The organism is Parabacteroides gordonii MS-1 = DSM 23371, from assembly GCF_000969825.1.
Classification (GTDB): domain Bacteria; phylum Bacteroidota; class Bacteroidia; order Bacteroidales; family Tannerellaceae; genus Parabacteroides; species Parabacteroides gordonii.
This window is the reverse complement of record NZ_KQ033919.1, coordinates 1,240,090-1,337,217: the sequence shown is the minus strand read 5'-3', so window position 1 is coordinate 1,337,217 and position 97,128 is coordinate 1,240,090. Positions and strand designations below refer to the sequence as shown.

90 protein-coding genes, 2 rRNA genes and 1 pseudogene (1 of these 93 only partly in view) are annotated in these 97,128 nt (G+C 43.8%); 70 read left to right on the top strand and 23 right to left on the bottom strand.

The annotated features are described in order from the left end of the window. The 8 genes from HMPREF1536_RS27010 to der all read left to right on the top strand — a co-directional run bounded on the left by HMPREF1536_RS27010 (position 1) and on the right by der (position 8,474). Positions 1 to 2,716 (top strand): 23S ribosomal RNA (locus HMPREF1536_RS27010). 108 nt (positions 2,717 to 2,824) lie between these two features. After that, positions 2,825 to 2,935 (top strand): 5S ribosomal RNA (gene rrf, locus HMPREF1536_RS05510). Positions 2,936 to 3,121: 186 nt separating this feature from the next. After that, entirely contained in the window at positions 3,122 to 4,279 is a 1,158-nt protein-coding gene (locus HMPREF1536_RS05505; protein WP_028730606.1) for a sensor histidine kinase, read from the top strand. 88 nt (positions 4,280 to 4,367) lie between these two features. Further along, positions 4,368 to 4,952, top strand: coding sequence for a YceD family protein (locus HMPREF1536_RS05500; RefSeq protein WP_028730605.1), 585 nt, complete (start codon positions 4,368 to 4,370; stop codon positions 4,950 to 4,952). Positions 4,953 to 4,964: 12 nt separating this feature from the next. Continuing rightward, positions 4,965 to 5,150: a 50S ribosomal protein L32 gene (rpmF, locus tag HMPREF1536_RS27005; protein ID WP_081693462.1), complete on the top strand. Its 186-nt coding sequence runs from the start codon at positions 4,965 to 4,967 to the stop codon at positions 5,148 to 5,150. Between the two features lie 107 nt (positions 5,151 to 5,257). After that, a complete protein-coding gene (locus HMPREF1536_RS05495; RefSeq protein WP_028730604.1) occupies positions 5,258 to 6,262 on the top strand; it encodes a beta-ketoacyl-ACP synthase III in 1,005 nt (334 codons plus the stop codon). Continuing rightward, positions 6,246 to 7,136 (top strand): GTPase Era, encoded by an 891-nt coding sequence (era, locus tag HMPREF1536_RS05490; protein ID WP_028730603.1) that lies wholly within the window; start codon positions 6,246 to 6,248, stop codon positions 7,134 to 7,136. Before HMPREF1536_RS05495 ends, era begins: the two co-directional genes overlap by 17 nt. A 24-nt stretch (positions 7,137 to 7,160) precedes the next feature. Then, positions 7,161 to 8,474: a ribosome biogenesis GTPase Der gene (der, locus tag HMPREF1536_RS05485; RefSeq protein ID WP_028730602.1), complete on the top strand. Its 1,314-nt coding sequence runs from the start codon at positions 7,161 to 7,163 to the stop codon at positions 8,472 to 8,474. Positions 8,475 to 8,816: 342 nt separating this feature from the next. Here der and HMPREF1536_RS05480 read toward each other — a convergent pair whose 3' ends face one another. Together HMPREF1536_RS05480 and HMPREF1536_RS05475 are read right to left on the bottom strand one after the other, a co-directional pair. Next, positions 8,817 to 9,401 (bottom strand): GNAT family N-acetyltransferase, encoded by a 585-nt coding sequence (locus HMPREF1536_RS05480; protein WP_028730601.1) that lies wholly within the window; start codon positions 9,399 to 9,401, stop codon positions 8,817 to 8,819. Further along, positions 9,370 to 9,567 (bottom strand): hypothetical protein, encoded by a 198-nt coding sequence (locus HMPREF1536_RS05475; RefSeq protein WP_028730600.1) that lies wholly within the window; start codon positions 9,565 to 9,567, stop codon positions 9,370 to 9,372. The genes HMPREF1536_RS05480 and HMPREF1536_RS05475 overlap by 32 nt, the downstream gene beginning before the upstream one ends. 146 nt (positions 9,568 to 9,713) lie before the next feature. Here HMPREF1536_RS05475 and HMPREF1536_RS27585 point away from each other — a divergent pair, with 146 nt between their 5' ends. Beyond that, positions 9,714 to 10,652, top strand: coding sequence for a hypothetical protein (locus HMPREF1536_RS27585; RefSeq protein WP_147337577.1), 939 nt, complete (start codon positions 9,714 to 9,716; stop codon positions 10,650 to 10,652). Positions 10,653 to 10,746: 94 nt separating this feature from the next. On the opposite strand, the gene HMPREF1536_RS05465 is transcribed toward HMPREF1536_RS27585, so the two are convergent. From HMPREF1536_RS05465 to HMPREF1536_RS05455, 3 genes and pseudogenes are all read right to left on the bottom strand, one after another. Next, a complete protein-coding gene (locus tag HMPREF1536_RS05465; protein ID WP_028730599.1) occupies positions 10,747 to 12,510 on the bottom strand; it encodes a DUF4091 domain-containing protein in 1,764 nt (587 codons plus the stop codon). A gap of 46 nt (positions 12,511 to 12,556) precedes the next feature. Next, positions 12,557 to 13,627 (bottom strand): annotated as a pseudogene (locus HMPREF1536_RS05460) (TIGR04133 family radical SAM/SPASM protein). Between the two features lie 98 nt (positions 13,628 to 13,725). After that, positions 13,726 to 14,217 (bottom strand): radical SAM-associated putative lipoprotein, encoded by a 492-nt coding sequence (locus HMPREF1536_RS05455; protein ID WP_028730598.1) that lies wholly within the window; start codon positions 14,215 to 14,217, stop codon positions 13,726 to 13,728. Between the two features lie 111 nt (positions 14,218 to 14,328). Here HMPREF1536_RS05455 and HMPREF1536_RS05450 point away from each other — a divergent pair, with 111 nt between their 5' ends. After that, positions 14,329 to 16,176: an ABC transporter ATP-binding protein gene (locus HMPREF1536_RS05450; protein WP_028730597.1), complete on the top strand. Its 1,848-nt coding sequence runs from the start codon at positions 14,329 to 14,331 to the stop codon at positions 16,174 to 16,176. Between the two features lie 32 nt (positions 16,177 to 16,208). Next, complete coding sequence (locus HMPREF1536_RS05445; protein WP_044193829.1) at positions 16,209 to 18,674, top strand: glycoside hydrolase family 95 protein; 2,466 nt, start codon at positions 16,209 to 16,211, stop codon at positions 18,672 to 18,674. On the opposite strand, the gene HMPREF1536_RS05440 is transcribed toward HMPREF1536_RS05445, so the two are convergent. The 5 genes from HMPREF1536_RS05440 to pstC form a co-directional block, all read right to left on the bottom strand. Continuing rightward, positions 18,671 to 19,768, bottom strand: a complete 1,098-nt coding sequence (locus HMPREF1536_RS05440) for a porin (protein WP_028730595.1) — start codon at positions 19,766 to 19,768, stop codon at positions 18,671 to 18,673. The two genes, HMPREF1536_RS05445 and HMPREF1536_RS05440, sit on opposite strands and share 4 nt — an antisense overlap. 209 nt (positions 19,769 to 19,977) lie before the next feature. Next, positions 19,978 to 20,652 carry a phosphate signaling complex protein PhoU gene (phoU, locus tag HMPREF1536_RS05435; RefSeq protein WP_028730594.1) on the bottom strand — a complete coding sequence of 225 codons (675 nt, stop codon included), beginning with the start codon at positions 20,650 to 20,652 and terminating at the stop codon, positions 19,978 to 19,980. Between the two features lie 28 nt (positions 20,653 to 20,680). After that, a complete protein-coding gene (pstB, locus tag HMPREF1536_RS05430; RefSeq protein WP_028730593.1) occupies positions 20,681 to 21,433 on the bottom strand; it encodes a phosphate ABC transporter ATP-binding protein PstB in 753 nt (250 codons plus the stop codon). A 43-nt stretch (positions 21,434 to 21,476) separates the two neighbouring features. Next, a complete protein-coding gene (gene pstA, locus HMPREF1536_RS05425) occupies positions 21,477 to 22,364 on the bottom strand; it encodes a phosphate ABC transporter permease PstA (RefSeq protein WP_044193827.1) in 888 nt (295 codons plus the stop codon). Positions 22,365 to 22,371: 7 nt separating this feature from the next. Next, complete coding sequence (gene pstC, locus HMPREF1536_RS05420) at positions 22,372 to 23,559, bottom strand: phosphate ABC transporter permease subunit PstC (protein ID WP_028730591.1); 1,188 nt, start codon at positions 23,557 to 23,559, stop codon at positions 22,372 to 22,374. Between the two features lie 326 nt (positions 23,560 to 23,885). Here pstC and HMPREF1536_RS05415 point away from each other — a divergent pair, with 326 nt between their 5' ends. Genes HMPREF1536_RS05415 through HMPREF1536_RS05400 form a run of 4 tightly spaced genes read left to right on the top strand, consistent with a single transcriptional unit; the run spans position 23,886 to position 27,988 of the window. Continuing rightward, on the top strand, positions 23,886 to 25,088 hold the full coding sequence (locus HMPREF1536_RS05415) for a glycoside hydrolase family 88 protein (protein ID WP_028730590.1): 1,203 nt from the start codon (positions 23,886 to 23,888) through the stop codon (positions 25,086 to 25,088). A gap of 6 nt (positions 25,089 to 25,094) precedes the next feature. Beyond that, positions 25,095 to 26,315, top strand: a complete 1,221-nt coding sequence (locus tag HMPREF1536_RS05410) for a DUF2264 domain-containing protein (protein WP_028730589.1) — start codon at positions 25,095 to 25,097, stop codon at positions 26,313 to 26,315. A gap of 26 nt (positions 26,316 to 26,341) precedes the next feature. Next, positions 26,342 to 27,184, top strand: coding sequence for a 5-dehydro-4-deoxy-D-glucuronate isomerase (kduI, locus tag HMPREF1536_RS05405; RefSeq protein WP_028730588.1), 843 nt, complete (start codon positions 26,342 to 26,344; stop codon positions 27,182 to 27,184). A gap of 12 nt (positions 27,185 to 27,196) precedes the next feature. Then, positions 27,197 to 27,988 carry a gluconate 5-dehydrogenase gene (locus HMPREF1536_RS05400; RefSeq protein ID WP_028730587.1) on the top strand — a complete coding sequence of 264 codons (792 nt, stop codon included), beginning with the start codon at positions 27,197 to 27,199 and terminating at the stop codon, positions 27,986 to 27,988. A gap of 243 nt (positions 27,989 to 28,231) precedes the next feature. Here HMPREF1536_RS05400 and HMPREF1536_RS05395 read toward each other — a convergent pair whose 3' ends face one another. The 4 genes from HMPREF1536_RS05395 to HMPREF1536_RS05380 all read right to left on the bottom strand — a co-directional run bounded on the left by HMPREF1536_RS05395 (position 28,232) and on the right by HMPREF1536_RS05380 (position 36,115). After that, a complete protein-coding gene (locus HMPREF1536_RS05395; protein ID WP_028730586.1) occupies positions 28,232 to 29,662 on the bottom strand; it encodes a RagB/SusD family nutrient uptake outer membrane protein in 1,431 nt (476 codons plus the stop codon). A gap of 13 nt (positions 29,663 to 29,675) precedes the next feature. Next, the gene (locus tag HMPREF1536_RS05390) at positions 29,676 to 32,843 is read right to left on the bottom strand and encodes a SusC/RagA family TonB-linked outer membrane protein (RefSeq protein ID WP_028730585.1); all 3,168 of its coding nucleotides are present in this window, start codon (positions 32,841 to 32,843) and stop codon (positions 29,676 to 29,678) included. A gap of 1,259 nt (positions 32,844 to 34,102) precedes the next feature. After that, positions 34,103 to 35,599 (bottom strand): butyryl-CoA:acetate CoA transferase, encoded by a 1,497-nt coding sequence (locus tag HMPREF1536_RS05385; protein WP_028730607.1) that lies wholly within the window; start codon positions 35,597 to 35,599, stop codon positions 34,103 to 34,105. A 78-nt stretch (positions 35,600 to 35,677) separates the two neighbouring features. Further along, positions 35,678 to 36,115 carry a hypothetical protein gene (locus tag HMPREF1536_RS05380; protein WP_028730608.1) on the bottom strand — a complete coding sequence of 146 codons (438 nt, stop codon included), beginning with the start codon at positions 36,113 to 36,115 and terminating at the stop codon, positions 35,678 to 35,680. A gap of 251 nt (positions 36,116 to 36,366) precedes the next feature. Here HMPREF1536_RS05380 and miaB point away from each other — a divergent pair, with 251 nt between their 5' ends. From miaB to HMPREF1536_RS05330, 10 genes are all read left to right on the top strand, one after another. Continuing rightward, positions 36,367 to 37,737, top strand: coding sequence for a tRNA (N6-isopentenyl adenosine(37)-C2)-methylthiotransferase MiaB (miaB, locus tag HMPREF1536_RS05375; protein WP_028730609.1), 1,371 nt, complete (start codon positions 36,367 to 36,369; stop codon positions 37,735 to 37,737). Between the two features lie 149 nt (positions 37,738 to 37,886). Then, positions 37,887 to 38,765, top strand: coding sequence for a cell division protein FtsX (locus HMPREF1536_RS05370; RefSeq protein WP_028730610.1), 879 nt, complete (start codon positions 37,887 to 37,889; stop codon positions 38,763 to 38,765). A gap of 15 nt (positions 38,766 to 38,780) precedes the next feature. Continuing rightward, positions 38,781 to 39,023, top strand: coding sequence for a DUF3098 domain-containing protein (locus HMPREF1536_RS05365; RefSeq protein ID WP_028730611.1), 243 nt, complete (start codon positions 38,781 to 38,783; stop codon positions 39,021 to 39,023). Next, on the top strand, positions 39,020 to 39,820 hold the full coding sequence (locus HMPREF1536_RS05360; RefSeq protein ID WP_028730612.1) for an undecaprenyl-diphosphate phosphatase: 801 nt from the start codon (positions 39,020 to 39,022) through the stop codon (positions 39,818 to 39,820). Before HMPREF1536_RS05365 ends, HMPREF1536_RS05360 begins: the two co-directional genes overlap by 4 nt. Positions 39,821 to 39,826: 6 nt before the next feature. Further along, on the top strand, positions 39,827 to 40,558 hold the full coding sequence (gene truB, locus HMPREF1536_RS05355) for a tRNA pseudouridine(55) synthase TruB (protein WP_028730613.1): 732 nt from the start codon (positions 39,827 to 39,829) through the stop codon (positions 40,556 to 40,558). A 32-nt stretch (positions 40,559 to 40,590) separates the two neighbouring features. Beyond that, positions 40,591 to 41,640: a tRNA preQ1(34) S-adenosylmethionine ribosyltransferase-isomerase QueA gene (gene queA / locus HMPREF1536_RS05350; protein WP_028730614.1), complete on the top strand. Its 1,050-nt coding sequence runs from the start codon at positions 40,591 to 40,593 to the stop codon at positions 41,638 to 41,640. Positions 41,641 to 41,651: 11 nt separating this feature from the next. Continuing rightward, complete coding sequence (gene folK / locus HMPREF1536_RS05345) at positions 41,652 to 42,101, top strand: 2-amino-4-hydroxy-6-hydroxymethyldihydropteridine diphosphokinase (RefSeq protein ID WP_028730615.1); 450 nt, start codon at positions 41,652 to 41,654, stop codon at positions 42,099 to 42,101. 55 nt (positions 42,102 to 42,156) lie between these two features. Next, the gene (locus tag HMPREF1536_RS05340; RefSeq protein ID WP_028730616.1) at positions 42,157 to 42,348 is read left to right on the top strand and encodes a hypothetical protein; all 192 of its coding nucleotides are present in this window, start codon (positions 42,157 to 42,159) and stop codon (positions 42,346 to 42,348) included. Positions 42,349 to 42,590: 242 nt separating this feature from the next. Next, a complete protein-coding gene (gene metK, locus HMPREF1536_RS05335) occupies positions 42,591 to 43,877 on the top strand; it encodes a methionine adenosyltransferase (RefSeq protein ID WP_028730617.1) in 1,287 nt (428 codons plus the stop codon). Positions 43,878 to 44,029: 152 nt separating this feature from the next. Next, on the top strand, positions 44,030 to 46,942 hold the full coding sequence (locus HMPREF1536_RS05330; protein WP_028730618.1) for a M16 family metallopeptidase: 2,913 nt from the start codon (positions 44,030 to 44,032) through the stop codon (positions 46,940 to 46,942). Between the two features lie 35 nt (positions 46,943 to 46,977). On the opposite strand, the gene HMPREF1536_RS05325 is transcribed toward HMPREF1536_RS05330, so the two are convergent. From HMPREF1536_RS05325 to HMPREF1536_RS05305, 5 genes are all read right to left on the bottom strand, one after another. Beyond that, entirely contained in the window at positions 46,978 to 47,748 is a 771-nt protein-coding gene (locus HMPREF1536_RS05325) for an ABC transporter ATP-binding protein (RefSeq protein ID WP_028730619.1), read from the bottom strand. Positions 47,749 to 47,751: 3 nt separating this feature from the next. After that, positions 47,752 to 48,498: an MlaE family ABC transporter permease gene (locus HMPREF1536_RS05320; RefSeq protein ID WP_028730620.1), complete on the bottom strand. Its 747-nt coding sequence runs from the start codon at positions 48,496 to 48,498 to the stop codon at positions 47,752 to 47,754. Positions 48,499 to 48,611: 113 nt separating this feature from the next. Beyond that, on the bottom strand, positions 48,612 to 50,684 hold the full coding sequence (locus HMPREF1536_RS05315) for a cation:proton antiporter (protein WP_028730621.1): 2,073 nt from the start codon (positions 50,682 to 50,684) through the stop codon (positions 48,612 to 48,614). Between the two features lie 42 nt (positions 50,685 to 50,726). Beyond that, complete coding sequence (locus HMPREF1536_RS05310) at positions 50,727 to 51,095, bottom strand: DUF234 domain-containing protein (RefSeq protein ID WP_028730622.1); 369 nt, start codon at positions 51,093 to 51,095, stop codon at positions 50,727 to 50,729. Between the two features lie 160 nt (positions 51,096 to 51,255). Continuing rightward, entirely contained in the window at positions 51,256 to 51,849 is a 594-nt protein-coding gene (locus tag HMPREF1536_RS05305) for an HU family DNA-binding protein (protein WP_028730623.1), read from the bottom strand. Positions 51,850 to 52,200: 351 nt separating this feature from the next. Between HMPREF1536_RS05305 and HMPREF1536_RS05300 the strand changes: the two genes are divergently transcribed. The 11 genes from HMPREF1536_RS05300 (at position 52,201) to lptB (ending at position 64,373) form a co-directional block, all read left to right on the top strand. Further along, a complete protein-coding gene (locus tag HMPREF1536_RS05300) occupies positions 52,201 to 53,379 on the top strand; it encodes a 6-bladed beta-propeller (protein WP_028730624.1) in 1,179 nt (392 codons plus the stop codon). Between the two features lie 32 nt (positions 53,380 to 53,411). Further along, the gene (locus HMPREF1536_RS27835; protein WP_157395746.1) at positions 53,412 to 53,558 is read left to right on the top strand and encodes a hypothetical protein; all 147 of its coding nucleotides are present in this window, start codon (positions 53,412 to 53,414) and stop codon (positions 53,556 to 53,558) included. Between the two features lie 100 nt (positions 53,559 to 53,658). Next, positions 53,659 to 53,877 (top strand): hypothetical protein, encoded by a 219-nt coding sequence (locus HMPREF1536_RS05295; protein ID WP_209435516.1) that lies wholly within the window; start codon positions 53,659 to 53,661, stop codon positions 53,875 to 53,877. Positions 53,878 to 54,786: 909 nt separating this feature from the next. Then, positions 54,787 to 59,721, top strand: coding sequence for a DUF6383 domain-containing protein (locus HMPREF1536_RS05290; RefSeq protein ID WP_028730626.1), 4,935 nt, complete (start codon positions 54,787 to 54,789; stop codon positions 59,719 to 59,721). A 275-nt stretch (positions 59,722 to 59,996) separates the two neighbouring features. Next, entirely contained in the window at positions 59,997 to 60,455 is a 459-nt protein-coding gene (locus HMPREF1536_RS05285) for a hypothetical protein (RefSeq protein ID WP_225607979.1), read from the top strand. Positions 60,456 to 60,628: 173 nt separating this feature from the next. Beyond that, the gene (locus tag HMPREF1536_RS05280; protein ID WP_028730628.1) at positions 60,629 to 61,081 is read left to right on the top strand and encodes an HU family DNA-binding protein; all 453 of its coding nucleotides are present in this window, start codon (positions 60,629 to 60,631) and stop codon (positions 61,079 to 61,081) included. An 11-nt stretch (positions 61,082 to 61,092) separates the two neighbouring features. After that, entirely contained in the window at positions 61,093 to 61,302 is a 210-nt protein-coding gene (locus HMPREF1536_RS05275) for a hypothetical protein (protein WP_028730629.1), read from the top strand. Further along, positions 61,283 to 61,771, top strand: a complete 489-nt coding sequence (locus HMPREF1536_RS05270; protein ID WP_081693463.1) for a D-Ala-D-Ala carboxypeptidase family metallohydrolase — start codon at positions 61,283 to 61,285, stop codon at positions 61,769 to 61,771. Before HMPREF1536_RS05275 ends, HMPREF1536_RS05270 begins: the two co-directional genes overlap by 20 nt. Continuing rightward, a complete protein-coding gene (locus HMPREF1536_RS05265; protein ID WP_028730631.1) occupies positions 61,768 to 62,211 on the top strand; it encodes a hypothetical protein in 444 nt (147 codons plus the stop codon). Before HMPREF1536_RS05270 ends, HMPREF1536_RS05265 begins: the two co-directional genes overlap by 4 nt. Positions 62,212 to 62,345: 134 nt before the next feature. Then, on the top strand, positions 62,346 to 63,515 hold the full coding sequence (locus HMPREF1536_RS05260) for an ATP-binding protein (RefSeq protein ID WP_028730632.1): 1,170 nt from the start codon (positions 62,346 to 62,348) through the stop codon (positions 63,513 to 63,515). A 105-nt stretch (positions 63,516 to 63,620) separates the two neighbouring features. Next, on the top strand, positions 63,621 to 64,373 hold the full coding sequence (gene lptB / locus HMPREF1536_RS05255; protein ID WP_028730633.1) for an LPS export ABC transporter ATP-binding protein: 753 nt from the start codon (positions 63,621 to 63,623) through the stop codon (positions 64,371 to 64,373). On the opposite strand, the gene HMPREF1536_RS05250 is transcribed toward lptB, so the two are convergent. Then, positions 64,370 to 65,260 (bottom strand): CPBP family intramembrane glutamic endopeptidase, encoded by an 891-nt coding sequence (locus tag HMPREF1536_RS05250; protein ID WP_028730634.1) that lies wholly within the window; start codon positions 65,258 to 65,260, stop codon positions 64,370 to 64,372. The two genes, lptB and HMPREF1536_RS05250, sit on opposite strands and share 4 nt — an antisense overlap. A gap of 68 nt (positions 65,261 to 65,328) precedes the next feature. Further along, positions 65,329 to 65,574 (bottom strand): RNA recognition motif domain-containing protein, encoded by a 246-nt coding sequence (locus HMPREF1536_RS05245; RefSeq protein WP_028730635.1) that lies wholly within the window; start codon positions 65,572 to 65,574, stop codon positions 65,329 to 65,331. Positions 65,575 to 65,823: 249 nt separating this feature from the next. Between HMPREF1536_RS05245 and tig the strand changes: the two genes are divergently transcribed. The 11 genes from tig (at position 65,824) to mutL (ending at position 80,942) form a co-directional block, all read left to right on the top strand. Continuing rightward, positions 65,824 to 67,176, top strand: coding sequence for a trigger factor (gene tig, locus HMPREF1536_RS05240; protein WP_028730636.1), 1,353 nt, complete (start codon positions 65,824 to 65,826; stop codon positions 67,174 to 67,176). A 189-nt stretch (positions 67,177 to 67,365) separates the two neighbouring features. Next, positions 67,366 to 68,037, top strand: a complete 672-nt coding sequence (clpP, locus tag HMPREF1536_RS05235; RefSeq protein WP_028730637.1) for an ATP-dependent Clp endopeptidase proteolytic subunit ClpP — start codon at positions 67,366 to 67,368, stop codon at positions 68,035 to 68,037. Between the two features lie 60 nt (positions 68,038 to 68,097). Then, complete coding sequence (gene clpX, locus HMPREF1536_RS05230; RefSeq protein ID WP_028730638.1) at positions 68,098 to 69,327, top strand: ATP-dependent Clp protease ATP-binding subunit ClpX; 1,230 nt, start codon at positions 68,098 to 68,100, stop codon at positions 69,325 to 69,327. A 30-nt stretch (positions 69,328 to 69,357) separates the two neighbouring features. Then, positions 69,358 to 71,538, top strand: a complete 2,181-nt coding sequence (recQ, locus tag HMPREF1536_RS05225) for a DNA helicase RecQ (protein ID WP_028730639.1) — start codon at positions 69,358 to 69,360, stop codon at positions 71,536 to 71,538. A gap of 141 nt (positions 71,539 to 71,679) precedes the next feature. Next, positions 71,680 to 73,155: an IMP dehydrogenase gene (gene guaB, locus HMPREF1536_RS05220; protein ID WP_028730640.1), complete on the top strand. Its 1,476-nt coding sequence runs from the start codon at positions 71,680 to 71,682 to the stop codon at positions 73,153 to 73,155. Positions 73,156 to 73,264: 109 nt separating this feature from the next. Next, positions 73,265 to 74,851: a peptidylprolyl isomerase gene (locus HMPREF1536_RS05215; protein WP_028730641.1), complete on the top strand. Its 1,587-nt coding sequence runs from the start codon at positions 73,265 to 73,267 to the stop codon at positions 74,849 to 74,851. 13 nt (positions 74,852 to 74,864) lie between these two features. Beyond that, positions 74,865 to 75,719, top strand: coding sequence for a hypothetical protein (locus HMPREF1536_RS05210; RefSeq protein ID WP_028730642.1), 855 nt, complete (start codon positions 74,865 to 74,867; stop codon positions 75,717 to 75,719). A 22-nt stretch (positions 75,720 to 75,741) separates the two neighbouring features. After that, entirely contained in the window at positions 75,742 to 77,106 is a 1,365-nt protein-coding gene (locus HMPREF1536_RS05205; protein ID WP_028730643.1) for a peptidylprolyl isomerase, read from the top strand. Then, positions 77,103 to 78,728, top strand: coding sequence for an OstA-like protein (locus tag HMPREF1536_RS05200; RefSeq protein ID WP_028730644.1), 1,626 nt, complete (start codon positions 77,103 to 77,105; stop codon positions 78,726 to 78,728). Before HMPREF1536_RS05205 ends, HMPREF1536_RS05200 begins: the two co-directional genes overlap by 4 nt. 25 nt (positions 78,729 to 78,753) lie before the next feature. After that, positions 78,754 to 79,059: a hypothetical protein gene (locus tag HMPREF1536_RS05195; RefSeq protein WP_028730645.1), complete on the top strand. Its 306-nt coding sequence runs from the start codon at positions 78,754 to 78,756 to the stop codon at positions 79,057 to 79,059. Then, positions 79,056 to 80,942, top strand: a complete 1,887-nt coding sequence (mutL, locus tag HMPREF1536_RS05190) for a DNA mismatch repair endonuclease MutL (RefSeq protein WP_028730646.1) — start codon at positions 79,056 to 79,058, stop codon at positions 80,940 to 80,942. Before HMPREF1536_RS05195 ends, mutL begins: the two co-directional genes overlap by 4 nt. 139 nt (positions 80,943 to 81,081) lie before the next feature. Here the strand turns inward: mutL and HMPREF1536_RS05185 are convergent, their stop codons facing one another. Together HMPREF1536_RS05185 and HMPREF1536_RS05180 are read right to left on the bottom strand one after the other, a co-directional pair. After that, the gene (locus HMPREF1536_RS05185) at positions 81,082 to 82,410 is read right to left on the bottom strand and encodes a M56 family metallopeptidase (RefSeq protein ID WP_028730647.1); all 1,329 of its coding nucleotides are present in this window, start codon (positions 82,408 to 82,410) and stop codon (positions 81,082 to 81,084) included. 16 nt (positions 82,411 to 82,426) lie between these two features. Continuing rightward, complete coding sequence (locus HMPREF1536_RS05180; RefSeq protein ID WP_028730648.1) at positions 82,427 to 82,786, bottom strand: BlaI/MecI/CopY family transcriptional regulator; 360 nt, start codon at positions 82,784 to 82,786, stop codon at positions 82,427 to 82,429. Between the two features lie 170 nt (positions 82,787 to 82,956). Between HMPREF1536_RS05180 and HMPREF1536_RS05175 the strand changes: the two genes are divergently transcribed. The 23 genes from HMPREF1536_RS05175 to rpsE form a co-directional block, all read left to right on the top strand. Next, entirely contained in the window at positions 82,957 to 85,062 is a 2,106-nt protein-coding gene (locus HMPREF1536_RS05175; RefSeq protein ID WP_028730649.1) for a hypothetical protein, read from the top strand. A gap of 495 nt (positions 85,063 to 85,557) precedes the next feature. Next, positions 85,558 to 85,968, top strand: coding sequence for a 30S ribosomal protein S12 (gene rpsL / locus HMPREF1536_RS05170; protein WP_028730650.1), 411 nt, complete (start codon positions 85,558 to 85,560; stop codon positions 85,966 to 85,968). 157 nt (positions 85,969 to 86,125) lie between these two features. Next, positions 86,126 to 86,602 (top strand): 30S ribosomal protein S7, encoded by a 477-nt coding sequence (rpsG, locus tag HMPREF1536_RS05165; protein WP_028730651.1) that lies wholly within the window; start codon positions 86,126 to 86,128, stop codon positions 86,600 to 86,602. A gap of 28 nt (positions 86,603 to 86,630) precedes the next feature. After that, positions 86,631 to 88,760 (top strand): elongation factor G, encoded by a 2,130-nt coding sequence (gene fusA, locus HMPREF1536_RS05160; protein ID WP_028730652.1) that lies wholly within the window; start codon positions 86,631 to 86,633, stop codon positions 88,758 to 88,760. A 21-nt stretch (positions 88,761 to 88,781) separates the two neighbouring features. After that, positions 88,782 to 89,087 (top strand): 30S ribosomal protein S10, encoded by a 306-nt coding sequence (gene rpsJ, locus HMPREF1536_RS05155; protein WP_005634728.1) that lies wholly within the window; start codon positions 88,782 to 88,784, stop codon positions 89,085 to 89,087. A 21-nt stretch (positions 89,088 to 89,108) separates the two neighbouring features. After that, positions 89,109 to 89,726 carry a 50S ribosomal protein L3 gene (rplC, locus tag HMPREF1536_RS05150; protein ID WP_028730653.1) on the top strand — a complete coding sequence of 206 codons (618 nt, stop codon included), beginning with the start codon at positions 89,109 to 89,111 and terminating at the stop codon, positions 89,724 to 89,726. Further along, positions 89,726 to 90,355, top strand: coding sequence for a 50S ribosomal protein L4 (gene rplD, locus HMPREF1536_RS05145; protein WP_028730654.1), 630 nt, complete (start codon positions 89,726 to 89,728; stop codon positions 90,353 to 90,355). Before rplC ends, rplD begins: the two co-directional genes overlap by 1 nt. Before the next feature lie 11 nt (positions 90,356 to 90,366). Next, positions 90,367 to 90,660 (top strand): 50S ribosomal protein L23, encoded by a 294-nt coding sequence (gene rplW / locus HMPREF1536_RS05140; RefSeq protein ID WP_009859544.1) that lies wholly within the window; start codon positions 90,367 to 90,369, stop codon positions 90,658 to 90,660. 8 nt (positions 90,661 to 90,668) lie between these two features. Beyond that, complete coding sequence (gene rplB / locus HMPREF1536_RS05135; RefSeq protein ID WP_009859543.1) at positions 90,669 to 91,493, top strand: 50S ribosomal protein L2; 825 nt, start codon at positions 90,669 to 90,671, stop codon at positions 91,491 to 91,493. 20 nt (positions 91,494 to 91,513) lie between these two features. After that, positions 91,514 to 91,783 (top strand): 30S ribosomal protein S19, encoded by a 270-nt coding sequence (gene rpsS, locus HMPREF1536_RS05130; protein WP_028730655.1) that lies wholly within the window; start codon positions 91,514 to 91,516, stop codon positions 91,781 to 91,783. Between the two features lie 53 nt (positions 91,784 to 91,836). Next, positions 91,837 to 92,247: a 50S ribosomal protein L22 gene (gene rplV / locus HMPREF1536_RS05125; RefSeq protein WP_009859542.1), complete on the top strand. Its 411-nt coding sequence runs from the start codon at positions 91,837 to 91,839 to the stop codon at positions 92,245 to 92,247. A gap of 6 nt (positions 92,248 to 92,253) precedes the next feature. Then, a complete protein-coding gene (gene rpsC, locus HMPREF1536_RS05120; RefSeq protein ID WP_028730656.1) occupies positions 92,254 to 92,994 on the top strand; it encodes a 30S ribosomal protein S3 in 741 nt (246 codons plus the stop codon). 19 nt (positions 92,995 to 93,013) lie between these two features. Further along, positions 93,014 to 93,448: a 50S ribosomal protein L16 gene (gene rplP / locus HMPREF1536_RS05115; RefSeq protein ID WP_028730657.1), complete on the top strand. Its 435-nt coding sequence runs from the start codon at positions 93,014 to 93,016 to the stop codon at positions 93,446 to 93,448. A gap of 5 nt (positions 93,449 to 93,453) precedes the next feature. After that, positions 93,454 to 93,651: a 50S ribosomal protein L29 gene (rpmC, locus tag HMPREF1536_RS05110; RefSeq protein WP_009859540.1), complete on the top strand. Its 198-nt coding sequence runs from the start codon at positions 93,454 to 93,456 to the stop codon at positions 93,649 to 93,651. Positions 93,652 to 93,660: 9 nt separating this feature from the next. Further along, positions 93,661 to 93,918 carry a 30S ribosomal protein S17 gene (rpsQ, locus tag HMPREF1536_RS05105; protein ID WP_028730658.1) on the top strand — a complete coding sequence of 86 codons (258 nt, stop codon included), beginning with the start codon at positions 93,661 to 93,663 and terminating at the stop codon, positions 93,916 to 93,918. Position 93,919: 1 nt separating this feature from the next. After that, positions 93,920 to 94,285: a 50S ribosomal protein L14 gene (rplN, locus tag HMPREF1536_RS05100; RefSeq protein ID WP_005634749.1), complete on the top strand. Its 366-nt coding sequence runs from the start codon at positions 93,920 to 93,922 to the stop codon at positions 94,283 to 94,285. Positions 94,286 to 94,303: 18 nt separating this feature from the next. Beyond that, positions 94,304 to 94,624, top strand: coding sequence for a 50S ribosomal protein L24 (gene rplX, locus HMPREF1536_RS05095; RefSeq protein ID WP_028730659.1), 321 nt, complete (start codon positions 94,304 to 94,306; stop codon positions 94,622 to 94,624). Next, positions 94,624 to 95,181, top strand: a complete 558-nt coding sequence (gene rplE, locus HMPREF1536_RS05090; protein WP_028730660.1) for a 50S ribosomal protein L5 — start codon at positions 94,624 to 94,626, stop codon at positions 95,179 to 95,181. Before rplX ends, rplE begins: the two co-directional genes overlap by 1 nt. A 6-nt stretch (positions 95,182 to 95,187) precedes the next feature. Further along, positions 95,188 to 95,457: a 30S ribosomal protein S14 gene (gene rpsN, locus HMPREF1536_RS05085; protein WP_028730661.1), complete on the top strand. Its 270-nt coding sequence runs from the start codon at positions 95,188 to 95,190 to the stop codon at positions 95,455 to 95,457. 54 nt (positions 95,458 to 95,511) lie between these two features. Beyond that, positions 95,512 to 95,907 carry a 30S ribosomal protein S8 gene (gene rpsH / locus HMPREF1536_RS05080; RefSeq protein ID WP_028730662.1) on the top strand — a complete coding sequence of 132 codons (396 nt, stop codon included), beginning with the start codon at positions 95,512 to 95,514 and terminating at the stop codon, positions 95,905 to 95,907. A 16-nt stretch (positions 95,908 to 95,923) separates the two neighbouring features. Next, complete coding sequence (gene rplF / locus HMPREF1536_RS05075; protein ID WP_028730663.1) at positions 95,924 to 96,475, top strand: 50S ribosomal protein L6; 552 nt, start codon at positions 95,924 to 95,926, stop codon at positions 96,473 to 96,475. Between the two features lie 21 nt (positions 96,476 to 96,496). Next, on the top strand, positions 96,497 to 96,841 hold the full coding sequence (rplR, locus tag HMPREF1536_RS05070) for a 50S ribosomal protein L18 (protein ID WP_028730664.1): 345 nt from the start codon (positions 96,497 to 96,499) through the stop codon (positions 96,839 to 96,841). Between the two features lie 5 nt (positions 96,842 to 96,846). Next, positions 96,847 to 97,128, top strand: the 5' portion of a protein-coding gene (gene rpsE, locus HMPREF1536_RS05065) for a 30S ribosomal protein S5 (RefSeq protein WP_028730665.1). Its footprint extends 237 nt past the window's final position; the window shows 282 of its 519 coding nt (coding positions 1-282); it begins with the start codon at positions 96,847 to 96,849; the stop codon falls past the right edge of the window.

Sequence of the window (97,128 nt, the reverse complement as noted above, 5' to 3'; positions counted from 1 at the left end):
GCGAACGTGGGGAACTGAAACATCTAAGTACCCATAGGAGAAGAAAATAAAAATGATTCCGCAAGTAGTGGCGAGCGAACGCGGAAGAGCCCAAACCAATACTGTTTAGGCAGTATTGGGGTTGTAGGACCACGCTGTGGCAAGAGATTAGTAAAGTAGAACACTTTGGAAAAAGTGATCATAGAGGGTGAAAATCCCGTATACGACTTACTAACGAAGCCTAGTGGTATCCTGAGTAGCGCGGGGCACGAGAAATCCTGTGTGAAACTGCGGGGCCCATCCCGTAAGGCTAAATACTCCCGAGAGACCGATAGCGAACCAGTACCGTGAGGGAAAGGTGAAAAGAACCTCGAACAGAGGAGTGAAATAGACCCTGAACCCGTCTGCCTACAAGCGGTCGGAGCATCTTCGGATGTGACGGCGTGCCTTTTGCATAATGAACCTACGAGTTACTTTCTCCGGCAAGGTTAAGTGGTTCAGCCACGGAGCCGAAGCGAAAGCGAGTCTGAATAGGGCGGTTTAGTCGGAGGGAGTAGACGCGAAACCAAGTGATCTACCCATGGTCAGGTTGAAGGTTAGGTAACACTAACTGGAGGACCGAACCGGTAAGCGTTGAAAAGCTTTCGGATGAACTGTGGGTAGGGGTGAAAGGCTAATCAAACTTGGAGATAGCTCGTACTCCCCGAAATGCATTTAGGTGCAGCCTAGGGTTAGTATAGTATGAGGTAGAGCGACTGATTGGATGCGAGGGCTTCACCGCCTATCAAGTCCAGATAAACTCCGAATGCGTACTATATATTGCCCTGGAGTGAGGGCGCGGGTGCTAAGGTCCGCGTCCGAGAGGAGAAGAATCCAGACCATCAGCTAAGGTCCCCAAATAACAGTTAAGTTGAACTAACGAAGTCAGACTGCAGAGACAGCTAGGATGTTGGCTTGGAAGCAGCCATTCATTTAAAGAGTGCGTAACAGCTCACTAGTCGAGGAGTTTGGCGTGGATAATACTCGGGCATAAACTGTTTACCGAAGCTATGGATCCAGTAATGGATGGTAGGGGAGCATTCCAGTGGCGTAGAAGGTGAGGGATAACCCTTGCTGGAGTAGCTGGAAAAGCAAATGTAGGTATAAGTAACGATAAAGGAAGTGAGAAACTTCCTCGCCGAAAGACTAAGGTTTCCTGATCAACGTTAATCGGATCAGGGTAAGTCGGGACCTAAGGATAAGCCGAACGGCGATTCCGATGGAAGAATGGTTTAATATTCCCATACTACTTTATGGAGCGATGTGGAGACGGAGAAGTGACAGTCCTGCCAACTGACGGAATAGTTGGTTAAAGGGTGTAGACGTAGATCTGAGTAGGCAAATCCGCTCGGAGAGTCGAACCTGACAGTATACCGCGTACTTGTACAAGGTAATATGGACGTAAGCAGGCTCCCTAGAAAATCCGCTAAGCATATTCATAGAGTACCCGTACCGTAAACGGACACACGTAGTTGGGTTGAGAATACTGAGGCGCTCGAGTGATTCACGGTTAAGGAACTAGGCAAATTGACCCTGTAACTTCGGGATAAAGGGTCCCACTGTAACAGGTGGGCGCAGAGAATAGGTCCAGGCAACTGTTTAACAAAAACACATGGCTGTGCAAAATAGAAATATGACGTATACAGCCTGACACCTGCCCGGTGCTGGAAGGTTAAGAGGAGATGTCATCGCAAGAGAAGCATTGAATTGAAGCCCCAGTAAACGGCGGCCGTAACTATAACGGTCCTAAGGTAGCGAAATTCCTTGTCGGGTAAGTTCCGACCTGCACGAATGGTGTAATGATCTGGACACTGTCTCAACCGTGAGCTCGGTGAAATTGTAGTATCGGTGAAGATGCCGATTACCCGCGATGGGACGAAAAGACCCCGTGAACCTTTACTATAGCTTTACATTGAATTTGGGCAACTAATGTGTAGGATAGGCCGGAGACTTTGAAGCAGGCACGCCAGTGTTTGTGGAGTCACCGTTGAAATACGGCCCTTTGGTTGTTTGAGTTCTAACTCGCTAAGCGAGGACACTGTATGGTGGGTAGTTTGACTGGGGTGGTCGCCTCCAAAAGAGTAACGGAGGCTTCTAAAGGTACCCTCAGACCGATTGGTAACCGGTCGTAGAGTGTAATGGCATAAGGGTGCTTGACTGGGAGAGAGACAACTCGATCAGGTAGGAAACTAGAGCATAGTGATCCGGTGGTTCCGCATGGAAGGGCCATCGCTCAAAGGATAAAAGGTACTCCGGGGATAACAGGCTGATCGCTCCCAAGAGCTCATATCGACGGAGCGGTTTGGCACCTCGATGTCGGCTCGTCACATCCTGGGGCTGGAGAAGGTCCCAAGGGTTGGGCTGTTCGCCCATTAAAGTGGCACGCGAGCTGGGTTCAGAACGTCGTGAGACAGTTCGGTCTCTATCTATCGTGGGCGTAGGATATTTGCGAGGCTCTGACACTAGTACGAGAGGACCGTGTTGGACAGACCACTGGTTTACCGGTTGTACCGCCAGGTGCACCGCCGGGTAGCTAAGTCTGGATTGGATAAGTGCTGAAAGCATCTAAGTACGAAGCCAGCCTCAAGATTAGATATCCCCATGAGGGTCGTCGTAGACTACGACGTTGATAGGCTACAGGTGTAAGGGCAGTAATGTCGAAGCCGAGTAGTACTAATAGCCCGAGACTTTCTATTTCCGGTAGGAAGGATTGATATATCAGCAGATGGCAAGTAGCAATACAGGCCATAAAGCGAAGGTTACTGTTAAAGTAGCGTTGTCCTAGGTCAAACATCTTAAAAGATATTAAGGTGGTTATAGCGTTGGGGATCCACCTCTTCCCATTCCGAACAGAGAAGTTAAGCCCAACCACGTCGATGGTACTGCGTAAAAGTGGGAGAGTAGATAGCCGCCGTTTTAGAGTCAAGAACTCAAAACAAGGAAAAGGGATCAATCGTAAGGTTGGTTCCTTTTTCTGTTTATACAGATTGGGTTGTCATCAGTATTTCTGTCCCTGAATCTTTATTCTTCTCCTTTAACACCTTCCTTATAATAATACATCATCTTTCCCGTTTTAATATACATTGAGAATGATTCTATAATTATGAGCAGTATATATGATTCCCGGCAACGGTTGAAATATCTTTTTATATTAATAGCCACATTGATTGCAATAGTTTCGGTGTTTGTTTCTGACCAGATCGTAAAAAGTCTTGCACAGGAAGAACGTCAGAAGGTTGAAATCTGGGCGGAAGCGCAGCGTATGATAGCCTCTGAAACGAATGGCTCCAATATGGCACTTATTCTGAAGATCATCCAAAGTAATACCACTATCCCTGTTTTATGGTGTAATGAAAAGGATAGTGTAATGGATCAGAAGAATATTGAACTGCCGGAAAAGGATATCGACCAGTTTCTGAAAGCAAAAGTCAGGGAATTGAAAAGTAAGAATCCGCCGATCCTGATCGATATGCAGGATGGAACTTTCCAGTATCTTTATTACGACGATTCAATCATATTGAAAAGGCTGCTTATTTATCCTTACGCACAGCTGGGAGTCGTGTTTATTTTTATCCTGATAGCCTTCCTGGCCTTGGCAAGCACGAAGAAAGCGGAGCAGAATAAAGTATGGGTTGGGTTGTCGAAGGAAACCGCCCATCAACTGGGTACCCCTATATCTTCTTTGATCGCTTGGGTGGAATATCTTCGCACCAAAGAAATCGATCCGTCCCTGTTGAGTGAGATGGAGAAAGACGTGAAGCGTTTAGAGATGATTGCAGAGCGTTTCTCTAAGATTGGATCAAATCCCGATCCGGTGCCGGTGAATATTAGCAATTCGATTCAAATGGCCTTAAATTATATGGAAACGCGTATATCATCCAAAGTGAAGATATATACCCATCTTCCGGAGAACCCGGTCTTAGTCTTGATGAACGATTCCCTGTTTGCCTGGGTCATTGAGAATCTGACCAAAAATGCAGTCGATGCAATGGAAGGACAGGGCGAGATCACTTTCCAGGTAGAAGAACGGGAAAAGACCGTGCGGATCGATATTACGGATTCCGGAAAAGGCATTCCCAAATCAAAATACAAAACAGTATTTAATCCGGGATATACAACCAAGAAACGCGGATGGGGACTGGGCTTGTCGCTGGTCAAGCGTATAATAGAGTCTTATCATGGCGGTAAGATATTCGTAAAGAGCTCTGAAGTCGGAAAAGGCACGACATTTCGCATAGAGCTTCGTAAATATAGAGGCTAAATAATTCAATAATAAAAAATAACTGTAAAGGTATTGCATTTGTGTTTAGTTTTTTCGTACCTTTGCAAGGTTTTTACACTAAAAGGCTTTGGGGAAATTTAAATTATATAACGTAGATTTGAAAAATCTCTCTCCGGGAGTACACGAATTCGAGTATTTACTGGAGAACAAGTTTTTTGTGGACATTGACGGAGACGAAGTCCAGAAGGGCAAAGTGAAGGTCCATTTAACCGTTAAACGGTCGTCAATGATGTTTGAAATGAACTTTCAGATTGAAGGTGTAGCAATCGTTCCGTGCGACAGGTGTCTGGACGATATGGAGATTCCGATTGATACCCATAATCGCTTGGTTGTGAAATTCGGTAAAGAATATGCCGAAGAAAGCGACGAGGTAGTAGTAATACCAGAGGAGGAAGGTGCTATTAATCTGGCATGGTTCCTTTATGAGTTTATTGCGTTGGCTGTTCCGATGAAGCATGTACATGCTCCGGGCAAATGTAATAAGGCTATGTCGTCGAAGCTGAAAAAGCACACATCCAGAAGTACAGATGATGGAGATGATGATTACGAAGAAGAGGAAGTGGATGACATATCCATGGATGATGACGTAAGCGGTAATTCTGATCCTCGCTGGGATGCCCTGAAAGGTTTAATAGAGAATGATAACAATTAAATAAATTAAAACATGGCACATCCTAAAAGAAGACAAGGTAAGACAAGAACAGCCAAGAGAAGAACTCATGACAAGGCTGTCACTCCAACAATGGCTATTTGCCCGAACTGCGGCGCATGGCATATTTATCACACTGTATGTGGCGAATGCGGTTACTACAGAGGTAAGTTAGCTATCGTAAAAGAAGCAGCTGTGTAAGTTTGTCACTAATCATATTGATTTTGATAAACGGAAGAAATAGCCCTAAAAGTTTTTTTAGGGCTAATTTTTTAATTGGGATATAGTCTCTATTATTTTTTTTAATTATGGATAAATTAAATGCGGTTATAACAGGTGTAGGTGGATACGTTCCCGAAGATGTGTTGACAAACGAGGACATTTCCAAATTGGTCGATACAACGGATGAATGGATCATGACACGTGTTGGCATCAAAGAACGCCGAATTTTGAAAGGTGAAGGGGTAGGTACCTCTTATATGGGTATACGTGCTGTGAAGCAGTTGCTCGAAAAAACACAGGTCAATCCCGAAGAGATCGAAGTGATCCTGTCGGCTACTACAACGGCAGACCATCACTTTCCAACGATGTCTTCAATCATCGCTTACCATACCGGCTGTAAGAATGCAATGACTTTCGATTTGCAGGGAGCTTGCGCCGGCTTTTTGTATGGACTGGAGACAGGGGCGAATTATATTCGTTCGGGACGTTACAAGAAAGTGATCGTTGTTGCAGGTGATAAGATGACCTCGATTACCGATTACCAGGATCGTTCGACCTGCCCTTTGTTTGGTGATGCCTGCGGTGCTGTTTTACTGGAACCGACAACGGAAGAAGTCGGCGTTATAGATACAATTCTGCGTACTGACGGCGTAGGCTATTCGCATCTGATCATGAAGTCGGGTGGTTCGGCTTATCCTTCAAGTCACGAGACCGTAGATAATCGTGAACATTTCGTTTTGCAGGATGGTAAATATGTATTCAAGTATGCCGTTTCGTATATGGCCGATGTGGCTGCCGAAATAGCCGAACGAAATAATCTGACCCACGACGATATTGCATGGATCGTACCTCACCAGGCCAATCTGCGTATCATCGATGCAACAGCCAAGCGTCTGGGGGTGGATATGAACAAAGTAATGATCAATATCCAGAAATATGGTAACACAAGTGCCGGAACAATTCCTATCTGCCTCTGGGAGTGGGAAGACAAGCTGAAGAAAGGGGATAACCTGATCCTGGCTGCATTCGGTGCAGGCTTTACCTGGGGTGCAATTTATCTTAAATGGGGTTATGATGGAAAACAAGCATAAGTCCGGCTTTGTTAATATTGTCGGTAATCCTAATGTAGGGAAGTCTACGCTGATGAACCGTCTGGTGGGGGAACGTATCTCCATCATTACGGCAAAGGCACAGACTACCCGTCATCGTATCATGGGGATTGTGAATACCGACGATATGCAGATCGTGTATTCAGACACGCCGGGAGTCCTGCATCCGAATTACAAGTTGCAGGAGTCTATGCTGAACTTTTCCGAGTCGGCGTTAGGTGATGCCGACGTGTTACTCTATGTGACCGATGTCGTTGAGACAATCGATAAGAATGAAGACTTCCTGAAGCGGGTACAGTCGGTAGACTATCCGGTCTTGCTGCTGATCAATAAGATCGACACCAGCAACCAGGCCGAACTCGAAAAGATCGTGGCCCACTGGAAAGAAGTTCTTCCGAAAGCAGAGATCATACCGATCTCAGCGCTTTCAAACTTTAATATTGATTATGTAAAGCAAAGGGTAGAGGCGTTGATGCCTGAGTCCCCTCCTTATTTTGAGAAAGACGCGCTTACCGACAAGCCGGCCCGTTTCTTTGTTACAGAGATCATTCGTGAGAAGATCCTGCTGTATTACCAGAAAGAAATACCGTATGCCGTGGAAGTCGTGGTCGAGCTGTTTAAGGAAGAGGAAGAGCTGATACACATCAAGGCCCTGATCATGGTAGAGCGTGATTCCCAGAAAGGGATCATTATCGGACATCAGGGACAGGCACTGAAAAAAGTAGGCGCCATGGCCCGCAAGGATATCGAAAAATTCTTCGGAAAGAAAGTATTCCTGGAAATGTTCGTCAAGGTTGAAAAAGACTGGCGCAACAGGGATAACATCCTGAAGAGTTTTGGTTATCAGCTGGATTAATAACAGCATACAGAAAAGAGATTTATGGGAAATATTGTAGCAATAGTTGGTAGGCCCAACGTAGGAAAGTCCACCCTGTTCAATCGTCTGACCCAATCGCGTCAGGCCATCGTGAACGAGGAAGCAGGGACAACCCGCGACCGTCAGTACGGCAAAGTGGACTGGATTGGTAAAGAGTTTTCGCTGATTGACACCGGCGGATGGGTAATTAATTCGGATGATGTTTTTGAAGAAGAGATAAACAAACAGGTACAGGTCGCTTTGGATGAAGCGGATGTGATTTTGTTTGTGGTAGATGTACTGAATGGTATTACGGATCTGGATGTTGAAGTCGCAAAAATACTGCGCCGCAATAAAAAGCCGGTCATCGTGGTAGCCAACAAAGCGGATAACTTTGAACTGCACGCTTCTTCGGCCGAGTTCTATTCATTCGGGCTAGGCGATCCTTTCTGTGTATCGGCTATCAACGGATCAAACACCGGTGATTTGTTGGATAAGATCATTGAGATCCTTCCGGAAGAAGCAAATGAAGAATTGGAAGAAGAGTTGCCCCGTATTGCCGTTATCGGCCGTCCGAATGCAGGTAAATCATCTTTGATCAATGCGTTTATCGGTGAAGACCGTCATATCGTGACCGATATTGCCGGAACGACCCGCGATTCGATCTATACCAAATACAATAAATTCGGTTTAAATTTCTATCTGGTAGATACAGCCGGTATCCGTAAGAAAGGAAAGGTTAATGAAGACCTGGAATACTATTCGGTGATCCGTTCGATCCGTGCCATTGAAAACTCGGATGTTTGCGTGTTGATGGTGGATGCCACGCGTGGTATCGAAAGCCAGGACTTGAACATTTTCTCTTTGGTTCAGAAGAATAAAAAAGGATTGGTCGTATGTGTAAACAAATGGGATCTGGTAGAGGATAAGAGCCAGAAGGTGATCGACAGCTATACGAATGCGATCCGCGAACGTCTGGCACCGTTTACCGACTTCCCTATCCTGTTCATTTCGGCATTGACCAAGCAACGTATCCTGAAGGTGCTCGAAACGGCCAAGGAGGTATACGACAACCGCAAGAAACGTATCCCGACAGCCAAACTGAACGAGATCATGTTGCCGATCATCGAGAACTATCCGCCCCCCGCATGGAAAGGAAAGTATATCAAGATCAAATACATCACCCAGCTTCCTGCAGGCTCAGTTCCTTCGTTCGTATTCTTCGCCAACCTACCTCAATGGATCAAGGAACCTTACAAACGCTTCCTCGAAAACAAGATCCGTGATAACTGGGATTTCACAGGGACACCGATTAATATATTTGTTCGGGAGAAATAAGATAAAAAAAAGAGATGCTACTACGGCATCTCTTTTTTTATTTCTACAGATGTAGAACGTAATTCTGCAACCAACGGTCGCGGAAGTCACTTTGCTTTATTCTATCACCGGCCGATCATCTTCGCCGCCTCCGCCGCTGTTTTTCTTTAATTTCTTGCCAACAAACGGCATTAGAGGATTTTTCCTTGTAATAGCCTTCTTTGTCATATTCTCAATATGGCACGAGATGCCTAAGAAACCGTAATGGAGAGCGTCCTAATAATATATATAGCGATGAAATATAAGAATGAATTCACCACCTTACTAAACTCATTCACCTTTCAGGAAGCTTAGATCAACTGTTTATAAAGAATCTTCTTGATAAATCCGTAAAGGAAGATACATTCTTCTTGTAGGATTAAAACAATCGCTGTTAGTCTGATTAACGAATCCGTTTTTGCAGTAAAATCTGTTTGTTTCTGGATTGTTCAACGAATCGACAGTGATAAACTGACAGCCTGACATTTTGTATTCCATAAATGTACCGATCACAAAATTAAGAACAAAAGTACCTATTCCCCTGCTTTGTACATCGTGCCTGACAGCCAGATGTCCGATATTAATAGCCGGAAAAGCAGACTGCCTAACAAATGTTTCAATATATTCTTTATCGATTATACAGCATGATTCTTCAACGAAATCATTTTTATCTTCCAACGATTGAAAAACGACGGAGTCATGGGCTAATGTAAATAGAGCCAGTATATCATTTTCCTTGTTTTTTACAGAATAAGTGGAAACGTATTTATACTTAACGCACAAATTTACTTCTTTATGAAAGAAGAAGTCCAGTTCTTCACAGCCACAAAAAAACGGGGATAAATCGTCATGGTCAGATAAAAGGTTTATGGAAAAATCAATATCCGAGAATAGGGTTCTTTCCTCCATTGTTACGTCGAATAATTTTTTCAACACGTTTCATTTCTTGCTTGCGGTCTTGGATTTGCGCTTTTTCAATAACCGTAAATTCTCCTTTGACACATTTACGCATCATTTCACGAAAACGAATGACATCTTCGCGACTAGTTTCTGGATTTGGTATGGTTCGTATCATCTTCTTATTTTTTTAATGAATGGATTTGCCACAAAGATAGATAATTAAATGATTATCTTGTCGGATTCATTTTAAAATATTTCAGAAGTGATTCGTTTTAATTTATATTCGTACATTTACCCCATTAATATTAAACTTATACCACCATGATAACACCTTCCATGACCGACGAAGAATTGCGGGCGGCCGCCTATCAAGATTTTCTGGAGATACGGATGAGAGTCAAGATCGCGCTCGAACAGTTTGCCCATAACCTCAAACTCCATTCGGGGCAGCACAGAGCGATTCATTCGCTGATGGAAACGAAAACGATCCGTACCAAGGCGCGGAACACATGGAGCGTCTGCTTTGTAAATGGTGGCTATTGTCCGAAAACGGACGGGAATCTTTTTGTCAATTATTTTGTCTATCTCCCTCTCCACCGTGGCGAGCATGTCGATTTCCTTTTTATGACTATTCTGCCCGATTTCTACATTCAAAGGATTTCCAACCATTTCCTGCAACGATACAAAGAGCGTTACCTCGATTGCAACCAGGTCAATCTGCTTGGCATGCATCCTGCACTTTATTATATGTATAAGAATGAAGACCGCACAGAGGTATACTACCGCCCTACTAACTGGACGGAAGAAGAACTGAAGGAGAAAACGATCCTGATCTCGGCGCAAGGACTGTCGGTGGTGAAATTTATTGACAAAATGGTGGTCTACATCACTTTTCTCGACCAGGAAAACCTGAGCCGCTATAAAGCCCAGGTGTATGAGGAAGAATCTTACTGGAAAGATTTTCAAAAATTCCCGGAAGCCCAAAAGGATGTGAAGTTGTGGCAGGCCTTATATAAGAAGATGTATGCCGATCCCGACAAAGCCAAAAAGTATTTGTTGAAATTTTTATCGAAAACTGATATGAATAAGGAAGATCGTGATATCATGGATAAAATGGTAGATAACTGGGACGAGATTATCGACTTCCAGAACAAGATGAGCGACTATGTGGATAAAATGAAGAAAGATGAACAGCCTAAAAGCCTTTTCGATATAGGAGTGAAAATGGCAAAGAGAATGAAACGGGGTGGGGGAGATTAAACCGGATAATGCAGACTGGCAAGCATAAAAAACGCTGATAATTTATTTATTGAAAATAAACGATCAGCGTTTTTCTATATCAGTAAATGTTGTATCAGAACGAATTCAACACCTTACCCAACTCATTCACCATCTCGGTAGCCGACTTCTGTGTCTCGGCCAATCCTTCCGGCGTAAACATGGCAACCGTTTTGTTCAGCTTGTCCAGTTTACCGCCTTTCAACTCTTCGCGAAGGATACGGATCTTTTCGGCATCCTGAAGACCTTCTACCAGACGTTCGAAACGGATCGAGCTACGCGGGCCCGGATAGATACTGTATGTGTCGCCGGCAGCCCAGGTACGGAAACGGGAGTCGCGCAACGGATCGGCCGTCCAGCTGTTGACAGCCCAACGCAGGTAACCGTCGTAACCTCCGGCAACGGCATGCACGATTGTCCACGGTGCTTCGGCCGGGTCGGAGAAGGTAAACGTATTCGGGAAAGCTTCCGAACAACAGGTATAAACCGTGCTGATTTGGCCTTTGCGGTCGCGCTCGGCTTTCACATCTTCCGGGAATTTGTGGCCGTACGGGATACTTAGGTAATACAGGTCACCTTGTATCTCTTTATGATAATTGCCGGCCAGCGTGATCTTGAATTCAGGGTCAGCCTGCTTGATCACCTTGATGGCTTCCTGCATCGCTTCTAACGGACGTTCGTCCATAGAGATAGCGGTCTTTTCGAACCAACCTTTTTCACGCAGGTGGCGGGAGAAATCTTTTAGGAAAGAGCCCCAGTAGTCGGCATAAGCCGCATCACCCGGTTTGGCTTCGATAAACAGGACGCGATTGGTGGCCTGGTCGAAATAGTCGAAGCTAAGCGCCCACGGGATCATGGTGTAGCAACTGATCAGGTCATTGATACCCACTTCGTTCATCATGAATTCCACCCATTTGTCGAATACCGTATAATCGAATTCCCAGCTACCGTCGAGCTTCTTCATGCGGAACACCATGCTGTCGTAATGGTCTTCCGTCTGTCCGGCCCAGGGTTTGTGCATGATGCTGGTGGTGATGGCACGTTGTCCGGCGTTCGCCAACATCTTCATGACCGGATGCATCAGGTCGAAATGTTCTTTGCTCCAGAGAGGAACGTTGTAGTAGCGGGCAACAGAGTATGGGTTCTGCCACAAGTCCAGATGGAATTTCCAGTCTTTCGGTTCCGGCAGCGTACGGTTCAGTACATCTATCTCGACCTGCAACTTCATCGGCTGGAAGTTCTTACCTTCAACGGTCAGCGTCCCTTTGTATTTTCCGGCACGTGCATCCGACGGTACCCATACGTTCATCCAGATCGGCTGTGTGGTACGGGCGGCGATGTCGCGTATCTTTACAATGTCCAGTACGTCGGCAACGACGGAAGAGTCCCATTCCGCTTTGTTTTCGCGATGTCCGCAACCGCCTTTACGGTCTTTGTTCAGCTCGTCGGTCATGACGTAGCGCACAAAGTTCGTCGTGATGGCAGATGACGGGATGACGGCGGAACCGTTTTTCAGGTCGCTGACCGTGATGGTTGCATCCGACAGGTCGTTGGTTGTCCACAACACAGCCTGTGCATTGACACGTTCGCCTTTCCAGGCTTTGCCTTGCCAGCGGGAGTTCTTGGTCACTTGGGGGATGCTCAACTTCGGGTAACGTACGTCGGTACTGGCCCAGCTTAATTGCGTCGGAGTTGTTATTTTATTCCATACAGCCTCACTATCGTGTGGCTTGGTGTCGGTCAGTTCGATGTAATCTGTAACAGGATTGTTGACAGATTGCTGCGCGTAACAAACCGGGCCGAGCGTGAGCAAGGCGCAGAGAATAAGAGAGTTTTTCATGTATATACTGTTTAAAAAGTTTTATCGGGGGATAAAGATATAAAAATTATACGATCCTGTTATAATGGCAGAATAATAAATTGCCCTCGTCGTCATACAGGTGCATGCCGTTCCCCTCGCAGTACCTGAACATTTTACAGTCGGCGCATTGTCCTTTGCGCGTCCATTCGCGGTTGCGGTAGGGTTTGAACTCATTATTTCATACGTTGATGAATTTATCTTTGTAGATATTCCCCTGATGGAAATTGGCGCGGATGCTCGGACATCCCGAAATACTTCCGTCGGCCAATACCGAAGCTGTATTGATCCCGGCGTTGCACTGGAAGATCGAGTCGCGTACTTCGGCTTCATAATTACCCAGGAACCCTTCGCAGCCATAGCTGACATGTATCTTTCCTTCCTTCCGGCAGTAACGGATAAAGTTCAGCATCCAGGTGAACTGTTCGTTGCTGAGTTGCAGTTCCGGCACTTCGGCAGCCCGTCCGACGGGGAAGATGGTGAACAGGCGCCACCTTTTTACGCCCATCTCGACCAGGAACTCTTTGAACAGTTTCAGGTCTTTGAAGTTCTGCTGGTTCACGCAGGTAACCACGTCCCAGACAATCTCTTTTTCTTCCGCCAGCATGCAGATGGCGTTTACCGCATTCTCGAAGCTCTTCGGATGGCGTCGCAACCAGTTGTGCGCTTCCTCGAAACCGTCGAGACTGATCGTTGCCGAGTGCAGGCCGGAAGCCAGTAACGAATCCAGCCGTTCGCGCGTCATTAATAACCCGTTGGAGACGATGCCCCAGGGATAACCCCGGCGGTACAGTTCCATACCGCATACTTCGATGTCTTTACGGACGAGGGCTTCCCCTCCGGTGAATATCACCAGTACTTTATTAGGCTCTACATAAGGAGTGATATCGTCTACAACTTTCAGAAAATCTTCCATCGGCATATCTTTCATGCCAGCCGACACATGGCAATCGCTACCGCAATGGCGGCAGGAAGCGTTGCAGCGAAGCGTACATTCCCAAAAGAGTGTGCGTAGTTCGTGTAGCTTGGCCCGGTTCTTCCGGATACTGCGGAAGAGCTCCAGGGCGATGCGTTTACGAAATCCGGGACGTTTATCCATTATAATGTTATCTTTTTCTATTAGCGTGTATATGCAAAGATATTAAATATTATTTATGCTTCCCAATGGTTCTTTAAATAATGCAGGGAGTCCTTACTTCAGTCACAGACCAAAGGATCTCTTTTCATCGTGATGGTTACATCTTTCTTGGCATTACCTGCATACCAGTTACCATCTCCTCCTTTCAGATCTTCCTTTTTGAAAGCAACTTCAGTTACAGTATCTTCAAATAAGCCGCCGTTCGCTTCTCCGTCGATGTCTTGGGTAGCTATTTTGAAGGTGATGTCTTCTCCGAAAGAACTGACTTCAAGCCGTTTGTTAAATTCACCGGTACTGTTAGTTAATAGTGTGTCGCGATACATGAACTGGTCTTCTTCGTTGTCTGCATCCGGTGCCGGGATGATGACTTGCATATCAGGAATGGCTGTCCCTTTTTCGTTGACAACCTTCCCTTTTATTTCGTAGGTAGCATAGGGACTTCCGTATTCATCTACAGGACTGCAGGAGGTATTTGAAAAACCTAAAAGCGCGAGTAACCCGGCTAATATCCTATTGGAGACCGATAGGTAGAAACGATATGTTTTATCCATAATGTATTTGTTTGTTGTTTTATATCTATTAGATGCAAAGATAAGGCGAAACGTTGCACCACCTGTTTTTTATGAGTAACTTGCGCGCCAAATCCAATCGACTAAATAAACATGAAAGATTTTCTGCGTATACTGAGGCGTTTTGTGCCTCCCTATAAGAGATATATGGTACTGAATATTGTCTTCAATATATTATCAGCCATATTGAATCTTTTCTCCTTTGCACTGATCATACCGATACTTAATATACTTTTCAAGCTGAACGATGAAATTTATACCTACAAAGACTGGGTATTCGACCCCTGGACGTGGGAAAGCTGGAAAGCGACTCCCGAACTGATCAAGAACAATTTCTTCTGGTTTGTAAGCGACATGATAGAGACAGACGGGGGATCGTTCACCCTGATCATATTAGGAGCTTTCCTGATCGTGGCAACCTTCCTGAAAGTGGCTACCATGTATCTGGCTTTCTTCACCATGATACCGATCCGTACAGGAGTAGTCAGGGACATACGTAATCAGATCAATAAGAAAATAACCGAACTCTCTTTAGGCTTTTTCTCGGAAGAACGTAAAGGGGATATCATCGCCCGTGTATCCGGGGATGTGAATGAGGTGGAAGCTTCTATCATGAGTTCGCTGGATATGTTGTTCAAGAACCCTATCCTGATCATTATCTATCTGATCGGTATGATCGTGATCAGTTGGCAGCTGACCGTATTTGTCCTGATCCTGCTCCCTGTTGCCGGATATATCATGGGGCAGGTCGGAAAGAAGCTGAAACGCAAATCACTGGAAGGGCAACAAATGTGGGGTGGCTTGATGAGCCAGATAGAAGAGACCTTGGGCGGCTTGCGTATTATCAAAGCATTCAATGCAGAAAAGAAGATACAGACACGTTTTGAGAACAGCAACGACGAGTTCCGTCGTACCACCAACCGTATTTACCGCCGGCAACAGATGGCTCATCCGATGAGCGAGTTTCTAGGGACGGCAACGATTGCGATCGTCCTTTGGTATGGCGGTACGCTTATCCTGAGTAACAATAGCTCGATAGATGCATCTACCTTTATTTACTATCTGGTTATCTTTTACAGCATTATAAACCCGGCCAAAGACTTAAGTAAATCGGTATATGCAATCCAGAAAGGATTGGCTTCTATGGATCGTATCGATAAGATACTGAAAGCGGAAAGTGATATTAAAGATCCGGTTGAACCTAAGAAGATTGAACTGAATAAACATATTAAATATAATAACGTCTGGTTTAAGTATCAGCATGATTGGGTCTTGAAAGGGATCGACCTGACCATTCCCAAAGGTAAAACGGTGGCGCTTGTCGGACAGTCCGGTTCGGGAAAGAGTACGCTGGTGGATTTGTTACCCCGTTTTTATGACGTAACTGAAGGTTCTATCACGATCGATGATACGGATATCCGGGAAGCGACTCTCTACGATCTCCGCAGCCTGATGGGTAATGTAAACCAGGAAGCGATCCTGTTTAACGACACCTTCTTCAATAATATCTCTTTCGGAGTGGAAGGAGCTACTTTGGAACAGGTGCAGGAAGCAGCCCGCATAGCAAATGCCCATGAATTTATTATGGCGAGCGAAGAAGGCTATAATACGAATATCGGCGACCGTGGCGGCAAACTGTCCGGCGGACAACGCCAACGTATCAGTATCGCCCGTGCCATCCTGAAGAACCCGCCGATCCTGATCCTGGATGAAGCGACCTCGGCACTGGATACCGAGTCGGAACGCCTGGTGCAGGACGCCCTCGAGAACCTGATGCGTAACAGGACAACCGTTGTGATTGCCCACCGCCTTTCCACCATCCGCAATGCCGACGAGATCTGCGTGATGCATGAAGGAGAGATTGTGGAACGCGGCCGTCATGAGGAACTCCTGGCGTTGGACGGTTATTACAAGAGACTCTGTGATATGCAAAGTTTCTGATCTGGCTGAAATACAATTTTTATTATAATACTATGAACTCAATTCGATTAAAAGAGATAGGGCGAAACATTTTCCGTCCCTATGTGGCTGTCTTGTTACTTCTGCTGGCAGCCTGTGACATGCCGGATATAAAGACCGGCAATAAACTCGCTTATCATTTTGATGAACCTGCCCGTATCTGGGAAGAAACGTTGCCGCTGGGAAACGGACGGCTGGGAATGATGCCCGATGGCGGGGTCGGTCAGGAAAATATCCTGTTGAATGAAATATCCATGTGGTCGGGCAGTAAGCAGAATACGGATAATCCGCAGGCTGTCATGTCGCTGGCAACCATCCGCCGTCTGCTTTTTGAAGGACGGAATGATGAAGCCCAGGAGTTGATGTACCGTACGTTTGTTTGCGGTGGTGCCGGTAGCGGACAAGGCCAGGGAGCCAAAGTCCCTTACGGCAGTTATCAGTTGCTTGGAAATCTGGTGCTGGACTATTCTTATAACGATGCTTCCGACTCTATTGCCGCCTATCGCCGCGAACTGAACCTCGGCGATGCCATCGCTTCAACAACCTTCCGCAAAGGGAAAGTGAATTACAGCCGCGAAGCATTCACCTCTTTCTCCGGTGACCTGGGGATCGTTCATCTGATGGCGGATGCGGATAAGGCGTTGAACTTTACCGTAGGAATGAACCGCCCCGAATATTATTCCGTATCGACTGACGGCAAAGACCTGCTGATGCAAGGCCAGCTGTTCGATGGCGTCGATACCCTTGAAATGAAAGGCATTAAATATCAGGCGCGTGTGCGTATTGTCCTGCCTAAAGGCGGTTCCCTAACAGCGGGAGACAGCTCGTTGACCGTTCAGAATGCCTCTGAAGCTATCCTGTTGGTGAGCATGGCAACAAGCTATAAGAACGAAGGTTTCGAAGACCAGATATTCTCTCTATTGGCAGAGTCCGAAAGAAAGGATTATCCGACATTAAGGAAAGAACATATCAATGCCTACCGTGCCTTGTTCGACCGGGTAGACTTGGATCTGGGATATTCTGAAAGAGACAACATGCCGATTGATAAGCGTTTACAAGCATTCCAGGAAGATCATAACGATCCTTCTCTGGGCGCTCTTTACTTCCAGTTCGGACGTTACCTGCTGATCTCGTCTACCCGTCCGGGTTCACTGCCCCCCAATTTGCAGGGCTTATGGTGTAATACGATCGATACGCCCTGGAACGGCGATTATCACCTCAACATCAATTTCCAGATGAACCACTGGCCGGCTGAGGTGACCAATTTGTCGGAATTACATCTGCCGATGATCGAGTGGACAAAACAACAAGTGGCCAGCGGCGAGCAAACAGCCAAAGTATTCTATAACGCCCGTGGCTGGGTGACGCATATCCTGGGGAATGTCTGGGAGTTTACCGCACCGGGCGAACATCCGTCGTGGGGAGCAACCAACACTTCTGCTGCCTGGCTTTGTGAGCATCTGTTCACGCATTATCAATATACGAAAGATAAAGAATATCTGAAAGAGGTCTATCCGGTGATGAAAGGAGCCGCTCTTTTCTTTACAGATATGCTGGTTCGTGATCCGAGGAACAACTATCTGGTCACGGCCCCTACCACTTCTCCGGAAAACGGCTATCGTATGCCGAATGGTAAGGTGGTAAGTATCTGTGCCGGATCGACAATGGATAACCAGATCGTCCGCGAACTGTTTACCAATACCATAGAAGCCGCCACTATATTAGGTGTAGACACCGCTTTCTGCCAGGAACTGGCCGACAAACGTTCGCGCCTGATGCCGACAACGATCGGAAAGGATGGCCGTATCCTCGAATGGCTCGAACCGTACGAAGAGGCAGAGCCGACCCATCGCCATGTCTCACACCTGTATGGCCTTTATCCGGGAAATGAAATCTCAGTAGAACATACACCCGAACTGGCAGAAGCTGCCCGCAAGACACTCGAAGTGCGTGGCGATAAGAGTACCGGCTGGTCGATGGCTTGGAAGATTAATTTCTGGGCGCGTCTGCATGACGGCGATCATGCTTATAAACTGTTGGTAGACCTGCTTCGTCCCTGTGTGGAAAAGACAACCAATATGGTGAATGGCGGCGGTTCTTATCCGAACCTGTTCTGTGCGCATCCGCCTTTCCAGATCGATGGTAATTATGGTGGTTGTGCGGGTATTGCCGAAATGCTGGTACAAAGTCAGACCGGACGGATCGAGTTACTGCCTGCCTTGCCTTCAGCCTGGCAGACCGGTAGCTTTAAAGGTCTGAAAGTACAGGGTGGCGGTGAAGTTTCAGCCAAATGGTCGGAAGGCCGGTTGACGGAAGCCGGATTGAAAGCTGTCGTTCCCGGAACGTTCAGTATCAAGTTGCCGGCATACTCCGAAAATATGGGGATTAAGATGAACCAGAAAGCTGTGTCTATGCCTGTTATCGATGGAATGCTGACAGTCGATATGAAGGAAGGGGATTCGTTGTTGCTACAATTTTAGAACAGAGGTATCTTATAAACAAATCCTACAGAAAGGCGTCCGGTGTTTTCAGAGAAGGCTTCGAGCGCCTTTGCTCTTTCTGTCAGGCTGTAGGCCCGTCCGGTGCCGCTGAGGAAGAGGTGCAGGTTATCGTCGCCCATCGGGTAGAACTCGACTCCTCCCTGGTATCCCCAGGCAGTACGGTATTTCCCTGATTCGTAGGGGCCGTTGGCCTTGTAAACGGAAGCCGTTTCATACATCCCTTTGACGAAAAGATTCCATTTCGGATGGATGCTGTAGTTCAGGCGGGCTACCAGCGAGAGGTAACCCGTATTGGCAATCCATGAACCCGTTTCTTCGTCCTCCGGCTCGAACTGTTCGGCCAGGATACCGACAGGATCGGATTTGCCGCGTGTGTACATCACATCGAAATATCCCAGGAACTTGCCCGATTCAATCTGCTGCCCGGCCCATGCCATCCACATCCATTCCCCTTTGGCCTGTTGCCCGGCTGTAACGGAGTAGCGGAGGGATAACAACTCGTCCAGGTAACTGCTGTTCCATCCGATGTTATAGAAAGAGGGCGATTTACTACGGTTATCGTTGCCGTTCGTTACCTGGAAGCAAACTTCCTGGGTTTCACTGGGCTCATAACTGATACCGACACCGGTGAAATAACAATCCATCCACTCGTTCATGTCGCTGTAATCGTATATCTTGTAGGCATACTCGTCGTATTCGAACCCTCCCCAGGCTGCATCCTGCTTACCGGCTGTCACAGAAAACTTATCCGATAACCGGAAGTTTACCCAGGCATTTTCGATATAGGAGCCGAAGCCGTTGGCCCGTACCCATTCGTTCTGGTAGCAAAGTACCTGGCGGTAAGCATAAGAAAGCCAGGGAGTAACAGTCCCCGTTGCTTCCACCTTGAAATCATTCAGCAGAAAACGGTCCCTTTCCGCTTCGCCGGAAAGTGCTTCGTTATAAGATCCATGGGTCTCTAAGAATAATTTGAAAACTTCCGTATTGTTCGGGATCAATGGCTTTTGTGAAGAAGCGGTAAAAGTAGTTCCTGCCCAAAAAGCGGCCAGGCAAAGTGCCAGTAGTCGTTTCATGAATCTTTGTCTGTTTGTTGATTTGAGACGCAAAGGTACAAAGAAATTTTCTTTCGTGTCATTAAAAGTGTTTCATCCTAGTGAAACAAGTGTTTCACCTATATGGAACAACTGTTTCACTAGGATGAAACACTTTTTAGGTAGGCAGGCTCGAACAGGTTTTTGGGGATGCCGGTGAGTCGTTATGCCGAATACTTGTAAATAAGTGTTTAGTTCTCCGTTTTTCCGATATGCTTCATTACTTTAGCATCCAGATAGAAGATCAGTTCTTCGGCAATATTCGTACAATGGTCGCCGAAACGTTCCATCTTACGGATCACGCCTGCCATGTAAAGGCCTACCAATGCGTTTCCGGGATGCTTTTCTATGTAGTCGGCAATGATCTTTGTCGAGTTATGGTTGATCTCATCGATCAGATTGTCTTTGAGGAAGATGCGTGAAGCGATCTCCGAGCTCTCTTTCTCAAAGGCTTCCTGGCTCAACGTGAGCATACTGAGCAGTTCCTGCAACATTTCTTCCACCCGCGTTTCTTTTATCAGTTTCGGATCGACGGGGGCTCCGTCCGGCAGGTTCCCGGCGAAACGGGCAATGCTCTCGGCAAAGTCACCTAGGCGTTCCAGGTTCGTGTTGATCTTGTACATGGCCAGTACAAAACGCAGGTCGACGGCGACGGGAGCGTAGAGGGCGATGATATCTTCGCAGTCGCTGTCTATTTTCAGTTCGAATGCATTTACACGACGTTCGCGGCTGATCACTTTATAAGCCAGTTCTTTATCTCCGGTCAGCATCGCTTCCCCGGCATTGTATAACTGTTGGTGAACCAAAGCCCACATTTCGCTGATACTGTTTTTTAAGGAGGCTATCTCCTGATCTATCACTTTCATATATTCTGTTATTTCCTCTTAAGTATGTTTATCCGAAACGTCCCGTGATATAATTCTGGGTCGATTCTTTCTCCGGATTGGTAAATATCTTACGCGTATTGTCGAACTCGATCAGTTCGCCCAGATAGAAGTAACCCGTTTTGTCGCTGATGCGGGCTGCCTGTTGCATATTGTGTGTAACGATAACGATCGTGTATTCATTCTTCAGCTCATGTATCAGTTCCTCGATCTTGCTGGTAGAAATCGGGTCGAGGGCGGAAGTCGGTTCGTCCATCAGCAGGATGGATGGAGAGATAGCCAGCGCACGGGCGATGCACAAACGCTGCTGCTGTCCGCCTGACAGGGCGAAAGCCGATTCTTTCAGCTTGTCTTTCACTTCGTCCCAGAGAACCACCTGCTTCAGTGTCTTGACCACTGTCTCTTCGATATACTCGTTGTCATTTACACCGTTTACACGCAGTCCGTAAGCAACGTTCTCGAAGATCGTTTTAGGGAAAGGGTTCGGTTTCTGGAATACCATACCTACATTCTTGCGGAGCTGATCCACCTTTTCTCCTTTTTCATAGATGTTACGGTTGTCTATCAGGATAGTACCGGTCATCCGGGTATCGGGGATCAGGTCATTCATACGGTTGAATAAACGCAGGAATGTTGACTTGCCACAACCCGACGGGCCGATAAAGGCAACCGAGGTGTTTGCTTCGATTTGCATCGAGATATTCTTTAATGCATGAAAGTCGCCATAATAGAAATCTACGTTCCGGGCATCAATCTTTATCATAATTCTTACTTGTTATTTTATTGTTATTGCGTGTGATAACCGGTTAGTTCATCTTTACTTTCTTGGCAAAATACTTTCTCAGGGCATTTGCCAGCAGGTTTACGACTAACACGATTGCGATCAGCACCAGTGCCGTTCCGTAAGCCATCCCACGGGAAGCTTCGATATCCGTACCGCTGGTTGAAATGACATACAAGTGGTAAGGCAATGCCATACACTGGTCGAAGATGCTCTCCGGGAGTTGCGGCAGGAAATAGGCGGCAACGGTAAACAGGATAGGAGCCGTTTCGCCCGATACGCGTCCGACCGACAGGATCAACCCGGTAATGATATTGGGGAAAGCCATCGGCAGTACCACCCGGCGGATGGTCTGTAACTTGGTTGCCCCCAGTGCCAGGCTTCCGTGACGGAAAGAGTCGTCGATACTTTTCAGCGCTTCCTCCGTCGTGCGGATAATCAACGGCAAAGACATCAGAGCCAGCGTGAATGAACCCGCGATGATCGAGTCGCCCCATCCCAGGGTGACAACGAACAACGACATACCGAACAAACCAAACACGACCGAAGGCACGCCGCTTAGATTGTTGGTCATGATGCGGATAAAGCGGGTCAGTTTGCCGTTCGTAGCGTATTCATTCATATAAATACCGCTCATAATCCCGATCGGGAAACTGATCAGGCTGCTGCCCAGTACGAGGTAAAGTGTTCCGACAATGGCCGGATAAATACCGCCGGCCGTCATTCCTTCTGCGGGAGCCTTTGTCAGGAAATCCCAACTGATCACTTTTCCCCCGTTTATGATGATAAATCCGAGGATAAGGAAAAGGATAACAACAACCAGATAGCTGAGAAGGGTGAACAAACCGAACGCCACCTTTTGTGAAGTCCGTTTCTTCGTATCGATATTGCCTAGTTTCAGAATAGGTGCCATAGCTTATTTAGATTTTTCTTTTGGATGAAATATATTCAACCGTGATACTTAATACCAGTGTGATGATGAACAAAACAGCTCCCAGTAGGAACAACGCCTGATAATGGGCTCCACCGGCAGGGGCTTCTCCCAGTTCGGCTGCGATTGTGGCGGGAATGGTTCGCACGGGTTCAAAGAAGGAAGTCGGAATAACCGCCGCATTTCCAGTTACCATCAGTACGGCCATTGTCTCGCCGATAGCGCGTCCGATACCTAAAACGACTGCCGACGTGATACCGGATATGGAATAGGGGATAATGACTTTATAGATCGTCTGCCATTGCGTCGCTCCCAAAGCCAGGCTTGCTTCTTTCATTGCCCGTGGGGTAGTCCGCATCGCATCCTCCGCAACGGTAATGATGGTCGGTAATGCCATGATAGCCAATACGACACTGCCGGCAAAAGCCGTTTCACCGACCGGAAGGTTCAGCCCTTTTTGTATTAGCGGGACAATGACGACCAGCCCGAAGAAACCGTACACCACAGACGGAATACCCGCCAGCAGTTCGATGACCGGCTTTAATATTTCGCGGGTTCGCTTATTGGCTATTTCTGCCAGATAGATGGCAACCGCCATGCCGAAAGGCAGTGAAAGGACGATCGCCCCGATGCTTACCAGCAGTGTTCCCAACAACAGCGGGATCAATCCGAAGATAGGAGCGGGGGCGGATGTCGGATACCATTTCGTTCCGGCAAAGAAGTCGGAGAGTGAGATTTTTTCTTCGGGAAGGACGGTTCCGGCAAAAGGGTCAGCCAGGTATTGCTGAGGGAAGAAAGCGATTATCCCCGGCTCTTTACCAACCAGTTCACTGATCTTTTCGGGAACATACTGGAATTCATCTCCCAGCTCTTCTTCGCTGTAATACTGGGTCAGGTCGGAAAAGCGGAAAACCAGGATCTCTTCATCTTTGCCGTTCACCTCTTTCCAGTTGGTTATTTTGGCATCGAAAATATCCATGATCGTTTCCGGCGACAGATGGCTCACATCGTTCCCCTTATTTACCGCAAGTACATATCCTTCTTCAACAACCGGACTATTGAAAAGACCGGATGCTTCTTTAAAAAGAAAAAAGACAATCAACAGGATCGTGAAGCTGGTCACACTCCCGCTGATCAATAGTCCTCCTTCTACAATTTTTTCAAAAAACTTTCTCACGTCATTTATCTGTTTGTTCTGAGTGCAAAGTAAGGTAACATGTATTAAGAACGGGTTAAGGCGGTTTGAAGTAAATATTACATTGATATTGCAAATGTATTACAAAGCCTGCTTACTAAGTAGACCCCAGCTTGCTTACTAAGTAGTTAGGTACTCTACTTATCGAGTAGACGAAGGATTACTTAGTAAGTAAAGGACTTCTGTTTTAGTAAGTAGAGAAGGGGCTGTTCGATAACACGAAGCTTTTTCGATAGATGTTGTGGTTTTTTAGAATATAAACCTGTATATTTGCCACAAACTTAAAAACTTAATAACCTATTTTTATCATGAACAAATTACTCTCGTGTGGCGTGTTTGCGGTCACATTACTTTTATCAGCCTGTGATTCGCAGCCCAAACAAGAGCCTATAGCCGACGTTATCGACCGTGGTCTGAAGGCTTCAACCGAACAAGCTATTCTGATGGCTAAAGACCTCGAAAACCAGGAAGGGCGTCTTCCTAAAGCAATCAATAAAGAAGGAACGCTTGAAACCAGCGACTATTCCTGGTGGTGCAGCGGTTTCTTCCCGGGAGAACTGTGGTATCTCTACGAAAACAATCCGACTCCCGAATTAAAGAAATATGCGGAAATGTATACCGACCGGGTGGAAGAAGTGAAGAATATCACTTATAGCCATGATGTCGGCTTTATGCTTTATTGCAGTTACGGTAATGGCTATCGCCTGACCGGCAAACCGGAATATAAAGATGTGATGCTGACAGGTGCAAACTCGCTGGCAACTCGTTTTGACGAACGGGTAGGAGCGATCCGCTCATGGGATTTCAATAAGAATATCTGGCAATTCCCGGTTATTATCGATAATATGATGAACCTGGAGTTCTTTAGCTGGGCCTCGAAAGCTTCCGGCGATGACCGTTTCCGTAAGATGGCTATCTCTCATGCCGATAAAACACTGAACAACCATTTCCGTGATGACTACAGTTGCTATCATGTGGTTTCTTACGATACGATAACAGGTGTCCCCCATAAGAAACAAACCCATCAGGGAGCAGCCGACGAATCGGCATGGGCTCGCGGCCAGGCATGGGCGTTGTATGGATTTACTATGATGTATCGCGAAACCGGTAAACCGGAATATCTGGATCAGGCCAAGCATATCGCTGCTTTTATCATGAACCATCCGAATATGCCGGCTGATAAGGTGCCGTACTGGGACTTCGACGCTCCGGGTATTCCTGATGTTCCGAGAGATGCCTCGGCTGCCGCTATTATGGCTTCTGCCCTGATCGAGTTGAGCCAGTTGGATAAGAGCGAGAGTGCAAAGAGTTATCTGGATTTTGCCGAACAGCAGGTTCGCTCGTTGACAACTCCTGAATATCTGGCAGCGAAAGGGACGAACTGCAATTTTGCCCTGATGCATTCTACCGGCCATTTCCCCGGAAACAGCGAAGTGGATGTTCCGCTAAGCTACGCCGATTATTATTATGTAGAAGCATTGATGCGTTTAAAGAAACTGACCGAAAAATAATATTCCATGACTAATCTATTAAAAACAACAGCTATTTTAGTATGCTGCCTGTGTTTCTCCCTCACAGGAAAGGCACAGCAGGATGGTACGCAGGATCGGGCTTTCTGGGTGGAAACTTTAACCCGTATTGCCGACCCGGTATTGACAAACCTGAGTAACAATACGCTGAAAAAGAATATGCCTTACGAATCCCTGTCGAAAGACAGAAGCGATTTTTCCCACCTGGAAGCAGTCGGACGCCTGGTATGCGGTATTGCTCCCTGGTTGGAACTGGGCCCCGATAATACACCGGAAGGACAATTGCGTGATAAATATATCAAACTGACCGTGAAGGGCTTGAAGAATGCCGTTAATCCGGAATCTCCCGACTATCTGGTCTTCGGTAAACCTTATCAGCCGTTGGTGGATGCCGCTTTTCTGGCACAGGGATTGCTCCGTGCACCGAAACAGTTGTGGGGAAACCTGGATCCGCAGGCGAAAGAATGGATGATCACGGAACTGAAACGTAGCCGTGGCATCAAACCGTGGGAAAATAACTGGCTTTTGTTTGCTTCCACAGTTGAGGCAGCCCTGCTTGAATTTACAGGCGAATGCGATATGGATCGCCTGACGTATGGTGTGAAGAAATTCCGTGACGAATGGTATAAAGGCGATGCGTTGTATGGTGACGGGCCTGCTTTTCACATGGATTATTATAACAGTTTCGTTATCCATCCGATGCTGACAGATGTCCTGTTGATCATGAAGAAACATAACCTCGAAGGGGCTGACTTTGCTGAAACACAGTTGCCCCGTCATACACGCTATGCAGAACAACTGGAACGTTTTATTTCACCGGAAGGCACTTTCCCGGTAGTGGGGCGTTCTATCGTATACCGTTTCGGTGCTTTCCATGCATTGGCACAAGCCAGTCTGATGCACATCCTGCCTGAACGGGTAAAACCGGCCCAGGTTCGTTGCGGTATGACTGCCGTGATCCGCAATGTGATGAAATCACCGAAGAACTTCGATGCAAACGGTTGGCTGCGTGTTGGTTTCACCGGTGAACAAATTGATATGTCGGAGTCTTATATAAATACGGGAAGTGTATATCTTTGTGCAGTAGGCTTATTACCTTTGGGACTACCGGCAACAGACGAATTCTGGTCGGCTCCTTATACCGAATGGACGAATCTTCGTGCCTGGAACGGGGAAAGTGATGTAAAGGCTGATCATGCATTGAAGTAAATAATAACAAAATAAATAGAATCAGAATGAAAACAAATTATGAATTGCGTTATGCTGCGCATCCGGAAGATGCCAAGCAATATGATACCAAACGTATTCGCCGGGATTTCCTGATCGAAACAGTGTTTGCACCGAATGAAGTAAATATGGTTTATTCTATGTACGACCGTATGATCGTGGGCGGTGCAATGCCGGTAGGCGAAGTGCTCCAACTCGAAGCGATCAACCCGCTGAAAGCTCCTTATTTCCTGACTCGTCGCGAAATGGGTCTTTTCAATGTCGGTGGCCCCGGTATTGTAAAGGCTGGTGATGCCACTTTCGAACTGGACTTTAAAGAAGCTCTTTACCTGGGTTCGGGCGACCGCGAAGTGACTTTCGAAAGCAAGGATGCAAAGAATCCGGCTAAGTTCTATTTCAACTCCACTACGGCTCACCGTAATTATCCGGATAAGAAAGTAACGAAAGCGGATGCCGTTGTCGCTGCTATGGGCTCGCTGGAAATGTCGAACGACCGTAACATCAACAAGATGATCGTTAACCAGGTATTGCCGACCTGCCAGTTGCAGATGGGCATGACCGAACTGAAACCGGGTAGTGTATGGAACACGATGCCGGCTCACGTTCACAGTCGCCGTATGGAAGCTTATTTCTATTTCGATATTCCCGAAGATCAGGCTATCTGCCACTTTATGGGTGAAGTAGACGAGACACGTCATATCTGGATGAAAGGCGATCAGGCTGTTTTATCTCCTGAATGGTCTATCCACAGTGCCGCTGCTACACATAATTATACCTTTATCTGGGGAATGGGTGGCGAGAACCTGGATTACGGCGATCAGGATTTTTCTAAAATTACGGACTTAAAATAATCGAATACTAACATGGTAAATTTCTCATTAGAAGGTAAAGTAGCTCTTGTAACAGGTGCTTCTTACGGTATTGGTTTTGCATTGGCTTCTGCTTATGCGCAGGCTGGAGCAAAGATTATCTTCAACGACATCAAACAGGAACTGGTGGATAAAGGTCTGGCTGCTTACAAAGCGGAAGGTATCGAAGCAAAAGGTTATGTTTGCGACGTAACCAACGAAGAGCAGGTAAATGCAATGGTTGCCCAGATCGAGCAGGAAGTGGGTGTGATCGATATCCTGGTGAATAATGCCGGTATCATCAAACGCATTCCGATGCATGAAATGTCTGCTGCCGATTTCCGCCAGGTAATCGATGTGGATTTAAATGCTCCGTTCATCGTTTCTAAAGCTGTTATCCCTTCTATGATCAAGAAAGGTCACGGAAAGATCATCAATATCTGTTCGATGATGAGCGAACTGGGACGTGAAACAGTTTCTGCTTATGCGGCTGCTAAAGGTGGTTTAAAGATGCTGACACGTAATATCGCTTCCGAATACGGTCAATATAACATCCAGTGTAACGGTATCGGCCCGGGTTATATCGCCACTCCGCAGACTGCTCCGCTCCGCGAAATCCAGCCTGACGGTTCGCGCCATCCGTTCGATTCGTTTATCATTGCAAAGACACCGGCTGCCCGTTGGGGAACTCCGGAAGATTTGATGGGCCCGGCTGTGTTTCTGGCTTCTGATGCGTCAGACTTTGTAAATGGACATGTATTATATGTAGACGGTGGTATCCTGGCTTATATCGGAAAGCAACCGTAATAAAATAACCAGGTAAAAGCTACTACAGTATTTATCGGGATAAAAAATTCCTTCCGGGAGAAATTCATATCTCTTTCGGAAGGAATTTTATTTTCTATGGATACGATATATAACAGGTTAAGCAGATATAGAGCAAGCCAGGCCTGTATCGCTACAAATCCTGGCTTTCCGATAAACGTGTGTCTATTTATCGTATGTATAGGTTTTAATTAATGCTCCTACAATTGGTGCTTTTCCATTTGCTTACAACGGATTTTGCTCCATCAACGGATTAGCGTCCATTTCCTGTTTCGGTATCAGGAACAGAAGCTCTTTTGCTCCTGCTTCAAAATAACCAGCCTTGTCCCAGAACGTTTCATTGTGTCCTTTGTTGCGTCTGTCCATAGCGATATTCAAACGTTTGATATCGAACAGGCGGAAACCGTCTCCCCACAGATCGCAACGACGTTCCATTAAAATATGCTGGATCAAAGCCTCTCCTGTAACAGTCGGTTTCTGAGCTTCCGGATCGCGGTTTTTAGTCAGCTCGTAAATAACATCCTGCGCTTCCGTATCTCTATTCTGTCGTGCTAATGCTTCCGCTTCGATCAGATACATTTCTCCCGATTTCATATAGATATAATCGTTCGTCCACTCTCCAAAACCGGTAAATTTATAACCGATGCGATCTTCATCGAATAGCTGTTTGCGTTGGTCGCTATCAGCCATATAGTCGATGATTTCCGTACTGCCTAATTTAAAGCTACCCATGGATGCATATCCTCCGAAATCCGGATCCACATGCGAAAAGAAAGAGGCGTAACTGGTCTGCTGCTCATCGATCAGTACAGCTCCCCAGATCCATTCGCTGTCATTGGCATCGTTCCAACCATTTTTATAATTACTGGTCAGGGCATACCCTTGACGTGCCTTGTGTGCCATATCGGCTGCGGTAGCCCAATCACCGGTTGTCAAGGCAAAACGGGCTTTGAAACCTTGTGCGACATTCAAATTGATATGCGATTTATTCGGACGGGATTCATCCGACTCGGTCAATAATGTAATAGCTTGATCGATATCGCTGAAAATCTGTTCATATACAGCCTCGACCGTAGACCGGGGTTTAGCTTCTCCACTATTATCTAGGATCAAAGGAACACCTAACTGGCTGTTATTTCCGCTATAATCATAACGATTGGCAAACATCTGTACTAACTGCCAATACGAATAAGCCCGGTAAGCCAATGCCTGTCCTTTTATGTTCTTAACAAGACTCTCGTTCAAAGCGGCATCGGAAGCTTCATCTATATTAGCAAGAAGTAAATTCGAATTATCTATGACATCATAGTAATACGACCAGGTAAATTCCAGGTCTTCCGAATTGATGTTCCGGCTATTCAGATATTGATACCAGGCAACGAACCAACCGTATCCACGTTCCAGTTGCAAGTAGTCATCTGCCATAAAGTCTATAATGATATCAATGGATTTCTGACCGAATCGTCCATGATTGTCATAGTACGCGTAGGTAGAACGGTGAATGCCGTTAAGTGCTGTTTCCGCACCGTTTACCGTAGAGAACAGACTCTCGTCTGTAACACTGTTAGTCGGAACCCTTTCCAGGTAATCCTCGCTGCATCCCGAAGTAATTAGCAGAGATGTGCCTAATATAATGGAATAAATTATTTTTTTCATTGCTTGATCGATTTTAGAATGTTACATTAATACCTAAACTCACTACACGATTCGGTACATACGTATAATCAGATGTACCGTTAAAACTTTGCTGAGGATCCATTCCTTTGCGTTTGCTCAGCAGGAACAGGTTATCACCGGTCAGAAAGACTTTGCAGTTTTTCATATCCAGCTTCTTCTGAATGGATTTTGGCAATGTATAGGAGAATGTGACGTTTTTCAGAGCCAGATAGCTGGCATTGGTCAGCCAACGTGAAGAAGCAGCACTGGCTGCTGTATAGTTATTCTGCAAGCGGGGAACATTTGTTACATCACCTGGATTTTGCCAACGATCCCGGATATCTGTAGACCAATGTGTGCCGAACGATCCGGGGTGCATTAAACCAGCGTAATTAGAATCGTACATCTTTCCTCCGATCTGATAACTGAAGAATATAGACAAGTCGAAACCTTTATAACTAAAGCTGTTGGTAAAACCACCATACAAATCAGGAATAGCATCCCCCATATAATAATAGCTGGCAGCATTCTGGTCTTTAGTCGTTTCACGACCGGTTACATTGCCGTTCTCATCCTCGATATCTTTGTAATACAGTGCACTACCGTCTTGCGTATCGACACCGGCATATTCCCGTAGCCAAAAATCATAAATAGAGTGTCCTTCGGAAAGTTTTTTAGTGCCGTTAATGATCTCTTGCGGATTACCGTCAGAATCTTTCGGCATCTTTGTGATCTTATTTTTAAAGAATGTTGCATTCAGGTCGAGGCTCCACCGAAAATCTGATTTTTTGAAAATATCGAAACCTAATGTAAGTTCCAATCCTGTATTACGCATCGTTCCGATATTTTGCCACATATATTCAATGCCGGTAGATTGTGGTCTTGGAGCTTTGAAGAGCAAATTGCTGGATACACGGTTGAATACGTCTACTTCACCACGGAAGAAGTCGAATAAAGCCAGTTCCACACCAACATTCAGGTTCGAGTTCTTTTCCCATTCTAGGTCTTTGTTCAAAAGCTGGCTATGCACAGCGCCATTCAGGTTTCCGTTATTTTTGTCATCGAACGAATACAGGCTTTGCCATCCGAAATAGATCGGATCTCCCCACTCATCCAGGATATTGTCGTTACCCTGCTGTCCGTAAGACGCTTTCAGTTTCAGATTGTCTATCCATTTGTAGTCTTTGATGAAATCTTCCTCGCTCAAGCGCCAGGATGCACCTAGCGACCAGAATGTGCCCCAACGGGAGTCTTTATAGAATCGTGATGTTCCGTCGTAACGGAATGAACCGGACAAATAGTATTTATTTGCGTAGTCATAATTTGCCTGAAACAGATAACCTTCCAAGCTGTATTCGTTCGTATAAGAAGTAGATCCTTCGGCTACGGAACCGGCAACGATCTCTGTTGTCGGAATGGTGAATCCTGTACGGGTAGCCTCCAGATAACGATATGTGTACATATAGTTTTCGTGTCCTCCCAGTAATGCCAGACTGTGGTCACCAAACGACTTGTTCCAGGTTAAGATCTGATTGAATGTATATGAATTCTTTTTGATATAATTTTTAGTGGAACGTCCGGATACACCTTCCGCATCACCATACATGTTGTTCTGATAGGTGGTTTTATAATCGTTACTGATATCCGTGTTGCCTGAAATTTTCAATGTGAAATCTTTCAGGAATTTAATTTCAGCAGATACACGTGCTGAAATCATATTACGCTCTGTTGAACGGTCGTCGAGTGGCAATGTGACCATTAAGTTAGAATTAGGAGCATATTGGCGGGTATGGCCGGCCCAGGCGTAAGGAGAACTTCCGCCCCCCATATCATACATCACATCACCATTGCTGTCGCGTACGATTTGTCCGTTACCGTCATATTGGTAAATCGGATAGATGGGGGCCATCATGCGTCCGTAATAGAATGGGTTGGTAGTGTAAGTCCCTTCCGCCAAAAAACCGTTTTGATTGGAAGTGGCTCCGGATAAGCCTGCATCAACTTTCAACCATGAATTAATCTGGCTCGTTAAACCGACACGTCCGGTGAAACGTTCGAAATCCGACCATTTAACCATTCCCTCTTCATTCGTATAAGAGGCGGAAGCAAAAAATGTCGAGTTCTGTGTCCCTCCATTTACAGAAACGTTGTACTCCTGGCGCAAAGCTGTACGTGCGAGCTCTTTATTCCAGTCGTCATTATACAACAGACGGGCATTGGGATTCAGTTTCCCATCTGTTCCTATCAACTGGTCATTCGCCACATTGTAGCTGTTGTAGCCACCCAGCTTGCCGACGATACCATTTTTATCACCTCCACTGGCTGTTGCTGCAGCTTGTTCAGGTGTGTAACCATTGTTGTTCACTAATGCATTACGCCAACCTTCCCACATTAATTCATAGTATTCACCTGTACTTACGCGATTATATTCGGGAATAGCACGTGAAACGACACCTAAATTTACTTTTGCGTTCAATTGAACTTTACCGGATGTACCTTTTTTAGTTGTGATCATTATCACACCATTTGCACCACGGGCTCCATACAAAGCAGCCGAAGTTGCATCTTTCAGAACGGTAATGCTGGCAATATCTTCCGTGTTGATTGTACTGATATCACCGTCAAAAGGTGCGCCGTCCACTACATACAACGGATCGTTCGATGCATTTACAGAACCTACACCACGGATCTGGATTTTTGCATTATCGCCAGGCATACCGGTACTTCCTGTTACCTGAATACCAGGGGCAGCTCCTTCCAGTGCTTTCGTTAATGACGCTGCCTGGAGATTTTCCAGCTTATCCGTTTTGATATTTGCTGCTGAACCTGTAAATGACGACTTTTTGGCCGTCCCGTAAGCAACTACCATTACTTCATCCAATTCGGTTGAAGCTGTATTCAATACAACATGCATAATGTTTTGAACGGGGACTTCCTTTCCTACCATCCCCACATAAGAAAACATCAATGTTTTGGTTGTATTAGGCACTTCTAAAGAGAAAGCCCCATTGTGATCCGATACTGTACCGATAGTGGTACCTTTTACTATTACAGAAGCACCAATAATGGGTTCATTGTCTTCTGCCGAAATAATAGTACCTGTTACTTGCCTCATCTGAGCAATTACCATACTTATCCCCATAAATAGGAATAGCATTGCTAAAGTTAACTTTTTCATCATAGACATCTTTTTTTATTAATAAAGAATATATTCACCAGAGTCTTTGAAGAACTACGTCAATTATTTTATGTGCAATAAATCGTTTTTTCTTAATGTTTGTTTGTGTTATGGATTCTCATATTAACTTTGATATTGAAAGTAACATATCTGTATCGTCCTACTTATGTTTTAAATTTGACCAATTCTAAATGCTTGTGATATAAGAGAGTATTGATCATATAATAAAATATGTCCAAATTCAAACGATAAAATCTCAATATTAGTATATAATCTCACATAAAAACGATTTTATGTGTGATTATATACTAAAAATGTAATTATTTTGTTTGAATTGGCAGAGATTTAATAATGAGGCAAATACTCCCAAATTTCACCAGGGTTTAGTTTCCTTAAAATTTAAGATTAAAGGACGACGATACTTATAAATTAATCTCATTTTCAAATTTATTAAGAGAGTTTACAAAGCAAACAGAATTATAGAGAAAAAGATATATTACACAATAACAAATTAGCAGAGTTCTTCAAAGACTCTGTATGTAATTCAATGGAAGGTCTAATAACTTCCTTGGCGTCAGTTACTTTTCATCAACAACAATAACAGTTGTATTATATATTATTGAAAGCAGGAGATTAATAGTACATATGTTAATCCTTTTTAATAGATCTATCAGCATTGCATGGTGTCGATTTTTTTATATTGTGTCCAGGTTTCTTTATAAGGATAATTGTTGTTTATCAGTATATTACGCTGTATGGTTCATGTGGTTTTCTGTTACGGTTTTGAATTTTCAAATCTATGCTAAGGTAGAAAGTAAGTATCATGCCTTTACTAAGGTAAATCAATCGTCAAATTCTAGTCCTGTTTTTCATATGGCCATTGAAAACAAGTTTCTGTGTGAGTTTCACTCTTTTATGGTGTCATAATTTGTTGGTTCTAAAGAATAAATGATGAGGTAAGAATAATTATCATAAGATAATGGTATGATATATAGTAAATAATCCATTTGTAAGGAGGGAAAAGATACGGCTTTGACATCCGGTAAAGAAAGGACTGCTGGAGAAAGATTTTGTAACTAAGGAAGGCGCGTATTATATGGTTTATGATCGTTTCTTTACTTTGTGGCTGAAACGAAACTTTTAGAAGAGAACAGCAGTTTTTCTTAGTGTTATAATCAATGTCATCATGAAACAACTAAATAAAAGAGCCTGGAGTGTTCATTATCACTCCAGGCTCCTTTGTTTTATTTAAAGTAACAAACTTACTTATTATACTTGCTCCAGTCTACATTGTGCATATCGCCGCTTGTAGCCAGTTCTTCGTGGAATGCGAAGCAACATTTCAGGTTCTGCGGAGTATGGCCTTTTACGCCCATTGCCAGATATTCTCTCAGCAACGGCTGGTAATCCGGATGAACACAATTGTCGATGATGCAGTTGGCACGTTCGATCGGAGATTTTCCGCGCAGGTCGGCTACACCATATTCAGAGATGATGATCTTTACAGAGTGTTCGCTATGATCCAGGTGAGATACCATTGGAACGAAAGCACTGATCTTTCCGTCTTTTGCTGTAGAAGGAGTTGTGAAGATCGACAACATCGCAGAACGGGTAAAGTCGCCCGAACCACCGATACCGTTCATCATTCTTGTTCCTGATACGTGTGTAGAGTTGATGTTACCGAAGATGTCGGCTTCCAAAGCAGTGTTGATAGCGATCAGTCCTAAACGGCGGGCAACTTCCGGGTTGTTGGAAATTTCCTGCGGACGAAGAAGGATCTTATCTTTGAAGAAGTCCAGGTTGCCGTAAATTTCACGGATCACTTCATTACTTACAGATAATGAACAACCACTGGCGAATTTCACGCGACCTTCTTTCATCAGGCTGATAACTGCATCCTGAATAACTTCCGTATATACATTGAATGCAGGAATTTCTTTATTTGCACCCATGCAACCCAAAACAGCGTTGGCTACATTACCTACACCGCTTTGCAGGGGAACGAATTCTTTCGGCAGACGACCTGCTTTGATTTCACTTACCAGGAAGTCGGCAACATTCTTACCGATAGCCATCGTTACGTCATCCAGCGGAGAGAACTTACCGCCTTCATTCGGTTCTTCAGTCTTTACGATACCGACGATTTTAGCCGGATCTACTTTAATATAAGGAGTACCGATACGGTCGGACGGAGTATATACAGGGATTTCGCGACGGTAAGGAGGATCGGCAGGCTCGTAGATATCGTGCATACCGCGAATTTCTTTCGGATGTCTGCTGTTCAACTCGATGATGATGCGGTCGGCCATACGGCAAACGGTAGGAACGATACCCACACCACTGGTAGGGATGATTTCACCGTCTTCGGTTACATCGGCAGCTTCAACGATCGCTACATCGATCTTTCCCAGAAAACCATAACGCAAGTCCTGTGCCAACTCAGACAGGTGCATATCGAAATACTGTGCTCCGTGAGCATTCAGCAATGCGCGCAGATCTTTGTTGGATTGATACGGTGTACGGAATTTAATAGCATTGGCGCGAGCTAGTTCGCCATCCAGTTTATCACCGGTGGAAGCTCCCGTAAACATACCGATCTGAAAAGGATTACCTTTTTCGTGTTCTTCCATCGCTTTTTTAGCAATGGCACCCGGAACAACCTTCGGGCATCCGGCTGGTGTAAAACCACTGAATCCAACGTTGTCGTTGTGATGAACGAACGAAGCAGCTTCTTCAGCTGTAATGAATTTTAAAGCCATGATATTATACTGTTTTATATTAGATAAATACTTATTGGTCAGCTAAACGGCTGCAAAGGTATTAAAAAAGAATGTAGATTAATACTTGCGGTTAAGTATTTCTGAGTAAATAACAGCTTTTCTTAACTCTTCGGCGTTATTGAACTCAATATCCTCTAAAAGAGAGTGTTCATCTTCGGTCGGGAAATTCATTGGCCGGGACGAACTTATTTTTGATTGACGGATTTCCTGCTCGGCTGTCAGGAAAGGATTAGGATGTTGTATCTCTTTTTTATTTTTTTTCTTGTCGGGAAGCGTTTTCGTTATGCTTTTGGGTTTGGGGCGTTCGGTGGTAACCTCTTCGAGAATTTCCCAAAAGCCTTTGCCAGAGGGAGTCTGCTCCTCTTGTGTTGAATCGTATTCGGGTTGTCCCAACACCTGAGTCGGACGTTTTTTCTTGTTCTTTGAACTGAATAAACCGCTCAATGCTGCAACTACCAGGAAAACAATATATATCCAATCACCCAGGTTATCCATAACTTTGATTATTTTTGCACTCCAAATGTACGAAGAATTATTGAATAGTGAAAGAGGAAAGAATTATAAAGGGTATAAAAGTAAATAAGGGTAACTTCACAGCCACCCTTATTCGATTTAACCAAAACCTTAACTATGAAAAAATTTACGTTTTTCGTATGCAAATATAATTGTCGAATTTGAACTGTGCAAGCCTTTGGCGGTTTATTTTTATAGAATACGTGTATTTAAATTTTATTAACGGTAACAAAATGACGAATCAGGAAAGTGGCGCAGACTTAAAATCTGCTGCCGGAAATGAGGAGAAGAAATTGTTCATTGAGACTTACGGATGTCAGATGAATGTAGCGGACAGTGAAGTGGTGGCTTCCATTATGAAGATGGATGGATATGCCATGACCGACAAGATCGAAGAGGCGGATGCAGTCTTTGTAAATACCTGCTCGGTTCGTGATAACGCGGAGCAGAAAATTTACGGACGGCTTCAGTATTTCCAATCGTTGAAACGGAAAAAAAAGTCACTGATCGTGGGCGTACTGGGATGTATGGCCGAACGGGTGAAGGAGGAGTTGATCAACGTGCATCACGCCGATCTGGTAGTTGGGCCTGATTCCTATATGGATCTGCCTAACCTGGTGGGAGCAGTCGAGCATGGAGAAAAAGCAATCAACGTGGAGTTGTCTACGCAGGAGACTTATAAGGATGTGATCCCTTTGAAGTTGGGAGGCGTGCATATCTCCGGTTTCGTGTCGATTATGCGCGGGTGCAATAATTTTTGTACCTATTGTATCGTTCCTTATACGCGTGGTCGCGAACGCAGCCGCGATGTGGAAAGTATCCTGAATGAGATACGGGACATGCGTGATCAAGGGTATAAGGAAGTGACCCTGTTGGGGCAGAATGTAAATTCGTATGCTTTTGAAAAGGAGGGGGAAACGGTTACTTTCCCGATGTTGTTGGAACGTGTCGCACTGGAAGCTCCGGATATGCGCATCCGTTTTGTAACCTCTCACCCGAAAGATATGAGTGACGATACACTCCGTGTGATTGCTGCACATAATAATATATGTAAGTATATCCATCTTCCGGCACAATCAGGTAGTTCGAAAATATTGAAAGTCATGAATCGTAAATATACCCGCGAGTGGTATCTGGATCGCATTGCCGCTATCCGCCGTATCGTTCCTGAAGCATCTATCGCTACCGACCTGTTTTGTGGTTTCCATTCCGAAACGGAAGAAGACTATCAGGAAACACTTTCATTGATGCGTGAAGTGAGATATGATGCCGCTTTCCTTTTCAAATATTCTGAACGTCCGGGCACTTACGCAGCCAAGCATCTTCCCGATACAGTTGAGGAAGAAGAAAAAGTACGTCGTTTGCAGGGAATGATCGATCTGCAGAACCAGTTATCCGAAGAGAGTAACCTGCGGGATGTCGGTAAAGAGTTTGAAGTGCTGGTGGAGGGCTTTTCCAAACGTTCTCGCGAGCAGTTATTCGGGCGCACCAGCCAGAACAAAGTCGTTATCTTCGATAAGAAGAATTATAAAGTCGGTCAGTTTGTAAAAGTACGGATCACCCGTGCTTCTTCCGCTACTTTGTTTGGCGAAACGATAGAATGATTTGGGTGAATCGGCAGATCCTGATATAGTTAAATAATTGTAATCTGCTGACTGTCTCACAATTTATTCGTTCTTTTGCAGAAAAATTGGGAGGTATGTGCTCTGTACATATCTCCTCAATTTGTTGAATAATAATAAGGTTACGTCTGATGGCTGAAAATAATAAGGTTAGCTCGGTTTCTTTCTTTAATTCTCGTCTTACGTCTATTATCAGTATTGCTCTGGTGCTCTTTCTGCTGGGCTTGATTTTACTGATGGGGTTGCTGGGGAATAAGTTATCGGTCTATGTCAAGGAGAACATTTCATTTTCAATTGTATTAAAGGATAACCAGAAAGAGGCTGACATTAAGAAAATGCAGAAAAGCCTGGATGCGCTTCCCTTTATCAAATCTACCGAATATATATCTAAAGAACAAGCGGCAAAAGAACTGGAAGAAGAATTGGGAGAGAACCCTGAAACATTCCTGGGCTTTAATCCTCTGCAAGCCTCAATCGAAGTAAAACTGCATTCCGAATATGCAAACCCGGACAGCTTGCAGCACATCGAGAAAAAAATTAAAACATATACTTCTGTTTCCGACTTGCTATATCGTAAGGATATGATGCAGATGGTGAATGATAATATGAAACGTGTAAGTATTATATTGCTTACGCTGGCTGTTATGTTGATGGCCATATCATTTGTACTGATCAGTAATACGATCCGGTTATTGATCTATTCCAAACGTTTTTTGATCCATACCATGAAATTGGTAGGGGCGACTTCCGGTTTTATACGCCGGCCTTTTGTCCGTTATAATGTGGTAAGTGGTATTTTTGCCTCTATCCTTGCAATATTGATGCTGACCGGTTCGTTATATTATTTACAACACGAATTGGACGGCTTTATTCAATTATTGGATATGAAGGCTTTACTGGTGGTTTATGCGGCTGTATTCCTGTTGGGGATCTTGCTGTCGATTACGGCTACCATTTTTGCTGTAAACAAGTACCTCCGTATGGGTGTTGATAAGTTGTATTATATCTAAAATAAACAAAGAGAGATGGCTAAAAGAGATTTTGCATTCGGTAAAGAAAATTTTATCCTGATTGCAGCTGCGGTAGCAGTAATCATTATTGGTTTTGTGTTGATGAGTGGTGGTGGATCAGGCGATACAACCAGTTTTAATCCGGAAATATTCAGTACTCGTCGTATTGTTGTTGCACCGGTGGTAACTGTGATCGGTTTCGGTCTGATGATTGTAGGAATCCTGAAGAACAGTAAAGGCAAAGAAGTAGCTGAATGAGTTGGTTAGAAGCCTTAGTGCTGGGAATCGTACAGGGACTGACAGAGTATCTTCCTGTAAGCAGCAGCGGTCATCTGGCAATCGGATCGGCTCTGTTTGGTATTGAAGGAGAAGAGAATCTGGCATTTACGATCGTAGTCCATGTGGCTACGGTGTTTAGTACATTAGTTATACTCTGGAAAGAGATCGAATGGATATTCCGCGGGTTGTTCAAATTTGAGATGAATAGCGAAACACGTTATGCGATCAATATCCTGATCTCGATGATACCGATCGGTATTGTCGGAGTGTTTTTTAAAGATACGGTCGAAGCTATTTTTGGCTCGGGATTGCTTATTGTCGGTTGTATGTTGCTGGTGACGGCGGCGTTGCTGGCATTCTCTTATTATGCAAAACCCCGTCAGAAAGAGAATATTTCGATGAAAGATGCCTTTATTATCGGTTTGTCACAGGCTTGTGCGGTCTTACCCGGACTTTCACGTTCAGGAACAACGATTGCTACCGGTTTGTTATTGGGTAATAATAAGGCGAAACTGGCTCAGTTCTCCTTCCTGATGGTGATCCCTCCGATTTTGGGAGAAGCCTTGCTGGATATACTGAAGTTGGTGAAGGGCGAAGATATTGCCGGAGATATTCCGACACTTTCGCTGGTCGTTGGTTTTGTAGCTGCTTTCCTTTCCGGTTGTCTGGCTTGTAAGTGGATGATCAATATTGTGAAAAAAGGAAAGTTGATCTACTTTGCTATTTATTGTGCAATAGCCGGTTTGGTTACTATTGCATGTACATTGATGAAGTAATATAGAATGGATTTTATAGCAGGAGAGGTTTTATATTTTAACAAGCCGCTGACGTGGACTTCGTTCGATCTGGTAAACAAGTTCCGGTATAAGTTGTCGCGGAAACTAAAAGTAAAAAAGATAAAGGTCGGACATGCAGGGACGCTTGATCCGTTGGCTACCGGGGTAATGATCGTTTGTACCGGCAAGGCAACAAAAAGGATCGATGAGTTCCAGTATCAGACTAAAGAATACGTTGCTACGCTGAAACTGGGTGAAACGACGCCTTCTTTCGATCTGGAGAAGGAAGTGGATGCTGTATATCCGACAGAACATATAACCCGGGAGATGGTGGAAGAGGTGCTGAGCTCGTTTGTAGGTACTATTCAGCAGATCCCCCCGGTTTTTTCTGCTTGTAAAGTCGATGGGAAGCGTGCTTATGAACTGGCGCGTAAGGGTGAAGAAGTGGAGTTGAAGTCGAAGACACTGGTGATCGACGAAATGGAGTTGCTGGAATGTAACCTGCCGGTCATTAAGATCCGCGTGGTATGTAGTAAAGGTACTTATATCCGTGCATTGGCCCGTGATATCGGTGTAGCCTTACATTCGGGAGCTCATCTGATCGGGTTGGAACGTACCCGGATCGGAGATATAACATTGGATAAATGCATGAATCCGGAAGATATCGATGCTTTTCTGGAGGAAGCGGTGGGGGACTGTCCGGCTGGTGAAGTTGAAGCAGTATCCTCTGACAAATGATAAAAATGAAAGAAAATAAATAAAGTAACATTATGAAGCTATCTAAATTCAAATTTAATTTACCGGAGGATTTGATCGCTCTTCATCCTGCAAAGAACAGAGATGAGTCCCGCATGATGGTTGTTAATCGTAACACCGGAGAAATTGAGCACAAAGTATTTAAAGACCTGTTGGACTATTTTGGAGAAAAAGATGTGTTCATCTTCAATAACACAAAGGTATTCCCTGCCCGTTTATACGGTAACAAGGAAAAGACTGGTGCACGTATTGAAGTGTTTTTGCTGCGTGAACTGAATGAAGACCTGCGTCTTTGGGATGTACTGGTTGATCCGGCCCGTAAGATCCGTATCGGTAACAAGCTTTATTTCGGAGAAGATGACTCGATGGTTGCTGAAGTAATTGACAATACTACTTCACGTGGCCGTACATTGCGTTTCCTGTATGACGGAAACCATGACGAGTTTAAAAAAGCATTATATGCATTGGGTGAAACCCCGCTGCCTAAATATATCGACCGTCCGGTTGAACCGGATGACGAAGATCGTTATCAGAACATATTTGCTACGGAAGAAGGTGCTGTTGTTGCTCCTGCTGCCGGTCTGCACTTCAGCCGCGAGCTGATGAAACGTCTGGAAATTAAGGATTGTCGCTTCGCTTTCCTGACAGTTCATTCCGGACTGGGTAATTTCCGTGAAATCGACGTGGAAGACCTGACCAAACATAAGATGGACTCGGAACAGATGATCGTAAACGGGGATGTTGTCGATATCGTAAACAAAGGTAAAGACGACGGACGTCAGATCTGTGCCGTGGGTACTTCTGTGATGCGTGCTATTGAAACGGCAGTAAGTACGGACGGACACTTGAAAGAATTCGAAGGATGGACGAATAAGTTCATTTTCCCGCCGTATGATTTCAGTGTGGCAACCAGTATGATCACAAACTTCCATATGCCTTTGTCTACTCTTCTGATGATGACTGCTTCATTCGGCGGTTATGATCTGATCATGGATGCTTACGAAGTGGCATTGAAGGAAAAGTACCGTTTCGGTGCTTACGGTGACGCTATGCTGATCTTATAAAAACGTAGATTATGGCTATTGCATACCTTGCTTTAGGTACGAATATAGGAAATAAAAGACGGAATATGATAACAGCCGCAGCGCTGTTAGCCGAAAGGGTGGGAGACGTTCTCGCCCTTTCCGGTTTTTACGAAACGGAGCCTTGGGGATTTCAGTCTGACAATACATTCCTGAATGCAGCCTTGCAGCTGGAAACAGGTTTGCCGCCGTTGGAATTACTGAAGGCAACCCAAGAGATCGAATTGGAGATGGGACGTACGCAGAAGAGCAACGGGGCATATCACGACCGTATTATCGATATCGATATTTTGCTGTATGACGATCTTATTTTACAGACTCCTGAGCTGACCTTACCGCATCCGTTGATGCATGAGCGTCAGTTTGTAATGGAACCACTGGCTGAGATTGCTCCGAATGTGATCCATCCGGTATTCAAAAAGCCTGTGGTCTCTCTCATGTAAGCACAACATTTTGTGCTTTCCAGCTGTTTTTTAAACATCAAATAAAGATAAAACAATGAACGATATAGAAAAAATCCTGACGGGTGGTGGTATGGTCTTCAAGAAAAAGGCCAGTGATGAAAATGCCGGAGAAAAGAAAATCAAATACTCTGATTTTCTGAAAGGTACTCACAAATCAGGCTCTGCCAAAATGAAGGCTGAGTATAAGTACAAAAAGGCACTTCGTAACACCAAGAAGAAAAAATAATTTTCAATTTTCAATTTTGAATTGTCAATAAATTCTTATCTTTGCAACCGAATTGATGTGGATAGATTTGTATTGCTTGCAACCACAGGAAAAAATGCTAAAAACAAGATACTTTTCTTAGCCGTTCGGCATACATGATCCTTCCGTTATCAATTCGTTATTAATAATCAATTGTCAGTATCAGGTTCCGGTTTATAGTTTTTATAACTGTCACTTGTCACCTGTCAACTAATTTAAAAGTAATGAGTTATTTATTCACCTCCGAATCGGTGTCCGAAGGGCACCCCGATAAAGTAGCCGATCAGATATCGGATGCTTTGCTGGATGAGTTTCTTGCTTACGACAAGAACTCGAAAGTTGCTTGCGAAACCCTTGTTACAACCGGACAGGTTGTCTTGGCTGGAGAAGTTAAATCAAGTGCTTATGTAGATGTGCAGGACGTAGCACGTAGCGTGATCGAAAAGATTGGTTACACAAAGAGTGAATACCAGTTTGAAGCGAAATCATGCGGTGTGTTCTCTTCTATCCACGAACAGAGTGGCGACATTAACCGTGGTGTTGAACGCGAAGACCCTTATAACCAGGGTGCCGGCGACCAGGGTATGATGTTTGGCTATGCTACAAATGAAACTGAAAATTACATGCCTCTGGCTCTGGATCTTTCACATAGTTTGTTGTGGGAACTGGCTGGAATTCGTAAGAATGAAAATGACCTGATGCCTTATCTCCGTCCGGATGCAAAGAGCCAGGTTACTATTGAATACGATGATAATGGTAAACCGTTACGCATCGATACGATCGTTGTATCTACCCAGCATGACGAATTTATCGGCCCGAAGGGCATCAGCCAGGAAGAGGCTGATATCGCCATGCAGAAAAAGATTGCAGCTGATGTAAAGAATATCCTCGTACCTCGTGTAAAAGCACAGTATCCGGCTCATGTACAGGCATTGTTTAACGATGACATCATTTATCATGTAAATCCGACCGGAAAGTTCGTGATCGGTGGCCCTCATGGCGATACCGGTCTGACTGGCCGTAAGATCATTGTAGATACTTATGGTGGTAAGGGTGCACACGGTGGTGGTGCTTTCTCCGGTAAAGACCCCTCGAAAGTAGACCGTTCAGCCGCTTATGCAGCTCGTCATATTGCAAAGAACCTGGTAGCTGCCGGTGTTGCAGATGAAATGCTGGTACAGGTTTCTTATGCGATCGGCGTAGCTAAACCGATGAACATCTTTGTAAACACATTCGGTCGTTCGAATGTGAAGATGACGGATGGCGAGATCGCAGAAAAGATCTGGGATATTTTCGATATGCGTCCGAAAGCGATCGAAGAGCGTCTGAAGTTACGTAACCCGATCTATCTGGAAACAGCCTCTTACGGACACATGGGACGTAAGCCGGAAGTAGTAACAAAAACATTTACCTCCCGTTATAACCCGAAACCAACCATCTGCGAAGTTGAGTTGTTTACCTGGGAAAAACTGGATTATGTAGATAAAGTGAAAGAAGCATTCGGCATCTGATATCCGGAATAAGTATAGGAAGGCGATTATTGCATATTGTTGCGATAATCGCTTTTTTTTGTCTAATAACCAAGAAATTACTTGTTTATGGAGGCTTATTTACTTATATTTTCATATATTTGGCTCCTAAGTAATCCCTAAATCTAAATCTTATGCGTAGAATTGTTCAGCTTTTTTCTTTGGCTGTAGTTATTTTACTGGCTGCAGCATGTAAGGAGACTTCCCCGTTTAAGTACGAGACAGTCCCTAATGACCCCATGAAAGCACGTATCTATACGCTGGATAACGGCTTGAAAGTGTATTTGACCGTAAACAAAGAGACTCCGCGTATTCAGACTTATATTGCAGTAAGGGTTGGCGGGAAGAATGACCCGGCTGAAACGACCGGGTTGGCACATTACTTTGAACATTTGATGTTTAAAGGTACGCAGAAGTTCGGTACTCAGAATTATGAGATGGAAAAACCGATGCTGGATCAAATCGAGCAGCTGTTTGAAGTCTACCGGAAGACTACGGATGAAGGGGAACGGAAAGCTATTTATCATCAGATAGACAGTATTTCTTATGAAGCGTCGAAATATGCCATTCCGAACGAATATGATAAACTGATGTCGGCCATCGGGGCAAACGGGACAAATGCGTATACGGGCTTCGATATGACTGTCTATACCGAAGACATACCTTCGAACCAGATCGATAACTGGGCTAAAATACAGGCAGACCGTTTTGAGAATAATGTGATACGTGGTTTCCATACCGAACTGGAAACTGTTTACGAAGAAAAGAATATGTCTCTGACGAGTGATGGACGTAAGGTGTATGAAGCTGTTCTGAACGCCCTTTTCCCCGACCATCCTTACGGGACACAGACCGTTTTGGGAACGCAGGAGAACCTGAAGAACCCTTCTATCATTAATATAAAAAATTATCATAAGACCTGGTATGTACCTAATAATATGGCAATTTGTATGTCCGGTGATTTTGATCCCGACCAGACTATTGCCATAATCAATAAATATTTCAACCATTTACAGCCGAATCCGAATCTGCCGGAATTGCCGGTGACACATGAATCACCCGTCAAGGTTCCGGTTGTTAAGGAAGTACTAGGGCTGGATGCTGAAAATGTGACATTAGGCTGGCGTTTTCCCGGAGCAGCATCTCCGGAACAAGATTTGTTGAATCTGACGGGAGAGATTGTTCAGAACGGAAAGGCAGGCTTGATGGATATCGACTTGGTACAACAGCAGAAAGTGCTCAGTTGCTATGCCGGTACGTATGGTATGGCTGATTATAACGCATTTGTGATGAGTGGCCGTCCGAAACAAGGACAGACACTTGACGATGTGAAGGATCTTTTCCTGGCTGAGATCGATAAATTGAAAAAAGGAGACTTTGATGAAGGGCTGTTGGAAGCTGCCATCAACAATTATAAACTGATGCAGATGTATCGTCTGGATAATAATTACAGTCGTGCCGATATGTTTGTCTCTTCATTTATTAATGGTGTGGACTGGAAAGATGAGGTTGCTCAGTTGGATAGGATGAGCAAGATCACCAAGCCCCAGATCGTTGAATTCGCGAATAAATATTTTGGTGACAACTATGCCCTTATTTATAAACGGGAAGGCAAAGACCCGAATGAAAAGAAAATAGATAAACCGAAGATCACTCCGATCGTAATGAATCGCGACAGTTCAAGTGTCTTCCTGAAAGAGATCCAGGCTTCAAATGTGACCCCTATCGAACCGGTATTCCTGGATTATGATAAAGACCTGCAGAAACTGACCGCTAAATCCGGTATTCCTGTTCTTTACAAGCAAAATACAACGAACGATATATTCTCGTTAATGTATGTATTTGACATGGGGAATGATAATGATAAGGCAATGGGTACAGCCTTTGAATACATGAAATATCTCGGAACATCAAAGAAAAGCCTGAAGGAGATAAATGAAGAATTTTATCGTTTGGCATGTTATTTCAGTGTATTCCCCGGTTCCGATCGCACTTATGTGATGTTGGAGGGTTTACAGGAAAAGATGCCGCAGGCAATGGCTTTGTTTGAAGAACTACTGGCGGATGCCCAGGTTAATAAGGATACATACGCAAATCTGGCAGATGATATCTTGAAGAAAAGAGCTGATGCAAAATTGAATCAGGGACAGAATTTCAATAAACTGATTCAATATGCTATTTGGGGGCCCAACTCTTCTGCTACTCATGTGCTGACAACTGCCGAGTTGCAACAGATGGATCCGCAGGAACTCGTAGACCGTATCCGTAAGATAAACTCATACGAACATACTATCATGTATTATGGCCCGGAGAAAACACAGGCATTGCTGGATATTATTGAGAAATACCACAATGTTCCTGCAACGTTGAATCCGGTTCCGGCAGCCGCAGACTTTAAGCAACAGGAAACTACCGGAAATAAAGTCTTACTGGCGCAATACGATGCCAAACAGATCTATTTCTCTGCTGTCTCTAACCGGGGTGAGAAATTTGATCCGGCTATCCAGCCTACGTTGAATATGTATAATGAGTATTTTGGAGGAGGAATGAATGCTATTGTATTCCAGGAAATGCGTGAAGCACGCGGTCTGGCTTATTCCGCCGGGGCGTTCCTTATTACCCCTTCCAAATTAAAATATCCGTATGTATATCGTACGTTCATCGCGACTCAAAATGACAAGATGATCGATGCTATGAAAGCTTTTGATGATATAATCAATAATATGCCTGAATCGGAAAAAGCTTTCGAGCTGGCTAAGGATGCGTTGATCACGCGTTTGCGTACAGATCGTATCACAAAATCGAATGTGTTATGGTCGTATATGAATGCACAGGATATGGGACTGAACGTAGATAGCCGCAAAGAGCTTTACGAAAAGGCACCATCCATGACTTTGGACGAGATTAAAGCTTTCCAGGAAAAATGGGTGAAAGGTCGTAAGTATACCTATTGCGTGCTTGGTGACGAAAAAGATCTGGATCTGAAAGCCCTTTCCGAGTATGGGCCGATCACTAAACTAAGTAAAGAGGAACTGTTCGGGTACTAAATAAAAAAGCTCCGGTCGACCGACCGGAGTTTTTTTTATCCTTCTTCCTGTTGCATCTCCACCTCCTTAACCTTTCGGAACAGGTCGGATGCAAAGATAAAGTCATTCAGGGCTTTATTGTTAGAAGTAATGACCTGGTCTTTTGTCCCCTGCCATTCTTTGACACCTTCCTTGATGAAGATGATATTTTCTCCGATATTCATCACCGAGTTCATATCGTGGGTGTTAATGACAGTCGTCATCTTATATTCAGTCGTAATATCGTGGATCAGGTCGTCTATCAACAAAGAAGTCTTTGGGTCGAGGCCTGAGTTCGGCTCATCACAAAAGAGATATTTCGGATTTAATGAAATGGCACGGGCGATAGCTGCACGTTTCATCATACCACCACTGATCTCGGACGGATACAAATGCTCGGCTTCCGAAAGGTTTACACGCTCCAGGCAGAACATCGCTCTCTTTTCCCTTTCTTTAAAAGAGTCTTTAGAAAACATATTAAGGGGGAACATTACGTTTTCAAGAACCGTCATGCTGTCGAACAGGGCCGAACCCTGAAACAACATACCCATTTCCCGGCGGAGCATATTAAGCTCTAATTTCCCCATTGAAGTCAAATCGCGGCCGTCATACAGGATCTCACCTGAATCCGGTTTCATCAGCCCGATAATATTTTTGATCAAAACCGTCTTACCGGAACCGCTTCGTCCGATAATAAGATTGGTTTTACCCGTTTCGAAGACGGCACTGATATTATTCAGTACGGTACGACCTTCAAATGATTTCGTTATATTTTTTACTTCTATCATTTCTTACGTAAGCATTAAATGGGTCATTATTACGTCTGCCAGCAGGATCATGATACTGCTCATTACTACAGCGTTTGTACTGGCTTTACCAACTTCAAGCGCACCTCCTTTTACATAGTACCCGAAATAAGCGGCTATCGATGAGATAATGAAGGCATAAACCACTGATTTTATAATAGAATACCAAATATAGAATTCATTGAAATAGAACTGCAATCCGTATTCGAAAGAAGCGGGGGTCATTCCCGTTCCCGTCGAGTGACTGGCTGCAATACCTCCCAGCATACCGGTGAACATACTGAATACAACCAATACTGGAATAAAGATCATCAGCCCGGCAATTTTCGGCATGATCAGGAAATTAGCCGAATTTACCCCCATGATTTCCATCGCATCGATTTGTTCCGTTACGCGCATGGTTCCGATCTCGGAAGCAATATTACTTCCCACCTTACCGGCCAGGATCAAACACATGATAGAAGATGAAAACTCAAGCAGGATAATCTCACGGGTCGTATATCCGATTGTAAATTTAGGGATCAACGGAGAGCTGATATTCAGCGATATCTGAATAGCGATAACCGTACCTATAAAGACTGAAATGATTATTACGATCCAGAGGGAATCGACTCCCAGTTTATAGATCTCTTTTATCAATTGTTTGAAGAACATGCTCCATCTGTCAGGTATTGATATGGATTTCCCCATCAACATGACATATTCTCCCATTCTATGTAATGCTTTATTCATCATTTTTTGAAGTACTTATCTGTTCCAGTCTGCAAATATAACTGAAATATGTCAACAACTGTTCACGCTTTATGATTTTATAGCTTAATCGAATGCGTATGAAAATCCTATTTTTATGTCAGATACCTTGTACTTTCATCCATGCTCGCCTGTATCGGGTAGGAGAGGATGAAGCTGTTGGACTGGAAATATTTATTCAGATATCCCGGAATACGGGGCATTACAGGGTCATACGACAAACCTTCCTTCCGGCTGAAGATCACCCACATGCTGTCGTCCGCTTTCACATCCCGGAAAACGATCAGAAAATCGTCCCAATCGCTGAAGTGGGTATAGGATATTTCTCCTGCCCTTTTGGCGAACAGCTTTTTGATAGCTTTTAAGGTGTCGTCGGAGCCGTAAAAGACCACTTTTGCGCCGGTGTTCTGCAATACATTCCATACCCGGTTCATGATCTGTATGAAACCGATCTCTTTCTCGGCCTGATCAGGGATGATGATCAGATGGCGTTTGATGGTTGAAAGCGGTTGTACCGGTTTGTAAATAAATGTCGTCACACTGCTGTGTTGCAGCACGTTCTCCACGATATTTCCCAGGAAGGCTGCCGGGATATCCTTCTCCTTATGTAGTCCGAGGACGAGGTCGGTTATTTCACGCTCCTTGACTACGCTGGTGATCGCATTGGAGATGCTCAGGTCGTACCGGAGCAGCCCTTTTAAGCGTGTGTCTGTGGCGGCTGCCGTATCGACGGCGGTTTGCAGTACCCGCCTGGATGATTTCAGCGCTTTCTCGTCCGAGTTATTATGGTTGTCTATCACTTTAAGCGCATATAACCCGCTGGTATTGGTTTTCGATTTGACGGCCAGGCTGAGGTGTACTAATTCTTCCACCGTTTCTTCATTGCTGACAGGGATCAGGATATGCTCGTCTTTCGCCTCATTGTCGTCTTTTTCTTCTTCCGACTCTTTCATGGCAATGTTGTGGGCTCCTTTCTGGGCGGAGAAAGAGGCAATCGCACAGGTCACCAGGATCATCAGGATCGTTCCGTTCAGGACACTTTCATTCAACAGGCGGATCGGTTCGCCGTCCGGTGTTGTTCCCAGTATGACATTATAACCGACCATTACTGCGGCTAGTGTGGCGGCAGCCTGCGCATTGCTAAGTCCGAAAATAACGCTTCGCTGGTCTACCGAGAGCCGGAACGTTTTTTGGGTCAGCCATGCGGCCGCATATTTGGCGGCTGTTGCTACAATGATCATCACTACTCCGACTTTAATCGTTTCAAAGCTGGTGAAAAAAGCCCGGTAATCGATCAGCATTCCGACACTCAGCAGGAAGAAGGGAATAAAGATGGCATTACCGACAAATTCCACGCGGTTCATCAACGGCGAACTTTGCGGGATCAGCCTGTTCAGTGCCAACCCTGCCAGGAAAGAGCCGATAATAGCTTCCATCCCCGCCAATTGCGCCAGGAAGGCTCCAAAGAAAACCATCGAGAGCACAAAGATATATTGTGAAATATTATCGTGTACCCTTTTAAAGAACCAGCGTCCGATAAAAGGAAATACAAGCAGTACGAACAAAGCGAAAACAACGACCGATATGCCTAGACGTATCCAGAAAGCATCATCCGCATTGCCTGTCGCCATGCCGACAATGATCGTCAGCACAAGCAAAGCCAGTGTATCCGTGATCATCGTTCCCCCGACGGTAATACTCACAGCATTATTCTTGCTGATCCCCAGTTTACTGATGATCGGGTAGGCGATCAGCGTGTGCGAAGCAAACATACTGGCAAGCAACACCGATGTCTCTATGCTGAAATTAAGTACCCATAATCCGGTTGCTGTCCCTAAGATCATTGGGATCAGGAAGGTGTACATCCCGAAAGTAAGGCTTTTCCCACTGTTCTTTTTAAAATCCCCCATATCGATTTCCAACCCGGCCAGAAACATGATATAAAGCAATCCGGCCGTTCCCGAAAGAATGATACTGCTATCCCGTAGCACCAGGTTAAAACCGTTCGGCCCGATAATGGCCCCGGCAATGATCAATCCGAGCAAATGAGGCACCCTCAGTTTGTTCAGCAGGAGCGGAGCTGCCAATATAATAAGCAGGATCAGTAAGAATTTCAATACCGGATCTGCCAGTGGCAGGGTGAAGTCTATGTTTGAGAGTAATATCATATCGACGGAGGTTTAATCTATTCAACGTTTCTGTTCTGCTGTTTACATATCTTGCAGTGACAAGCCTTTTATATCCAATGTGTAATGCGATAATTGTTTCTGTATGGAAGCAACTTTTTCATATAGACGAGCTATATTAATCTTATTTGGATTTCGTTTGACTTCAGCTATTAATGTCTTTCCATCAAAGCGATTGAGGGCGATAAGGTCGATTTCATTTTCTCCCTTGTTGTCCCAATAATTACCGATGTCCGTAATGTCTTCACTTTCAGCAATCATGTCTCTGAAATAACGTTCCAGTATATGCCCGCTGTACTGTTCATAGTTCTTTAAGATGAATTTTTCAAGCATATCGTTTTTTCCTAATTCTATCATAGACAGGTTGGGGAATATAAAACGGAACCAAAACATCAGATAATTATCATTCAGGCACCAGCGGCTGTTTCTGCTTTCCGGTTCGGTTCTGTTTTAATGATGGTTAATTTAATGGCCATTACATTAATGGTCATTGCAAAGATACTTTTTGTTCTTCAATTCTGCAAATCTCTTATATGTTGAATTTTCGCTGTGGTTAAAACGACTGTATGTACATTGTTTGTTTACCTTTGCCGACCTGAATCAGTTTGTTGCTGTCCATCAGCGATTTCAGATCATTCAGAGCCATGAACCGGCTGCAATGATTTATCTGCATGCCGGTACTGCAATTTATACATTTGCTATCTTTAACCTCTTTCATTATATTCTCCAGGCGTTGTTCCTGTGTGAGTTTTTCTGTATTCGCCTTTTTCACCGCTTCCAGCCCTGCTTCCCGTATCTGGCTTTTCAAGGATGTTGCGCAACGGAAACTGACCGAGTCGGCTTCTGCAACTACTTTGTTTTTGCCATTTTCATCCGTTTCGATCCGGCTTTTCAGGGTAGGGGTGAAATATCCCAGTCCATCCAATTCGATACTGTTCCCTTCCGACAGATAAAATCCCATCCAGAAATTCAGTGCTTCCAATACCCCTTTTACATCGGCCGATGAAATGGTGCTCGACATCGAGATCATCTTACACATATATTTAGTGTCGAGTGTCCCTTGCGAAATGATCCGTGCATGCGGAACCTGTTTGTCTTCCCTGTCTCCCGGGACAGGGGTCTTATACCATCCGAATTTTATACTCATTGCTATCTTTATTTAAATTAATACCAGTCGGAGCTATTTTTTGTCCCAAACAAAAATTCATTCTGCTAATATCGAATGAAAAGAGATCAATTATCAAATGGAAGAAGCATATATGTGCTTTATTCGTTTGATATATATCAAATGCAAAAAGGTTTGAATACAAATATAATACCGTAAAGAAGGAATTGTACCGGCATACGGTACCTTTTTGTATATTTTATGTACTAATTGCATATAAATATTGGGATTAAATAATTTTGGCTCTCTTCGCTACGTAATTCTCGTAATAATACGTATCTTTCGAAATTGAATAAGATTCAATGCAAGCATAATATATAAAAACAAAAAATCATGAAGACACAACAACTCATCTTATTACTTTCCTTCTTTTTAATAGGGATTCAATTAATAAGTTCTCAATCGAAAACAGGAGACTTGCCGGTTTTTGATTTTTCAAAAGACTATCCTCAAAAAAAGTTACGTCTTCAGGATATGGCAGATATTGAGTATGTGCCGTTGGAGACGACAGATGATATTTTGTTAGGTGGTTCATCGGTACTCTCGGCTGTTACGGATAAATATATTCTTGTACATGAAGCTCGATTAGGAGATATATTTGTTTTCGATCGTAAAACAGGAAAGCTCTATTCTCATTTTAATCACAAAGGACAAGGAGGTATGGAGTATACTTGGATTAAAAATGGTACTATTTTGGATGAAAAGAAGGAGGAGATATATGTCTGTTCTCAATTTATTCTGGTTTATTCACTAAAGGGAGAATATAAGCGAACGTTGAAAATAAATGGATTTGATAATGATATGAAAATTTTCAATTTTGATGATGAATCCCTATTTATATACGATGATGTAATTGTTGAACCTGGGCGTGAAAGCAAGACTAAAAAAGATCCTTATCGTCTTGTTTCCAAAAAAGACGGCAGTTTGATTGCCATGTTGGGACTTCATTTTTCGAAAAGATATTCAAATGCTATACCTCAAAAATTAGAAGGAAACAAATGGAGATCTTTTCAATTTTATTATCCACAGAACATGCATTATGGTCAGAATTTAATGATTGCAGATATATCGTCTGATACGCTATATCAATTATCTCCGGAAAAAGAATTAATCCCTCTATTGCTCCGTACACCGTCAACTCATGCCTCTGAACCTCGGAATATATGGTTCCCCTTTGTGACAACTGATAAATTTTTGCTGATAGGTACGTTTCTTTTAGATTTTAATTCGACAGGTGGAAAAACTCCAGCATTTATGTATGATATTAAAACCGGAGAAATAAATAAAGTATCGATTTTGGATGCAGAATATGACACGAGAGCTTGGAGTCAGGGTAGATGGGAGCCAAGCGGATCTCCTGCTATCGCAAAGAATATGTATGCCGAATTTATTCAGGCATCATCTGTGATAGATGCCTATAAAGGAAAACGATTGAAAGGAAATGGGCCGAAAATTGCGAAGACACTTGTCGAGGACGATAATCCGGTAGTCAGGATTCTTAAATTCAAGTAAAATTTATATTTTTAATCTCAAATGTCACTAGTATGAAAGCTTCAATAATACCTGTAGTCGATTTGTCGGAATTGCTTGAAGAACAATGCGATAAAGTTTTATTGTCTTTATATGATAATGAGTCTAATTGCTGGTATAAAGACCAGGAAAGAGACCCGGCCGGTTTGCTTTCTTTGTAAGTCGAAGAAACCTCGGTCAGCTAAAGACATCATAAGAAAACGTTTGATCCTGTTCTGGAAACGTTGGGGAAATAAGATAAACCGATTAAGTACGGAAGATTTGTGTAATCATGAAAATAGAATCTTAGCCAGTCTTGTAAGAAGTGCATATACCAGCATGACCCGTCAGGTGAAATGTGCACTAAACGCTCAAAGAAAAGCGGAATACAAACGTGAAGCTTTAGCAAATGCATTGTTTTGCCAAAGAAAAAAAGAAGAAAGAGAAGAAGATATTAGCGACGGTGCAAAAACCTGCAAGGGTTTAAAGATTCATCTCTAGAAAAAGATGAGACTCGAAACTAGAAAAAACTGAGCTATCCCGGCCCTCGAAGAGGGCCAACTGACTTAACCGCTGGTGAAGCGAAGCGCAACCTGCGGTAAGCAGACAATAGAGACAGATCGTCCCCGAAGGGGGCGAATAAGAGCGACAGAAAAGCACCCCTATTCGCCCTCTTCGAGGACGGTTATCAGACGCAGTTTTAACCGCAGGTTACGCTTCGCTTCACCAGCGGTTAACATAGTAGGCCCTCTTCGAGGCCCTCAAGGATGCAATAACAGTCACAGCTGTATAGCTCACTTCTGGCAAGAACTGAAACACTCATTTCTGTCAATAATTGAAACATCCATCTCTACCAAGATCTTTTACAAGCTCCTTATTAACATCTGGATCTTCTGCTCCGGTTCTCCTTTTTACAACCCTTGCCAGGGTGCGGAACGGTCGCTACATATTGCTTAAAAGCAGGCTAAATATCGCCTTTTAACACTCCCCTGAGAAAACTCGAAAAAATGAGTATTGATACACAGTATATTAGGAAACGTGCGCGGGTACATATATATAAATAGAGATAGTTGAAAATTGGATATTATATATTGAATAATAAAGGATAGATGGCGATAATGAACTGACTAGAAAAATCGTTCCTTTTTTTTAGTCATACAAAGGTATAGCTTAATTTTTAATCTGCAATCCTTTTCTGAATTATTTTTACCAACCTATATGCTTTCTTATCAACAGGATAGAAAAACGAGTATGAAATTAGAGCTTTTTTACACGAAAGCAAACCGCCTCCCAAAAAGTGACTAAAAAAAAGGAACGTTTTAGCTAGTCATTTAACATTTGACAACACTAAGTAATCCTTTACAAACAGGCTTTTTAGAAACACTATTATTAATATTAAATTAAAGAATTATGAACAAAAAGTTTTCTACGTTAGTAGCTGCACTGTTAGCTTCGGGTGGATTGTTCTACGCTGTAGACGCAATGATCCTGCCTGCAGGTGACGGGGTGGCTCAAACAATTATGACGACTGTGACTCGCGCTGCAAACGGTACGGTTACCGGATATCTGCTGGGGGTAGCTGATGCCACAGATAACTATGCTACGAACTGGGTCGTAAAAGGAGCTGCTAATAATCAGTATCTGGTTGTTAAAGATGCTCCCTCAGGCGAAGTATGGTATTTGGCTACGGATTATACTGTAAAGAAAGCAACCGGTTCTAATGCACCAGCGGATGCATTGATGCTGACGTTTGATACTAAAAAGTTAAAGATTACTGGTGCTGAGCCAGACACTTGGTTGGGTCTTGATGGAGCAGGTAAGTTTGCAACAACAGGTGCTAACGATACACCAGATTTCAATTATGTTGGGCTGTTTGATGATGATAGAGCTGTAAAGAGTGGCTCTGCATTAGCAGATGAAGAAGTTGCGCTTTGTGTAATTGGTGAAGGGCATGCTGCGCTGACGACTTCACAGAAGGCTGCCACTGTTGACTTTACGAAAGCTGATGTGACCTCTCGATCGGCAGCTACCAGCTACACGAGTTGGGACGCTGGCCAAGCTAATGCTATACCTTTTAAGCTTGAAAAGCTAGATGATGGTACTGGAGCTACGTATAATGCTTTATCTTATACAGTTGGTGAAACTATTTATTATTTGGGTGCTGCCATAGCTCCTGCTGCAGATGGCGGTGAGGTTGACTTATTAACTACGCCGATTAAGGGACAATGTGAGGTAGCTACATCAAGTGCTGGTGTTACATTAGGTGGAGTTAAAATAAAAAACGAGCCAGGAGTTGCTATAACCCTAGCCACTACACCTGGTAGTGGTAATGAAGTTGCTCTTTTCACTACGGCTAATCCTACAAGTGCAGCTCAATCACTTGAAGGTATTGCCAAAGGAAGCACATGCTATCTGGCTGCTGTACCGAATGCAAACTTGAATGGAAGTTCGTTAGATATGGATGGTGATGGTACTTCTATCTCTCCCATCGAGTTTGCCCCAGAAACGATTGAGAAGGGAAATTGTGCAACCATTTCAAGCTTATCAAGCTGTCCTGCCAATCAGGTGATGACCATCGGTGATAACAACACCGTAATGTTTGAAGGCGTTACAACAAAGGCATATTTGACAAATGCAGCTGCTTGGGGTGCTGATGTTAAAAATGCTGCCGCTTTCATAATTGGAACAGACGGGGCTCTGAAATTACAGAATGGTGGTGAGTTCTTGTATAAGAATGGTAGTGATGTTTTAGCTGTAGGCGATGAAGCAGCTGTATCAGGTGCTTCGGGAGTTAAACTCACCGCATACGAAATTGTAAACAACAAAGTAAACACTTTCGCCGCCACCTCATTGGAAGCAGGCAAGCAATACGTATTTGCTGAAGTAACCGATGCTGCTTCAGTTCCGGGCGACCGCGTCACTACAACTGCACAGACGGCTGAAGAGGCAGGTGCTAATGTGGAAGGTATGACAGAGGCCGGTGTACGTGTTGAGAATGGCATGATTACATTTATTCCGGGTAACACCGAAGCAACTGAAATTCCTGCTCCTTTCACGGTTAAATCAACTGATGGCAAGTATTTGCAAACTACAGGTTGGACAGCTGCAAACGAAGTGACGACTCCCGACTCATGGATCCTGAAGGAGAGCAAACTGGTGAACCTGGCTGCTCAAAAAGCAGGCGAAAATGCGATGTATTTAGGTGTTCCGTCAAAAGCTGATGCCTATGCTTTGGTTGTAAAAGACAAAGCTCTGACAGTAACTTACAATGCAACTCAAGGCCTGGTTATTGCCGGAACTGCTACAACTGCTACTCTGTCGACAACCGGCGAAGCTCCTGCTTTGGTTATGACAGGTCAGTTGACTTCTGTCAGCTCAGGTGATATCGTAACGATTTCTGATGGTACAAATTCAGTAGACAACGAATGGAAGATCGTTATCTCTGCTCTGTCAAATGATAATTATAGCTACTCTTTCCTTAAATGCAATGGAAACGGCCAGGCATTATCTCCAAAAGCCTATCTGACAGTAGACGGAGAAACAGACTTTATCGGTAAGATGTATGACGGTTCGTTCTCTTTGCAGACCAAGAACGGTTCATTCCTGAAAGTGGATGCTGGCAAGCTGGTAAGCAATAATGTTCAGACTCCGTTAACACTGTTCAAATTCGATGTGCAGGCTGTACCTACAGCATTCACTGTCGATAAACTTCTGAACGACTTCGGTTCAAGAGTAAGCTTCGGCGTTGCTTTGGGACATAAGTACATCGATGAAGATGGCGATGCAGCCACTAAGGATATCACAACAGGCAATGTATTTGCTGATGCTGATCTGGTACCGGTTAAGTATGTATCTGGAGCAGCTGCTGGCGAACAACTCGTTGAACTTACAGGTGATAAGAATAGCAATGAAAGTGCATTCCTTCTGAAGAGTGGCGACCGCTACATCGTTCTGGAAACTACGAAGGATTCTGAATGGACAAGCATCAAGACTGATTTGAAGAATGGTGGCTACAAATTCACTACTGTAGGCGAAAAGGCTATGCTTGAAATCCTGGCAAACTCCGGTGCATTCAATAAAGGCACTTACGCTCCTTACTTCACATTCTCTTATGACAACGTGAAGAACGAAGGTGGTAAAGGCAAAGCTGTTTATAGCATTGAAGTGAAAGATTACAACCAGGCTTCTTTAGCTACAAAGCTTTTCATCTCTTCTTTCGAAGTGAAGACAGGTGCTCAGAAGGGTGTTTACCTGACTGTTACAAATGATAAAGCTTACTGGGTAGCTGCTGATCTGGGCTTGAATAACCTGGTTAAAGCAAAGAGCGACAACAGCCCGTTGAACTATACATATGTAAATATCGAGTTCGCTAACCATCCGTCTATTAAGGACAAAAATGGTAAAGTATTGAACGGCCGTGTTCCGAGTGCTGATGTCAAGGAAACTGCCGACAAATCTGAAATGCTGTTCAACAAGCCGGAAGGACAATGGATTGTAAATGTAGACGGCCAGAGCGGTGAGTTGAACAAGAAGGGTGTTGCCGGTCTGAAAGATGCAACAAGCTTCACATTCGTAAACCGTGAAAGTGGCAAGACATTTACTGTTAACACTATGTATTACTTAGGCGATAACAAGTATGCAGTATCTTCTTCTTCATTGTTTGCCGCTGGTGCAACTCGTGATACTATGATCATCACAGGAGTTAAAGATCTCAAAGCCGGAACCATGCAGCGCGACGGTTATGCAGATCTGAAAGCATTGGATGTACAGGACGAACAGTTCCGTCTGTTGGTTGCTTCTACAGAAGAAGACTATTATGTAGGTGAAAACCATACAGCTAAGAGTCACTTCCTGGGCTTGTCTCACAACGAAGAAGCAGCAGTGAATTGGAGAATCGTTCCGTTGACAGGTGCTCGCGAATTTGATAAGGACGGCTTCCTCAAGACGGCTTCCGACTCAATCTATACATTCCGTTATCCGCAGTATTTCAAAGATGATAAATTGTTCAGCAAGAACGATACAATCGCTATCATCGGTTATGCATTGCAGAATACGGCTAACGACGAATATCTGACTTACGAAAATCCGCAGACTACAACAACTCTGTCTATGATCTGTGACCCGAACTTCAAGTCATTCAAGACTACGAAAGATGTCTCTAAAGCTTATCGTTTCGTATTGAAAGAAAAAGCTACTGATCTGTACAATATCGTAAGTGTAAATGGTGGCGTTGAGTATGATAAGGATGGATATCCAGAAGGATCGAATGCAAATCCGTTCACACTGGGTTCTAGCAAACTGTATGGTGCAACCACACTGACAAAACAGGGTGCTGTAGAAGTTGAAAAGATCTATGAGAAAATCAACTCTAACGACCTGTTCAAAGTACAGAAGTTAGGTGCTCCTGAATATCGTCTGCAGAGCATGGGTGATACGATCCGCATCTTCCGTGATGAAAACGAATACGATCAGATGTTTGAAAATGGTGAATTCCTGAACCTGGGTAACAAGGCTCAGTTGACAACTATGGCTCCTGCCCTGTATGTTGACACAGCTTATGTAAAACGTGGTAACAACAACCGTTATCAGTATCTGTTGGTTGTTAATCCGGAATATAAGGCTGCAACATTCGACAATGCTAACCACCTGTTAACACCGGATACAACTTACGGTCGCTTCCTGGTTAACCTGGTTGACACAGCAAATGTAGCTTACCAGAACGGTGCTATCCATGCTAACAAGTATATCAACGATACTGAAGCAGGCGAACCGTATGCTAAGTTAGGTTTCGTATATGGTTTCCGCACAGCAGACAAACTGTATATCACTGACAAGAACTATAAGAAGAGTGCGAAAGCATCTGATGTAATCGACCTGGGCACAAGCGACTTCAACACCGCTAAGTTCGCCTTCCGTTACATCGATCCGATCAACCACGAAGCCGACGGTTCATTCAAGATCCAGACAGGTTACTACGACTATAACGCTTACATCGCTAAGAACAAACAGCCGGAAGTAGCAAACAATGGTTACCTGAAGAACATCAACGGTGTAGTAGTTGTAGCTGAAGGTTACGAAGCAGGTGACAAGTTTGATCTGGCAGCAGAACACTCAAACCCGACAGCTAACGAAGGTATCAACACTTCTGAAGTATCAGTAATTGCTAAAGAAGGTGAAGTTGTTATCAACGGTGCAGCCGGCAAGACAGTAGTGATCACGAATGTTCTTGGTCAGACAATCGCCAGCACAGTTCTTTCTTCCGACAACGCTACTATCTCTGCTCCTGCAGGTGTAGTTGTAGTAGCCGTAGAAGGTGAAGCAGCTGTAAAAGCAATCGTAAAATAAGTAACTATTTATAATCAATAAATTTAAATTTGACTGCGCGGTTGTTTCTATGCATTTTTAATCAATCAACCAATTACCCCGTGAGGGCGAACAAGCGGTCGATATTAATACTAAAGTAATGAAATAAAGTTCTTCTGTTCTACCTCTGTGAAGAGTGAAAACAGACAAAAAAGCAAGCCCCGGGGATTAAGTTCTTCGGGGTCTTGTGTTCTAACCACTTTATCTTGTTTAGTGGCTTTGGGGGTTGAAGGAGTAATCAGCCTTCTCTAAATGTTATGAAAAAGTTATTAATGGCATTGCTGGGTGCCCAACCAGCTCTTTGTGTTTATCAGAAACATGTGAATAATTTGTTGCCGGAGGAAAGGGAGGTCTTTTATAAGGATTCCTTTGCTTTGGCTTTCTCAGATTGGAGAAATCTGAGTCCGGCGTATCGTGATTTTTTTGTTAGCCTGATCAAAAGTGAACGTCAGCGTTTTATCGATTTCGTGCGCAATGACACTGTTTTAGGAGAGTTTCTTTACGACGTGAAGGATGAAGCTTTGTTTATCCGTATCTTGAATCTGTTGGAACAACCGGAGAAAAAGCGTAAAACATCTTATACGAATCTGGCCTTTTCTGTTGAACTTGGATTTAATATCGTTTTGAAAGTTAAATCTTTATCGGACAAAATTCGATTCGCAAGAGCGGAAACCGATGATTTGTATGAGTTGTTTCAGAAAATCTCGATAGAATAAGATGTTAAAAGATTAGATTACAGAAAAGCAACGAGATTGTGAAAATCGGTAGGCTGTCGAATTTTATGTTTTGAAAATCAGTCTATTCGTCTATGATATCGTTGCTTTTTGTCCCTTTTCTGCTGCCATACCTTTGCAGTGTACTTAATTATTCACTTAAAACATTTTTAATTATGGCACAAGGGTATAAGTTGGTTCTGCGCCCGTCGGAACCGGGAAACAAGGAGTCAAAGAAGTTGTATTATGCTGTGTCGAAAAGTACCGGTTTTACCGATTTGAGACGTTTGTGTAAACTGATTGCCGCTCGAAGTACGGTTTCGAGTGCTGATGTGAAAGCTGTACTCGATAACCTGAATTATATCCTGGATCTGGAGTTGCAGGATGGGCGTATCGTACAGTTAGGGGAATTCGGCAATTTTCGTATTACCGTCGGCAGCGAAGGGGTGGAAGATACGAAGAAGTTTACTGCTTCAATGATCCGTGCTCCTAAAATTGTGTTCACTCCCGGCTTTGATTTGCGCGAGACAAAAAAGACAATGGGGTATTCATTGATCGTCCCGGAGAAGGAAAAGAGCGAGAATCCCGGAGGTGGAAGCGGAGAGGATGACCGTCCTGTAATCGAGTAAACGATCGGAGGATGAAAAGGGTGAACATCCAACTGGTAATGGCCGTGCTGCTTTGTGCAGCCGGCCTTACACTGGTCTTTTCCGGTTTCTGGGTTGCTCCGGCCGGTGAAATACACAACAGTGTGTTAGTAGCTTTCGGGGAGATCAGTACGTTTGCCGGAGCATTGTTTGGAGTTGATTATTCATATAAAATAAAAAAGAATGAAAATGAAAGAGTGTGAGTTTCCAATGATAGACAGGTCATTGACAATGGCACAGCGTGCATGGCGAGGAAAGCATCGGGATTGGATCAGTGATCATTTTTATATGGGAGAGTTTATTTACAGTGCGGTGGCTGTTGAGCGGGGACTGGATAATACGCCGCCACCAGAAGCACAGAAGGCGATCAGAAACCTGGTTACTAAATTACTGGAGCCACTCAGGGAACACGCAGGTGTTGCTACCGGGATGCATATATCGAGCGGATACCGCAGTGAAGAACTGAATCGCCTGGTGGGCGGTGTCGAAAATTCGCAACATCTGACAGGTGAGGCGACAGATATTTATACGTTCGGCAGTTGCCGTTTGCTGGAAGCTCTACAGCAAAGCCGGCTGAATTTCGATCAGGCTATTTATTACCGCCGTCGCGGTTTTATCCATTTGTCGTTGAAAGTGAAAGGTAAGAACCGCCGTCAAGTAATAATTAAATGAGAACCGCTATTTTTTTATTGATTATTGTAGCAGGATTGTCCGGCTGTGCATCGCGTAATCCCGGGAGCCGGGAGCAATATTACACATATGCCGATTCTGTTTCGCATACACAGTTGGATACATCCTGTCTGCAATTTAACCGGAATACGCAATTACGCATCAGCTCCAGGTTGAAGGAATATTCATTTTCACCACCGGACAGTGCAGGGCGTCAGTTTGTGGAACGTATTGTTTATGCTGCTGAAGAATGGGAAATGGCTGATTCGACAGACTTGTTATCTGTTTCTGCCAATACAGTTACCGGGCAGCGTGCAACTTCATCCGTTTCTGTCCGACAGGAAGTGATAAAGCATAAAACGAATCGGATTGTCTGGTGGGTATTAATTCCAATCTTGATCATTTTAGTCTGTCTGGTACGAAAATTACGACGGATAAAATAGATAGCTTCTTAGGTGAGTGAAGTTGTCTTTTTAGATTCTTTTGCTTGTTTTGCACTCTTATAGTGCAATTTTCTGTTTGTTTTGCACTGTGAGAGTGCATTTTTTATTATATTTGTCCAATAAATTGTATGGATATGGACAGGTTATTGAGTTATTATTATAAGTTGTTACGTGAGTTGCATTCCGATTTTTTGCGTTACATCTATTTTAAAATCGATTGGAATAGCCGGATGATTGGTTTAACCGGTCCCAGGGGGGTAGGGAAAACTACATTGATCCTTCAGCATATAAAAAAGGACCTGAATCCGGATGAAGCTATTTATGTTACAGCGGAGGATTTTTATTTTGCAGATAATAAGCTGTTAGATTTAGCTGATGAATTGGTGAAAAAAGGTATTAAGTACTTATTTATTGATGAAATCCATAAATATAAAGATTGGTCGAAAGAACTAAAGCTGATTTATGATTATCACCCGGAGTTGAAGGTCCGATTTACTGGTTCGTCTGTCCTGGATATAAATAAAGGAGCATCAGATTTGAGTCGGAGGGCAGTCATGTATCGGATGCAAGGCTTATCATTTAGAGAGTATTTACAACTATTTCATCATATTCCGGCTACTATTTATACGCTGAATGAAATTATTACCCATCAGGTTGAGGTTTCCGGTTTAGAACATCCGTTACCTTTTTTCGAGGATTATTTGAAAAAAGGCTATTATCCGTTTTCGATGGAAGATGGTTATGATATAAGGTTACGTCAAATTATCAATCAGACGTTGGAGTCGGATATTCCTCAATATGCAGATATGAATGTCTCAACAGGGCGTAAATTGAAACAATTACTTGCTATTATATCAAAAAGTGTTCCGTTTAAACCGAATTTTAGTAGTATTGCAATCATGCTTGGAGCCAGTCGAAATAATATTGCTGATTATTGTCTCTATATAGAAGAAGCTGGCTTAATTTCTCAATTGCGTGATAATACGGGGGGAATTCGTGGATTAGGCAAGGTGGATAAAATATTTCTGGATAATACGAATTTAATTTATAATCTGGTTCAGGATATTCCAAATATAGGAAATATTAGGGAGACATACTTTTTTAATCAGATGAGGGTAAATTATGATGTTATAACTTCTGATATTTCGGATTTTCAGATTGATGAAATGACTTTTGAAGTCGGGGGAAAAAATAAGGGGCAGAAGCAACTTCAAGGTGTAGAAAAGGGTTTCGTGGTAAAGGATGGTATAGAATTTGGTTATGCGAATATTGTTCCGCTTTGGCAATTTGGAATGAGTTATTAGTATTTGTCTGGTTCTATTCTTTGGATGAGGTTGATTTAAGAAATGATAATAGTCTTGTGGAAAACTAATTAATTCCGTTTCTTTGTACCCGTAAATAAGTAGGATATGGCAGACGAACAACAGATGGTGCTCCGCACGGAGGACCTGGTGAAGAAGTATAGAACACGTACGGTGGTGAACCATGTTTCCATTAATGTGAAGCAAGGGGAGATTGTAGGATTGCTCGGCCCTAACGGGGCGGGAAAGACAACGACATTCTATATGACTGTTGGTCTGGTTACTCCTAATGAGGGGAAGATCTTTCTGAATGATATGGAGATAACCAAGTTTCCGGTTTATAAACGTGCCCGTAATGGTATCGGTTATCTGGCCCAGGAAGCTTCCATTTTCCGGAAAATGACGGTAGAGGATAATATCCGTTCGGTATTGGAGATGACGGATACTACTCCCGAATACCAGAAGGATAAACTGGAAAGCCTGATTGCCGAGTTCGGTTTGAATAAGGTTAGAAAGAACCTGGGTGACCAGTTGTCCGGGGGAGAACGCCGCCGTGCCGAGATTGCCCGCTGTCTGGCTATCGATCCGAAGTTTATCATGCTCGATGAACCGTTTGCCGGTGTAGACCCGATCGCCGTACAGGATATCCAGACAATCGTAGCCAAATTGAAACATAAGAATATCGGTATCCTGATCACCGACCATAATGTGTATGAAACCCTGAGTATCTGCGACCGCGCTTATCTGTTGTTTGAAGGAAAGGTTCTTTTCCAGGGTACGGCCGAACAGCTTGCCGAAAATGAGATCGTTCGTGAAAAGTACCTGGGTAAAGACTTCGTTCTGAGAAAAAAAGATCTTTAATTTGTCATCCTTTTGATCTGTTGGGTACACAGGTAAAATAACAACAGGGTTACGATAGCCAATGCCGAGTATGGCAACAGGTACGTATCTGAAATATCTCCTGTAATAAACTCATTTTCTTTCAGGCGGTCGTCCGACATGCTGATAACAGCAAAGGCGTTATTGACGAAATGGGCAAATACAGGGATCCAGATATTTCTGCTCCAATATAACAGATATCCGAAATAGGCTCCCAGTAATATGCGGGGGAGAAATCCGTAGAATTGCATGTGGAAAGCGCTGAATATGATCGCTGCTGTCCAGATCACAATATGATGGTTCGATGTCCATTTCCCGATGATCCGTTGCAGGGCGCCGCGGAAAAGAAACTCTTCGGTAATACCTGCCATGACGGCTACCACCAACAGATTCGCTAACAGGTTCATCAAACCGTCGCCGGATAGAAGCATATTCGTCAGTTGTTCGGCAAGTGCTTCCTGTGCTTTCATCCAGTTTTCGACAGGAGCCATAAAGGTGGGCAGAACCATCTGTTTGTTGAGTAATGCTGTCAGAGTGATTGCTGGCGACATCAGGAACATGCTGATAAGTACCAGGAACAGTATCTTGATATCCGGGCTTTTTTTCATCCAAAGATATTCTCCCGGGGTGGGGCTGCATAACCAGGCTACTGCAAGTGAAGGAAACAGGAATGTTCCGATCGCGGAAATCAATTGCATGAACCGCATCGCATCCGGATTTTGCATGAGATTACCCGATGCACCGTACAACAGGAAACAACTCCCCGTTCCGATCAGGGATGACAGAATGCCCCCGAACAACAGGAATAGTAACAGAAGCAATAATTGAAACGTGGCCGGTTTACCGGCGTATATACCTTTTAATATCATATGTACAGTCATAAAAAAACTTCTGCCAAAGATAGCAGAAGTTTTTATTTCTTCCAGGATAATGTAGATTATGCTCTCGGTCTGGCTTCTTTTACTACCATCTGGCGGCCTTCATATTCTGCTTCGTTCAATTCGGCGATAGCCTTCTTCGCTGCGGCATCGTCCGGCATTTCAACGAATGCAAAACCTTTAGATTTTCCGGTTTCACGGTCGATAATGATTTTTACAGAATCTACAACTCCGTATTCTTCCATTACTTGTTTTAAATCTTCTTCCCGAACACGATAGTTCAGGTTACCAATGTAAATGTTCATAAAAATAGAAATAATTAAAAAATAAAATTGTTACTTATGAAAGTGGTAAACCGGAGTTTGCGATCCTTTCACTTTACAAAGGAATACAATAATTTTAGATAAACAACATTTTGCGATAAAAAAAATAATCCGTGTCTAAATTAGGCTTGCTTATAACAAATTAAGTAAACAATTTGCGAGATTGAAAGAATAACTCTAATTTTGCAGCCTAAAATTCGATACGACTATTAATTAAATAAATCATTCAGAATGAACGTTTCGCTTAAGAACATTGATGCCGTAAGTGGTATTGTGAAATTAGAAATAGTGAAGGCTGACTATGCTGAACAGGTTGAAAAGAGCCTGCGCAACTTCCGTCAGAAAGCAAATGTACCGGGTTTCCGTAAAGGAATGGTACCGATGGGTATGGTAAAAAAGATGTATGGAAAACATGTATTGGTTGAAGAAGTAAACAAGTTGGTTTCTGAAAATCTTTTCAGCTATATCCGCGAAAATAAATTGAATATACTGGGCGAACCGATGCCTAACGAATCAGAACAAAAGCCTATTAATTTTGATACGCAGGAAGATTTCGAGTTTTGTTTCGATGTAGCTTTGGTTCCCGAAATCAATATTACACTGAGCAAGGGCGACAAACTTCCGTATTATGAGGTTGCTATCGATGACGAAATGCTGAACCAGCAGATCGATGCATATACAGCAAACTTCGGTACTTACGACAAGGCTGACGAGGTAGAAGAAAAGGATATGGTGAAAGGTACTGTAGCCGAACTTGAAAACGGTTCTCCGAAAGAAGGTGGTATCGTTGTTGAAGAAGCTGTACTGATGCCGGCATATATGAAGGATGAAGCTGAAAAGGCTAAATTCGTAGGTGCAAAGGTTAACTCTGTGGTCGTATTCAACCCGAACAAGGCTTATGAAGGTGCAGAAGCTGAAATCGCTTCCTTCCTGAAAGTTGATAAAGAAGCTGTTGCTGGTATTACCGGTGATTTCAGCTTTGAAATTACAGAAATTACCCGTCACCAAAAGGCTGAGATGAATCAGGAATTGTTCGATAAGGTATTCGGCGAAGGTGTAGTTACCAGCGAAGAAGAATTTAAGAGCAAGATCAAGGAAGCATTGACAGACCAGTTCACTCCGCAGAGCGACTATAAGTTCCTGTTGGACGCTCGTGAAGTATTGGTGCAGAAAGCCGGTGAAATGAAGTTTGCCGACGATATGCTGAAACGCTGGTTGGTTGCTGCTAACGAAAATACTACAGCTGAAAAAGTTGAAGAAGATTTCCCTAAGATGATTGAAGACCTGAAGTATCAGTTGATCAAAGAAAATCTGGTGAAGTCAAATAACCTGAAGGTAGAAGATGCAGATATCGAAGCCTTCGCAAAACGTGTGGCACAGGCTCAGTTTGCACAGTACGGTATGCTTTCCGTTCCGGAAGATGTATTGGCGAACTATGCTAAAGACATGTTGAAAAATAAACAGACTTTGCAGAACATTATCGATCGCGCAGTTGAAGAAAAGCTGGCTGCATGGTTGAAAGAACAGGTGGAACTGGATGTAAAAGAAGTTTCAACTGAAGAGTTCAGCAAACTCTTTGAATAATATTATCCTTCTGAAACCATAGTAAACACTATGGTTTTAACAAGAAAAAGGGTTTTCTCTCTAAAAAATATCTTACCGGATAGCAAATAAGTTGTTTCTTTCAGAAATTTATTTATAACTTTGTTATTCCGATAAGTCAGAGGGGAATCCCTTTTTTTATGACTTCCGGTAATATAAAAATAATAGATTATGGACGATTTTAGAAAGTATGCAACGAAACATTTGCGGATGAACGGCAATGCGCTGGATAGTTATATGAATATCACCAGCAGTTATATTTCTCCGACAATTATCGAAGAACGTCAGCTGAATGTTGCGCAGATGGACGTATTTTCCCGCCTGATGATGGACCGTATCATCTTCCTGGGTACCCAGGTCGATGACTATTCGGCTAACGTGATCCAGGCGCAATTATTATATCTGGATTCAAGCGACCCCGGCAAAGATATATCTATTTATATTAACTCTCCGGGCGGCTCCGTTTATGCAGGTTATGGTATTTATGATACCATGCAGTTTATCGGATGCGACGTATCGACGATCTGTACAGGTATGGCGGCTTCTTTTGCTGCCGTATTGCTGGTTGCCGGTACAAAAGGTAAACGTATGGCTCTTCCGCATTCACGTGTGATGATCCATCAACCTCTGGGCGGTGTACAGGGACAGGCTTCGGATATCGAGATCACAGCTCGTGAAATCCTGAAGGTGAAAAAGGAACTGTATACTATTATTTCCGATCATTCAGGTAAACCTTACGATGAGGTAGAGCGTGATAGCGATCGCGACTACTGGATGACAGCCGAAGAAGCGAAAGCTTATGGTATGGTTGATGAAATCCTGGTTCGTGAGAAGAAGAAATAACAAAAACAGAGACAGGGCTTCGGCCTTGTCTTTTTAGACAATCAAAAAAACAAATATTCTATGGCCAAAACAGGCGACTTTTGTACGTTTTGCGGACGAAGCAGTCGGGACGTTAACATGCTGATTAATGGAATATCCGGTGCTATCTGTGATGAATGCGCGCAGCAAGCGTACGAAATTGTAAAAGAACAAAAACCTGCAAAGAAAAGTGCTTTAGGACTTGAGCAGACAGAATTACCGAAACCTGGGGACATAAAAACATTTCTGGATCAATACGTGATCGGACAGGATGATGCAAAACGTTATCTTTCCGTTTCGGTGTATAACCATTACAAGCGATTGCTTCAGAAAGTGACCTCGGATGATGTGGAGATCGAGAAGTCTAATATCATTATGGTCGGAGCCACCGGTACAGGGAAAACGTTACTGGCGCGTACCATTGCAAAGTTGCTGCACGTGCCGTTTGCAATCGTAGATGCGACAGTGCTGACTGAAGCCGGTTATGTGGGAGAAGATATAGAGAGTATCCTGACTCGTCTGTTGCAGGCGGCTGATTATGATGTAGACGCAGCCCAGAGAGGGATCGTTTTTATTGATGAGATAGATAAGATTGCACGCAAGAGTGATAATCCGTCTATAACCCGTGATGTAAGTGGAGAAGGAGTACAGCAGGGGTTATTGAAATTACTGGAAGGTTCGATTGTGAATGTTCCGCCGCAGGGTGGAAGAAAGCATCCTGAACAGAAAATGATAGCGGTAGATACAAAGAATATCCTCTTTATCTGTGGTGGGGCATTTGACGGTATAGAAAAGAAGATCGCGCAGCGCTTGAATACACGCGTTGTTGGATATTCCGCCAGCAAAGATACAGCCCAGGTAGACCGGAATAATTTCTTGAAATATATTACGCCGACCGACCTGAAGTCGTTTGGTCTGATTCCTGAAATTATCGGTCGTCTGCCTATTCTGACTTATCTGAATCCGCTTGACCGGAGCACGCTTCGCAGCATTCTGACAGAGCCGAAAAACTCTATTATCAAACAATATGTGAAGTTGTTTGAAATGGATTCCATCAAACTCTCGTTCGATGAGGATGTTTACGAGTATATCGTGGATAAGGCTTTGGAGTTTAAGCTGGGAGCCCGTGGCCTGCGTTCGATCGTTGAGGCTATCATGATGGATGCTATGTTCAGCATGCCTTCAGAAAAGAAAAAGAAACTCCATGTAACACTGGAGTATGCGAAGGAGAAGTTTGAAAAATCAGATGTAAACCGTTTGCAGATAGCGTAAATGCCGGCGGTTTGTAAAATATAAATAAGTATGGCGAAGAAGGATAGTTTAACTGAGCATTTAAAGACTCATTTTGGTTTTGATACCTTTAAAGGGAATCAGAAAGCAATTATTGAAAATGTGCTGGCCGGGAATGATACTTTCGTATTGATGCCGACCGGTGGAGGTAAGTCCCTCTGTTACCAGTTGCCTTCGGTTATGATGGAGGGTACAGCGATCGTTATATCTCCTCTGATTGCTCTGATGAAAAATCAGGTGGATGCCATGCGTAATTTCTGCGAGGAAGATGGTGTAGCTCATTTTATTAATTCTTCACTGAACAAGTCGGCTATCGACCAGGTGAAGGCTGATATAATGGCAGGCCGGACGAAGTTATTGTATGTTGCCCCTGAGTCGCTGACAAAGGAAGAGAATGTCGATTTCCTGCGAAATGTAAATATTTCATTTTATGCAGTGGACGAAGCTCATTGTATCTCTGAATGGGGACATGATTTCCGTCCGGAATATCGCAGGATACGTCCTATTATTAATGAAATAGGAAAGCGTCCGCTGATAGCGCTTACGGCGACTGCTACTCCGAAAGTACAACATGATATCCAGAAAAACCTGGGTATGATAGATGCCTCAGTTTTCAAATCCTCCTTTAACCGTTCTAATTTATATTACGAAATTCGTCCGAAAGGCGCGAATATAGACCGCGAGATTATTAAGTATATTAAGGCCAACGAAGGTAAATCGGGTATTGTCTATTGTTTAAGCCGCAAGAAGGTGGAAGAGTTTGCCGATATTCTGAAAGCAAACGGGATCAAGGCGCTTCCTTATCATGCCGGAATGGATTCTCAACAACGGTCGGGAAATCAGGATGCGTTCCTGATGGAGAAAGCAGACGTTATTGTGGCTACTATTGCATTCGGTATGGGAATCGATAAGCCGGATGTGCGCTATGTGATCCATTATGACATACCCAAGAGCCTCGAAGGTTATTACCAGGAAACAGGCCGTGCCGGCCGTGATGGCGGCGAAGGGCAGTGTATTGCATTCTATGCATACAAAGACTTACAGAAACTGGAGAAATTCATGCAGGGTAAACCGGTAGCGGAGCAGGAGATCGGGAAACAGTTGTTGCTTGAAACAGCTGCTTACGCCGAAACATCCGTATGCCGCCGTAAGGTTCTGCTGCATTACTTCGGAGAGGAGTACCTGGAAGAAAATTGTGGAAATTGTGATAATTGTTTGAACCCCCAAAAGCAAGTGGAAGCGAAAGAATTGTTGAGTGCGGTACTTGAAGTGATAAGTACTTTAAAAGAAAAATTTAAGGCAGATTATATTGTCAATATGCTGGTCGGAAATGAGACCTCCGAAATACAATCTTATAAACACAATGACCTGGAAGTCTTCAGTTCCGGTACGGATGAAGACGAAAAGACATGGAACGCCGTTATTCGTCAGGCGCTGATAGCCGGTTATCTGACTAAAGATATCGAGAATTACGGTTTGCTGAAAATTTCTCCGAAGGGGAAAGATTTCATGAAGAAGCCGGTATCGTTCAAGATAACGAAAGATAACGAGTTTGAAGATGAGGAAGAAGAAGTACCTGTACGTGGTGGAGCTACCTGTGCAGTCGATCCTATTCTGTACTCGATGATGAAGGATTTGCGGAAGAAACTCTCCAAACGCCTGGAAGTACCTCCTTTCGTAATATTCCAGGATCCGTCGCTGGAAGCAATGGCTACCACTTATCCGGTAACATTGGATGAATTGCAGAATATTCCGGGTGTAGGTGCCGGAAAAGCTAAACGCTACGGCCAGGAATTTATTACGCTGATCAAAAAACATGTAGAAGAAAATGAAATCGAGCGGCCGGAAGACCTGCGTGTACGTACTGTCGCTAATAAGTCGAAACTGAAGGTGTCTATCATTCAACGGATCGATCGTAAGGTTGCCCTGGATGAAATTGCTTTGACAAACGGGCTTGAATTTAACGATCTGTTGGATGAGATTGAAGCAATCGTTTATTCGGGAACGCGTATCAATATCGACTATTTCTTAAATGATGTCATGGATGAAGATCATATTGAAGATATTTACGAATACTTCAAAGATTCTGAAACCGATGACCTGGAAGATGCGATCGAAGAGCTGGGTAACGATTATACCGAAGAAGAGATCCGTCTGGTACGTATTAAATTTTTGTCGGAAATGGCTAATTAATACATTCGCTGTCTTCGCCTGAATAAAAATGGCTCCCTTCCCGGAAACAAACAGGAAGGAAGCCATTTTTGTTTTTTATCGTTGCATAATATCAGGAAAAACCGTATATTTGCGCGCAATAATTTTTAAAGCATACGTTTTATGTCATTTATTGCAGACAGGTTAGTTATGGACGGATTAACATTCGATGATGTATTGTTGATCCCGGCTTACTCAGAAGTTCTTCCCCGAAATGTCGACCTTTCGACAAAGTTTTCACGAAACATCACATTGAATATCCCGATGGTATCGGCGGCCATGGACACGGTTACCGAGGCAAAGATGGCTATTGCTATTGCCCGCGAAGGTGGTATCGGCGTTATTCATAAGAATATGACGATCGCTGAACAGGCCAAGCAGGTTCAAAGCGTTAAGCGTGCAGAGAACGGAATGATTTACGATCCCGTAACGATCACGAAAGGAAAACGTGTTGCCGATGCGCTGGCTATGATGGCGGAATATAAGATCGGCGGTATACCTGTTGTAGACGAAGGCGGTTATCTGGTAGGTATCGTAACCAACCGTGACCTGCGTTTTGAAAGAGATATGAACCGTTCGATCGATGAGGTGATGACGAAAGAAAACCTGGTGGTGACAGATCAGTCTACCGACCTGGAAGCTGCCGCCCAGATCCTTCAGAAACATAAAATCGAGAAACTACCGGTTGTGGACAGCCATAATAAACTGATAGGGCTCGTTACTTATAAAGATATTACAAAGGCAAAAGATAAGCCTTCTGCCTGTAAGGATGCCAAAGGCCGTCTGCGTGTGGCAGCCGGAGTTGGTGTGACATTCAATACATTCGAACGTGTGGCTGCATTGGTTGAAGCCGGTGCCGATGCGTTGGTTATTGATACGGCTCACGGTCATTCCAAAGGAGTGGTGGATGTGTTGAAGCAAATCAAGGCCCAATATCCGGGTATCGACTGTGTGGTAGGTAATATCGCTACCGGAGATGCAGCCAGATATCTGGCTGATGCAGGAGCCGATGCCGTTAAGGTGGGTATCGGGCCGGGTTCTATCTGTACAACCCGTGTGATTGCAGGAGTGGGAGTACCCCAGTTGTCGGCTATCTATGATGTGGCAAAAGCATTGAACGGAACAGGTATTCCTTTGATTGCCGATGGCGGACTTCGTTATTCGGGAGATATTGTAAAAGCGATTGCTGCCGGAGGATCGTCTGTGATGATGGGTTCTCTGTTGGCTGGTGTGGAAGAATCACCGGGCGAAACGATTATCTTTAACGGACGTAAGTTTAAATCATACCGTGGTATGGGATCGTTGGAAGCAATGCAGAAAGGTTCGAAAGACCGTTATTTTCAGGATGTGGAAGACGACGTGAAGAAACTGGTTCCGGAAGGAATTGCCGCCCGTGTTCCTTATAAGGGTTCTTTGTTTGAAGTGATCTATCAGATGGTAGGTGGTCTGCGTGCCGGTATGGGCTATTGCGGAGCGCATAATATTGAAGAGCTTCATAAAGCTAAATTTACCCGTATCACGAATGCCGGTGTACAGGAAAGTCATCCGCACGACGTGGCAATTACGCAGGAAGCACCCAATTATAGCCGGGGCGAATAATAAATGCGGGTAATCACCGTTATATAAAAAACACTAATTTAATCAGATGGCATACTTTTTGAGGATGTTGTCCGTTAGATTAGTGTTATTTTTGTAATGTCTACGTAGTATGATAAACGGATTTTTGATGAAAAAGTTACTTGTATTATCTTTGGTATTCGCTTGTTTAACGGGAGAAGCGCGTAATTTGCCTGACTCTGTAGTGATGACTGTGGCCGGGAAACAGGTTCCCCTTGCGGAATTTGTCTTTATGGCTAAGAAAAACGGTGAAGTGAATTTGGCTGATCGTAAGTCTCTGGAGAATTATGTGGAACTGTATAAGAACTTCAAACTGAAGGTGGCCGATGCAGAAGCCGCCGGACTTGATAAAACAAAAGACTTTACTGATGAGCTGGAAGGATACCGCGCACAATTGACATCAAGTTATTTATCTGATAAAGACGGTGAGGAAGCTGCTGTTCGTGTAGAATACGACCGTCTGGGAGAAATACTGGAATTAAGCCATATCCTGTTCCGCTTGCCGGCTCAGACTGTTTCGAAAGATACGGTGGCCGTTTATGAAAAGGCCTTGGAGGCATATGAACGTATTAAGAACGGGGAAGATATCGCGGCCGTTGGAAGCGAACTCTCGAAGGAAGACCCCGAACAGATAGGTTATGAATATACCCGTTGCCTGTTGCCGATGCAAACCATAAAGGCGTTTGAAAATGCCGCTTATGCAATGAAGCCGGGTGAATTATCGATGCCTGTACGTACTACCCTGGGTTTCCACCTGATAAAACTGATTAGCCGCAAACCGAATCCGGGTATGCGTCATGTCGCTCATATCCTGATCCCGTTTAAGCAGGATTCGGTTACACGCAGCGATAGCGAGACGCTGGCTTTAGCAGAAGAAGTCTATAAAAAAGCACAAAACGGAGCAGACTTCGGTGAGTTGGCACAAGAATATTCTACCGATGGTGCATCCGCGAGAAAGGGAGGCGAACTACCCTGGTTTGGCGTTGGCGAAATGGTTGAACCATTCGAAAAGGCTGCTTTTGCCTTGACGACTCCCAATGAATTGTCCCAGCCGATAAAGACCCGTTTCGGCTACCATATCATCAAACTGCTTGGAAAGAGCGGTATCCCTTCTTTCGAGGAAAAAAAGAAAACCTGGTCAAAAATAATGGCACAGGGTGAACGTAATTTTGAATATTATCAGGCTTTCGACGAACGTTTGAAGAAAGAATACGGATATGTTTTCTATCCGGAAGCATATAAGGAAATGGTCGCGCTTTGTAATGATAACTTCCCGACTGACAAGGAGTTCTACGAAAAGGCAAAGGATATGAACAAAACGTTGTTCCATCTGGCCGATACGGATTTCCCGCAGAGTGAGTTTGCTTATTATATCCAGCGTTGTCCGTTCTCCACAAAAACGTATGCGGGTGATTTTATGCAGGAAGTATTCGATCTCTTTATCCGCGACATCGTTACGACTGCCGAACGTAAAAATCTGATGACAAAGCACCCGGAATTCACACATTTGATGCAGGAATACCGCGACGGCATTTTGTTATTCAACATCAGCAACCAGAAGGTATGGAGTAAACCGGCCGCCGAACAAACCACCCTCGAAGAAGAGTGGGTGAAACAGTTGGCGAAGGAGTATCCTGTTACGATTAATTGGAAATTGTTGAAAAAACTAAAGAAATAAGAAAGAGAAGGTTATGAAGTATTGCTTCATTTTTATAGCATTCGTATCTTTGCTGTGTTCTTGTAAACGGACGCAGCAAACAGACGATGCGGATGTGCTGGTAAGAGTGAAGGACCGGACGCTGAAACGTTCGGAAGTGGTTAGTCTGATTCCGCGGGGGACGTCCTCTGCGGATAGTTTGTTATTAGCCGAAAGCTTTGTAAAGAAGTGGGTGAAAGATGCCCTGGTTTATGAAGTCGCTCAGCGGAACCTCGGGAATGAAAAGGAAGAGGTCGACAAGCTTGTGGAAGAATACCGCCATTCGCTGATCCGTTACCGTTATCAGGAACGATTGATAAAAGAAAAACTGTCGGCTAATATCCGCGAGAGCGATAAGCTGAACTATTATGAAGAGAATCAGAAAAAGTTTACACTCGATAAGGCCCTGATCAAAGGTCTTTTCCTGAAGATACCGGTGGATGCGCCCGGTCTTTCGGAGCTAAAAGGGTGGTACAAATCGTCTTCTGAGGCCTCTTTGGAAAAAATTGAGAAGTATAGTGTGCAAAATGCCACTATTTATGACTACTTTTACGACAAATGGGTGGACTTCGACGAGGTGATGGATAATATCCCCGTTCATGTGTCCGATCCGAACGCTTATCTGAAAGCGAACAAATTTGTGGAAGTAGCCGATAGTAGTTATTGCTATTTGCTGAATATCAAGGAGTCATTGCCGGTGGGAAGTGTCGCTCCTTATGATTACGCCAGTCCACAGATCATGGAAATGCTTATCAATCAGCGGAAAGTAGATTTTTTGAAGACGTTTGAAGAAGAATTATATAATGATGCAGTCAGAGGAGGTGATGTGAAATTTTATACAGAACCGTAATTTGTAACTTATAAAGGTAGATATGATGAAAAAGATTTTAACTGTATTCTTTCTTGCCTGCTTATCTTGTGCGGCAATGGCACAGGATAATGTGATTGATGAAATAGTGTGGGTGGTAGGAGATGATGCGATCTTACGTTCGGACATAGAGACGCAACGTTTGTATATGCAAAACGAAGGCCAGCGGCTGGATGGCGATCCCTATTGTGTGATTCCGGAACAGATGGCAATACAGAAGCTGTATCTGAACCAGGCGAAGATCGACAGTATCGAAGTGGGGGAAGGACAGATAATCCAGGCTGCAGACCAGTGGGTTAACTGGGCGATCAACCAGATCGGATCGAGAGAAAAAGTAGAAGAATATTTCGGAAAGAAAATCTCGCAGATCAAGGATGAACGTAAAGACATGATCCGCGAACAACAGGTGACCGATGAAATGAAGCGGAAACTGATCGGTGAGATCAAGCTTACACCGTCGGAGATCCGTAAGTTCTATAACCAGTTGTCGAAAGATAGTTTGCCGACTATCCCGACTACGGTAGAAGTACAGATCATCACATTCGAACCGAAGATCCCGTTCGATGTAACCGATGCTATTAAAGCCCGTCTGCGTGATTTTACCGAACAGATCAATAGCGGCAAGATGGAGTTTTCGACCCTGGCCCGTTTGTATTCGGAAGATCCGGGTTCGGCTGCCAGAGGCGGTGAACTGGGTTTCATGAGTAAGACCGACTTGCTGCCGGAGTTTGCCAATGTCGCTTTCAACCTGTCTGATTCGAAACGTGTATCGCAGATCGTGCAGACTGAATATGGCTATCATATCATCCAGTTGATCGAAAAACGTGGTAACCGTATCAATTGCCGTCATATCCTGCTGAAGCCGAAAGTTTCCGAAAAGGAACTGACTGAAGCTACTGTTCGTATGGACTCTTTATATAACGACCTGCAGGCAAACAAATTTTCATTCGAGGAAGCGGCCACCTTCGTATCATACGACAAGGATACCCGTAATAACAAAGGGTTGATGGTGAACCAGAATCATGAAGGAAACAACTTTGGTACGCCTAAGTTCGAAATGCAGGAACTTCCGCAGGAAGCTGGTAAGGTAATTTATAACATGCAGGTAGGTGAGATATCCAAACCGTTTACCATGATTACCGACAAGCAGAAGGAAGTAGTTGCTATTGTTAAGTTGAAGTCCCGTACCGAACAACATAAAGCAAACCTTTCTGATGACTTCCAGGCTATGAAGAATCTTGTGGAACAACAGAAAAGAGAAGAATTATTGAATGACTGGATCAAGAAAAAACAAAAGACTACGTATGTCCGTATTGCTGAAGGATGGCGTAACTGTGATTTCAAGTATCCGGGTTGGGTGAAAGAATGAAAATTGTAAATAAGTTTTTTCTTACAGGGCTATTCTGTCTGCTGACTGTTTGTGTATTTGCACAAACGCAGGATTCTATTTCCGTCAGGCAGGGAGAAACACTGATGGCTGATACTGTCACAACTAAGAAAACAAAGGTATTCCTCGAGCATGCCAATACATTGTCTTTTGATAAGGAAGTGAATGCCGATGCGCAGTTTCTGCAAGGCGATGTATGTTTTCGTCACGACAGTTCATATATGTATTGCGACAGCGCTTACTTTTTTGAAACGACCAATTCGCTGGAAGCTTTCAGTAATGTAAGGATGGAGCAAGGGGATACGTTGTTCGTGTATGGTAACTATCTGTTTTACGACGGAAATACCCAGATCGCCTATCTGCGTGAAAATGTTCGTATGGAGAACGGGCAGGTAACGCTCTTTACCGATAGTCTGAACTATGAGCGTATTCCGGATATCGGATATTACTTCGATGGCGGTCTGATCGTCGATTCTCTGAATCAACTTTCGTCATTTTACGGACAGTACTCCCCGACAACCAAACTGGCTATATTCAATGATAGCGTTCGTCTGGAAAATCCGAATTTTACGTTGTATTCAGATACGCTTCATTACGATACCGAGTCGAAGATTGCGACCATACTGGGGCCTTCCATTATCGTTTCGGATAGTGGAACAATCCATTCTTCCCGTGGATGGTACAACACGGAAACGAATACATCCTTGTTGCTGGATCGTTCCGAAGTCTATTCGGGAAACAGAGTGCTGATCGGCGATTCGATCTCATATAATCAGGATGCCGGTTTCGGGGAAGCATTCGGGAATATGTGTCTGCGGGATACCGCACAGAAGGTTATCCTGGAAGGTCAGTACGGTTTTTATAATGAACGGACGGAGTACGCTTTTGCTACCGATAGTGCCCGTTTCATGGAATATTCGCAGGGGGATACTTTGTATCTGCATGCCGATACGCTTGAAATGGCGACGCTCGATTCGACAGCCCGTGAGATAAAAGCTTTTCACGGTGTACGTTTCTACCGTATCGATATGCAGGGCGTTTGCGACTCGATGCAGTTCAATACCCGCGATTCCGTATTATATATGTATGATAATCCGGTTTTGTGGAATGAGCAGTATCAGTTATACGGAGATACGATTGAAATTTATATGAATGACAGTACGATCGATTATGCGCACGTTATACAATTCGCGTTTGCCGTGCAGCATCTCGATTCGAGTTATTATAATCAACTGAAAGGAAATGACCTCAAAGCTTACTTTGAAGGTCAGACTGTCCGGCAGATCGATGTGGAGGGGAATGCGGAGTCGATCTATTACCCGTTGGAAGGTGATGGGGCCAAGATCGGTCTGAATGAAACCAAGAGTGGATTCCTCACGATCTGGGTAAAGGATAATAAACTCGAGAAGTTGAAGATATGGCCTACTCCGCTAGGTAATCTTACACCGATACCTGACCTGAAGCCGGAACAGAAAACACTGAAGGATTTTTACTGGTATGACTACCTGCGTCCGAAAAATAAAGATGATATCTATAATGTAGTGAAGAAGAAAGTGGAAGATGCGCCGGTTAGAGGTAACAGTAAATTCAGGCATGAGCAATAGTATTCACTATTAAATTAGTTAAGTTATGGCACTTTTCTCATTTTATAATATGCGTAAGCCCCGTCAATATGAGCATAAGCCGATTTATTGGGATCCCCATAAAGAGGCTATGGAGGAACGCGTGCGTAAAATAAAACGCGAGATGGGAGTGGAGGAATCACTGGAAGAATATAAGCCGCAGATAAAAGGAACCTTTGTCGAAGGTACTTCACATCTGAAGAAAAGCCTGGACAGGGGAGACAATGCACGTAGCCGTACGTATAAGAGCGTTAAGCTGATCGTTGCAATTGCTGTATTAGGTGCATTATTCTGGTATTTATTTTGGTCATGAGCGATATAATTCATTTACTCCCCGATAGTATAGCCAATCAGATAGCGGCCGGTGAAGTCATTCAACGGCCTGCTTCCGTTGTAAAGGAACTGGTTGAAAATGCGATCGACGCGGGAGCCGGTCATATACAAGTGAATATCAAGGATGCCGGACGTACATTGATCCAGGTGATCGATGACGGGAAAGGTATGTCCGAAACGGATGCCCGCATGGCGTTCGAACGGCATGCCACTTCGAAGATATCTTCGGCTGAAGACCTCTTTTCCCTGCATACAATGGGATTTCGCGGGGAAGCCCTGGCCTCGATTGCCGCTGTCGCCCATGTGGAGTTGCGCACCCGCCTGCAAGGTTCCGAACTGGGAACGAAGCTTTCTATGGCAGGTTCGACCCTGCAGGATATCGAGCCCGATGCCTGTACCGAAGGTAGTATCTTCTCTATAAAGAATTTGTTTTTTAATGTGCCGGCCCGGCGTAAGTTCCTGAAATCGAACGAGACTGAGTTCCGTAATATAATCAATGAGTTCGAACGGATCGCATTGGTTAATCCTCAGGTGGCGTTAGGGCTGAATCATAATGATACCGAGATATTTAATCTGCCGGAATCCGGTTTGCGCCAGCGTATTATAAACGTGTATGGCAAAAGCCTGAACCAAAAGTTGCTTTCTGTGGATGCACAAAGCTCGTTGGTTACCATTTCCGGTTTTGTAGGCCGTCCCGACTCTGCCAAGAAGCGGGGAGCCCTGCAATATTTCTTCGTGAACGGACGTTTCATGAAGCACCCATACTTTCATAAGGCTGTCATGCAGGCTTATGAACAGTTGATCCCTCCCGGCGAACAACCCAACTATTTTATCTATTTCACGCTTGATCCTTCTACGATCGATGTAAATATCCATCCGACCAAGACCGAGATTAAATTTGAGAACGAGCAACCTATCTGGCAGATACTGATGGCTGCAACCCGTGAGGCACTGGCTAAGTCGAGTGCCATCCCTACCATCGATTTTGATGTGGAGGACGCGATCGATATCCCGGTCTATAATCCGGTAAAAGAAGCGGATGGTTTCAAAGCGCCTTCCGTGCAACTCGATTCCGGTTATAACCCGTTCAAGAGTTCTTCATCATCGTATGCTCCCCCATCCTCTTCTTCTCCAAAGAAGTCGGAGTTCGATTGGTCTCAACTCTATCAGGGGTTTGAGAGCGACCGGGATGCCGTGCGTAAAGACCTTGAAATGATGGGAGAAGTGCTGGACACGGAACAGGATGAGTTGGCGGAACCTGTTAAAATGGCTGTCGGTGGAGAAGCTTTGTTTGCAGAAACGGCTACACCTTGTTATCAGTATAAGGGACGTTATATTATCACAGCCCTCAAATCGGGTTTAGCGTTGATCGACCAGCACCGGGCGCATGTCCGTATCCTGTTCGACCAGTACCTGAATAATATCCGTCAGCAGAAAGGAGCATCCCAGCAAGTGTTGTTTCCGGAAATAATCGAGTTTACGGCAGCAGAGGCCGCTGTCTTGCCGGTATTGCTGGAGGATATGCGTTTTATCGGTTTCGATCTTTCTAACCTGGGGAATAACAGCTATGCCATCAATGGCCTGCCTGCGGGACTCGAAAATGTAGATCAGATCGTTTTGATAAAGGATATTGTCAGCCGTGCCATAGAGACGGGCTGCGAAGTACACGAGGAGATTTGTGAGTCGATTGCTTTGGCTCTGGCTAAAGCGGCTGCCATCCGTCCGGGAAAAGTGATGTCTGCCGATGAAATGGATCACCTGATAGCGACTCTCTTCTCCTGCCCGGATTCAAACCTGACACCTGACGGGAAAACAATCGTTTCGATGTTGACCGACGAGGAACTTGAGAAACGGTTTAAGTAACCGGAAGAGAAAAAGATATCCCTTTTTGAGAAGGGCTATGGGCATGTTACTTTTCTGATCGCCTGCCAGCATTAGGGAAAGTTTCATGCCTTTTTTGTGTCTGTCTCAAAAAGGGAATTAGTATGTTTAAGCTACCGATTTACTGGTATTTATAAGTGATAGGAGTGGTATAGGCTACCCGTACTACTTTGCCTTTTACCTTACCGGGCGTCCACTTGGGCATGTTTTTAACCACTCGTACTGCCTCTGCATCCAATAATGGAGTCAGGCTTTTTACTACTTTGATATCTGATAGACTACCGTCTTTATTGATAATGAAGGAAAGCGATAGACTGCCTTCCTCTTTGTTCTTTATGGATTCGGCCGGGTATTTGACATTTCTGGCCATGTATTTTAAAAGTTCAGTTTCCCCTCCGGGAAATTCTGGCATCACATCTACCACCTCATATACTTTGTCATCGTCCGGTGGTAGCGGAGTGGCAACTTCAACAGAAACCGCTTCCGGTGCAGGTGCAATCATTGTCTTTTCTGCGGGTACAGGAACTGTCGTTTGCCGGCTGACGATCCGTGCCATCGCGTCGATGTTGTTGAGCAGCAATAAGCCGGCTGCCAGCGGTAGCAGAGTCAGGTACTTTACTTTTCCAACCCTGCCGGTTCTTTTCTTGTTTAACATAGTAATTCTTTTTTTTAATGGTAAGACACTGAAATTGTTATATAGTTTTGCTATAGCCATTTCGGGGTGTTCCAGTCCGATCAGGTGGTACTGGTATTCTTTTTTGTTGTATCCGGCAAGCATCACCTGCTCGTCTGCCAGGTATTCATGATTGCTGCTGATCTCTTTTTTTAATAACCAGACAAACGGATTGATCCAACACAGGATACATACGATCTCGCCGAGTACTACGTCTATCGAATGAAGTTGGCGGACATGTGTCTTTTCGTGAACCAGTATTTCTTCCAAAGCCGGCGGTGTGTGTGACTCCGGTGATGCGAATATCCAGCCAAAGAAAGAGTAAGGTTCCTCTTGAGAGGGTAATACGTAGATAGTAGTCCCGTTTATCAGTTGTTTGGGGCTTCTGAGCCGGAGTCGGATAACAGTGAATAATTCTATTATGCAACGGAGGAATAATAATGTTATCCCTGCCAGGTAGATCAGTAACATATAACTCTCTGCAATTGTCAGCCAATCCGCTTCGGTAGAAAGTGGAGTATCATCGGCCGCTACAACCGTTTTCAAGGGAAGGATCGTTGAATAGTAATTCACTATTTCCGTTACACTTTCACGGGTGGATAGCCAGATACTGATATCCAGTAACGGATAAAGGAATGCGATCAGGTAAACGGAAAGCAGGACAGCCCTGCGTAGCCGAAAAAACGTGTCGTTCCGGAATAACAGGCGGTAGCAGATATAAAGGATTGCCAACGCCAGGTTTACCTTCAGGAAATAGGGCAGTATCGATGTTTCCATATTGATTCGTATTTACCTATTCTTCATTTTCTATTTGATTCATAAGATCCTGCAAATCGCTTTTCGTCAGTTTGCGGTTGCGGACAAAGAAGGATACCATCTCTTTATAAGAGCCGGTGAAATAATTCTCTACGACGTTCGACATGAACGTCCGCTTGTAGTCTGCCTCTTTAACTTTGGCAGAGAATCGTGTGATAGTACCGAACTTTTTCGGTGTGACATATTTTTTCTTTTCCAGATTACGGATCACGGATGCCACGCTGGTATAAGGCGGACGGGGTTCCGGCATTTCGTTCAGGATATCCCGGATAAAGCAGGGACCTAGTCTCCAGATATAGAGCATAACGTCTTCTTCTTGTGCTGTCAGTCTTTCCATGTCTCTTCAATTATTTGAATTTTAGTCTACTATCTTTTCGCAAATCTACTTAAATTAAGTAGATGGTGATTCTTTTTGTTGATAAATATTGTTAACAGGAGAATAGAAAGGAAAGCGGATAGGATGGAAATGTTGTATATTTGAGGCAGTTAGATTTAAATCATTGGTATATGAAAAAGCCGGCATCCGTTATCATCCTCTTTTTAGGGAGCATATTCTTGTTTGTGTCATGTAATCAGTCACGTATCGACCGGAAGGCTTTGGTGGACAGGCACCGTATTGTAAGCACCAAAACAGATCCCCGCAGTCCGGCTCAGGTGGGAAATGGCGAGTTTGCTTTCGGGGTGGATATTACGGGGCTACAAACCTTTGTCCCTTTCAATACGATGGCTCAATGGAGCTGGCATAGTTTCCCGTTACCGGAAGGACAGCAGGTAGAGGATTTTAAAAAGCCGCTCATGGATACATACGGCAGGCAGATTCCTTACGATATACCTAACCCGGAACAGCCGGAGTTATCGGCGTGGCTGGCAGCCAATCCCCATCGCTTCAACCTGGGACGTATCGGATTTAAGTTGCTTCGTGCGGATGGCTCGGCAGCAACTGCCGGTGATTTGTCGGATACCCGTCAGGAAGTGGATATGTGGACCGGCATCATTCATAGTAGTTTTAAGTTGGACGGAGTTCCTGTTTCTGTAAAAACGGCCTGTCATCCTATATTGGATGCGGTGGGTGTTACGGTGGAAAGTCCGTTGCTCGCCAAGGGACAGGTATCTGTCTTTCTTGATTTTCCGTATGCCGAGAGCGGAGAGATGAAAGAATATGTAGGGACGTACGATAAGCCGGATTTGCACCAATCTGTCGTTAAGAACCGGAAGAACGGAGCAGCCCTGATTGTACGGGATATGGATAAAACGCATTATTATACTTCATTGCGGTGGAATACCCGGGCCAGTTTCGTAGAGGGCGGTGACGGAGATCCGCATCATTTTGAACTAAATCCCGAAAACACGGATGAACTGTCTTTTACCTGTCTTTTCTCGCGGGAAGAGGCGGCAGATGTTCCGACAGCTTCCCGTATATTTAATGATAGTTCAAGGGAATGGCGGTCTTTCTGGCAATCGGGGGCGGCTATCGATTTGTCGGGCAGTAAAGACCCGCGCTGGAAAGAACTGGAACGCCGCATCGTCCTTTCACAATATCTGATGAAAGTAAACGAAGCCGGATCGCTTCCTCCGCAGGAAAGCGGGTTGGTGAATAATGGCTGGTATGGCCGCTTCCATTTCGAAATGATCTGGTGGCATGGCGTACATTATGCTTTATGGAACCGCTGGCCGTTACTGGAAAAGAGCCTGCCCGTTTACCGTAACTTTCTTCCTACCTCGCAGAAACGTGCCGAACAACAAGGATATAAAGGTGCCCGCTGGCCGAAGTGTACCGCCGACTTCGACCGTGAATGGCCTCATATCATCCATGCTACCCTGATCTGGCAGCAACCCCATCCGATCTATTTTGCCGATCTCGACTACCGCCTGCATCCTACTCGCGGAACCTTGGAGAAATGGGAACCGGTCATCTCTGCTACTGCCGATTTTATGGCCGACTATGCGCAGTATGACGAAGCGCAGGATCGCTATGTATTAGGGCCACCCGTCTTTATCGTTTCCGAAAATACACAACCTGAAACAACACTGAATCCTGCCTTTGAGCTGGGCTATTGGCGTTATGGTCTGCGTATGGCTTGCGAATGGCATAAACGTCTGTCGCTTCCGGTGCCGGAAGCATGGGAAAAGGTGTTGGCCAAACTGTCTCCGCTACCGGTTGAAGAAGATGTCTATATCACTTATGAAGGTATTCCGGATATGTGGACAAACTTTGCTTTCGAACATCCTGCTTTAATAGGCACTTTCGGTATGTTGCCGGGGGATGGTGTCGATCAGGCCACGCTTGCGCGTACACTGGCGAAGATCGATGCAACCTGGAATTACGACCGTACCTGGGGATGGGATTTCCCGATGTTGGCTATGGCTGCCGCCCGGTGCGGTCAACCCGATAAAGCGGTCGACTTCCTGCTCCATCCGGCAGGCGGGTTCCAGTTTGATGAACATGGGTTGGCAACAGGCGGCCCTTTCCCTTATTTCCCGTCTAACGGTGCTTTGCTAACTGCCGTCGCTATGATGGCAGGCGGTTGGGACGGATCGTCGGGCAACGTTCCCGGGTTTCCGCAGGATGGAAGCTGGGAGGTGAAAGCGGAAGGTTTTCTGCCGATGCCCTAGTCTTTAGTGCATATCTTATGTTTCAGGTTTCAGCTACCCTTCAGTCTTGTAAAACAATGTGCGTGACTGAAGGATAGCCAATGCGTTCATTTCCGGTAGTCAAATGGAAACGCTTTTTGTTTAGAAAGAAATCATCGTTCAGTGGTATTGTCAGAAAATCAGCTGGTTATGTGGGCTGAAGGATGAAAGATGATTTACTTAATTATATTATGTACGCGTACTTTTGTAAAAAGAGAAAGCAGACACAAGACAAGCCCCGTTGGTTTCAAACTGGCGGGGCTTCGTGTTAAATAATAATAAATAGTATGAATTCGCATGTTGCATAGCAGAAACAAACGGGAACTATTGCGTAACTTTGCACCGTTTTTAGCGCGAATTATGCAGAAAATGCTTATAACTCGTTGGTTATACGGAAATAATGCGTATCTTTGCAGCCTGAAATAGAAAAGATATAAATATAATTATAACACATTCAAAGTTTAAAAAAGAAAAGAAATGCCTACAATTCAGCAATTAGTTAGAAAAGGAAGGGAAACTTTGGTGGTAAAAGGTAAATCACCTGCACTGGATTCATGTCCTCAGAGACGTGGTGTTTGTGTACGTGTTTACACTACAACCCCGAAAAAGCCTAACTCTGCAATGCGTAAAGTAGCGAGAGTTCGTTTGACAAATGGTAAAGAAGTAAACTCTTACATTCCGGGAGAAGGACACAACCTGCAGGAACACTCAATCGTATTGGTACGTGGTGGTCGTGTGAAGGACCTTCCTGGTGTACGTTATCACATTGTACGTGGAACCTTGGATACTGCTGGCGTAAACGGACGTACTCAGAGACGTTCTAAATACGGAGCTAAACGTCCGAAACCAGGACAGGCAGCTGCTGCAGCTAAAGGAAAGAAGAAGTAATTAGTTACATCCCTTCAAACTGAGAATTTAAATTAAGTATTAAAGCTGGTTTGAGTATTTGGATAGGCTACAAGGTTGAGTAAATGGTTCAGCGGAACCGTTGAAGACAAAGTTTAAAAAGGCAACCAAAGACAAAAACGAAATTTTTGAAAACAAAATGAGAAAAGCAAAACCAAAGAAAAGACAGATCCTTCCGGATCCTGTTTTCGGTGATGTTAAGGTTACGAGATTCGTTAACCATTTAATGTATGATGGCAAGAAAAATACTGCCTTCGAAATTTTCTATTCCGCTCTGGAAAACGTTAAGGCTAAATTGCCTAACGAAGAAAAGTCTGCTCTCGAAATTTGGAAAGCTGCACTCGACAATATTACCCCTCAAGTCGAAGTGAAGTCACGCCGTGTAGGTGGTGCTACTTTCCAGGTACCTACTGAAATTCGCCCCGATCGTAAAGAATCAATTTCTATGAAGAACCTTATTATCTTCTCACGTAAGAGAGGTGGTAAGACTATGTCTGACAAGCTGTCTGCAGAGATTGTAGATGCTTTCAACAACCAGGGTGGCGCATTCAAAAGAAAAGAAGATATGCATCGTATGGCTGAAGCTAACCGTGCATTCGCTCACTTCAGATTTTAATTTAGCAAATTTAGGAGAATAAAAAAAGATGGCAACAAAAGCTGACGAACAATTAAAATATACCAGAAACATCGGTATCATGGCGCACATCGATGCAGGAAAGACTACGACTTCAGAGCGTATCCTTTTCTACACAGGTCTGACTCACAAGATTGGTGAGGTTCACGACGGTGCTGCAACTATGGACTGGATGGAGCAGGAGCAGGAACGTGGTATCACTATCACTTCTGCCGCTACTACTACTTTCTGGAATTACGCTAATGATAAATATAAAATCAACTTGATTGACACCCCGGGACACGTGGACTTTACTGTTGAAGTAGAACGTTCACTGCGTATCTTGGATGGTGCCGTTGCTGCATTCTGTGCTGTTGGTGGTGTAGAACCCCAGTCAGAAACAGTTTGGCGTCAGGCTGACAAATATAATGTACCCAGAATTGGTTATGTAAACAAAATGGACCGTTCCGGCGCAAACTTCTTTGAAGTAGTTCGTCAGGTGAAGGCTGTATTAGGCGCAAACCCTTGTCCTATTCAGATCCCTATCGGTGCAGAAGAAACTTTCAAAGGTGTAGTAGACCTGGTAACAATGAAAGCTATTCTTTGGCATGACGAAACAATGGGTGCTGAATATTCAATTGAAGAAATACCCGCAGACCTGAAAGCTGAAGCTGAAGAGTGGAGAGACAAGATGCTTGAATCTCTGGCTGAATGCGATGACGCTTTGATGGAAAAATACTTTGACGATCCTTCTACTATCACTGAAGAAGAAATCAGAGCTGCTATCCGTAAAGGTACTATCGCTATGCAGATCAATCCGATGATCTGTGGTTCTTCTTTCAAGAATAAAGGTGTTCAGACTTTGTTGAATGCAGTTTGTGCATATCTGCCGAGTCCTGCTGATACAGAAGCTATCGAAGGTACAGATCCTAACGACTCTGATAAAGTAATCGTTCGCAAACCGTTGTTCGAAGAACCGTTGACTGCACTGGCATTTAAGATCGCAACCGACCCGTATGTAGGCCGTCTGTGCTTCTTCCGTGTATATTCAGGTTCTCTGCCTGCTGGTTCTTATGTTTATAACACTCGTTCAGGCAAGAAAGAACGTATCTCTCGTCTGTTCCAGATGCACTCAAACAAACAGAACCCGATGGAAGCTATCGGTTGTGGTGATATCGGTGCAGGTGTTGGTTTCAAGGATATCCGTACTGGTGATACTCTTTGCGACGAAGCACATCCGATTACACTGGAATCTATGGAATTCCCGGATCCGGTTATCGGTATCGCAGTAGAGCCTAAAACTCAGAAAGACCTGGATAAACTGGGTATGGGATTGGCTAAGCTGGCTGAAGAAGATCCTACATTCCGTGTACAGACTAACGAAGAAACAGGTCAGACTGTAATTAGCGGTATGGGTGAGCTTCACCTGGATATTATCGTTGACCGTCTGCGTCGCGAATTCAAGGTTGAATGTAACCAGGGTAAACCTCAGGTTACTTACAAGGAAGCTATTACCAAATCTGTTGAACTTCGTGAAGTTTACAAGAAACAGTCTGGTGGTCGTGGTAAGTTCGCTGATATCATCGTTCGCGTTGAACCGGCTGATGCTGATTTCGAAGGTACACTGCAGTTTATCGACGAAGTAAAGGGTGGTAACATTCCTAAGGAGTTTATCCCTTCAGTACAGAAAGGTTTCGAAAAGGCTATGAAGAACGGTATCCTTGCCGGTTATCCGTTGGATAAACTGAAAGTAACATTGATCGATGGTTCATTCCACCCGGTTGACTCTGACCAGTTGTCTTTCGAAATCGCAGGTATCCAGGCATTCAAGAGCGCATCAGAAAAGGCGGGTCCTGCTTTGATGGAGCCGATCATGCAGATGGAAGTTGTTACTCCGGAAGAAAGCATGGGTGATGTAATTGGTGACTTGAACAAACGTCGCGGACAGGTAGAAGGTATGGAATCAAGCCGTACAGGTGCACGTGTTGTAAAAGCTAAAGTTCCTTTGGCTGAAACATTTGGTTATGTAACAGCACTTCGTACTATTACTTCAGGTCGTGCAACGTCTTCAATGCAGTTCTCTCACTATGCTCAGGTATCTTCTTCTATTGCTAAGCAGGTACTGACAGAAGTACAGGGTCGTGCTGATTTGATCAAATAATTTAGAAACATATATAACAATATGAGCCAAAAGATCAGAATTAAATTAAAGTCTTACGATTATTCTCTGGTAGACAAGTCTGCCGAGAAGATCGTGAAGACGGTAAAGGCTACAGGTGCTGTTGTTAGTGGTCCTATACCTCTGCCTACACACAAACGTATCTTTACTGTGAACCGCTCGACTTTCGTTAACAAGAAGTCTCGCGAGCAGTTCGAACTGTCATCTTACAAAAGATTGATAGACATTTACAGCTCAACTGCAAAAACAGTTGACGCATTGATGAAGCTGGAATTGCCCAGCGGTGTTGAAGTAGAAATTAAAGTGTGAGTTATTTAAAAATTAAGTGAAATGCCAGGATTATTAGGAAAAAAAATCGGAATGACATCCGTTTTCAGTGCCGAGGGAAAAAATCTTCCATGCACTGTTATCGAAGTGGGTCCTTGTGTTGTTACACAAATCAAGACTATCGAGAAAGATGGCTATGAAGCAGTGCAGATTGGTTTCGAAGACAAAAAAGAGAAACACACTACACAGCCGGAAATGGGCCATTTCAAGAAAGCCGGTGTAACTCCCAAGAGATACTTGGCCGAGTTCAAGAATTTTGAAACTGCATACAATCTGGGTGATGTTATCACTGTAGATTATCTGGAAAATGCAGGTTTCGTTGATGTAGTTGGTACATCAAAAGGTAAAGGTTTCCAGGGTGTAGTAAAACGTCATGGTTTCGGTGGTGTAGGTCAGACTACTCACGGTCAGCATAACCGTTTGCGTGCTCCCGGTGGTATCGGTGCTTGTTCTTACCCTGCAAAGGTATTTAAGGGCATGCGTATGGCTGGACAGATGGGTAATGAACGTGTAACTGTTCAGAACCTCGAAGTGATCAAGGTGATGCCGGAACACAATCTTTTATTGGTTAAAGGATCTGTTCCAGGAGCAAAAGGTTCAATCGTATTAATTGAAAAGTAATGGAACTGAGCGTATTTAATATTAAAGGTGAAGATACCGGAAGAAAGGTAACTTTGAGCGATGCTATCTTCGGCATTGAACCCAATGATCATGCTATTTACTTGGATGTAAAGCAGTATTTGGCAAACCAGCGTCAGGGTACTCACAAATCGAAAGAAAGAAGTGAGATCTCTGGTAGTACTCGTAAACTGATCCGCCAGAAAGGTGGAGGTGGTGCACGTCGTGGTGATATCAACTCTCCTGTATTGGTTGGTGGTGCTCGTGTATTCGGCCCGAAACCGAGAGATTATGAGTTCAAGCTGAACAAGAAGGTAAAAGGTCTGGCTCGTAAGTCTGCATTGACTTATAAAGCAACTAATAATGCAATTGTAGTTGTAGAAGATTTCGCTATGGAAGCTCCGAAAACTAAAGAATTAATAACAATTGCTAAAAACCTGAAAGTGGCTGATAAAAAGTTACTTATGGTTTTACCGGAGAAGAATAATTTTGTATATTTGTCGGCTCGTAATTTAGGAAAGACAAATGTTATAACAGCTTATGAATTAAACACATACAAAGTTCTTGATGCAGCGAATTTAATGCTGACTGAAAGTTCTGTTGCTGTTATAGAAAAACTTTTTAACGCATAAGGAGTAAAGAAATGGGAATTATTATTAAACCTATAGTAACAGAGAAGCAAACAGCGATTACTGAAAAAATGGCTAATCGCTATGGTTTTCGTGTTTCTCCTGATGCCAACAAGTTGGAGATCAAAAAAGCTGTACAGGATATGTATAACGTAACCGTAGTTGATGTTAACACCATCAACTACTCTGGCAAGCAGAAAAGCCGTTATACAAAATCAGGTATTATCAATGGTAAACAGGCAGCTTTTAAGAAAGCAATCGTAACGTTGAAAGAAGGAGAAACAATTGATTTCTTTAGTAATATCTAAAAAAAGAAATGGGAATACGTAAATTAAAGCCCACAACACCGGGGCAGAGACACAAAGTTATTGGTGCATTTGATAAAATCACTGCAAGTACACCAGAGAAGTCTCTTGTGGTAGGTAAGAGCAGTACTGGTGGTCGTAACAACACAGGTAAGATGACAATGCGTTATCTTGGTGGCGGTCACAAACAAAAGTACAGAATTATCGACTTCAAGAGAAATAAAGATGGCATTCCTGCAACAGTAAAGTCTATCGAGTACGATCCAAACCGTACTTCTCGTATCGCTTTATTGTATTATGCTGACGGAGCAAAGAGCTATATCATCGCTCCGAACGGATTGGAAGTTGGCCAGACAGTGGTTTCAGGTAGCGATGCCGCTCCTGAGGTAGGTAATACTTTGCCTATGGCAAATATTCCCGTTGGTACAATTATTCACAATATTGAGCTTCGTCCTGGACAGGGTGCCAAAATGGTACGTTCTGCAGGTGCATTCGCTCAGTTGACTTCTAAAGAAGGCGCTTATGCAATTATTAAGATGCCTTCTGGCGAAACCAGAAAGATTCTTGCTGCATGTAAGGCTACAATTGGTAGTGTAGGTAACTCAGACCATGGTCTTGAAAAATCAGGTAAAGCCGGTCGCTCTAGATGGTTAGGTCGTCGTCCTCACAACCGTGGTGTTGTAATGAACCCGGTTGATCACCCAATGGGTGGTGGTGAAGGTCGTGCTTCCGGAGGTCATCCAAGATCTCGTACAGGCTTGTATGCTAAGGGCTTGAAGACAAGAGCTCCGAAGAAGCATTCTTCAAAGTATATTATTGAAAGAAGAAAGAAATAATCTGATTAATTAAGTAAACTATGAGTCGTTCACTAAAAAAAGGCCCGTATATTAACATTAAGCTGGAAAAGAAAGTCTTGGCTATGAATGAGTCAGGAAAGAAAGCCGTAGTTAAGACATGGGCAAGAGCTTCAATGATTTCGCCTGACTTTGTAGGCCATACTATTGCAGTTCACAATGGAAATAAATTTATTCCTGTTTTTGTAACCGAAAATATGGTAGGTCACAAGTTGGGAGAATTTTCACCAACTCGTACGTTCCGTGGTCACGCCGGTAACAAGAAAAAATAATTATCGGTAGTAACAGGAATTCAGGAATCTGAAAATAAAAAGAATCAATAAAAATGGGTGCTAGAAAAAGAATATCAGCTGAAGCAAGAAAAGAAGCCCAAAAGACCATGTACTTCGCAAAGTTGCGTAACGTACCTACTTCTCCGCGTAAGATGCGTCTCGTTGTAGACATGATCCGTGGAATGGAAGTATTCCGTGCGCTTGGTGTTTTGAAGTTTTCTAACAAGGAAGCTGCAGCAAGAGTAGAAAAATTGCTTCGTTCAGCAATTGCCAATTGGGAGCAGAAAAATGAACGTAAAGCAGAAACTGGTGAGTTGTTTGTTTCTTCAATCAGCGTAGATTGTGCTACTACATTGAAGAGAATGCGTCCGGCTCCCCAGGGTAGAGGATACAGAATTCGTAAACGTTCGAACCATGTAACCTTGTTTGTTGATACACTTAGTAAAAACGATAGTCAAAATTAATTGTAGATGGGACAAAAAGTTAATCCGGTTAGTAATCGTTTAGGAATTATCCGTGGATGGGATTCCAATTGGTATGGCGGCAAAAATTACGGAGATACTTTGCTGGAAGATAGCAAAATCCGTAAATATCTGAATGCTCGTCTTGCTAAAGCTAGTGTATCTCGTATCGTTATTGAACGTACGCTTAAGTTGATCACAATCACAGTTTGCACATCACGTCCGGGCATTATCATCGGTAAAGGTGGTCAGGAAGTTGATAAGTTGAAAGAAGAGTTGAAAAAGATTACCGACAAAGAAGTTCAGATCAACATCTTTGAGGTAAAAAGACCCGAATTAGACGCAGTTATTGTAGCAAACAATATTGCTCGTCAGCTTGAAGGAAAAATTGCTTACCGTCGTGCTATCAAGATGGCTATCGCCTCTACCATGAGAATGGGTGCAGAAGGTATTAAAGTGCAAGTATCTGGTCGTTTGAACGGCGCTGAAATGGCTCGTTCTGAAATGTACAAAGAAGGAAGAACTCCGTTACACACACTGAGAGCAGATATCGATTACGCTTTGGCTGAAGCGTTGACGAAAGTTGGTTTGCTGGGTGTTAAGGTTTGGATCTGCCGTGGTGAAGTTTATGGTAAGAGAGATCTTGCTCCTTCATTCACTGCATCAAAAGATTCAGGTCGCAGAAATGACAATGCCGGCGGCAACAACAGAGGAGATAAAAACTTCAAGAGAAAGAAAGCTAATCGTTAAACGTTAGAATTAAGAAGAGATGTTACAACCAAAGAAAACCAAGTTCAGAAGACAGCAGAAAGGTCGCATGAAGGGCGAAGCTCAACGTGGCAACCAGCTGGCGTTCGGTTCGTTTGGTATAAAAGCGTTAGAGAATAAATGGATTACCGGTCGCCAGATTGAAGCTGCCCGTATCGCGGTAACTCGTTATATGCAACGTCAAGGTCAGGTTTGGGTTCGGATTTTTCCGGATAAACCTATTACAAAGAAACCGGCCGAAGTACGTATGGGTAAAGGTAAAGGTAATCCCGAAGGATTTGTTGCGCCTGTTACTCCAGGTCGTCTTATTTTCGAAATCGAAGGCGTTCCCTTTGATGTTGCAAAAGAAGCATTGCGCTTAGCGGCACAGAAGCTTCCTGTAACAACGAAATTTGTTGTGAGACGTGATTATGATATGGCTAATCAAAATGCGTAATTGTTATGAAGATTGCAGAAATTAGAGAATTAAGCACAAAAGAATTGCTTGAAAGAGTAGATGCTGAGGTTGCTGCCTACGATCAGAAGGTAATAAACCACACTATCTCTCCGACAGACAACCCTGCTCAGATTAAACAACAACGCAGGATGATTGCGCGCATGAGAACAGAATTGCGCCAGAGAGAACTTAACAACAAATAATTGAGCCTGATGGAAACTAGAAATTTAAGAAAAGAAAGAACGGGCGTGGTTACTAGCAACAAGATGGAAAAAAGCATCACTGTTGCTATTAAATGGAAGGAAAAACACCCCATTTATGGTAAGTTCGTTAATAAGACGAAGAAATATCATGCTCACGACGAAAAGAACGAGTGCAACATCGGTGACACCGTAAAAATTATGGAAACTCGTCCTTTGAGCAAAACAAAGAGATGGAGATTAGTTCAAATAATCGAAAGAGCTAAGTAACATGATACAACAAGAATCAAGACTAGTAGTAGCAGATAACAGTGGCGCAAAAGAAGCATTATGTATCCGCGTTTTGGGCGGAACAAGAAAACGCTATGCCACTGTTGGGGATGTAATTGTAGTTGCAATTAAAAGTGTAATCCCGTCAAGTGATGTGAAGAAGGGTGCTGTTTCTAAAGCTATCATTGTTCGCACTAAAAAAGAAATCCGTCGCCCGGATGGTTCATACATCCGTTTCGATGATAACGCTTGCGTATTGTTGAATGCCGGTGGTGATATTCGTGGAAGCCGTATCTTCGGTCCGGTTGCCAGAGAACTTCGTGCAACAAATATGAAGATTGTTTCACTTGCACCTGAAGTACTTTAATTCGTAAAATTTAAGGTAATGAGTAAATTACATATCAAAAAAGGCGATATAGTTTTTGTTAATACCGGCGAAGACAAGGGTAAAACAGGTCGTGTTTTACAGGTGCTCGTAAGCGAGAACCGTGCTATTGTTGAAGGTGTTAATATGGTATCAAAGCATACCAAGCCTAATGCAAAGAATCCGCAAGGAGGAATTGAAAAGAAAGAAGCTCCTATCCATCTTTCTAACCTGAACGTTGTTGATCCTAAATCAGGAAAACCGACACGTATCGGCCGTAAAGAAAATGCAGAAGGTGCTTTAGTTCGTTATTCTAAAAAATCAGGGGAGGAAATTAAGTAATGAGCAATACTGCCAGTCTTAAAAAAGAATATCAGGACAGAATTGTTCCTGCTTTGACTAAAGAGTTCGGTTATAAATCAGTAATGCAGGTTCCCGTACTGAAGAAGATTGTTATCAATCAGGGTTTAGGTATGGCTGCTGCTGACAAGAAGATCATCGATATCGCAATCAGCGAATTGTCAACAATCACTGGTCAGAAGGCCGTTGCGACAGTTTCTAAAAAGGATATCTCTAACTTCAAATTACGTAAGAAAATGCCTATCGGTGTAATGGTAACATTGCGTCGCGAGCAGATGTACGAATTCCTGGAAAGATTAGTTCGTGTAGCCCTTCCTCGTATTCGTGACTTCAAAGGTATTGAAAGTAAGCTGGATGGAAGAGGTAATTATACGATGGGTATTCAGGAACAGATCATTTTCCCTGAAATAAATATCGATAATATTACCAAAATATTGGGAATGAATATTACCTTTGTGACCTCTGCGAAAACAGATGAGGAAGGGTATGCTCTATTGAGAGAATTTGGGTTGCCTTTTAAAAATGCAAAAAAAGACTAAGTAGTTATGGCTAAGGAATCAATGAAGGCCCGCGAGGTTAAAAGAGCAAAGCTTGTTGAAAAATATGCTGCTAAGAGAGCACAACTTAAAGCAGAAGGCAACTATGACGCTTTGCAGTCTTTACCTAAAAATGCTTCTCCTGTACGTTTGCACAATCGTTGCAAAATTACAGGTCGTCCGAAAGGGTATGTACGCCAGTTCGGCATTTCACGTATTCAGTTCCGTGAAATGGCATCCAATGGTTTAATACCGGGTGTAAAGAAAGCAAGTTGGTAAGTTTTTTTATTTAAATATTGTCCGGGTGGCCGGATCAATTTAATTCATTTATATATGACAGATCCTATTGCAGATTATTTGACAAGATTGCGTAACGCAATTAAAGCGAAGCACAGAGTTGTAGAAGTGCCGGCGTCAAATTTAAAGAAAGAGATCACTAAGATCCTTTTCGAAAAGGGCTACATTCTTAACTTTAAGTTTGTAGAAGAAGGTCCTCAGGGTACAATCAAGATTGCCCTGAAGTATGACTTGGTAAACAAAGTGAATGCAATCAAGAAACTTCAGAGAGTTTCTACTCCAGGTTTGCGTAAATACACTGGTTACAAAGAAATGCCGAGAGTATTGAATGGTTTAGGTATTGCCGTTCTTTCTACTTCTAAGGGTGTGATGACAGACAAAGAAGCCCGCGATTTAAAGATCGGTGGTGAAGTATTATGTTATGTTTATTAATTAGGAGGAAAGAAGAATGTCAAGAATAGGAAAATTACCAATTCATGTACCAGCCGGTGTAACGGTTACGATTAAGGATAGCGTGGTGACTGTAAAAGGTCCTAAAGGCGAGATGACTCAGGCCGTAAATCCTGACATAAATGTAACTTTGGAAGACGGAGTTATTCATTTAACAAGACCGACAGACGAAAAGAACCATCGTGCATTACATGGTTTGTACCGTTCTTTGATCAACAATATGGTGATCGGTGTATCTGAAGGATACAAAAAGGAACTGGAATTAGTCGGTGTTGGTTATCGTGTGTCTAACACAGGCCAGCTGTTGGATCTTTCTTTAGGTTATACTCACAACATTTACTTGCAGTTGCCTAAAGAAGTGAAAGTTGAAACGAAGACTGAGAGAAATAAGAATCCTCTTATTATCCTTGAATCAGCTGATAAGCAATTAATAGGTCAGATTTGTGCAAAGATTCGTTCATTCAGAATGCCGGAACCGTATAAAGGTAAAGGTATTAAGTTCGTGGGTGAAGAAATTCGCAGAAAGTCTGGTAAATCAGCAGGTAAGTAATCTACGTAAACTGAAATTATCATGACAACGAAGGAAGAAAGAAGATTAAAAATAAAACGAGGTATACGTGGCAAAGTTTCAGGAACTCCTGAATGCCCGCGCCTTACTGTGTTTAGAAGCAACAAGCAGATCTATGCACAGGTTATAGATGATACTACAGGTAAAACTTTGGCTGCTGCTTCATCTTTGAAATTAGATGTTAAGGCTCCCAAGAAAGAAATCGCTGCCAAGGTTGGTGAACTGATCGCTAAAGGTGCTCAGGAAGCTGGTGTTCAGGCTGTTGTTTTCGACCGTAATGGTTACCTGTATCACGGAAGAATTAAAGAATTAGCAGATGCTGCACGTAACGGCGGCCTTAAATTTTAATGAAGATGGCAGGAGTTAATAATAGAGTTAAATCGACCAACGACTTAGAGTTGAAGGACAGATTAGTTGCAATCAACCGCGTAACTAAAGTAACAAAAGGTGGACGTACTTTTAGTTTTGCTGCTATTGTAGTAGTAGGAAACGAAGATGGTATCATCGGTTGGGGCTTAGGTAAAGCAGGTGAAGTAACGACAGCTATCGCTAAAGGTGTAGAAGCTGCTAAAAAGAATTTGATCAAGGTTCCTGTTCACAAAGGTACTATTCCTCACGAACAGCTTGCAAAATTC

What these genes read in the sequence shown, in the direction of transcription:
- recQ (WP_028730639.1), top strand. Translation starts at nt 69,358, where the DNA reads ATGGCGAAGAAGGATAGTTTAACTGAGCATTTAAAGACTCATTTTGGT.
- rplE (WP_028730660.1), top strand. Translation starts at nt 94,624, where the DNA reads ATGAGCAATACTGCCAGTCTTAAAAAAGAATATCAGGACAGAATTGTT.
- clpP (WP_028730637.1), top strand. Translation starts at nt 67,366, where the DNA reads ATGGACGATTTTAGAAAGTATGCAACGAAACATTTGCGGATGAACGGC.
- mutL (WP_028730646.1), top strand. Translation starts at nt 79,056, where the DNA reads ATGAGCGATATAATTCATTTACTCCCCGATAGTATAGCCAATCAGATA.
- HMPREF1536_RS05475 (WP_028730600.1), bottom strand. Translation starts at nt 9,567, where the DNA reads ATGATACGAACCATACCAAATCCAGAAACTAGTCGCGAAGATGTCATT.
- HMPREF1536_RS05325 (WP_028730619.1), bottom strand. Translation starts at nt 47,748, where the DNA reads ATGATAGAAGTAAAAAATATAACGAAATCATTTGAAGGTCGTACCGTA.
- HMPREF1536_RS05300 (WP_028730624.1), top strand. Translation starts at nt 52,201, where the DNA reads ATGAAGACACAACAACTCATCTTATTACTTTCCTTCTTTTTAATAGGG.
- HMPREF1536_RS05215 (WP_028730641.1), top strand. Translation starts at nt 73,265, where the DNA reads ATGATAAACGGATTTTTGATGAAAAAGTTACTTGTATTATCTTTGGTA.
- rpsJ (WP_005634728.1), top strand. Translation starts at nt 88,782, where the DNA reads ATGAGCCAAAAGATCAGAATTAAATTAAAGTCTTACGATTATTCTCTG.
- phoU (WP_028730594.1), bottom strand. Translation starts at nt 20,652, where the DNA reads ATGAAAGTGATAGATCAGGAGATAGCCTCCTTAAAAAACAGTATCAGC.
- fusA (WP_028730652.1), top strand. Translation starts at nt 86,631, where the DNA reads ATGGCAACAAAAGCTGACGAACAATTAAAATATACCAGAAACATCGGT.
- rplD (WP_028730654.1), top strand. Translation starts at nt 89,726, where the DNA reads ATGGAACTGAGCGTATTTAATATTAAAGGTGAAGATACCGGAAGAAAG.
- HMPREF1536_RS05200 (WP_028730644.1), top strand. Translation starts at nt 77,103, where the DNA reads ATGAAAATTGTAAATAAGTTTTTTCTTACAGGGCTATTCTGTCTGCTG.
- der (WP_028730602.1), top strand. Translation starts at nt 7,161, where the DNA reads ATGGGAAATATTGTAGCAATAGTTGGTAGGCCCAACGTAGGAAAGTCC.
- HMPREF1536_RS05265 (WP_028730631.1), top strand. Translation starts at nt 61,768, where the DNA reads ATGAGAACCGCTATTTTTTTATTGATTATTGTAGCAGGATTGTCCGGC.
- lptB (WP_028730633.1), top strand. Translation starts at nt 63,621, where the DNA reads ATGGCAGACGAACAACAGATGGTGCTCCGCACGGAGGACCTGGTGAAG.
- rpsQ (WP_028730658.1), top strand. Translation starts at nt 93,661, where the DNA reads ATGGAAACTAGAAATTTAAGAAAAGAAAGAACGGGCGTGGTTACTAGC.
- HMPREF1536_RS05400 (WP_028730587.1), top strand. Translation starts at nt 27,197, where the DNA reads ATGGTAAATTTCTCATTAGAAGGTAAAGTAGCTCTTGTAACAGGTGCT.
- HMPREF1536_RS05250 (WP_028730634.1), bottom strand. Translation starts at nt 65,260, where the DNA reads ATGATATTAAAAGGTATATACGCCGGTAAACCGGCCACGTTTCAATTA.
- era (WP_028730603.1), top strand. Translation starts at nt 6,246, where the DNA reads ATGGAAAACAAGCATAAGTCCGGCTTTGTTAATATTGTCGGTAATCCT.
- rpsH (WP_028730662.1), top strand. Translation starts at nt 95,512, where the DNA reads ATGACAGATCCTATTGCAGATTATTTGACAAGATTGCGTAACGCAATT.
- HMPREF1536_RS05380 (WP_028730608.1), bottom strand. Translation starts at nt 36,115, where the DNA reads ATGGATAACCTGGGTGATTGGATATATATTGTTTTCCTGGTAGTTGCA.
- truB (WP_028730613.1), top strand. Translation starts at nt 39,827, where the DNA reads ATGGATTTTATAGCAGGAGAGGTTTTATATTTTAACAAGCCGCTGACG.
- rplR (WP_028730664.1), top strand. Translation starts at nt 96,497, where the DNA reads ATGACAACGAAGGAAGAAAGAAGATTAAAAATAAAACGAGGTATACGT.
- HMPREF1536_RS05450 (WP_028730597.1), top strand. Translation starts at nt 14,329, where the DNA reads ATGAAAGATTTTCTGCGTATACTGAGGCGTTTTGTGCCTCCCTATAAG.
- HMPREF1536_RS05445 (WP_044193829.1), top strand. Translation starts at nt 16,209, where the DNA reads ATGAACTCAATTCGATTAAAAGAGATAGGGCGAAACATTTTCCGTCCC.
- kduI (WP_028730588.1), top strand. Translation starts at nt 26,342, where the DNA reads ATGAAAACAAATTATGAATTGCGTTATGCTGCGCATCCGGAAGATGCC.
- rpsL (WP_028730650.1), top strand. Translation starts at nt 85,558, where the DNA reads ATGCCTACAATTCAGCAATTAGTTAGAAAAGGAAGGGAAACTTTGGTG.
- rplN (WP_005634749.1), top strand. Translation starts at nt 93,920, where the DNA reads ATGATACAACAAGAATCAAGACTAGTAGTAGCAGATAACAGTGGCGCA.
- HMPREF1536_RS05370 (WP_028730610.1), top strand. Translation starts at nt 37,887, where the DNA reads ATGGCTGAAAATAATAAGGTTAGCTCGGTTTCTTTCTTTAATTCTCGT.
- HMPREF1536_RS05340 (WP_028730616.1), top strand. Translation starts at nt 42,157, where the DNA reads ATGAACGATATAGAAAAAATCCTGACGGGTGGTGGTATGGTCTTCAAG.
- HMPREF1536_RS05455 (WP_028730598.1), bottom strand. Translation starts at nt 14,217, where the DNA reads ATGGATAAAACATATCGTTTCTACCTATCGGTCTCCAATAGGATATTA.
- HMPREF1536_RS05330 (WP_028730618.1), top strand. Translation starts at nt 44,030, where the DNA reads ATGCGTAGAATTGTTCAGCTTTTTTCTTTGGCTGTAGTTATTTTACTG.
- HMPREF1536_RS05305 (WP_028730623.1), bottom strand. Translation starts at nt 51,849, where the DNA reads ATGAGTATAAAATTCGGATGGTATAAGACCCCTGTCCCGGGAGACAGG.
- HMPREF1536_RS05480 (WP_028730601.1), bottom strand. Translation starts at nt 9,401, where the DNA reads ATGGAGGAAAGAACCCTATTCTCGGATATTGATTTTTCCATAAACCTT.
- HMPREF1536_RS27835 (WP_157395746.1), top strand. Translation starts at nt 53,412, where the DNA reads ATGAAAGCTTCAATAATACCTGTAGTCGATTTGTCGGAATTGCTTGAA.
- HMPREF1536_RS05495 (WP_028730604.1), top strand. Translation starts at nt 5,258, where the DNA reads ATGGATAAATTAAATGCGGTTATAACAGGTGTAGGTGGATACGTTCCC.
- HMPREF1536_RS05245 (WP_028730635.1), bottom strand. Translation starts at nt 65,574, where the DNA reads ATGAACATTTACATTGGTAACCTGAACTATCGTGTTCGGGAAGAAGAT.
- HMPREF1536_RS05205 (WP_028730643.1), top strand. Translation starts at nt 75,742, where the DNA reads ATGATGAAAAAGATTTTAACTGTATTCTTTCTTGCCTGCTTATCTTGT.
- HMPREF1536_RS05505 (WP_028730606.1), top strand. Translation starts at nt 3,122, where the DNA reads ATGAGCAGTATATATGATTCCCGGCAACGGTTGAAATATCTTTTTATA.
- rplC (WP_028730653.1), top strand. Translation starts at nt 89,109, where the DNA reads ATGCCAGGATTATTAGGAAAAAAAATCGGAATGACATCCGTTTTCAGT.
- HMPREF1536_RS05275 (WP_028730629.1), top strand. Translation starts at nt 61,093, where the DNA reads ATGAAAAGGGTGAACATCCAACTGGTAATGGCCGTGCTGCTTTGTGCA.
- miaB (WP_028730609.1), top strand. Translation starts at nt 36,367, where the DNA reads ATGACGAATCAGGAAAGTGGCGCAGACTTAAAATCTGCTGCCGGAAAT.
- tig (WP_028730636.1), top strand. Translation starts at nt 65,824, where the DNA reads ATGAACGTTTCGCTTAAGAACATTGATGCCGTAAGTGGTATTGTGAAA.
- rplW (WP_009859544.1), top strand. Translation starts at nt 90,367, where the DNA reads ATGGGAATTATTATTAAACCTATAGTAACAGAGAAGCAAACAGCGATT.
- rplB (WP_009859543.1), top strand. Translation starts at nt 90,669, where the DNA reads ATGGGAATACGTAAATTAAAGCCCACAACACCGGGGCAGAGACACAAA.
- HMPREF1536_RS05285 (WP_225607979.1), top strand. Translation starts at nt 59,997, where the DNA reads ATGAAAAAGTTATTAATGGCATTGCTGGGTGCCCAACCAGCTCTTTGT.
- rplP (WP_028730657.1), top strand. Translation starts at nt 93,014, where the DNA reads ATGTTACAACCAAAGAAAACCAAGTTCAGAAGACAGCAGAAAGGTCGC.
- HMPREF1536_RS05290 (WP_028730626.1), top strand. Translation starts at nt 54,787, where the DNA reads ATGAACAAAAAGTTTTCTACGTTAGTAGCTGCACTGTTAGCTTCGGGT.
- HMPREF1536_RS05440 (WP_028730595.1), bottom strand. Translation starts at nt 19,768, where the DNA reads ATGAAACGACTACTGGCACTTTGCCTGGCCGCTTTTTGGGCAGGAACT.
- queA (WP_028730614.1), top strand. Translation starts at nt 40,591, where the DNA reads ATGAAGCTATCTAAATTCAAATTTAATTTACCGGAGGATTTGATCGCT.
- HMPREF1536_RS05210 (WP_028730642.1), top strand. Translation starts at nt 74,865, where the DNA reads ATGAAGTATTGCTTCATTTTTATAGCATTCGTATCTTTGCTGTGTTCT.
- HMPREF1536_RS05180 (WP_028730648.1), bottom strand. Translation starts at nt 82,786, where the DNA reads ATGGAAAGACTGACAGCACAAGAAGAAGACGTTATGCTCTATATCTGG.
- HMPREF1536_RS05465 (WP_028730599.1), bottom strand. Translation starts at nt 12,510, where the DNA reads ATGAAAAACTCTCTTATTCTCTGCGCCTTGCTCACGCTCGGCCCGGTT.
- rpsC (WP_028730656.1), top strand. Translation starts at nt 92,254, where the DNA reads ATGGGACAAAAAGTTAATCCGGTTAGTAATCGTTTAGGAATTATCCGT.
- HMPREF1536_RS05310 (WP_028730622.1), bottom strand. Translation starts at nt 51,095, where the DNA reads ATGTTTTGGTTCCGTTTTATATTCCCCAACCTGTCTATGATAGAATTA.
- rpsS (WP_028730655.1), top strand. Translation starts at nt 91,514, where the DNA reads ATGAGTCGTTCACTAAAAAAAGGCCCGTATATTAACATTAAGCTGGAA.
- HMPREF1536_RS05280 (WP_028730628.1), top strand. Translation starts at nt 60,629, where the DNA reads ATGGCACAAGGGTATAAGTTGGTTCTGCGCCCGTCGGAACCGGGAAAC.
- rpsN (WP_028730661.1), top strand. Translation starts at nt 95,188, where the DNA reads ATGGCTAAGGAATCAATGAAGGCCCGCGAGGTTAAAAGAGCAAAGCTT.
- folK (WP_028730615.1), top strand. Translation starts at nt 41,652, where the DNA reads ATGGCTATTGCATACCTTGCTTTAGGTACGAATATAGGAAATAAAAGA.
- HMPREF1536_RS05175 (WP_028730649.1), top strand. Translation starts at nt 82,957, where the DNA reads ATGAAAAAGCCGGCATCCGTTATCATCCTCTTTTTAGGGAGCATATTC.
- clpX (WP_028730638.1), top strand. Translation starts at nt 68,098, where the DNA reads ATGGCCAAAACAGGCGACTTTTGTACGTTTTGCGGACGAAGCAGTCGG.
- rpsG (WP_028730651.1), top strand. Translation starts at nt 86,126, where the DNA reads ATGAGAAAAGCAAAACCAAAGAAAAGACAGATCCTTCCGGATCCTGTT.
- HMPREF1536_RS05185 (WP_028730647.1), bottom strand. Translation starts at nt 82,410, where the DNA reads ATGGAAACATCGATACTGCCCTATTTCCTGAAGGTAAACCTGGCGTTG.
- HMPREF1536_RS05390 (WP_028730585.1), bottom strand. Translation starts at nt 32,843, where the DNA reads ATGATGAAAAAGTTAACTTTAGCAATGCTATTCCTATTTATGGGGATA.
- HMPREF1536_RS27585 (WP_147337577.1), top strand. Translation starts at nt 9,714, where the DNA reads ATGATAACACCTTCCATGACCGACGAAGAATTGCGGGCGGCCGCCTAT.
- HMPREF1536_RS05410 (WP_028730589.1), top strand. Translation starts at nt 25,095, where the DNA reads ATGACTAATCTATTAAAAACAACAGCTATTTTAGTATGCTGCCTGTGT.
- HMPREF1536_RS05385 (WP_028730607.1), bottom strand. Translation starts at nt 35,599, where the DNA reads ATGGCTTTAAAATTCATTACAGCTGAAGAAGCTGCTTCGTTCGTTCAT.
- rplV (WP_009859542.1), top strand. Translation starts at nt 91,837, where the DNA reads ATGGGTGCTAGAAAAAGAATATCAGCTGAAGCAAGAAAAGAAGCCCAA.
- rplX (WP_028730659.1), top strand. Translation starts at nt 94,304, where the DNA reads ATGAGTAAATTACATATCAAAAAAGGCGATATAGTTTTTGTTAATACC.
- HMPREF1536_RS05315 (WP_028730621.1), bottom strand. Translation starts at nt 50,684, where the DNA reads ATGATATTACTCTCAAACATAGACTTCACCCTGCCACTGGCAGATCCG.
- rplF (WP_028730663.1), top strand. Translation starts at nt 95,924, where the DNA reads ATGTCAAGAATAGGAAAATTACCAATTCATGTACCAGCCGGTGTAACG.
- HMPREF1536_RS05270 (WP_081693463.1), top strand. Translation starts at nt 61,283, where the DNA reads ATGAAAATGAAAGAGTGTGAGTTTCCAATGATAGACAGGTCATTGACA.
- HMPREF1536_RS05395 (WP_028730586.1), bottom strand. Translation starts at nt 29,662, where the DNA reads ATGAAAAAAATAATTTATTCCATTATATTAGGCACATCTCTGCTAATT.
- pstA (WP_044193827.1), bottom strand. Translation starts at nt 22,364, where the DNA reads ATGGCACCTATTCTGAAACTAGGCAATATCGATACGAAGAAACGGACT.
- guaB (WP_028730640.1), top strand. Translation starts at nt 71,680, where the DNA reads ATGTCATTTATTGCAGACAGGTTAGTTATGGACGGATTAACATTCGAT.
- rpmF (WP_081693462.1), top strand. Translation starts at nt 4,965, where the DNA reads ATGGCACATCCTAAAAGAAGACAAGGTAAGACAAGAACAGCCAAGAGA.
- HMPREF1536_RS05195 (WP_028730645.1), top strand. Translation starts at nt 78,754, where the DNA reads ATGGCACTTTTCTCATTTTATAATATGCGTAAGCCCCGTCAATATGAG.
- HMPREF1536_RS05360 (WP_028730612.1), top strand. Translation starts at nt 39,020, where the DNA reads ATGAGTTGGTTAGAAGCCTTAGTGCTGGGAATCGTACAGGGACTGACA.
- metK (WP_028730617.1), top strand. Translation starts at nt 42,591, where the DNA reads ATGAGTTATTTATTCACCTCCGAATCGGTGTCCGAAGGGCACCCCGAT.
- HMPREF1536_RS05320 (WP_028730620.1), bottom strand. Translation starts at nt 48,498, where the DNA reads ATGAATAAAGCATTACATAGAATGGGAGAATATGTCATGTTGATGGGG.
- pstB (WP_028730593.1), bottom strand. Translation starts at nt 21,433, where the DNA reads ATGATAAAGATTGATGCCCGGAACGTAGATTTCTATTATGGCGACTTT.
- HMPREF1536_RS05365 (WP_028730611.1), top strand. Translation starts at nt 38,781, where the DNA reads ATGGCTAAAAGAGATTTTGCATTCGGTAAAGAAAATTTTATCCTGATT.
- HMPREF1536_RS05260 (WP_028730632.1), top strand. Translation starts at nt 62,346, where the DNA reads ATGGACAGGTTATTGAGTTATTATTATAAGTTGTTACGTGAGTTGCAT.
- rpmC (WP_009859540.1), top strand. Translation starts at nt 93,454, where the DNA reads ATGAAGATTGCAGAAATTAGAGAATTAAGCACAAAAGAATTGCTTGAA.
- HMPREF1536_RS05415 (WP_028730590.1), top strand. Translation starts at nt 23,886, where the DNA reads ATGAACAAATTACTCTCGTGTGGCGTGTTTGCGGTCACATTACTTTTA.